Annotated in this window: 98 protein-coding genes and 3 pseudogenes (2 of these 101 only partly in view); 39 read left to right on the forward strand and 62 right to left on the reverse strand. The window is 60.8% G+C overall.

Features of this window, described 5'->3' with window-relative positions; translation table 11 throughout:
- The 10 genes in view from ABIA48_RS12800 to ABIA48_RS12845 are tightly spaced (each overlapping or abutting the next) and all read left to right on the forward strand, a layout consistent with a single transcriptional unit that may run on beyond the window.
- On the forward strand, window positions 1-561 hold the 3' portion of the coding sequence (locus ABIA48_RS12800; RefSeq protein WP_429489047.1) for an outer membrane lipoprotein carrier protein LolA. The gene continues 144 nt to the left of window position 1, outside the view; 561 of the gene's 705 nt are visible here — the last part of the coding sequence; the start codon falls outside the window, past its left edge; the stop codon is at window positions 559-561.
- Window positions 545-2,884 (forward strand): MMPL family transporter, encoded by a 2,340-nt coding sequence (locus ABIA48_RS12805; RefSeq protein WP_429489049.1) that lies wholly within the window; start codon window positions 545-547, stop codon window positions 2,882-2,884. The genes ABIA48_RS12800 and ABIA48_RS12805 overlap by 17 nt, the downstream gene beginning before the upstream one ends.
- Entirely contained in the window at window positions 2,884-4,041 is a 1,158-nt protein-coding gene (locus ABIA48_RS12810) for a sodium:proton antiporter (RefSeq protein WP_429492858.1), read from the forward strand. Before ABIA48_RS12805 ends, ABIA48_RS12810 begins: the two co-directional genes overlap by 1 nt.
- Window positions 4,028-5,275 (forward strand): NAD(P)/FAD-dependent oxidoreductase, encoded by a 1,248-nt coding sequence (locus ABIA48_RS12815; protein ID WP_429489051.1) that lies wholly within the window; start codon window positions 4,028-4,030, stop codon window positions 5,273-5,275. The genes ABIA48_RS12810 and ABIA48_RS12815 overlap by 14 nt, the downstream gene beginning before the upstream one ends.
- Complete coding sequence (locus tag ABIA48_RS12820) at window positions 5,272-5,997, forward strand: class I SAM-dependent methyltransferase (RefSeq protein ID WP_429489053.1); 726 nt, start codon at window positions 5,272-5,274, stop codon at window positions 5,995-5,997. Before ABIA48_RS12815 ends, ABIA48_RS12820 begins: the two co-directional genes overlap by 4 nt.
- On the forward strand, window positions 5,997-6,614 hold the full coding sequence (locus ABIA48_RS12825) for a hypothetical protein (RefSeq protein WP_429489055.1): 618 nt from the start codon (window positions 5,997-5,999) through the stop codon (window positions 6,612-6,614). Before ABIA48_RS12820 ends, ABIA48_RS12825 begins: the two co-directional genes overlap by 1 nt.
- On the forward strand, window positions 6,611-7,807 hold the full coding sequence (locus tag ABIA48_RS12830; RefSeq protein ID WP_429489057.1) for a beta-ketoacyl-[acyl-carrier-protein] synthase family protein: 1,197 nt from the start codon (window positions 6,611-6,613) through the stop codon (window positions 7,805-7,807). Before ABIA48_RS12825 ends, ABIA48_RS12830 begins: the two co-directional genes overlap by 4 nt.
- A complete protein-coding gene (locus ABIA48_RS12835) occupies window positions 7,804-8,265 on the forward strand; it encodes a hotdog family protein (protein WP_204930812.1) in 462 nt (153 codons plus the stop codon). Before ABIA48_RS12830 ends, ABIA48_RS12835 begins: the two co-directional genes overlap by 4 nt.
- Window positions 8,262-8,990 (forward strand): 3-oxoacyl-ACP reductase FabG, encoded by a 729-nt coding sequence (gene fabG / locus ABIA48_RS12840; protein WP_204930815.1) that lies wholly within the window; start codon window positions 8,262-8,264, stop codon window positions 8,988-8,990. The genes ABIA48_RS12835 and fabG overlap by 4 nt, the downstream gene beginning before the upstream one ends.
- Window positions 8,990-10,216 carry a beta-ketoacyl-ACP synthase gene (locus ABIA48_RS12845; RefSeq protein ID WP_429489060.1) on the forward strand — a complete coding sequence of 409 codons (1,227 nt, stop codon included), beginning with the start codon at window positions 8,990-8,992 and terminating at the stop codon, window positions 10,214-10,216. The genes fabG and ABIA48_RS12845 overlap by 1 nt, the downstream gene beginning before the upstream one ends.
- Window positions 10,217-10,334: 118 nt before the next feature.
- On the opposite strand, the gene ABIA48_RS12850 is transcribed toward ABIA48_RS12845, so the two are convergent.
- The 3 genes from ABIA48_RS12850 to ABIA48_RS12860 form a co-directional block, all read right to left on the reverse strand.
- Complete coding sequence (locus ABIA48_RS12850) at window positions 10,335-10,598, reverse strand: DUF6124 family protein (RefSeq protein WP_429489062.1); 264 nt, start codon at window positions 10,596-10,598, stop codon at window positions 10,335-10,337.
- A 456-nt stretch (window positions 10,599-11,054) separates the two neighbouring features.
- On the reverse strand, window positions 11,055-11,498 hold the full coding sequence (locus ABIA48_RS12855; protein ID WP_429489064.1) for a DUF2846 domain-containing protein: 444 nt from the start codon (window positions 11,496-11,498) through the stop codon (window positions 11,055-11,057).
- 87 nt (window positions 11,499-11,585) lie between these two features.
- The gene (locus ABIA48_RS12860; protein WP_429489066.1) at window positions 11,586-12,479 is read right to left on the reverse strand and encodes a LysR substrate-binding domain-containing protein; all 894 of its coding nucleotides are present in this window, start codon (window positions 12,477-12,479) and stop codon (window positions 11,586-11,588) included.
- Between the two features lie 152 nt (window positions 12,480-12,631).
- Here ABIA48_RS12860 and ABIA48_RS12865 point away from each other — a divergent pair, with 152 nt between their 5' ends.
- The 3 genes from ABIA48_RS12865 (at window position 12,632) to ABIA48_RS12875 (ending at window position 15,867) form a co-directional block, all read left to right on the forward strand.
- Window positions 12,632-13,876 carry an MFS transporter gene (locus tag ABIA48_RS12865; RefSeq protein WP_429492860.1) on the forward strand — a complete coding sequence of 415 codons (1,245 nt, stop codon included), beginning with the start codon at window positions 12,632-12,634 and terminating at the stop codon, window positions 13,874-13,876.
- A 78-nt stretch (window positions 13,877-13,954) separates the two neighbouring features.
- On the forward strand, window positions 13,955-15,226 hold the full coding sequence (locus ABIA48_RS12870; RefSeq protein ID WP_429489068.1) for an AAA family ATPase: 1,272 nt from the start codon (window positions 13,955-13,957) through the stop codon (window positions 15,224-15,226).
- Window positions 15,223-15,867 carry a retron system putative HNH endonuclease gene (locus ABIA48_RS12875; protein WP_429489070.1) on the forward strand — a complete coding sequence of 215 codons (645 nt, stop codon included), beginning with the start codon at window positions 15,223-15,225 and terminating at the stop codon, window positions 15,865-15,867. The genes ABIA48_RS12870 and ABIA48_RS12875 overlap by 4 nt, the downstream gene beginning before the upstream one ends.
- Before the next feature lie 62 nt (window positions 15,868-15,929).
- On the opposite strand, the gene gspM is transcribed toward ABIA48_RS12875, so the two are convergent.
- The 24 genes from gspM to ABIA48_RS12995 all read right to left on the reverse strand — a co-directional run bounded on the left by gspM (window position 15,930) and on the right by ABIA48_RS12995 (window position 43,507).
- On the reverse strand, window positions 15,930-16,361 hold the full coding sequence (gspM, locus tag ABIA48_RS12880; RefSeq protein WP_429489072.1) for a type II secretion system protein GspM: 432 nt from the start codon (window positions 16,359-16,361) through the stop codon (window positions 15,930-15,932).
- Window positions 16,358-17,464 (reverse strand): type II secretion system protein GspL, encoded by a 1,107-nt coding sequence (gene gspL / locus ABIA48_RS12885; RefSeq protein WP_429489074.1) that lies wholly within the window; start codon window positions 17,462-17,464, stop codon window positions 16,358-16,360. Before gspL ends, gspM begins: the two co-directional genes overlap by 4 nt.
- Window positions 17,461-18,312, reverse strand: a complete 852-nt coding sequence (locus ABIA48_RS12890) for a type II secretion system protein GspK (RefSeq protein WP_429489076.1) — start codon at window positions 18,310-18,312, stop codon at window positions 17,461-17,463. Before ABIA48_RS12890 ends, gspL begins: the two co-directional genes overlap by 4 nt.
- Window positions 18,309-18,851, reverse strand: coding sequence for a type II secretion system protein GspJ (locus ABIA48_RS12895; protein ID WP_429489078.1), 543 nt, complete (start codon window positions 18,849-18,851; stop codon window positions 18,309-18,311). The genes ABIA48_RS12890 and ABIA48_RS12895 overlap by 4 nt, the downstream gene beginning before the upstream one ends.
- Window positions 18,844-19,227 carry a type II secretion system minor pseudopilin GspI gene (gene gspI / locus ABIA48_RS12900; protein WP_429489080.1) on the reverse strand — a complete coding sequence of 128 codons (384 nt, stop codon included), beginning with the start codon at window positions 19,225-19,227 and terminating at the stop codon, window positions 18,844-18,846. Before gspI ends, ABIA48_RS12895 begins: the two co-directional genes overlap by 8 nt.
- On the reverse strand, window positions 19,220-19,687 hold the full coding sequence (gene gspH, locus ABIA48_RS12905) for a type II secretion system minor pseudopilin GspH (protein WP_429489082.1): 468 nt from the start codon (window positions 19,685-19,687) through the stop codon (window positions 19,220-19,222). The genes gspI and gspH overlap by 8 nt, the downstream gene beginning before the upstream one ends.
- Window positions 19,688-19,690: 3 nt before the next feature.
- Window positions 19,691-20,146, reverse strand: coding sequence for a type II secretion system major pseudopilin GspG (gene gspG, locus ABIA48_RS12910; protein WP_429489084.1), 456 nt, complete (start codon window positions 20,144-20,146; stop codon window positions 19,691-19,693).
- 3 nt (window positions 20,147-20,149) lie between these two features.
- On the reverse strand, window positions 20,150-21,358 hold the full coding sequence (gspF, locus tag ABIA48_RS12915) for a type II secretion system inner membrane protein GspF (RefSeq protein ID WP_429489086.1): 1,209 nt from the start codon (window positions 21,356-21,358) through the stop codon (window positions 20,150-20,152).
- A 3-nt stretch (window positions 21,359-21,361) separates the two neighbouring features.
- Window positions 21,362-22,834 (reverse strand): type II secretion system ATPase GspE, encoded by a 1,473-nt coding sequence (gspE, locus tag ABIA48_RS12920; RefSeq protein ID WP_429489088.1) that lies wholly within the window; start codon window positions 22,832-22,834, stop codon window positions 21,362-21,364.
- 4 nt (window positions 22,835-22,838) lie between these two features.
- The gene (gspD, locus tag ABIA48_RS12925; protein ID WP_429489090.1) at window positions 22,839-24,758 is read right to left on the reverse strand and encodes a type II secretion system secretin GspD; all 1,920 of its coding nucleotides are present in this window, start codon (window positions 24,756-24,758) and stop codon (window positions 22,839-22,841) included.
- Between the two features lie 8 nt (window positions 24,759-24,766).
- Window positions 24,767-25,309, reverse strand: a complete 543-nt coding sequence (locus ABIA48_RS12930; RefSeq protein ID WP_429489091.1) for a hypothetical protein — start codon at window positions 25,307-25,309, stop codon at window positions 24,767-24,769.
- Window positions 25,310-25,313: 4 nt separating this feature from the next.
- Window positions 25,314-25,862 carry a cytochrome b gene (locus ABIA48_RS12935; protein WP_429489093.1) on the reverse strand — a complete coding sequence of 183 codons (549 nt, stop codon included), beginning with the start codon at window positions 25,860-25,862 and terminating at the stop codon, window positions 25,314-25,316.
- Window positions 25,863-25,939: 77 nt separating this feature from the next.
- Window positions 25,940-27,406: an N-acetylglucosamine-binding protein GbpA gene (gbpA, locus tag ABIA48_RS12940; protein WP_429489095.1), complete on the reverse strand. Its 1,467-nt coding sequence runs from the start codon at window positions 27,404-27,406 to the stop codon at window positions 25,940-25,942.
- A 295-nt stretch (window positions 27,407-27,701) separates the two neighbouring features.
- Window positions 27,702-28,769 carry a uroporphyrinogen decarboxylase gene (gene hemE, locus ABIA48_RS12945; RefSeq protein WP_277533859.1) on the reverse strand — a complete coding sequence of 356 codons (1,068 nt, stop codon included), beginning with the start codon at window positions 28,767-28,769 and terminating at the stop codon, window positions 27,702-27,704.
- Between the two features lie 253 nt (window positions 28,770-29,022).
- Complete coding sequence (locus ABIA48_RS12950; protein ID WP_429489097.1) at window positions 29,023-30,441, reverse strand: FAD-dependent oxidoreductase; 1,419 nt, start codon at window positions 30,439-30,441, stop codon at window positions 29,023-29,025.
- Between the two features lie 32 nt (window positions 30,442-30,473).
- Complete coding sequence (gene gltB, locus ABIA48_RS12955; protein ID WP_429489098.1) at window positions 30,474-34,919, reverse strand: glutamate synthase large subunit; 4,446 nt, start codon at window positions 34,917-34,919, stop codon at window positions 30,474-30,476.
- Window positions 34,920-35,268: 349 nt separating this feature from the next.
- On the reverse strand, window positions 35,269-36,864 hold the full coding sequence (locus ABIA48_RS12960) for an AAA family ATPase (RefSeq protein ID WP_429489099.1): 1,596 nt from the start codon (window positions 36,862-36,864) through the stop codon (window positions 35,269-35,271).
- A gap of 10 nt (window positions 36,865-36,874) precedes the next feature.
- The gene (gene aroB / locus ABIA48_RS12965; RefSeq protein ID WP_429489101.1) at window positions 36,875-37,975 is read right to left on the reverse strand and encodes a 3-dehydroquinate synthase; all 1,101 of its coding nucleotides are present in this window, start codon (window positions 37,973-37,975) and stop codon (window positions 36,875-36,877) included.
- 151 nt (window positions 37,976-38,126) lie between these two features.
- On the reverse strand, window positions 38,127-38,645 hold the full coding sequence (aroK, locus tag ABIA48_RS12970; RefSeq protein WP_033063498.1) for a shikimate kinase AroK: 519 nt from the start codon (window positions 38,643-38,645) through the stop codon (window positions 38,127-38,129).
- 4 nt (window positions 38,646-38,649) lie between these two features.
- Complete coding sequence (pilQ, locus tag ABIA48_RS12975; RefSeq protein WP_429489103.1) at window positions 38,650-40,719, reverse strand: type IV pilus secretin PilQ; 2,070 nt, start codon at window positions 40,717-40,719, stop codon at window positions 38,650-38,652.
- A gap of 13 nt (window positions 40,720-40,732) precedes the next feature.
- Window positions 40,733-41,260, reverse strand: a complete 528-nt coding sequence (locus ABIA48_RS12980; protein WP_429489105.1) for a pilus assembly protein PilP — start codon at window positions 41,258-41,260, stop codon at window positions 40,733-40,735.
- A complete protein-coding gene (gene pilO, locus ABIA48_RS12985) occupies window positions 41,257-41,880 on the reverse strand; it encodes a type 4a pilus biogenesis protein PilO (protein ID WP_429489107.1) in 624 nt (207 codons plus the stop codon). The genes ABIA48_RS12980 and pilO overlap by 4 nt, the downstream gene beginning before the upstream one ends.
- Entirely contained in the window at window positions 41,877-42,443 is a 567-nt protein-coding gene (locus ABIA48_RS12990; protein WP_429489109.1) for a PilN domain-containing protein, read from the reverse strand. The genes pilO and ABIA48_RS12990 overlap by 4 nt, the downstream gene beginning before the upstream one ends.
- Complete coding sequence (locus ABIA48_RS12995; protein WP_429489111.1) at window positions 42,443-43,507, reverse strand: pilus assembly protein PilM; 1,065 nt, start codon at window positions 43,505-43,507, stop codon at window positions 42,443-42,445. Before ABIA48_RS12995 ends, ABIA48_RS12990 begins: the two co-directional genes overlap by 1 nt.
- Before the next feature lie 217 nt (window positions 43,508-43,724).
- On the opposite strand from ABIA48_RS12995, the gene ABIA48_RS13000 reads away from it, so the two are divergent.
- Window positions 43,725-46,166, forward strand: a complete 2,442-nt coding sequence (locus ABIA48_RS13000) for a penicillin-binding protein 1A (RefSeq protein WP_429492862.1) — start codon at window positions 43,725-43,727, stop codon at window positions 46,164-46,166.
- 239 nt (window positions 46,167-46,405) lie between these two features.
- On the opposite strand, the gene ABIA48_RS13005 is transcribed toward ABIA48_RS13000, so the two are convergent.
- The 3 genes from ABIA48_RS13005 to rpmE all read right to left on the reverse strand — a co-directional run bounded on the left by ABIA48_RS13005 (window position 46,406) and on the right by rpmE (window position 48,899).
- The gene (locus tag ABIA48_RS13005; RefSeq protein WP_429489113.1) at window positions 46,406-47,674 is read right to left on the reverse strand and encodes a malic enzyme-like NAD(P)-binding protein; all 1,269 of its coding nucleotides are present in this window, start codon (window positions 47,672-47,674) and stop codon (window positions 46,406-46,408) included.
- 182 nt (window positions 47,675-47,856) lie between these two features.
- The gene (locus ABIA48_RS13010) at window positions 47,857-48,645 is read right to left on the reverse strand and encodes a thermonuclease family protein (RefSeq protein ID WP_429489115.1); all 789 of its coding nucleotides are present in this window, start codon (window positions 48,643-48,645) and stop codon (window positions 47,857-47,859) included.
- 35 nt (window positions 48,646-48,680) lie between these two features.
- Complete coding sequence (gene rpmE, locus ABIA48_RS13015) at window positions 48,681-48,899, reverse strand: 50S ribosomal protein L31 (protein WP_007975586.1); 219 nt, start codon at window positions 48,897-48,899, stop codon at window positions 48,681-48,683.
- Window positions 48,900-49,187: 288 nt separating this feature from the next.
- On the opposite strand from rpmE, the gene ABIA48_RS13020 reads away from it, so the two are divergent.
- The 10 genes from ABIA48_RS13020 (at window position 49,188) to ABIA48_RS13065 (ending at window position 62,188) form a co-directional block, all read left to right on the forward strand.
- The gene (locus ABIA48_RS13020; RefSeq protein ID WP_429489117.1) at window positions 49,188-51,407 is read left to right on the forward strand and encodes a primosomal protein N'; all 2,220 of its coding nucleotides are present in this window, start codon (window positions 49,188-49,190) and stop codon (window positions 51,405-51,407) included.
- Window positions 51,408-51,643: 236 nt separating this feature from the next.
- Window positions 51,644-53,380, forward strand: coding sequence for an arginine--tRNA ligase (argS, locus tag ABIA48_RS13025; RefSeq protein ID WP_429489119.1), 1,737 nt, complete (start codon window positions 51,644-51,646; stop codon window positions 53,378-53,380).
- A gap of 1 nt (window position 53,381) precedes the next feature.
- Window positions 53,382-54,089, forward strand: coding sequence for an SPOR domain-containing protein (locus ABIA48_RS13030; protein WP_429489121.1), 708 nt, complete (start codon window positions 53,382-53,384; stop codon window positions 54,087-54,089).
- Between the two features lie 233 nt (window positions 54,090-54,322).
- The gene (gene hslV, locus ABIA48_RS13035) at window positions 54,323-54,853 is read left to right on the forward strand and encodes an ATP-dependent protease subunit HslV (protein ID WP_008017029.1); all 531 of its coding nucleotides are present in this window, start codon (window positions 54,323-54,325) and stop codon (window positions 54,851-54,853) included.
- Window positions 54,854-54,907: 54 nt separating this feature from the next.
- Window positions 54,908-56,245, forward strand: a complete 1,338-nt coding sequence (hslU, locus tag ABIA48_RS13040; protein ID WP_429489123.1) for an HslU--HslV peptidase ATPase subunit — start codon at window positions 54,908-54,910, stop codon at window positions 56,243-56,245.
- A gap of 143 nt (window positions 56,246-56,388) precedes the next feature.
- Window positions 56,389-56,760, forward strand: coding sequence for a gamma-butyrobetaine hydroxylase-like domain-containing protein (locus ABIA48_RS13045; RefSeq protein WP_429489125.1), 372 nt, complete (start codon window positions 56,389-56,391; stop codon window positions 56,758-56,760).
- A gap of 259 nt (window positions 56,761-57,019) precedes the next feature.
- Window positions 57,020-58,699: a class II poly(R)-hydroxyalkanoic acid synthase gene (phaC, locus tag ABIA48_RS13050; RefSeq protein ID WP_429489127.1), complete on the forward strand. Its 1,680-nt coding sequence runs from the start codon at window positions 57,020-57,022 to the stop codon at window positions 58,697-58,699.
- 156 nt (window positions 58,700-58,855) lie between these two features.
- Window positions 58,856-59,710, forward strand: coding sequence for a poly(3-hydroxyalkanoate) depolymerase (gene phaZ / locus ABIA48_RS13055; RefSeq protein ID WP_429489129.1), 855 nt, complete (start codon window positions 58,856-58,858; stop codon window positions 59,708-59,710).
- A 115-nt stretch (window positions 59,711-59,825) separates the two neighbouring features.
- Window positions 59,826-61,508, forward strand: a complete 1,683-nt coding sequence (gene phaC / locus ABIA48_RS13060; protein WP_429489131.1) for a class II poly(R)-hydroxyalkanoic acid synthase — start codon at window positions 59,826-59,828, stop codon at window positions 61,506-61,508.
- Between the two features lie 59 nt (window positions 61,509-61,567).
- On the forward strand, window positions 61,568-62,188 hold the full coding sequence (locus tag ABIA48_RS13065; RefSeq protein WP_116264195.1) for a TetR/AcrR family transcriptional regulator: 621 nt from the start codon (window positions 61,568-61,570) through the stop codon (window positions 62,186-62,188).
- A gap of 190 nt (window positions 62,189-62,378) precedes the next feature.
- Here the strand turns inward: ABIA48_RS13065 and ABIA48_RS13070 are convergent, their stop codons facing one another.
- From ABIA48_RS13070 to ABIA48_RS13080, 3 genes are all read right to left on the reverse strand, one after another.
- The gene (locus tag ABIA48_RS13070; RefSeq protein WP_429489133.1) at window positions 62,379-63,212 is read right to left on the reverse strand and encodes a phasin family protein; all 834 of its coding nucleotides are present in this window, start codon (window positions 63,210-63,212) and stop codon (window positions 62,379-62,381) included.
- Between the two features lie 10 nt (window positions 63,213-63,222).
- Window positions 63,223-63,645 carry a phasin family protein gene (locus tag ABIA48_RS13075; protein ID WP_007989288.1) on the reverse strand — a complete coding sequence of 141 codons (423 nt, stop codon included), beginning with the start codon at window positions 63,643-63,645 and terminating at the stop codon, window positions 63,223-63,225.
- Window positions 63,646-63,889: 244 nt separating this feature from the next.
- Window positions 63,890-64,165: a polyhydroxyalkanoic acid system family protein gene (locus ABIA48_RS13080; RefSeq protein ID WP_007989287.1), complete on the reverse strand. Its 276-nt coding sequence runs from the start codon at window positions 64,163-64,165 to the stop codon at window positions 63,890-63,892.
- 155 nt (window positions 64,166-64,320) lie between these two features.
- Between ABIA48_RS13080 and ubiE the strand changes: the two genes are divergently transcribed.
- The 11 genes and pseudogenes from ubiE (at window position 64,321) to ABIA48_RS13135 (ending at window position 72,507) form a co-directional block, all read left to right on the forward strand.
- Entirely contained in the window at window positions 64,321-65,091 is a 771-nt protein-coding gene (gene ubiE / locus ABIA48_RS13085; RefSeq protein WP_007989286.1) for a bifunctional demethylmenaquinone methyltransferase/2-methoxy-6-polyprenyl-1,4-benzoquinol methylase UbiE, read from the forward strand.
- On the forward strand, window positions 65,091-65,714 hold the full coding sequence (locus ABIA48_RS13090) for a ubiquinone biosynthesis accessory factor UbiJ (protein WP_108230766.1): 624 nt from the start codon (window positions 65,091-65,093) through the stop codon (window positions 65,712-65,714). Before ubiE ends, ABIA48_RS13090 begins: the two co-directional genes overlap by 1 nt.
- Window positions 65,711-67,315, forward strand: a complete 1,605-nt coding sequence (gene ubiB / locus ABIA48_RS13095; protein ID WP_429489136.1) for a ubiquinone biosynthesis regulatory protein kinase UbiB — start codon at window positions 65,711-65,713, stop codon at window positions 67,313-67,315. The genes ABIA48_RS13090 and ubiB overlap by 4 nt, the downstream gene beginning before the upstream one ends.
- Before the next feature lie 81 nt (window positions 67,316-67,396).
- Window positions 67,397-67,798 (forward strand): phosphoribosyl-AMP cyclohydrolase, encoded by a 402-nt coding sequence (hisI, locus tag ABIA48_RS13100; RefSeq protein WP_429489138.1) that lies wholly within the window; start codon window positions 67,397-67,399, stop codon window positions 67,796-67,798.
- A complete protein-coding gene (locus tag ABIA48_RS13105; protein ID WP_007952422.1) occupies window positions 67,791-68,123 on the forward strand; it encodes a phosphoribosyl-ATP diphosphatase in 333 nt (110 codons plus the stop codon). The genes hisI and ABIA48_RS13105 overlap by 8 nt, the downstream gene beginning before the upstream one ends.
- Window positions 68,124-68,148: 25 nt before the next feature.
- A complete protein-coding gene (locus tag ABIA48_RS13110) occupies window positions 68,149-68,421 on the forward strand; it encodes a twin-arginine translocase TatA/TatE family subunit (protein WP_007989280.1) in 273 nt (90 codons plus the stop codon).
- Between the two features lie 10 nt (window positions 68,422-68,431).
- Window positions 68,432-68,872 carry a Sec-independent protein translocase protein TatB gene (tatB, locus tag ABIA48_RS13115; RefSeq protein ID WP_429489140.1) on the forward strand — a complete coding sequence of 147 codons (441 nt, stop codon included), beginning with the start codon at window positions 68,432-68,434 and terminating at the stop codon, window positions 68,870-68,872.
- On the forward strand, window positions 68,869-69,663 hold the full coding sequence (gene tatC / locus ABIA48_RS13120; protein WP_007996287.1) for a twin-arginine translocase subunit TatC: 795 nt from the start codon (window positions 68,869-68,871) through the stop codon (window positions 69,661-69,663). The genes tatB and tatC overlap by 4 nt, the downstream gene beginning before the upstream one ends.
- Window positions 69,660-70,367, forward strand: a complete 708-nt coding sequence (locus ABIA48_RS13125) for a 16S rRNA (uracil(1498)-N(3))-methyltransferase (protein WP_223457795.1) — start codon at window positions 69,660-69,662, stop codon at window positions 70,365-70,367. The genes tatC and ABIA48_RS13125 overlap by 4 nt, the downstream gene beginning before the upstream one ends.
- Before the next feature lie 223 nt (window positions 70,368-70,590).
- A pseudogene (locus tag ABIA48_RS13130) lies at window positions 70,591-71,652 on the forward strand (methyl-accepting chemotaxis protein); the annotation flags it as partial.
- A 141-nt stretch (window positions 71,653-71,793) separates the two neighbouring features.
- Window positions 71,794-72,507, forward strand: a complete 714-nt coding sequence (locus ABIA48_RS13135; protein WP_405046353.1) for a methyl-accepting chemotaxis protein — start codon at window positions 71,794-71,796, stop codon at window positions 72,505-72,507.
- A gap of 153 nt (window positions 72,508-72,660) precedes the next feature.
- Here ABIA48_RS13135 and ABIA48_RS13140 read toward each other — a convergent pair whose 3' ends face one another.
- From ABIA48_RS13140 to hutC, 21 genes and pseudogenes are all read right to left on the reverse strand, one after another.
- Window positions 72,661-73,395 (reverse strand): amino acid ABC transporter ATP-binding protein, encoded by a 735-nt coding sequence (locus ABIA48_RS13140; protein WP_429489143.1) that lies wholly within the window; start codon window positions 73,393-73,395, stop codon window positions 72,661-72,663.
- A complete protein-coding gene (locus ABIA48_RS13145) occupies window positions 73,388-74,347 on the reverse strand; it encodes an amino acid ABC transporter permease (protein WP_033063497.1) in 960 nt (319 codons plus the stop codon). Before ABIA48_RS13145 ends, ABIA48_RS13140 begins: the two co-directional genes overlap by 8 nt.
- A gap of 162 nt (window positions 74,348-74,509) precedes the next feature.
- Window positions 74,510-75,307, reverse strand: coding sequence for a transporter substrate-binding domain-containing protein (locus ABIA48_RS13150; RefSeq protein ID WP_007996295.1), 798 nt, complete (start codon window positions 75,305-75,307; stop codon window positions 74,510-74,512).
- A gap of 195 nt (window positions 75,308-75,502) precedes the next feature.
- Window positions 75,503-78,073 (reverse strand): glucans biosynthesis glucosyltransferase MdoH, encoded by a 2,571-nt coding sequence (gene mdoH / locus ABIA48_RS13155; RefSeq protein ID WP_310060589.1) that lies wholly within the window; start codon window positions 78,071-78,073, stop codon window positions 75,503-75,505.
- The gene (locus ABIA48_RS13160) at window positions 78,066-79,880 is read right to left on the reverse strand and encodes a glucan biosynthesis protein (protein WP_429489146.1); all 1,815 of its coding nucleotides are present in this window, start codon (window positions 79,878-79,880) and stop codon (window positions 78,066-78,068) included. The genes mdoH and ABIA48_RS13160 overlap by 8 nt, the downstream gene beginning before the upstream one ends.
- A 321-nt stretch (window positions 79,881-80,201) precedes the next feature.
- On the reverse strand, window positions 80,202-80,639 hold the full coding sequence (dtd, locus tag ABIA48_RS13165) for a D-aminoacyl-tRNA deacylase (RefSeq protein ID WP_007989269.1): 438 nt from the start codon (window positions 80,637-80,639) through the stop codon (window positions 80,202-80,204).
- Window positions 80,636-81,607, reverse strand: coding sequence for a prolyl aminopeptidase (pip, locus tag ABIA48_RS13170; protein WP_429489148.1), 972 nt, complete (start codon window positions 81,605-81,607; stop codon window positions 80,636-80,638). The genes dtd and pip overlap by 4 nt, the downstream gene beginning before the upstream one ends.
- A gap of 104 nt (window positions 81,608-81,711) precedes the next feature.
- Window positions 81,712-82,617 carry an alpha/beta hydrolase gene (locus tag ABIA48_RS13175; RefSeq protein WP_429489150.1) on the reverse strand — a complete coding sequence of 302 codons (906 nt, stop codon included), beginning with the start codon at window positions 82,615-82,617 and terminating at the stop codon, window positions 81,712-81,714.
- 162 nt (window positions 82,618-82,779) lie between these two features.
- Window positions 82,780-83,736 carry a choline ABC transporter substrate-binding protein gene (locus tag ABIA48_RS13180; RefSeq protein ID WP_429489152.1) on the reverse strand — a complete coding sequence of 319 codons (957 nt, stop codon included), beginning with the start codon at window positions 83,734-83,736 and terminating at the stop codon, window positions 82,780-82,782.
- Window positions 83,737-84,001: 265 nt separating this feature from the next.
- Window positions 84,002-84,805 (reverse strand): N-formylglutamate deformylase, encoded by an 804-nt coding sequence (gene hutG / locus ABIA48_RS13185; RefSeq protein ID WP_429489154.1) that lies wholly within the window; start codon window positions 84,803-84,805, stop codon window positions 84,002-84,004.
- Window positions 84,806-84,815: 10 nt separating this feature from the next.
- The gene (gene hutI, locus ABIA48_RS13190; RefSeq protein WP_429489156.1) at window positions 84,816-86,021 is read right to left on the reverse strand and encodes an imidazolonepropionase; all 1,206 of its coding nucleotides are present in this window, start codon (window positions 86,019-86,021) and stop codon (window positions 84,816-84,818) included.
- Window positions 86,022-86,038: 17 nt separating this feature from the next.
- Window positions 86,039-87,445, reverse strand: coding sequence for an amino acid permease (locus tag ABIA48_RS13195; protein ID WP_429489158.1), 1,407 nt, complete (start codon window positions 87,443-87,445; stop codon window positions 86,039-86,041).
- A gap of 109 nt (window positions 87,446-87,554) precedes the next feature.
- Window positions 87,555-89,088, reverse strand: a pseudogene (hutH, locus tag ABIA48_RS13200) (histidine ammonia-lyase).
- Window positions 89,089-89,200: 112 nt separating this feature from the next.
- On the reverse strand, window positions 89,201-90,724 hold the full coding sequence (hutH, locus tag ABIA48_RS13205) for a histidine ammonia-lyase (protein WP_429489160.1): 1,524 nt from the start codon (window positions 90,722-90,724) through the stop codon (window positions 89,201-89,203).
- A 152-nt stretch (window positions 90,725-90,876) separates the two neighbouring features.
- Window positions 90,877-91,707, reverse strand: a complete 831-nt coding sequence (locus ABIA48_RS13210; protein ID WP_007989255.1) for a quaternary amine ABC transporter ATP-binding protein — start codon at window positions 91,705-91,707, stop codon at window positions 90,877-90,879.
- Window positions 91,704-92,555, reverse strand: a complete 852-nt coding sequence (locus ABIA48_RS13215) for an ABC transporter permease (RefSeq protein WP_007989253.1) — start codon at window positions 92,553-92,555, stop codon at window positions 91,704-91,706. The genes ABIA48_RS13210 and ABIA48_RS13215 overlap by 4 nt, the downstream gene beginning before the upstream one ends.
- A 70-nt stretch (window positions 92,556-92,625) precedes the next feature.
- On the reverse strand, window positions 92,626-93,594 hold the full coding sequence (locus ABIA48_RS13220) for an ABC transporter substrate-binding protein (RefSeq protein WP_429489163.1): 969 nt from the start codon (window positions 93,592-93,594) through the stop codon (window positions 92,626-92,628).
- Window positions 93,595-93,663: 69 nt separating this feature from the next.
- Window positions 93,664-95,136, reverse strand: coding sequence for a purine-cytosine permease family protein (locus ABIA48_RS13225; RefSeq protein ID WP_429489165.1), 1,473 nt, complete (start codon window positions 95,134-95,136; stop codon window positions 93,664-93,666).
- Between the two features lie 163 nt (window positions 95,137-95,299).
- Window positions 95,300-96,982, reverse strand: a complete 1,683-nt coding sequence (gene hutU, locus ABIA48_RS13230) for a urocanate hydratase (protein ID WP_429489167.1) — start codon at window positions 96,980-96,982, stop codon at window positions 95,300-95,302.
- Between the two features lie 442 nt (window positions 96,983-97,424).
- Window positions 97,425-97,994: a HutD/Ves family protein gene (locus tag ABIA48_RS13235; RefSeq protein WP_429489169.1), complete on the reverse strand. Its 570-nt coding sequence runs from the start codon at window positions 97,992-97,994 to the stop codon at window positions 97,425-97,427.
- Window positions 97,991-98,701, reverse strand: coding sequence for a histidine utilization repressor (gene hutC / locus ABIA48_RS13240; RefSeq protein WP_161793960.1), 711 nt, complete (start codon window positions 98,699-98,701; stop codon window positions 97,991-97,993). The genes ABIA48_RS13235 and hutC overlap by 4 nt, the downstream gene beginning before the upstream one ends.
- A gap of 146 nt (window positions 98,702-98,847) precedes the next feature.
- Between hutC and ABIA48_RS13245 the strand changes: the two genes are divergently transcribed.
- Window positions 98,848-100,212, forward strand: coding sequence for a formimidoylglutamate deiminase (locus ABIA48_RS13245; RefSeq protein ID WP_429489171.1), 1,365 nt, complete (start codon window positions 98,848-98,850; stop codon window positions 100,210-100,212).
- Between the two features lie 122 nt (window positions 100,213-100,334).
- Here the strand turns inward: ABIA48_RS13245 and ABIA48_RS13250 are convergent, their stop codons facing one another.
- Window positions 100,335-100,904: a lipocalin family protein gene (locus ABIA48_RS13250; RefSeq protein WP_429489173.1), complete on the reverse strand. Its 570-nt coding sequence runs from the start codon at window positions 100,902-100,904 to the stop codon at window positions 100,335-100,337.
- A gap of 30 nt (window positions 100,905-100,934) precedes the next feature.
- Entirely contained in the window at window positions 100,935-101,189 is a 255-nt protein-coding gene (locus ABIA48_RS13255) for a hypothetical protein (RefSeq protein ID WP_007975531.1), read from the reverse strand.
- Window positions 101,190-101,484: 295 nt separating this feature from the next.
- Here ABIA48_RS13255 and ABIA48_RS13260 point away from each other — a divergent pair.
- Window positions 101,485-102,507 (forward strand): annotated as a pseudogene (locus tag ABIA48_RS13260) (HAMP domain-containing protein); the annotation flags it as partial.
- Window positions 102,508-102,600: 93 nt separating this feature from the next.
- A complete protein-coding gene (locus tag ABIA48_RS13265; RefSeq protein WP_371318464.1) occupies window positions 102,601-103,365 on the forward strand; it encodes a methyl-accepting chemotaxis protein in 765 nt (254 codons plus the stop codon).
- 116 nt (window positions 103,366-103,481) lie between these two features.
- On the opposite strand, the gene ABIA48_RS13270 is transcribed toward ABIA48_RS13265, so the two are convergent.
- The 5 genes from ABIA48_RS13270 to ABIA48_RS13290 form a co-directional block, all read right to left on the reverse strand.
- Window positions 103,482-104,084 (reverse strand): DUF924 family protein, encoded by a 603-nt coding sequence (locus ABIA48_RS13270; RefSeq protein WP_429489175.1) that lies wholly within the window; start codon window positions 104,082-104,084, stop codon window positions 103,482-103,484.
- A gap of 3 nt (window positions 104,085-104,087) precedes the next feature.
- Window positions 104,088-105,098 carry a class 1 fructose-bisphosphatase gene (locus ABIA48_RS13275; RefSeq protein ID WP_034148565.1) on the reverse strand — a complete coding sequence of 337 codons (1,011 nt, stop codon included), beginning with the start codon at window positions 105,096-105,098 and terminating at the stop codon, window positions 104,088-104,090.
- A 306-nt stretch (window positions 105,099-105,404) separates the two neighbouring features.
- Window positions 105,405-106,778 carry a DUF3999 domain-containing protein gene (locus ABIA48_RS13280; RefSeq protein ID WP_429489177.1) on the reverse strand — a complete coding sequence of 458 codons (1,374 nt, stop codon included), beginning with the start codon at window positions 106,776-106,778 and terminating at the stop codon, window positions 105,405-105,407.
- A complete protein-coding gene (locus ABIA48_RS13285; protein ID WP_429489179.1) occupies window positions 106,775-109,981 on the reverse strand; it encodes a DUF2339 domain-containing protein in 3,207 nt (1,068 codons plus the stop codon). The genes ABIA48_RS13280 and ABIA48_RS13285 overlap by 4 nt, the downstream gene beginning before the upstream one ends.
- A gap of 269 nt (window positions 109,982-110,250) precedes the next feature.
- A complete protein-coding gene (locus ABIA48_RS13290; protein WP_429489181.1) occupies window positions 110,251-112,701 on the reverse strand; it encodes a glycogen/starch/alpha-glucan phosphorylase in 2,451 nt (816 codons plus the stop codon).
- 256 nt (window positions 112,702-112,957) lie between these two features.
- Between ABIA48_RS13290 and ABIA48_RS13295 the strand changes: the two genes are divergently transcribed.
- The gene (locus ABIA48_RS13295; protein WP_007989226.1) at window positions 112,958-113,395 is read left to right on the forward strand and encodes a YkgJ family cysteine cluster protein; all 438 of its coding nucleotides are present in this window, start codon (window positions 112,958-112,960) and stop codon (window positions 113,393-113,395) included.
- Between the two features lie 437 nt (window positions 113,396-113,832).
- On the opposite strand, the gene typA is transcribed toward ABIA48_RS13295, so the two are convergent.
- A protein-coding gene (gene typA, locus ABIA48_RS13300; RefSeq protein ID WP_007989225.1) for a translational GTPase TypA crosses the window boundary here: on the reverse strand, window positions 113,833-115,343 show its 3' portion. Its footprint extends 310 nt past the window's final position; 1,511 of the gene's 1,821 nt are visible here — the last part of the coding sequence; the start codon falls outside the window, past its right edge; it ends in the stop codon at window positions 113,833-113,835.

The following is a 115,343-nucleotide window of genomic DNA, read 5'->3' on the forward strand; positions in this document are numbered from 1 at the left end:
GGCATTCCTGGACTGGCCCATGCCTTCGACCTGCAACAACTCAGCGATCAACTGGCAAAACCCGAGGTGATCCACGGCAATTTCATCCAGGAAAAACACCTGCGCGCCCTGCCCCAGCCGCTGACCAGCAAGGGCACGTTTGTCCTGGCGAAAAACCACGGCTTGTTGTGGCTGCTGAAAACGCCACTGCAACAGGACTATCGCATCACCGCCAAAGGCATTGCCCGGCGTGACGGCATTGTTTGGCAAATGCTGCCGGGCAAAAGTGCCGGTGCCGAGCAGAACCGTTTGTTCCTCGCCGTGCTGCAAGGCGACAGCAGCGGGCTGCAACGGGATTTCGAGTTGTCCCTGAGCGGCGACGCGCAGAACTGGAAGCTCACGCTGGTGCCGCGTTCGATGCTGCTCAAGCAGGTGTTCAACCAGATCAACATTACCGGCGCAGAACTGGTGCACAGCATCCAACTGCTCGAAACCCAGGGCGACAGTACGTTGTTGCGCATGCAGGACAGCACCAGCGCCCAACCGTTGAGCGACGCGGAGCAACATGACTTTGCCGAGTGAACGCTTACTGCCACGGCTGTTCCTGCTCCTGCTGCTGGCAGTACTGGCGCTCGCCGGTTGGCAATGGCATGACGGCGCGCCGCTGTCAGCCAACCTGATGGAACTGGTACCCGGCACGGCGCCCGACGCCCTGGAACTGCGCGCCGAACAACGCATGCAAGAACCGCTGAATCGCGAAATGCTGGTGCTGGTCGGCCACGCCGATCGCCAGCAAGCCGTCGCCATGGCGCAAACACTCGGCGAGCAGTGGCAGGCCAGCGGCTTGTTCGAAAAGGTCCAGTGGACCCTGCAAGCCGACTTGCCGGCGCTGCGCACGCAATTGCTGCAAGGTCGCCTGGCGATGCTCTCGGCGGCGGACCGACAACTACTGATCGAACACCCCGACACCTTTATCCAGCAACGCGTACAGGCGTTGTTCGACCCGTTCAACGGTTTCAGCCTGGTGCCGAGCCAGGACGACTGGCTCGGCCTGACCGGGCGCATCCAGAACAGCCAGCCGCAACGCGGTTCGGTACAACTGGACATCGGCAGCGGCGCCTTGATTGCCGATGCCGATGGCAAGAGCTGGGTGCTGCTGCGCGCGCGCACCACCGGCAACGCTTTCGACATGAACCTGCCACTGCAGGTGGCCGACTTGCTCAAGCACAGCCGCGAAGAGGCTGCGCGGCACGACGTGCAACTGCTCGCCGCCAGCGGCTTGCTGTACGCAGCCAGCGGACAGCAGCAGGCCACCCGGGAGATGACCTGGGTCGGCGGCGGAGCCACCCTCGGGATTCTGTTGTTGCTGCTGCTGGCCTTCCGGCGCTGGCGCGTCTTGCTGGCGTTCGTGCCGGTGCTGGTGGGCATGCTCTTCGGTGCGGTGGCCTGCGTGGCGCTGTTCGGCCATATGCACGTGATGACGCTGGTGCTGGGTTCGAGCCTGATCGGTGTCGCGGTCGACTACCCGTTGCACTACCTGTCCAAGAGTTGGAGCCTGAAACCCTGGCGCAGCTGGCCGGCCCTGCGCATGACTTTGCCCGGGCTGACCCTGAGCCTGATCACCAGCGGTATCGGTTATCTGGCCCTGGCCTGGACACCCTTCCCGGCGCTGACCCAGATTGCCGCGTTCTCTGCCGCCGGTTTGCTCGGCGCCTATCTGTCCGCCGTGTGCCTGTTGCCGGCATTGCTCAAGGGCCTGGACCTGCGCCCGGCGCAGTGGCCATTGCGCGTTTGCGAACTGTTGCTGGACTGCCGCGCAGCGCTGCTCGAACGGGCGAAAACCCCCGTCCTGCTGGCGCTGCTGATCGCCTTTTGCGTGGGCGGCCTGTTACAGCTGAACAGCAAAAACGACATCCGCCAGTGGATCAGCGCGCCGCAACAACTGACCGACGAAGCCCGGACCATTGCACGGATCACCGGCTATCAACCCACCAGCCAGTTCTTCCTGATACGCGCCGCCAACCAGCAGCAACTGCTTGAACGCCAGACCGCCTTGAGCGAACGACTGGACCCATTGATTGGCCTGGAAAAGCTCCAGGGTTATCTGTCGCTCAATCAGCTGGTCAGCCCGCCGAACCAACAGCAACAGGTGCGCGAAGCGTTGAACAAACTGCCGGTGTTCTGGCAACCGTTGCTCGACATCGGTGTACCGGCCGAGGCGTTGCAAGCCGAGCTGACAAAGTTACAGGCATTGCCTGCCGTGGACATCGACACCGCGCTCAGCGGCCCGCTGGCGGAACCCTACCGGGCCCTGTGGCTGGGGCCGACCGATGACGGCGTGGCGGCGATGGTCAGCCTGCAAGGCATCAACAACCCGGCCCTGCTGCGACTCCAGGGCGAGGATTTACCCGGCGTGACACTGGTGGATCGACTGGGTGAATTGAACAACGTCTTCGCAGCCACCCAAATCAGTGCCGCCGAACTGAAACTCGCCTCCTGCGTGCTGATCGTGCTGGTGCTGATCCTGCCATTCGGCCTCGGCGGTGCGTTGCGTATCGTCGCCCTGCCGCTGTTGGCGGCGTTGTGCAGCCTGGCCAGTCTTGGCTGGCTGGGGCAGCCGTTGACGCTGTTCAGTCTGTTCGGCCTGCTGCTGGTGACGGCGATCAGCGTCGATTACGCGATCCTGATGCGCGAACAGGTCGGCGGCGCCGCCGTGAGCCTGCTGGGCACCTTGCTGGCGGCGTTGACCACCTGGCTGTCGTTCGGTCTGCTGGCGGTGTCGAGTACCCCGGCGGTGAGCAATTTCGGACTGTCGGTGAGCCTCGGCCTGATCTTCAGCTTCCTGCTCGCGCCGTGGGCCGGCCGACAGGTGCATGAGGCCACTACTGTGGAACGGGCAGCGTGATGGTCGTTCTGTTCTGGGCGATGGCGCTGGCGTTGTTCGCACTGGCGACCCGTGCCGGCCGGCATTTTGGCCTGATTCCCATCGTCAGCCAGTTGTTGCTGGCAACACTCGGCTTGCCGCTGTTGATGTACTTCTGGATCGAGCCGCAATGGCAGTTGAGCGGTGCGCAGCTGGTGTCGCCGGGCTGGCTGAAGAACCTCTACAGCCTGAGTTTTGCCCTGTTGCTGGGCTACATCCTCAGCGATGTGATCGACCTGCAACTGGACCGCCAGAGCCTGAAAATCGCCCTGCCCAGTTTTTGCATTCCGTTTGCCTGCGGCCTGACCACGGCAATCTGGCTGTTGCCGCCGCAACCGTGGATCAGCTCGCTGGCCGTCGGCCTGTTGTTCGCCATCACCGCGATTCCGGTGTTGTACCTGTACCTGCGGCACATCGATTACCCGCCCGGCGCCACCCGGCGCCTGGTGCAAACCGCGATCCTCATCGACCTCGCCTGCTGGACCCTGTTTGGCATCGCCCAGGGCAGCCTGCACCTGAGCAGCCTGCTGCTGCCACTGGCCGGCGCCTGCCTGCCAGTGTTGCTGCGGCTGCTGGGCCTGCGCCAGACCTGGCTTTACAGCCTGGGCTTTTTCGCCCTGCTGGTCGTCGCCGAACACTACAAGCTCAATGCGCTGATTTTCGGCATCGGTTATGTGCTGATCATGGCGGCGTTGAAAGCTCCCCTCGTGCTGCCGTTGCCAGCCTTGTGGATGAGCCGCTTGCAGACGTACATCGCCATCCCGCTGATCCTCACGTTCGGCATTGTGCAGATCAACGTGCACAGCGCGATGGACAGCCTCGGCTGGGTGCAACTGCTAGCCCTGTTGCTGTTGCCGATGCTGAGCAAACTGCTGGGCAACTGGCTCGGCCTCGGCTGGGCCGGGGCCTCGTTCAAGGGCGCCAGTCGCTGGCGGGAAAGCGTGCTGCTGAACATCCGTGGCTTGAGCGAGATCGTTTTTCTCAACCTGCTGCTGCAACAGCAACTCATCAGCCCGCCGCTGTATTTTGCCCTGATGCTGATGGGCCTGATCGCAACACTGTTGCCGGCCCTGGCCGGCATGCACCGTATCCCCCTGAAAACCGCTGTCCCGGCAAGGAGCCCCCATGCCAATCGTTGAAATGGAATGTCGCCAGGTTGTGGTCATCGGTGCCGGTCCTTCCGGTGCCATTGCCGCCGCATTGCTCAAGCGCAAGGGACACGATGTACTGGTGATCGAGCGTCAGCATTTTCCACGGTTTTCCATCGGTGAAAGCCTGTTGGCGCACTGCCTGGACTTCGTCGAGGAAGCGGGCATGCTCGACGCTGTCAACGCCGCCGGCTTCCAGCTGAAAACCGGCGCCGCGTTTGCCTGGGGCGAACGTTACAGCGCGTTCGATTTCGGCGAGACGTTCAGCCACGGCAAATCCACGACATTTCAGGTCCAGCGCGCCGATTTCGATAAGCTGCTGGCCGATCAGGCCACGCTGCAAGGCGTGGAAATCCGCTATGGCGAGACCATCGTCAGCGTCGACATCGTCCCGGAAAAACCGCAGCTCGGCGTACGTCGCGAAGACGGTAGCGAGTACCGCGTCGAGGCTGCTTTCCTGCTCGATGCCAGTGGTTACGGTCGTGTACTGCCGCGCTTGCTCGACCTCGAGGCGCCGTCGAACTTCCCGCTGCGCAAAGCCGTGTTCACCCACGTCGAAGACCGTATCGACCACCCGGCCTTCGACCGCAGCAAGATCCTCGTGACCACTCATCCGACCCAACGCGACGTGTGGTTCTGGACCATCCCGTTCAGCAACGGGCGCTGCTCGGTCGGCGTGGTCGCCGCAGAGGAACGTTTCGCCGGCCGCAGCGACAATCTGGACGAGTGCCTGCGCGGCTTTATCGCCGAAACACCAAGTCTGGCCAGCGTGTTGCAAAATGCGCAGTGGGATACCGCGGCCCGAACCATCGGCGGTTACTCGGCCAACGTCAAAACCCTGCACGGTCCGGGCTTCGCGCTGCTGGGCAATGCGGCGGAATTCCTCGACCCGGTGTTTTCCTCCGGGGTGACGATCGCCATGCGTTCGGCGAGCATGGCTGCCGGGGTATTGCACCGCCAACTGCTGGGCGAAGCCGTCGACTGGCAAAAGGAGTTCGCCGAACCGCTCAAGCGCGGCGTCGACACCTTCCGTTGCTACGTCGAAGGCTGGTACGCCGGGACGTTCCAGGACGTGATTTTCCATGAGAGCAGTTCGCCGGAAATCCGCGGGATGATCAGCTCCATTCTTGCCGGATATGCCTGGGATCCACGCAACCCGTTCGTCAGCGAAGCCAGACGCCGGTTGAAGGTGATATCAGAGTTCTGTGCAAGGGATGCGTCATGAACTACTTGAGCGACAACTACGTCGAAGAAACCCGTTTCGGTTTGTGGTTCTTGCGCAGCCGGATCTGGCAACACTATGTGCTGCGGCTGGCGATCAATGATTTGCGCGGCCTGTTCAGCGAAGCGCTGCCTGTCAGCCCGGTGCTGCTGGATGCCGGATGCGGCCAGGGCAAGTCATTCCCGCTGCTGCGCCAGGCCTTTGCGCCCGGTCGTCTGATTGGCGTCGATGCTGATCCCCACAGCCTGAACCAGAGCCGCGAAGAAGCGGTCCGTCAGGGCATGGAAGTGGAGTTGATCGGCAGCGACTGCGCCAGCCTCAACCTGCCGGACGCCAGTATCGACCTGCTGCTCTGTCACCAGACCTTCCATCATCTGGTGGAGCAGGAACAGGCACTCGCCGAGTTCTACCGTGTGCTCAAACCCGGCGGTTATCTGCTGTTCGCCGAATCCACCGAGGCTTACATTGATACCTGGGTGATCCGCTGGTTGTTTCGCCACCCGATGCACGTGCAGAAAAGCGCTGCGCAGTATCTGCAAATGATCCGACAACAGGGTTTCGAATTTACCGCGCAAAACGTGTCTTATCCGTATCTGTGGTGGAGTCGCGCCAAGGATTTTGGCCTGCTCGAATACTTGGGTGTGTGCAAGCCAAAACCCTTTGGCCAACGGGAAGAAACCCTGGTCAATGTGGTGGCGCGCAAACCTTTTGAAGGAACTGTGTGATGTTCATTGCCAGTCGCTTGAAATACCAAACCTGTGGGAGCGGGCTTGCTCGCGAAAGCGGTGGGTCAGCCAGCGGATATGCCGGATGTACTGCCGCTTTCGCGAGCAAGCCCGCTCCCACAGGGGTAGTCGGTGTATTGCGACTTCTGCTACTTGCCGCGGCCCTGCTGCTGAGCGCCTGCGCCGGCCGGGCGCCGCTGCCCGTGCACAATCCGGATCTGCCGTTGCCGTTGCAATTGCACATCCAGCGCTTGCAGGCCGAAAAACGCCAGGACTGGGTGCTGGTGATCCAGCGCGAAGAGCCCGGTATTCGCTGGTCGATGATGGACCTGTTGGGCATTCCCCAGGCCCGCCAGAAATTGATCGATAAAACCTGGGAGTCCGATGGTTTCCTGCCACCCAATCCGGAAGCCCGGGAGCTGTTCGCGGCGCTGCTGTTTGCGCTGACGCCGAAAGATGAACTGGCGGCCAACTATCCCGGCGCCTGGCAACACGGCAAACAACGGTCCCTGCCCGAGCGCTGGGACATCCGCTACGCACAACCGCAGAACTTTGAATTGCAGTTTCCGAAAGGTCCGACCTATCAAGTCACCCCCCTGAGCGGTGAAACGCCATGACGGCTTACCTCAATGCCCTCGGTTTGGTCTGCGCTCTGGGCCGCGGCAAGCAGGAAGTCGCGCGCAACCTGTTTGCCGGCGACTGCTCCGGCATGCGCGAAGCCGCCGGATGGGTGCCAGAGCGATCGTTGCCGGTCGGTGCAGTCCATGGCGAGTTGCCAGCGATCCCGGCCGCACTGTCCAGGCATCACAGCCGCAACAATCAATTGTTGCTGGAAGCCGCGCTGCAAATCCGCCAGGACATCGACAGCGCGATCCAGACGTACGGCGGCGGCCGCATCGGTATCGTGCTCGGCACCAGCACTTCGGGGATCGACGAAGCCAGCCAGGGCCTGGCCCATTACCTGCGCGAGCAGCAGTTCCCGCCTGAGTACGACTACCAGCAACAAGAGCTCGCTGCGCCGGCGAACTTTCTCGCCGAGTGGCTGCAATTGAGCGGGCCGGCCTATGTCATTTCCACGGCCTGCACCTCCAGCGCCCGGGCACTGATGAGCGCCCGGCGCCTGTTGGAGCTGGGCGTCTGCGACGCGGTGCTGTGCGGCGGTGTCGACACCCTGTGCAAACTGACACTCAATGGTTTCCATGCCCTGGAAGCGGTGTCCGGACAACGCTGCAATCCGTTCTCGGTGAACCGCAACGGCATCAACATCGGCGAAGCAGCGGTGCTGTTCCTGATGACCCGCAGCGCGGGCGACAAGCAAGCGATTGCCCTGCTCGGCAGCGGCGCCAGCTCCGATGCGCACCATATTTCCGCGCCGGAACCCACCGGCCGCGGTGCCCTGCAAGCCATGCGCAAAGCCCTGGACCGCGCCAACCTGCAACCGGAGCAGATCACTTACCTGAACCTGCACGGCACCGCCACCCAGCACAACGACGCCATGGAAAGCCAGGCCGTGGCGACGCTGTTCCCGGCCGGCGTGCCCTGCTCGTCTAGCAAACCGATGACCGGCCACACCCTCGGGGCCGCCGGCGCACTGGAAGCGGCGTTCTGCTGGTTAAGCCTGAGTACGGACAACCCCGGGCATGCCCTGCCCCCCCATGTGTGGGATGGTCAACCCGACCCGCAACTGCCTGCACTGAATTGGGTGACCCCGGCCACGCGCCTGGCGTCCATTGCACCGCGCTACCTGATGAGCAATTCCTTCGCCTTCGGTGGCAACAACGTCAGCCTGATAATCGGAGACGCCCCATGATTGACTGGCCGCTCGCCGAACTGCTGCCCCACGCTGGCGACATGATCCTTATCGATCAGATCCTGGCGTTTGATGAAGAGCAGATTCACACCCGCCTGACCGTCAAGCCCGATGGCCTGTTCAACCGCCCCGACGGTGGTCTGCCGGCCTGGGTCGGCATCGAACTGATGGCCCAGAGCGTGGCCGCCTTCGCCGGTTGCCATGCACGTCAGCGCGGTGATGCGGTGGAGTTGGGTTTCCTGCTCGGCAGCCGCAAGTTCGAATGCAACGTCGAAAGTTTTCCCGCCGGCACCGAGTTGACCATCCACGGCATCCGCTCCCTGGAAGACGATAACGGCATGGGCGTGTTCGAATGCCACATCAACGCCCCCGGCATTCACGCCAGCGCCCGTCTGAACGTGTACCGCCCACCCCAGGCTGCTCAATATCTCCATGAATCCGAAGGAGTCCAGTCATGACTGAATCCGTACTGGTCACCGGTTCCAGCCGTGGCATCGGCCGCGCCATTGCCTTGCGTCTGGCCCAGGCCGGGCACGACATCGTGCTGCATTGCCGCAGCGGCCTGGCGGATGCCGAAGCTGTCAAAACCGAAATCGAGGCCTTGGGCCGTCGTGCGCGCATCCTGCAGTTCGACGTGTCCGACCGTGCCCGTTGCAAAGAAATTCTCGAAGCCGACGTGGAAACACATGGCGCCTATTACGGTGTAGTGCTCAATGCCGGCCTGACCCGCGACGGAGCCTTTCCAGCCCTGAGCGAGGACGATTGGGATGTGGTGATGCGCACCAATCTCGACGGTTTCTACAACGTGCTGCACCCGGTGATGATGCCGATGATCCGTCGTCGCGCCGCCGGGCGAATTGTCTGCATCACCTCGGTGTCGGGGCTGATCGGCAACCGTGGTCAGGTCAACTACAGCGCCTCCAAGGCCGGGTTGATCGGCGCGGCCAAGGCATTGGCGATCGAACTGGGCAAGCGCAAAATCACCGTTAACTGTGTCGCACCCGGTCTGATCGACACAGCCATGCTCGACGAAAACGTGCCGCTGGAAGAATTGATGAAAATGATCCCTGCACAACGCATGGGCACCCCTGAAGAGGTCGCCGGCGCGGTGAATTTCCTGATGTCGGCAGAAGCCTCGTACATCACCCGGCAGGTTCTGGCCGTCAACGGAGGCCTGTGCTGATGAAGCGTGTCGTCGTCACCGGCATGGCCGGCATTACCTCGCTGGGCAACGACTGGGAAACCATCGCCGGCAACTTCGCGGCCAACCGCAGCGGCATCCGCCGGATGGACGAGTGGGATCGCTTTACCGAGCTCAACACCCGTCTTGCCGGCCCCGTCGATGACTTCAAGGTGCCGAACCACTGGACCCGCAAGCAACTGCGCAGCATGGGCCGGGTTTCGCGGCTGGCTGTGGGCGCGGCGGAGATGGCGCTGGCCGATGCCGGCCTGTTGGGTGACGAGTCGATCAAGGACGGGCGCATGGGCGTCGCCTGCGGCTCCTCCACCGGCAGCACCGACGAGATCAAAGCCTTCGGCAACATGCTGCTCAACTCGGTGGCCGAGGGCCTGAACGCCAATTCCTACGTGCGCATGATGCCGCACACCACGGCAGCCAATATCAGCATCTTCTTCGGTCTCACCGGCCGCCTGATTCCCACCTCCAGCGCCTGCACCAGCGGCAGTCAGGGCATCGGCTATGCCTACGAGGCGATCAAGTTCGGGCGCCTGCCGCTGATGCTCGCCGGTGGTGCCGAAGAACTGTGCCCCACCGAAGCCATGGTCTTCGACGCGCTCTACGCCACCAGCCTGAAAAACGACACCCCACAACGCAGCCCACGCCCGTACGACTCCGCACGCGACGGCCTGGTCATCGGTGAAGGCGGCGGCATGCTGGTGCTCGAAGAACTGGAGCACGCCCTGGCGCGCGGTGCACACATCCATGCCGAAATCGTCGGTTTCGGCAGCAACGCCGACGGCCAGCACACCACCCGCCCCGAACAAGTCACCATGCGCCGGGCCATGGAACTGGCCCTGGAAGACGCCGGGCTGAAGCCTTCGGACATCGGCTACGTCAACGGCCACGGCACCGCCACCGAACAGGGCGACATTGCCGAAACCCTGGCCACCAGCAGCCTGTTCGGCGAGCACATGCCAATCAGCTCGCAAAAGAGCTTCCTCGGCCACACCCTCGGCGCCTGCGGTGCGCTGGAATCGTGGTTCAGCATCGAAATGATGAACCGCGACCTCTACGCCCACACCTTCAACCTCGACGAAGTCGACCCGCATTGCGGCAAGCTCGACTACCTGCGCGGTGAGTTTCGGCAGATGAGTAACCGGTACGTGATGAACAACAACTTTGCGTTTGGCGGGGTGAATACTTCGCTGATTTTCAAGCGCTGGCTGTAGGAGCGAGCTTGCTCGCGATGGACGTCAACGATAACGCGTGCTGCCTGAATGAACGCGTTGCCCGGACGTTTTTCGCGAGCAAGCTCGCTCCTACAGGGGCTCTTGCCCCCCGGACCTGTCATGGTGGATCAAGGTTATCCAACACCCGATTCACCGCCATTTCCCCCAGCATGATCGACTGCTGAATGCCCAGCAGGGTGTGGCCCTGCGATCCCTTCAAGTCTCTGGCGAAGTCACTCGCCATGACGTTTGCCGAGGCCAGCGACACGCAGGCGTATTCCAGCAGGGTGTGGTTGTCGATATCGGGAGCGATGAGGAAGAGGGGGCTGGGTTGGTGTGGCGCGTCCCGATCGGTATCCGGTGGGTTTGGCGTATTGGTCATGATTCAGCATCCTGAAAGTGGGGGCCACACCGAATCGCTACTGATCATAAGGGTGGCAGCTGTACGCAGGTTAGCAGACCGGGTTAAGTGAACCGGCGCACCCGAAGGCGCCCTGCGCACAGCGGCCGTCAAGAGCAGGTATGGAAATACCTGCCTTTCAGGAGCGCTCATACGCGTCACAAAACTACGGGCTGCTAAACCCGATCACTGACAATCAGTGACCCGGATCAAGCTACCGATGGCCCTCAAAGCGCACAAGCCGGCGGATTCTGGAGTAGTTGTAGGCAGCGCCGCAAGGCGCTGTAGCCTTTGCGCAGGATTTCAGAAATGTCCCACGACTGGGGGTGAAGCATCCCGCTGGATTGGACATTCCAGGTCCGTACAGGTGGGCTTTTTTGTGCTCTCTCGGACAAAGCGAATCAACCCCCGCGCTGTGTGCGGGGGTTGTCGGAACGCTTACTGAGCTTGAATCAGTTTGCTTTCAGCGACGCCGGCGCGGCCGGTCTGGTCGTCGACGACTTGCAGGCTGTTACGCGCCTTGATGAAACCCACTTTCACTTCCTGCCAGACAAAGTAATTTTTGCCCGCTTCAGCGGTGAGTTTCAGTTCCGAATCGTTTTCTGCGGAAGATACCAAGGTCTGCTGACCGGCCGGGACCGAAAGCATCAGATAAGACTTGGCGACGGTCTGGCCTACAGGCTTGCCGTTCAGCGCCACCGGCATTTTCACGCCGGCGCCCATGCTTTCGTTGCGATACACGTAGATGTGGGCTTTATCCGGGGCCACCTGGAATGTTTTGGCCTGAGCGTCCTGGCTTTCATCCGCCATTTTTACCGAAGCACAACCACCAGTCAGAGCGGTCAGTGCCAGCAAAGCGGTGAAGGTTAACTGCTTGAACATCCTGTTTCTCCATAGTTTGATGAATGCAGAAACAATTATCGGCCGATCTGATCAAGGCTAAAGGCCATCACCCAACAAAGTTGAGTCTCAGGGCGTCAGCTTACGCGTCAACAACTCCACAAACGCCCGCGCCATCGCCGACTTCTGGTCCTTGCGCTGCACCAGCCACACCGCCGACACCGCCGCCGGATCGAGCAACGGGCGGTAGACCACACCATCAATACGCATCCGCTGATAAGACGCCGGCAGCACCGACACACCAAGCCCTGCCGCCACCAGCCCGATGATGGTCATCGCCTCACCGGCCTCCTGGGCGAAGTGCGGGCTGAAACCGGAGTCACGGGCCAGGCTGAGCAGCTGCGCATACAGGCCACTGCCATAGCTGCGTGGAAAAAACACAAAGGGCTCGAGGGCCAGGGCTGACAGAAACAAGCCCTCTTCACTGCCATGCACCAACGGGTGCTTGGAGCTGAGCACCGCAACCAGCGGCTCACGCATCAACTCGACCACGCTAAGGCAATCCGGCAATCCGAGCGGGCGCATGATGCCGACCTCAATCGATTCATCCACCAGCGCATCGGCCACCTGAGTACTGCTCATTTCCCGCAGGTTCAGGTGCACCGCCGGGAAGCGCTGGCGAAAAGAGAAAATCGCTTGGGGAATGGTCGAGTTGAACGGGGCCGACGAGGTGAAGCCAATCTTCAATTCACCCAATTCGCCCAGTTGCGCCCGTCGCGCGACATCCGCCGCTTTGTCGACCTGCGCCAGCACCAGTCGCGCCTCTTCCAGGAACAGCCGACCGGCCTCGCTCAGCTCGACCCGACGATTGGTACGCTCGAACAGCCGCGCGCCGACTTCCTGCTCCAGCGCCTGAATTTGCTGGCTCAGCGGTGGCTGGGAGATCCCCAGCACTTGTGCGGCGCGGCCGAAGTGCAGTTCTTCGGCGACGGCGATGAAGTAGCGCAGATGACGCAATTCCATGAAAACCTCATTAGGTCGTAAAAGCTATCAAACAGGTCGAACAATATATTGGATTGAATCATTAGCCAGCTATATGCTTTTTTTCATTGCCTGACCGGCTGCGTCCTCCGAGGTCCAACGTGAAAACTGCTGTCGCCCCACTCGCCCATGAAATTCCCCCCGCAACGCAGGACGATATCGCCGTTGAGCTGGCAGAGATCTACATCGAGAAAGGCACGCAGGCGTTCATGCGCACCGTGCTGGCACTGTTCTGCGGCGGCTTCGCGACCTTCGCCCTGCTCTACTGCGTGCAACCGATGATGCCGCTGTTGTCCCACGAATATTCCATTAACGCGGCGCAAAGCAGCCTGATCCTCTCGGTGGCCACCGGCATGCTCGCTTTCGGCCTGCTGATCACCGGCCCCATCTCCGACCGCGTCGGGCGCAAACCGGTGATGGTTGCCGCGCTGTTCGCCGCCGCCTTGTGCACCCTTGCCAGCGCGATGCTGCCGAGCTGGCATGCTGTGCTGGCGATGCGGGCGTTGGTGGGCCTGTCATTGAGTGGTCTGGCGGCGGTCGCCATGACGTACCTGAGTGAAGAGATCCACCCGCAGCACATCGGCCTGGCGATGGGTCTGTACATCGGCGGCAACGCGATTGGCGGGATGAGCGGGCGCTTGATCACCGGGGTACTGATCGACTTCGTCAGTTGGCACACGGCAATGCTGGTGATTGGCGGCCTGGCCCTGATTGCGGCGGCGGTGTTCTGGAAAATCCTCCCCGAGTCGCGCAACTTCCGCGCCCGCTCGCTGCACCCACGCAGCCTGCTCGACGGCTTCACCATGCACTTTCGCGACGCCGGCCTGCCGCTGCTGTTCCTCGAAGCCTTCGTGCTGATGGGCGCGTTCGTCACGCTGTTCAACTACATCGGCTACCGCCTGCTGGCCGAGCCCTATCACATGGAACAGGCGTTCGTCGGCATGCTCTCGGTGGTGTACCTGTCAGGCATCTACAGTTCGGCGAAAATCGGCGCCCTGGCCGACAAACTCGGTCGACGCAAAATGCTCTGGAGCACCATTGCGCTGATGATCGCCGGCCTGGCCCTGACGATGTTCACACCGCTGTCGCTGGTGATCATCGGCATGCTGGTGTTCACCTTCGGCTTCTTCGGTGCCCATTCGGTGGCCAGCAGCTGGATCGGCCGCCGCGCCACCAAGGCCAAGGGGCAGGCGTCGTCGCTCTACCTGTTCAGCTACTACGCCGGGTCGAGCATTGCCGGCACGGCGGGCGGCGTGTTCTGGCACTTGGCCGGATGGAACGGGATCGGGCTGTTCATCGGCACGCTGCTGGTGATTGCGCTGCTGATCGCGTTGAAGCTGGCGAAGTTGCCGCTGCTGCCGAGTACAGCGCAGGTTTAGCCACAACTGCACCCTAGCGGTAATCGCGAGCCAAGGTACACTGACGGCATTCGTCAGTCTTGGTAAAGGGAAGCCAGAATGCGCCTGGACCGTCTCCACATTCAGAATTTTCGTTGCTACGAAGATGCCACTTTCGACTTTCAGCCGGGTTTCAATCTGGTGGTGGGGGTTAATGGGAGCGGGAAGACTTCGTTGTTGCAGGCGGTGGCCGTTTCGTTCATTGAATATGCGAATTCGATAAAACCACAGCCAATCGGCTTAGACCAGAACGACGTGCGCTTTGTCATCAACAAATTTGAAAGTCGTAGCCGCTTCGAAAGAGAGTTCCCGCTTCTGCTTGTAGCTAAGGGAGATATCTTAGGAGTCAATAAATGGGAAACCACTCAAGCGGGTGAGCATCTCCCACCTTTGGCAGACCTCGATTTAATGCTCGCAACAGATAAAGAGCTCGCAAGGTTCGATCTCGGAGAAAGTGTCGAGCTACCTGTTCTCGCTTTCTATCGATCTAATCGTCAATGGAAAGGCGCAAATATTTCGGCCGAGTTTGCGGCACAACAAAAAATCTCCCGCCTGGATGGTTACACGAACTGGTTTGATGCAGTTACTGACTTAAAAGACTTCGAAAGTTGGCTGATCGGCAAGACGCTCGAACGCATGCAAAATTTGCTGGATTCAAAAACGGTAACATCGACATTCGATGACGAACTGGCGTTGGTCAATCAAGCAATCGAGATAGCTCTGCCGAATGCAAAAGACCTTCGTTACGACCTCAGACTTCAAAGCCTACTGATAGATGTTGAAGGAGGTACAACCATTCCCTTCAACAACCTCAGTGACGGCCAGCGAGGCATGGTCGCCCTTTTCGCCGACATCGCCCGTCGCATGTGCATCCTCAACCCCCACATGGGCAAGGACGTCCTGAAAAACACTTCAGGCGTAGTCATCATCGACGAATTGGACATCCATCTTCACCCAGCCTGGCAACGCAACATCGTGCCTGCACTGAAACAAGCTTTCCCGAAAGTCCAGTTCATCGCCGCCAGCCACTCCCCTCAAATCATCGGCAGCCTCCAACCCGAAGAAGTCATCGTTCTGCACAACGGCGATCCATCCCACCCTAGAGTCACTTATGGTCTGGACTCCAGCAGCGTGCTGGAGGAAGTGATGGGGGTTACCCAACGCGAACCCGAAATTGAAAAATTGCTCTCGGAACTGTTTTCAACACTGGAAGACAACGACCTGAAGAAAGCCAAGGCGCAACTCAAGGCACTGAGGTTGAGAGCCCCTGATCTACCGGAGTTCGCTGGAGCAGAGGCGCTGATCAGGCGCAAGGAGATCCTCGGCAAATGAAACGAGTGCTCAAAGGAATTGAACCCGCTTCATTTACAAGATGGAAAAGCTCGGCAAACGAAGAGTGGAATCCTACTTATCCAACACTGCAAAATCCGCAAAAGCGTGATTTGCACAACAGTTTGCTGCAAGAACAGGGCTTCTTCTGTTGCTACTGCGGTAGAGAGATAGATGCTGCCAGCAGTCATATTGAACACTTCAGGCCTCAAGAACACTATGAGGCGTTGGCATTGGAGTACCACAACCTCCACGCCTCCTGCCTGCGAGAGACAACACCTGGCAATCCGTTGCACTGCGGTCATCGCAAAGGCAATTGGTTTGACGAAGCGCAGCATATCTCTCCAATGGATGAGCATTGCGAACACCGTTTCCGCTATCTGCAGACCGGCGAAATTCAAGCGACCGAGCGGGACGATTTGCCGGCCACGAAAATGATTGAAGTGCTGGCACTCGATATTGCCTACCTCAACAATCGCCGGCAGAGCACAATTCGTGGCTTATTCGATGACGAGTTCATCACACAGGCCAGTGAGGAAGACCTGACCCGCCTTGTTGCTGCAATTCGCTCTAACAGCATTCTTGAGCAAAAAGCTTTCGATCACGTGATCGCGCGCTACGCCGAACAGCTCATCGGACACTGAAAGTCTGCACAATGAAAAGCGCCCAGCATAAGCCGGGCGTTCTTCATTGAGCGGAAGTGCAACTACTTGAGCACCAGCCGCGCCTCCAAAGCATCGTCAAGTTTTTCCAGCGTCAGCGATTGCAGCGCGACACCGCTGCGCTCCATGCCGTCGAGCCACTGCAGCAATGTTTGTGAATCGCCATTGAGGGTCAGGCGCATCAGATCGCTGTCGGTCTCCATCTGCCGGATTTCCAGCCCCGCCGCCGTGGCGCTTTCGCTGACGCGCAGAGATAGCGGCTGATCGGTGTCAACGGCGACATGGCTACGCGGTTGCGCCCTTTGCAGTTGCGCGACCAAGGCCATTTGCTGTTGATACTGTCGCTCGACGTCCTCCAGCCGCTGCCGGGTCGGCTGCCAGATCAGGCTGAAGGCCACAACCGTCAACAAAAACACGCCCAACACCAGCAACAGCTGTTGTTCGCGCGTGGAAGTTCGCCGCCAAATCTGCTTCATGCCTCGTCCTCCACGATGAGGGTAGCGTGCACCCGGTCAGCAGCTCTATTTGCGCTATCGAGCCGCACGGGCATGCCTTGTTGTCGTCCGCGCTCACGCAACTGCTCCAGCTCGGCAAAGCCGCTGGCAGTCAGCTGGATTTTCCAGCCTTCGCCTGCTCGTAACTCGATGCGCTGGACCTCGACCGGACTGGCGCCGATCACCTGCTCGATCAACCGGACCAGCCCCGCGATGCGTGTGTTTTGCGATTCGACAGGCTGGCTTTGCAGCGCCTTGAGTTGCGCGGCCATGTCGACGATGCGGCTCTGATCAGGGTAAAGCGCCTTGAATTGCTGTTCATTTTGACTGGTGAGATGGCGCACCTCGCTGTCGAGGAAGCCGATTCGCGCTTCACTGGCGCCCCAGCTCAACAGCGCCAGCATCAACAGCGCCAACCCGCCGGCACGCCAAAGCAGGGGCTTGCCCCGTGGAGCAAACGCGCCTTGCAACAGGTTGATGGCCAGGGTTGGACGAAGGCTCAGGCATCGATCGATTGCAGCGGGGTCCTCACGCTCGTCCAGCCATTGCATGTCCTTGGGCAACAACGGGGTGAGTAAGGCCAGATTGTCTTGCGACAACGCCATGCGCGCCGATCGGTCTCCACCCAACAACCAACGACCGAACCACCACACACCGCTCGGCTGATCGCCGGACAGTACATCGGCATCAACGAAAACCCCGCGCACCTCAATACCCGCCTCGCGCAGCAAAGCGAGCACGGCGGCCAACCGTTCCCGGCCAATGACCATGACCGGGTAGCAGCCGTCACGATCACGAGCGCCAACACCCAGATGCACAACCTCCAGCGCTTCACTCAGTTGATCTTCCACGGCGTAGGCAATGGCCTGGGGCTGGGGCTTGCGCCGGGCCGGCCACGGGTCGCTGCATACCCAACTGCACATTTCCATGGGCAGCAGTACATCGACCGATTTCCCCTGCAATGCCGAGGCCGCCTGATTCAGTGGCATCGGCTGGCGTTGACCGGTTGGGGACCACAGCACGCAAGGCCAGAGTGCGGATGGCGCGTCCTGGCCTTCGGCGGTCAGGTAAAGCCAAGTATTCATTGCGGCCTCTCGTGGCGACTCATGGGTAGAAAACGTCGTTGCAGCACCGTCAGCTGTTGAGTCTTGGGGTCGTACCCGACATCCGTAGCCAGGTGCAGTTCGCGCCCGTCCCGGGTCACCTGCACGCTGATCCGATACCAGCTGCTACGGGTTCCAAGCCCGTGGCTGCTCAAGCCTTTCCCGGAGAGCAATGGGTTCTGCGTAAACGCCTGGACGCTCGCCCAGGGCGTTGTTGCCGCCTGGCGCGTCAGCGCATCGGCGGTCGCGGCGTCCACCTCACCGAGTGTTCTCAACAGCAGGGCCGGTGCGGTGTTGATGTTCAAGGCTGTGTCGGTCGGCAACAGCGTCACCCAAGGCTCCAGCCGCTGCAGCAGGCGAGCGTTAATGCCAGGCAGCAAGCGCAACTGGCTCAGTTCCCGCAGCGGCCCGACCTGGCTCAGTTGCACCGGAGCAAGATCGAGCAGCTCAAGCAGGCGTGCCCAACGCTTGAGGGTGACCTGATCCACCTGCCCCTGGCGTAACAACGCATTGAGATTGAAGCGCCCGGCGAGGTCATCGATATCGATTCGAATCTGCGCATCTTCAACTTCGAAACCCGGTGCCATGGCCGTCCAGCCCTGGATCCGCTCGACGGGTTTTTCCGTGTCCTGCAACGCGTCGCGCAACAGCAACAACGCCCAGGTTTCCCCACCCGATGCGAGTTGGCGCAGGTGTATCTGCTGTAATTGTTGCCCGGTGCTTTGCAGCGACAGGTGATGGCTGCGCAACAAGCCCCCGGTGATCAACAGCGCCAGGCTCAGGACCAGCAACACACTGATCAACGCAATGCCGCGTTGATGCCCGTTCATGGCAATGCACCCGGCATCGGCAACACCCGACGAATCGACTCGAAGCGCCCGACCGAGACTTGCACCTCCAGCGCCAGGGGCGCCTTCGCGTCCTGCCCGGACGACCAATGAGCGACCCAGCCGGACTGCCTGTCGAACAGACGCCAGCGCAACTCACGCACCCCTTCCAGGAGTTTTTGCCGCTGCACGAGTTCTGTGCCTTCGCCCTGGCTTTCGCGCCACAGCACGCCGCCGTCGAGTCGATAGGTCAGCGCCTGAAGCTCACTGCGCGGCTGGTCCAGCGGATTGCGCCAGTGACTGCGCTGGAACTGCAAAAGCGGCGGTGCGAGCACCATCGGCTGCGCAGTGACATGCAGCAAATCCCGCTCGATCACCGCCACCGCTCGTTGCAGGCTCCTGAGTTCTCGCTCATGGGCCGTCGCGCCCCGTTGCACCCGCACCACGCTATCGAACAAGCCCCAACTGGCCAGCCCCAATACGGCGAAGATCGCCAGGGCGATGACCAGCTCCAGCAAGGTGAGCCCGCGCTGCTTATTCATGAGCCGCCGGTATCCAGCCTCGGGCACGGTGCAACGCCTGCGTACTGTTTGCGGGGCTGACTTGAATGTCGACCTGGAGCAAACGTGGATCACCGGTGGCGCTGAGGTGTTGATGCAACACCCAGTCGCGCTGATCCATGGACACCACCTGCTGTTGCCGGCCGGCCGCCAATCCGGCTTGCAGGCGCAACTCGTTCAACCGGTTGTCCGCCAGCCACGTTGCGAACAGTCGCGCCTCAACGGCGTCGCGCTGTTTGACCACGTATTGACTGGCTGACAACACGGCAGCTGCCAGGGTCGCGAAGACCGCCAGCGCCACCATGATTTCCAGCAGCGTGAAACCGCCCATGGACGACAAGGATCGCCGGCTAGCCATCGATCACCACCTCGCCGATGCCATCGCCGGACAGGCTCAGCGAGGTCCTGTTGCCGGACTCGAAGGTCAGCGTGAAGGCGCTGGTTTCATCGTTGCTGAGCAGCAGCAACTGCGGCGGACCTTCGTCAGCGTCCAGCCCTACCGCATAGCCGTCCTGCTGAAAACGTACTCGCACGCTCAGCGGCCAGTCAGTCAGCACCTTCACCGGCTCCCATCCACGAACACCGAGATGCATCACCCGATAGCCTTCGGCGCTCAGCCGCAGGCCATACTCCTGGCCCTCGAACACCGCACGCTCACGCAACTGATGAATCACCTGCACCATCGCCTCGGCTTCCTGCCTGACCTGGCGCGCGGGACTGCCCCCACCGACGAGGCTCACCATGCCCAGCAAAACGCCGACCACGACCATCACGATCATCAATTCCAGCAAGGTAAACCCCCGGCAGCGGTAGCCCACGGATCAATGGCCCCAATTGCCGATTTCGGCTGCAAACCCTTCACCGCCGGCTATGCCATCGGCACCCAGGGAGTACAGGTCGTAAGTGCCATCCGCCGAGCGCACACCCGGATTGAGGTACTGATAAGGCGTGTTCCACGGATCGACCGGCATGCTCTTGAGGTAACCCTGAGGGTTCCAGCCGCGAGCCGCGGGCAGTCCGGAAGGACGTTTGACCAACGCTTCCAGGCCTTGCTGGGTCGAAGGGTAATGGGCGTTGTCGAGGCGATACATTTCCAGGGCGGTAGCGATGGCCTGGATATCGATTCTGGCGGCAGTGACCTTGGCTTGATCGGGGCGGCTCATGAACTGTGGCACCACGATGGCGCCCAGCACGCCGATGATGACCACCACCACCATGATTTCGATCAGGGTAAAACCGCGTTGCACGCGGGAAAGGCTTTTGCGGACAAGTCGCATGGATCAATTCACCAATTGGTTGAGGCTGAGAATCGGGAGCAGGATGGCCATGACGATCAGCAGTACGACGCCGCCCATCAGCACCAGCATGGCCGGCTCGAACAGGCTCACCACCAGCGCAATGCGCGCGGCGAGGCTGCTTTCCTGTTGTTCGGCGGCCCGGGCCAACATGCGGTCGAGTTCGCCGGCACGTTCGCCGCTGGCGATCATGTGCAGCATCATCGGCGGGATATCGCCGCTCAGTTCCAGGCCACGGGTCAGCGTTCCGCCTTCGCGGACCGAGCGGGCGACATCGACCATCCGCGCACGGATGGTCAGGTTGCCGATGACTGCGGCGGCAATTTCCAGTGCATCCACCAACGGCACGGCACTTTTGCCGAGAATGGCCAAAGTGCTGGCAAACCGCGCCGCCTCCATGGCACGCAACACCTCGCCGATGACAGGCGCGTCAAGCACCCAACGATGCCAGCGCAGCCGCCACTGTGTCTGCTGCCAGCTCCAGCGCCACAGGCCGAACAGCATCGCCAGCACGCTGATCAACAACAGGAAATGGTTGCGCAGGCCGTTGCTCACGCCAATCAGTGCCTGGGTCAGCCAAGGCAACGGCTGGCCGCTGTCGACGAAGATCTTCACCACATCCGGCACCACATAGCCGAGCAGAAAACCGACGATCGCTACACTGGCCAACATCAGGATCAACGGGTACACCAGAGCCATCTGGATCTTTTGCCGCGAGGCCTGGCGCGCCTGGGTGTAGGTCGCCAGTTGCTCCAGCACATGGCCCAAATGCCCCGAACGTTCGCCGGCGGCCACGGTGGCGCGAAACAATTCGGGGAAAGCCCTGGGAAATTGTCCCAGGGCCGAGGCCAGTGCATGCCCCTCCATCACCCGGCGCCTGACCGCCGACAACAGACCTGCGACCCTGGATTTCGAGCTTTGCCTGGCCACCGCTTCGAGCGCTTCTTCCAGGGGCAGTCCGGCCTGAACCAGCGTTGACAGTTGCAACGTCAACAACGCCAGATCAGCAGCGCTCAGGCGTCCGCCACGCGATAGTTTGCCTGCACCGCTGCCTGCCCTGACCTCGGTCAAAACACGTGGCCACAGCCCACGCTCGCGCAACAACTGTCGCGCATGGCGGGGGCCATCGGCCTCCAGGCGCCCCTTGCAGGAGCGTCCCCGGGTATCGTGGGCGCGGTAGTCGAAGGTCGGCACCGCTCAGTTCTCCTGCGTCACACGCAGCAACTCATCGAGGCTGGTCAATCCGTCCAGCACCCGCTGGCATCCGTCCTGGAACAGGCTGCCGGAGGCCTTGCGCGCTTCGTCGACCAGGATTTGCTCACGGGCGCCCTGATGGATCAGCGCCGAGATGGCAGGCGTCACGCTGATCAATTCGTAAATGCCGATGCGCCCGCGGTAGCCGTGCTGGCACTGCTCACAGCCCGAGGCTTTGAACAGGGTGTGCTGCGTGGCCGTGTCGAGCCCCAGGCGCTGGCAGGCCAGCGCATCAGCGATGTACGAAACCTTGCAACGGGGGCACAAGGTGCGCAGCAGGCGCTGGGCCACAATGCCCACCAGCGAGGACGCCAGCAGATAGGCATCGACGCCCATGTCGACCAGCCGCGTGATGGCGCCGGCCGCGCTGTTGGTGTGCAAGGTCGACAGCACCAGATGCCCGGTCAAAGATGCCTGGACAGCGATGTCGGCGGTTTCGCGGTCGCGGATTTCGCCGACCATCACCACGTCCGGGTCCTGGCGCAGAATCGCCCGCAGGCCTCGGGCAAAGGTCATGTCGACTTTCGGATTGACCGGCATCTGGCCCACGCCCGGCAGGTGATATTCGATCGGGTCTTCGACGGTCAGGATGTTGCGGGTCTGGTCATTCAGACTGCTCAACGCGGCGTACAGGCTGGTGGTCTTGCCGGAGCCGGTTGGCCCGGTCACCAACAGGATGCCGTGGGGTTTGCCCAACAACTGGCGCAGGGTTGCGAGGGTAACGTCCGGCATGCCCAGCCGATGCAGGTCCAGCCGCCCGGCCTGCTTGTCGAGCAGGCGCAGCACCACCCGTTCACCGTGGGCCGAAGGCAGCGTCGAGACCCGCACATCGACTTCATGTCCGGCCAGGCGCAAGGCCATTCGCCCGTCCTGGGGCACGCGTTTTTCCGCGATGTCCAGGCGCGCCATGACCTTGATCCGCGACACCAGCAGCGTCGCCAGCTCGCGCTTGGGCCGGAGCATTTCACGCAGCTGGCCATCGACCCGCATACGCACCGACAGGTAGTGCTCGAAGGTTTCCAGGTGCACGTCCGAGGCGTGTTCGCGCACGGCTTCACCGAGCAGTGCGTTGATCAGGCGAATGATCGGCGCATCGCCCTGTTGCTCCAGCAGGTCGGCGGTTTGCGGCACTTGGTCGACCAGGCTGAGCAAGTCCAGTTCTTCGTCCAGCCCTTGGGCTACCTGCTCCACCGCGCTTTGTCCCTCGCGATAGGCTGCCGCCAGGCGTGAGGCGTATTCATCGGCGTCGACGATGACAACCGGCAGCGTCGGCCCGCACACCCGGCGCGCTTCCGCCAATGCGCTGAGCGGTGCATCGCTGCGCAGGGCAAGGCGCAGATCGTCGCCATCACGCTCGAGCAACACACCAAAACGCCGGGCGAAGCCAAAGGGCAATTGCTCGCTGAATTCACCCATGGGTTTACTGCGCCTTGCCGCGCAAGTCGAACACTGGCGCGGCACTGGCCGGTTCAAACAGCCCGCGTGCCTCGGATGGCAGCAACAACGAGTTGTTTTCCCCCGCCCCTGATTTGCTCAGGTCACGCAGCGCGTTGTAACGCTGCTGGCTGACTTGGGACAGGTCTTCCTTGCTGCGCACGATGGTCGGGCGCAAGAACACCATCAGATTGCTTTTGGTCTGGGTATCGCGGCTCCAGCGGAACATCGCGCCGAGGTAGGGAATGTCACGCAACAGCGGCACGCCGCTTTTCTGGGTGCGCACGCTGTCGCGGATCAGGCCGCCGATCACGATGATTTCGCCATCGTCGGCGAGGATGGTGCTTTTGAGCGCTCGCTTGTTGGTGATCAGGTCCGAGGAGTCGATGCCCGACACCGAGGGGGCGATGTCCGACACTTCCTGCTCGACCTCCAGGCGCAACGTCGAGCCTTCGTTGATGTAAGGCTTGATCTTCAGGCTGATGCCGACATCCTTGCGCTCGACGGTGGTGAACGGATTCTCCGCGCCGTTGCTGTTGGTGGCGTAGGAGCCGGTCTTGAATGGCACGTTCTGGCCGACGATGATTTCCGCTTCCTGATTGTCCAGGGTCAACAGGCTCGGCGTGGACAGCAGGTTGCTGTGCGTGTTACTGGCCAGGGCCGAAATCAGCGCGCCGAAGCGGTCACTGCCCAGTTGCAGGATCGCCCCTTCCGGCGCCGATTGTTTCTCGTCGAACTTCAACCCGCCGACAATCGGAATGTCGGTGCCGGGAAAGTTGATGAAGCCCTTGGCATCGCCCGTGTTGAGGTTCCACTGCACTCCGACGGCCTCAGCGATGTCGCCGGAGATTTCGACGATGGCGGCATGGATCAACACCTGGGCCCGCGGCTGGTCCAGCTGGCGCACGATGCTTTCGATGGTCCGCACCTGTGCCGGATCGGCAATCAGCACCAGCGCGTTCTGGCTCTCGTCAGCCTTGATCATGAAGGTTGCGCCGCCCGACATGTCCTTGGTGCCGCCCATGGCGGGCGCCTGTTTTCTGCCCTGCCCCATCGACTCCAGAATCTCGGCCAACTGCTTGGCATCACTGTGACGCAGGCGAATCACCCGGGCGTTGTCGAGGGTCGTGGTGGCCGGCGTGTCGAGACCACGGGCCAGCTCGATCAAGCGCTGGCGAACGACCGGCGGGCCCATGAAAATCAGGCGATTGGTCCGGGTGTCAGCCAGTACCTGTATCGCTGACTCGGCATTGCGCTTGCCCATTGAGGCCTCGATCACCGGCGCAAGATCGCCCGCTTGAGCATGGTTGAGCTGAATCACCGCGTGCAGGTTGTTCTGGCCCGAGTCCAGTTCGCGGATCACCCGGGCGATGCGTTTCACGTTGGCGGCCGTATCGGTCAACACCAACGCGTTGGCCGACACTGAAGGACCGACATAACCATTGGCAGAGACCAGCGGTCGCACCAGCCCGGCAATATCGGAGGCGCTGCCGGTGTTCAAGCCGATGACTTCGGTCACGAACTGCGATGCCGTGGTGGTTTTTACCGTGCCCCGACCGGCCCGGGTCCTGGCCTCGGCGACCGGGGTGATGAGAATCCGGTCGCCCTCATCGATCACCGTAAAATGGTGGGCGTCGAGCACCGAATAGAACAACCGATGCACCCCTTCACGATCGAGGGCCTGCCGAGACATGACGGTGATACGACCGGAGACCTTGGGGTCCAGCACCACGGTGGTTCCCAGAATGCCGGAGATCTCTTCGACGATGTCGCGCAGCTCAGCGTTATTCATCGCCAACTGCCATTTTTCTTCCTCGGCTTGAAGTGCGCCGTGGGAAAGCGTTACCGCCATGGCGACGAAAAAAAGCACCGGCCGCAGTGCTTGTGCACCGAGAAAGCTATTCATGAACTTGATCACTCTGTCGGCCCGGACAACGGGCTAAAAAAACGCGGAGAAGCGCTGGGCACTTGCGGCTTGCCGTGGGGATCGAGCCGTTGCAGAAAACCCGTGACGGGAGGCTGGAGCGTCAATAGTTCCTCTCGGCCCCTGCTCCACAACACCGCATGCTCGACCTCGACGCGACGCAAGACGCTGCCACCCGGCAAGCGCTCGCCGACCTGGTAGATGCGCGCGCCCTGCGAGTCAGCCAGCAACACCCGGGACAAACCGTGGCTAACGACGAAGCTCGCCTGCAAGGTCAACGGTTCGGCGCTTGGCAGCCGTTCGGCGCCAGTCGTCAGGCCGAGTACCGTTGCAACTGCCGTTGTGTCGAGCGCCTGACGGGGGGCGGGAACGATCCGCGGTGTTTCGACCAGCATTGGCGAGGTCAGCTGTTGGCGATAGCGCCACTCTTGCCAGACCAGAAATGCCCCGTAGACCAGCGGCACAATCAGCAGGCTCGCCTTGCACAGACGCAAAGCAAGACCGCGCAAACGCTCGAGTGAAAACTTCAGCATGAGCTCACTCGAGTCGCCCGGATGCAGGCCTGCCGCACAACCGCAAAGACATCCGTCGCAACACCCGATGGTTGCAGGCCTCATGCACGATGACGGCGCCGATGTGCGCGGCAATCAACAGTGACAGCACCACACACGCCCAGATGTGGACTGTGACGAACAGGGCTATCAGTCGTGGATCGCTTAACGGCTGAGCGATCTCGATAACCCCGAATACATCGATCGGGCGATCCATCATCAACACGCCGGTCACCAGAACGGCACCGACGAGGAGGTAAATCAATGAGTGCGCAAACAACACGAGCACTTCGACAAGCGACAACGACCTCATACCCGAAAAACCGGTATGAGTGAAAAACAGAAACAGGCGCCACACATAGAACGGTATGAACACTGTCGTCAGCGAAACATTGAAGAATGCAACTGACTCCTTGATGTGCGCTGACACCTCGAAACCGGCCACAAAAAAACCAGACAGCAAGGTCCACAGGATCACCACCGCAGACAACCAATGCAGCAGCACGCGCTGTCTGGAATAACCCGAAACCGTCATTTTCAACTCGATCAACGTCAGAGGAATAAACCTTCAGGCGATCGGCTAACGATCGCCTGAAGTGCTACAAGGGGGACTTACAACTTGTCCCATGCCATGTGCCAGTGAGCACCGACACCCGGTTCAAACCCGTTGGCGTTGGGGCTGTACTGCTTGCAGTAACCCGACGCCGGGAAAGGCTTGCACTCGAAGACTTCGTTGGTCTTCGGTTGCAGAACTTTGGTACCCGCGGTGTAGCCGCTGAAGCCTTCAGGGAACACGAAATCGTATTCGACGCCCGCGCCTTCACCGGTCAGTTGGGTAGTCTGGGTGTCCTGACGTGTGGTGCGGCCATCCAGGGTGGTGCCGACCAGGGTCAGGGTGTGTGCGCCCGGGTTGCTGCGCACATCCATGGACAGCCAGGTGGAACCGCTGGCCACCTGAGCCGAAGTGGTTCCCACTGGCTTGTTGCTCTGATCGAGCAAGGTCGCTTCGACGTTCATCGCACGGTTCGCGATCATGCTGAACTCGACCTTGGCCTGGCCTTTATCCAGAACGTATTCGGCTTGCTGCGAGGCCACCGACATGCGAGCTGCGGCGTCTTCCTTCATGTCCAGCTGCACTTCGTAGCGCACTACGCCGCTTTCTTTTTGTGCGTAGAGGCTGTTGGTGCCTTTGACCGGCTCGACATTGCCGCTCTCGTCACGGATACCGGCGCGAACGAGGGTGTGGGTCTGGTTGATTTTTTCTGCCAGCTTGAACGACCAGTTTTGCGGCGTGCCCTCTTCAGCGTTATCAATGCTGACTTCGACGCTGTAGTCCGGGCTCTCGCCATTGGCGGTGAACGCACGGGCCTTGACCTTGTCACCCACCAGCAACGCGGTGGAAGGCGCGATGCTGCCCACGGAGGTCCAGCCACCCGGCAACTCTGCTTCGGCAAGAATGTTGACATCCGCCGCGTTGTAGAACGCGGCATCGGTATCGCCCACGGTCCAGATCGCCAGGATCACGTGATGGCCGGACTTGTCTGCCGGGATGGTGCAGTTGTGTTTGGCACCGGACACAGGTAACTGGTTGCTGCCGTCGATGGTGCAGAACGGTGCGCTTTCGAACGTGATGCGCTTGAGCGATTCGTTCGGGTTCCAGCCGTTGCGAGTGATGAAATACTCGTGCTTGGTGGCTGGGTGAATGGCGGTGTAACGCCATTGGAAATCAATATTGCGATCCTTGATTTCCGTCAGGTGCCAGCGAGCGGCGGACTGTGCGTCCATGGCAGAGAACAGCGCGTGACCACCGCTGGCGATCTTGCCATCGACCGGCCCTTGCAAGGGAGCGCCGCCAACGCCGGCCGGAAAGCCTTTGAAGGTTTCACCGACACTCTGCGGCTCGTATTGCGCGCCACCGCAGTTGGTGTTCAATCCTTTCTGGCAAGCCAATGCGCGTGAAGGTGGCACTTCCAGGTAGCCATGGGCGGAAACGGTTTGAGAGGCCAGCATTGCCGATAACAGGATCATCGATGAAGTGCAGGCCGTCAGGGCACTTCTTTTATCAAATGTAATTTTCATGATGTGTTCCAGACTGCTTATCGAAAACAAGGCGCCTTGCAGGCGGCGATGTTTACTTCGTTACTGTTCAGCGTTGTCCTGAACAGGGGGTCTGGAACCTTACTGGGATGGCGAAGAGTTCTATGTAGGACTAATCATCAAGCCGGGCGGGAATAGTCTGCGCGTTCGTTTTTCCGACAAAGAAAGAAAACACTCTTACAGGAAGAAACGCTTTATCCGGGCAATGTTTCTGCAGGCCATAAAAAAGCCTGTCCGGCACAAGGCGGGACAGGCTTCTGGAAAACGGCGTTGGCTGTTATTCGTGATATTGCGCCGACAATTCATGCACGGCACGCAGGAAAGCACCGGCGTGTTCCGGATCGACTTCCGGCGTAATGCCATGACCGAGGTTGAACACGTGGCCGCTGCCTTTGCCGTAGCTGGCCAGGATGCGGCCGACTTCTGCACGGATGGCTTCCGGTTTGGCGTAGAGCACGGTCGGGTCCATGTTGCCTTGCAGCGCGACCTTGTCGCCGACACGGGCGCGGGCGTTGCCGATGTCGCAGGTCCAGTCCAGGCCCAATGCATCGGCGCCGGCCTCGGCAATGCTCTCCAGCCACAGGCCGCCGTTTTTGGTGAACAGGATCACCGGCACCTTGCGACCTTCGTGCTCGCGGATCAGGCCGCTGACGATTTTGCGCATGTAGGCCAGGGAGAACTCCTGGTAGGCCGCTGCCGACAGGTTGCCGCCCCAGGTATCGAAAATCTGCACTGCTTGTGCACCGGCCATGATCTGGCCATTGAGGTAGCTGGTGACCGACTGCGCGAGTTTATCCAGCAGCAGGTGCATGGCTTGCGGGTTGTCGTAGAGCATGGACTTGGTTTTGCGGAAGTCTTTCGACGAGCCGCCTTCGACCATGTAGGTGGCCAGGGTCCACGGGCTGCCGGAGAAGCCGATCAATGGCACTCGGCCGTTCAGTTCGCGACGGATGGTGCTGACCGCGTCCATCACGTAGCCCAGGTCTTTCTGTGGATCGGGAATCGGCAGGGCTTCGATGTCGGCCAGGGTGCTGACGACTTTTTTGAAGCGCGGCCCTTCGCCTGATTCGAAGTACAGGCCTTGGCCCATGGCATCGGGGATGGTCAGGATGTCGGAAAAGAGGATCGCCGCATCCAGTTCTGGATAGCGATCGAGCGGCTGCATCGTGACTTCGCAAGCGAACGCCGGGTTCATGCACAGGCTCATGAAATCGCCGGCCTTGCCACGGCTGGCGCGGTATTCAGGCAGGTAGCGACCGGCTTGACGCATCATCCACACAGGGGTGACGTCTACGGGTTGCTTGAGCAGGGCGCGGAGAAAACGGTCGTTCTTCAGGGCAGTCATGTCGGCATCCGGAAAAAAAGTGCGGGTATTTTCTCAGAGCCGGGCGCAAAAGGCACGGCAAGAGCGGAGCTCTTTTGTCTATCGGGTCAATTTGTCGCAATGAAATACAGAGTTTAGCAACACCGCGAAACAACTGTGGGAGCGGGCTTGCTCGCGAATTCGGTGTGCCTGTCAATATTGAGTCGACTGACACTCCCTCTTCGCGAGCAAGCCCGCTCCCACATTTTGACCGCATCCCATTTCTGGAAAGTGGTCAGACGCCCAGGTAATCCAGGATCCCTTCGGCCGCATTACGGCCTTCGAAGATCGCCGTCACCACCAGGTCGGAACCGCGCACCATATCGCCACCGGCGAAGATTTTCGGGTTGCTGGTCTGGTGCTTGTACTGGCCTTGTTCCGGTGCCACAACACGGCCCTGACTGTCGGTCTGGATCTCGAACTGTTCAAACCACGGCGCCGGGCTCGGGCGGAAACCGAAAGCGATGACCACGGCGTCGGCCGGGATGATCTCTTCGGAGCCCGGGATCGGCTCGGGGCTGCGACGGCCACGGGCGTCCGGTTCGCCGAGACGGGTCTCGACCACCTTCACGCCTTCGACCTTGTCCTCACCGACAATCGCGATCGGCTGGCGGTTATAGAGGAACTTCACACCTTCTTCCTTGGCGTTCTTCACCTCTTTGCGCGAGCCCGGCATGTTCGCTTCGTCACGACGATAAGCGCAGGTCACCGACTTGGCGCCCTGGCGGATCGACGTACGGTTGCAGTCCATCGCCGTGTCACCACCGCCCAGGACCACGACCTTCTTGCCTTTCATGTCGACGAAATCTTCCGGCGACTTTTCAAAGCCCAGGTTGCGGTTGACGTTGGCGATCAGGAAGTCCAGCGCGTCGTACACCCCCGGCAGGTCTTCACCGGCAAAGCCGCCCTTCATGTAGGTGTAGGTGCCCATGCCCATGAATACCGCATCGTATTCTTCGAGCAGTTGCTCCATGGTCACGTCCTTGCCCACCTCGGTGTTGAGGCGAAACTCGATGCCCATGCCGCTGAAAACTTCGCGACGATTGCTCAGTACGGTCTTTTCCAGCTTGAACTCGGGGATGCCGAAGGTCAGCAGGCCACCGATTTCCGGGTTCTTGTCGAACACCACCGGGGTCACGCCGCCACGCACCAGCACGTCGGCGCAACCCAGGCCAGCAGGCCCGGCACCGATGATCGCGACACGCTTGCCGGTCGGTTTGACCTTGGACATGTCCGGGCGCCAGCCCATGGCGAACGCTGTGTCGGTGATGTACTTCTCCACCGAACCGATGGTCACCGCGCCGAAGCCGTCGTTGAGGGTGCAGGCACCCTCGCACAGACGGTCCTGCGGGCACACCCGGCCGCAGACTTCCGGCAGGGTGTTGGTCTGGTGCGACAGCTCGGCGGCCTGGAGGATGTTGCCCTCGGCCACCAGTCTCAGCCAGTTGGGAATGAAGTTGTGCACCGGGCACTTCCATTCGCAATACGGGTTACCGCAACCCAGGCAGCGGTGGGCCTGGTCGGCCGACTGCTGGGGTTTGAAGGGTTCGTAGATTTCCACGAACTCTTTCTTGCGTTGACGCAACAGTTTCTTCTTCGGATCCTTGCGCCCGACCTCGATGAACTGGAAGTCATTATTCAGACGTTCAGCCATTTTAAAACCTCATCAAACTCTTCAGGCGCATATCACTGCGGGTTGGCACGGGTGCTGGAAAGCAACGATTTCAGGTTGGCAGCCTTGGGCTTGACCAGCCAGAAACGACGCACGTAATCATCGAGGTTCTCGGCGAGTTCACGACCCCACTCGCTGTCGGTTTCCTCGACGTACTCGTTCAGCACGCGTTGCAGGTGGCTGCGGTAGGCTTCCATCGCCTCGCCGCTGATCCGCTGGATTTCCACCAGTTCGTGGTTGACCCGGTCAACAAAGGTGTTGTCCTGGTCGAGCACATAGGCGAAACCGCCGGTCATGCCAGAGCCGAAGTTGTAACCGGTCTTGCCCAACACGCAGACGAAACCACCGGTCATGTACTCGCAGCAGTGATCGCCAGTGCCTTCCACCACGGTGTGGGCACCGGAGTTACGCACGGCGAAGCGCTCGCCCGCGGTGCCGGCAGCGAACAGCTTGCCGCCGGTAGCGCCGTACAGGCAGGTGTTGCCGATGATGGCACTGTCCTGAGTGCGGTAGACGCTGCCCTTCGGCGGAACGATCACCAGCTTGCCGCCGGTCATGCCCTTGCCGACGTAGTCGTTGGCGTCGCCTTCCAGGTACATGTTCAGGCCGCCGGCGTTCCACACACCGAAGCTCTGCCCGGCCGTGCCCTTGAAGCGGAAGGTGATCGGGGCGTTGGCCATGCCCTGGTTGCCGTGCTTACGCGCGATTTCGCCAGAGATCCGTGCACCGATGGAGCGGTCGCAGTTGCAGATTTCCAGATCAAACTCGGCGCCGCTCAAGTCATTGATCGCCGAAGTAGCCATGGCGACCATTTTCTCGGCCAGCAGGCCCTTGTCGAACGGAGGGTTGCGCTCCACGCCACAGAACTGTGGCTTGTCCGCCGGCACGTGGTCGCTGCCCAGCAACGGGGTCAGGTCGAGGTGATGTTGCTTGGCGGTCTGGCCTTCGAGGACTTCCAGCAGATCGGTACGGCCGATCAGCTCTTCGAGGGAGCGCACGCCCAGCTTGGCCAGCCACTCACGGGTTTCTTCAGCGACGTAGGTGAAGAAGTTCACCACCATTTCGACGGTGCCGATGTAGTGATCCTTGCGCAGTTTCTCGTTCTGGGTCGCGACACCGGTGGCGCAGTTGTTCAGGTGGCAGATGCGCAGGTATTTGCAGCCCAGGGCGATCATTGGCGCAGTGCCGAAGCCGAAGCTTTCAGCACCGAGGATCGCTGCCTTGATCACGTCGAGGCCGGTTTTCAGGCCGCCGTCGGTCTGTACCCGGACTTTGCCGCGCAAGTCGTTGCCACGCAGGGTCTGGTGGGTTTCAGCCAGGCCGAGTTCCCACGGAGCGCCTGCGTATTTGATCGAGGTCAGTGGCGATGCACCGGTACCGCCGTCGTAGCCGGAGATGGTGATCAAGTCCGCATAGGCCTTGGCCACACCGGCGGCGATGGTGCCGACGCCCGCTTCCGCTACCAGCTTCACCGAGACCAGCGCCTGCGGGTTGACCTGTTTCAGGTCGAAAATCAGCTGCGACAAGTCTTCGATCGAATAGATGTCGTGGTGCGGCGGCGGCGAAATCAGGGTCACACCAGGCACTGCGTAACGCAGCTTGGCAATCAAACCGTTGACCTTGCCACCCGGCAGCTGACCACCTTCGCCCGGCTTGGCGCCCTGGGCGACCTTGATCTGCAGCACTTCGGCGTTGACCAGGTATTCCGGTGTCACACCGAAGCGGCCAGTCGCAACCTGCTTGATTTTCGAGCTCTTGATGGTGCCGTAGCGCGCCGGGTCTTCACCGCCTTCACCGGAGTTGGAACGCGCACCGAGGCGGTTCATGGCTTCGGCCAGGGCTTCGTGAGCTTCCGGCGACAGGGCGCCCAGGGAGATACCGGCGGAGTCGAAGCGCTTGAGCACCGATTCCAGCGGTTCGATCTCACTCATGTCCAAAGGAGTGTCGAGGGTTTTGACTTTCAGCAGGTCGCGGATCATCGACACCGGGCGGTTATCCACCAGCGACGTGTATTCCTTGAACTTGCTGTAGTCGCCCTGCTGCACAGCCGCCTGCAGGGTGTTGACCACGTCAGGGTTGTACGCGTGATATTCGCCACCGTGGACGAACTTCAGCAGACCGCCTTGCTGGATCGGCTTGCGCGGGCTCCAGGCTTCGCTGGCCAGCGCTTTCTGCTCGGCTTCGATGTCGACGAAACGCGCACCCTTGATGCGGCTCGGCACGCCACGGAAGCTCAGGTTGCAGACTTCCTCGGACAGGCCGATGGCCTCGAACAACTGCGCACCACGGTACGAAGTGATGGTCGAGATGCCCATCTTCGACAGGATCTTCAGCAGGCCCTTGGTGATGCCTTTACGGTAGTTCTTGAACACCTCATAGAGGTCGCCCAGTACTTCACCGGTACGGATCAGGTCACCGAGCACTTCGTAAGCCAGGAACGGATAAACGGCAGAAGCACCGAAACCGATCAACACGGCGAAGTGATGCGGATCGCGAGCGGTCGCGGTTTCCACCAGGATGTTGGAGTCGCAACGCAGGCCTTTCTCGGTCAGGCGGTGATGCACCGCGCCGGTAGCCAGGGAGGCGTGGATCGGCAACTTGCCCGGGGCGATGTGACGGTCACTCAGCACAACCTGGGTACGACCGGAACGCACGGCTTCTTCAGCCTGATCGGCCACGTTGCGGATCGCCGCTTCGAGGCCGACGCTTTCGTCGTAGTTCAGGTCGATGATCGCGCGCTCGAAACCTGGGCGATCGAGGTTCATCAGCGAGCGCCATTTGGCCGGGGAAATGACCGGCGAGCTGAGGATCACGCGTGAAGCGTGTTCCGGCGACTCCTGGAAAATGTTGCGCTCGGCACCGAGGCAGATCTCCAGCGACATGACGATGGCTTCACGCAGCGGGTCGATCGGCGGGTTGGTGACCTGCGCGAACTGCTGGCGGAAATAGTCGTACGGCGTGCGCACGCGCTGGGACAGCACGGCCATCGGCGTATCGTCGCCCATCGAGCCCACGGCTTCGTAGCCCTGTTCGCCGAGCGGACGCAGCACCTGGTCGCGCTCTTCGAACGTGACCTGGTACATCTTCATGTATTGCTTGAGCTGATCGACGTCGTAGAACGCCGAACCGTGGTCGTTGTCTTCCATGGTCGCCTGGATACGCAGGGCATTCTTGCGCAGCCATTGCTTGTACGGATGACGGGACTTCAGACGGTTGTCGATGGCGTCGGTGTCGAGGATCTGCCCGGTTTCGGTATCCACGGCAAAGATCTGGCCCGGGCCCACACGACCCTTGGCGATCACGTCTTCAGGCTGGTAGTTCCAGACGCCGATTTCCGAAGCCAGGGTGATGAAGCCGTTCTTGGTAGTGACCCAGCGCGCCGGACGCAGACCGTTACGGTCGAGCAGGCACACCGCGTAGCGACCGTCGGTCATTACTACGCCGGCCGGGCCGTCCCACGGTTCCATGTGCATCGAGTTGTATTCGTAGAACGCACGCAGGTCCGGGTCCATGGTCTCGACGTTCTGCCACGCTGGCGGAATGATCATCCGCACGCCACGGAACAGGTCGATGCCACCGGTCACCATCAGCTCGAGCATGTTGTCCATGCTGGAGGAGTCGGAGCCGACGCGGTTGACCAGCGGGCCGAGTTCTTCCAGGTCCATCAAATCGTTGGTGAACTTGGTGCGACGAGCCACGGCCCAGTTGCGGTTGCCGGTGATGGTGTTGATCTCGCCGTTGTGCGCCAGGAAGCGGAACGGTTGAGCCAGCGGCCATTTCGGCAGGGTGTTGGTGGAGAAGCGCTGGTGGAACACGCAAATCGAAGTTTGCAGGCGCTCATCGCTCAGGTCCGGATAGAAGGCGGTCAAGTCCGCCGGCATCATCAGGCCTTTGTAAATGATGGTCTTGTGCGAAAAGCTGCAGACGTAGTGGTCGGTGTCGGCGGCGTTGGCCACGGACGAGCGACGACGGGAAGTGAACAGCTTGACCGCCATGTCCTGATCGCTCAGGCCTTCACCACCGATGAACACTTGCTCGATCTGCGGCAGGCGCTCAAGGGCCAGGCGGCCGAGGACGCTGGTGTCGATCGGCACTTTGCGCCAGCCGACCAGCTGCAAGCCGGCGGCCAGGATCTCGCGGTTCATGTTCTCGCGAGCGGCTTCGGCTTTGACCGGGTCCTGGTTGAAGAAGACCATGCCCACCGCATATTGCCTGGGCATTTCGACGCCGAAGGTTTCCTGGGCGATGGCTCGCAGGAACACGTCCGGCTTTTGAATCAGCAGACCGCAACCGTCACCGGTCTTGCCGTCGGCATTAATCCCACCGCGGTGGGTCATGCAGGTCAGGGCCTCAATGGCCGTTTGCAAAAGGGTATGACTGGGCTCGCCCTGCATATGGGCTATCAGGCCGAAACCGCAGTTATCCTTGAATTCATCTGGTTGGTACAGACCTGCTTTCATAGACACTTTCTCACCAGGCTGCCTCTGATCGAGGCAAATTTCTTTTCAATTCAACCACTTGCCATCCGCGCCGAACGTACGCCAGCTTTGCGGGGCAAAAGGGAGGTCATTGTACACACCGACACTTGGCCTCACAAATTTGACGACGAAATGTCGCAAATCTATGTCGCATTTGTGAAAGGTTTAAAGCGATCTGCTGTGCTAGTCAAAACTTTTTTAATTTTGACCGCAACGACTCAAAGACTACTGTGACGCAGACACCACAAGGCACGCGGTCTGTAGAGACGGCGCGCACTTGCGGAAATTTTGAGGTGCCTGGAGAGGCGGCCTGGGTAAGGCCACCGAATCTTCAGCGAGTTGTTGCCAGTTCCTGTTGGACGCTGGCGACAGTGCGAGGCCAAGGTTTACCAGCCTGAACCTTCGCTGGCAAGGCCTTGATGGCGGAAACGGCTGCATCACGATTGGCGAAGTTGCCGTAGGTGATCACGTAAAGCGGCTTGCCATTGAGGACTTTCTTGAAATAGCGGTACTCGCCGCCCTGCTCCTTGACGAAACTTTGTGCGGCAGTTTCGGAGCTGGTGCCGAGGATTTGCACCACGTAGTTGCCCGGAGCCTGACCGGCGTACCAGGTACCACCGGCCGCCTTGGCCACCGGAGCCGGTTTTTCGGCAGGCTTGGCCGCCGCCGCAACGGCTGGCTTGGCTGGCGCTGGAGCAGGCTTGGCCACTGGAGCAGGCGCTGGCTTGGCGGTGGCGACCTGAGTCGGCGCAGGTGCCGGCTTGGCCGCTGGTGTCGGCGCAGGGCCGGCAGGAACGCCCACAGGCGGCGCAGTGGTGGTCACCGTCGGCGGTGTGGCGCTGGAGCCTTCGACCGGCACGCCGTCGTCACCTTCAGTAATCCCTCCCGCCGCTTCAGCCAGCGGACCGCGCATGACCGGCTGCGAATTACCGACCAACGGCAATGGCATCGGCTGCGTGTTGCCAGCGAACTCGACGGCCGGAGCACCGCCATTCGCTGCTGGCTGTCCCTGACCCTGACCCAGCGACAATTGCGCCTGTTCGTTGGCCGGTGCACCCGTAGTCGGTGCCTTATTGCGACCCGGCATCAACCAGGCGGCAGCTACCGCGACCACGACCACGGCGGAAATCGCCAATACGTGTTTCTTCGGCATATTGAACCCCATTTTTGGACGCTTGACCGCTGAGCGGCTGGCGATCATGGCTTCGATCATTGCATCGCGGGCGACCTGATTGATGCTGCCAGGCCAACCTTCGGAGCTTTCGTGAATATCAGAGATCTGATCCGCGGTGAAAAGTTCGATACCGCGACCAGCGCCTTCGAGCCGCTGTTCCAGATATTCGCGGGTTTCTTCCTCGGTGTAGGGCTGCAACTCAATGACGTGGAAGCGCTCTTCTTCGAGACTCAACTGATCCAATTGAGCAATCAGCGAGGTTTCACCGAACAGGAACACATGCGGACGGCCTTCAGGTGCGCCGGCCGCCAGGACCAACAGAGCCTCAAGGGCGGACTCTTCCAGTTGTTCGGCGTCATCGACCAGCAAATAGACTTCCTGCCCGGTCAGGGCAAGCTGCACCACTTGAGCCAGAATAGCGTCGACATCGGCCTGGCCGACGTTCAGCGCCTGGGCCACCTGGCGCAACACCCCCGCCGCATCGCCAGCGCCGCGGGCAGAAACCACCACACTTTGTACCGATTGCTTGTTGGTGCTGGCGACCAGTGCCTGACGCAGCAGGGTCTTGCCACTGCCCTCGGGGCCGGTGACCACCAGCAGCAACTGACTGTAACGGGCCAGGTGATGCAGTTGCCCCAGCACCGGTTTGCGCTGGGCCGGGAAAAATTTGAAGCCAGGCACCCGTGGAGCAAAAGGGTCATGACTCAACTGGTAATGGCCGAGGAAAGCCTCGTCGGCATGCAAACTAGTCATCGTGTTCTTATTAACCTTTAAGCTGAGCCAGGGCGCGGTAGTCTGCCCCCAGCGTGGCCTGTAGAACCTCTTTCGGATAATCGTCGGTCACCACCGCTTCACCCATGTGGCGCAGCAGCACCAGGCGCAAACGACCGTCGATCACTTTTTTATCAATGGACATATGTTCGAGGAAATCGGCTTCTGTCATCTCTTCTGGCGGAACGACCGGCAGACCCGCACGCTGGAACAGACGAATGCCACGATCGCGCTCCTGTTCGCTGATCCAGCCCAGTCGCATGGACATCTCCAATGCCATTACGGTGCCAGCAGCCACTGCTTCACCATGTAGCCACACACCATAGCCCATGTGGGTTTCAATGGCGTGGCCAAAAGTGTGGCCCAGGTTCAATGTGGCACGAACGCCTGTCTCTTTCTCATCGGCACCGACCACCGCCGCCTTGGCTGCGCAGGAGCGTTCGATCGCATAAGTCAGGGCTTGCTGGTCCAGATTGCGCAGGCGGTCGACGTTGTCTTCGAGCCAGGTCAGGAACGGCTCATCACAGATCAGCCCGTACTTGATGACTTCAGCCAGCCCGGCGGACAGCTCGCGGGCCGGCAGGGTATTGAGGCTGGCGGTATCGATCAGCACGACATTCGGCTGGTAGAAGGCGCCGATCATGTTTTTGCCCAGCGGATGATTGATGCCGGTCTTGCCGCCCACCGAAGAATCGACCTGCGACAGCAGTGTGGTCGGCACCTGGATGAAATCGACACCGCGCTGGTAGCAGGCGGCCGCAAAGCCGGCCATGTCACCGATCACACCGCCGCCAAGGGCGATCACCGTGGTGCGGCGGTCGTGCCGGGCAGTCAGCAGACCATCGAAAATAAGTTGCAGGGTTTCCCAGGTCTTGAAGGCTTCGCCGTCGGGCAGCACCACGGAAATCACCGAGAACTGCGCCAGGCTGCGGGTCAGACGCTCGAGATAGAGCGGCGCAACAGTCTCGTTGGAGATGATCGCTACTTGTCGTCCGCGAATGTGTGGGGCCAGCAGCTCAGGCTGATCCAACAAACCTTCGCCAATATGAATCGGGTAGCTGCGCTCGCCTAGATCGACCTTGAGTGTCTGCATGTGTCCCCACAGTGAAAATGGAATCAGGCGTCCTGCCTGGAGTTAACAAATGTCCACGACCTCTGCTGGTGTGACGCCGTTCGGTAGCCATCCGCCACAACCTTGAGCAGTCATGGCAGGACGCCGAGGATAGCGCATTTCGCGCAGCGCTTTAACGGGGTGGCAACTGCTGCAAGCGCTCTAGAATGTCGAGTACGACCATTCGTGGCGGCCGCTCATCGGTTTCGACCACCAGGTCGGCGATTTCCCGATAAAGCGGATCGCGGATCGCCAACAGATCCCGCAGGGTCTTGGCCGGATCGGCAGTACGCAACAGTGGCCGATTGCGGTCGCGGGCCGTGCGGCCAACCTGCTGTTCGACCGACGCATGCAGATAAACCACCCGCCCACCGGCATGCAGCGCCCGGCGATTGGCTTCGCGCATGACTGCACCACCACCTGTCGCCAGCACCACTCCGTCGTATTCGCACAGCTCGGCAATCATTGCCTGCTCGCGATCACGAAAGCCCGGTTCGCCTTCTTTATCGAAGATCCAAGGGATATTGGCACCCGTGCGCAATTCAATTTCCTTATCGGAATCTTTGAACGGCAGGCGCAGCTCTTTGGCCAGCAACCGGCCGATGGTGCTTTTTCCAGCGCCCATCGGTCCAACAAGAATCAAATTTCGCACAGAATCAATGACTCACAGCAATCGCCTGGTTATTCATGATACGCGGAGTGAGGAATACCAACAGCTCGGATTTTTTCTCCGAAACCACATCACGCCGGAAAAGGCGGCCAAGATACGGCACATCGCCAAGAAATGGCACCTTATCTACAACCTTGCTCTGAGTATTTGAGAAAACCCCGCCAATGACGATGGTTTCGCCATCGTTGACCAGGACCTTGGCGTTGACCTCGTTTTTCTTGATCGGCGGTACATCCTGGACCTTGTTGAGGAAGTCCGGTTCGTCCTTGGTAACCTTGACCTCCATGATGATCCGATTGTCTGGCGTGATCTGCGGCGTCACCTCAAGCGATAGCGACGCCTCCTTGAACGACACCGAAGTCGCGCCACTGGAACTGGCTTCCTGATAGGGAATCTCAGTGCCCTTGAGAATTTTGGCGGTTTCCTTGTCGGACGTGACCACCTTGGGTTGCGAGACAATTTCCCCGTTGCCGGTTTTCTCCATGGCCGTCAGCTCCAGGTCCAGCAAGACATTGTCGGTGATGAACGCGATGCCGATTCCCGAAGTATTGTTGACCGCTCCCATGTCGACGAACGGTGTGTTGGTGCTGGTACTGCCGGGCGTGCCGATGGTCGACGAGCCATTGACCCCATTGCTGACGCCGGAAGTGTTCCAGTTGCCCCTGTTCTGTATCGAACCGCCCCAGCGCACCCCGAGGCTTTTGTCATAGTCGACGTTGGCTTCGACGATCCGCGCTTCGATCATCACCTGGCGAACCGGGATATCCAGTTGCGTGACAATCCTGCGCAGCTCATCAAGCCGTTCCTGGGTCTGGTAGGCAATGATGTTGTTGGTGCGCTCATCGACGGTGATCGAACCTCGCTCATCGGCCTTCGCTTCGGCACTGGTCACCGACTGGAACAACTTGGCGATATCCGCCGCTTTGGCGTAGTTGACCTGCAACAGTTCCCGACGCAACGGCGCAAGGTCAGCGATCTGCTTTTGCGACTCCAGCTCCTGACGCTCACGGGCAGCAATTTCATCGGCCGGAGCGACCAGCAGGACATTGCCAACCTTGCGTTTGTCCAGTCCCTTGGTTTTCAGCACCAGATCCAGCGCCTGGTCCCACGGCACATTCTGCAAGCGCAGGGTAATCCCCCCTTGTACCGTGTCGCTGGCCACCAGATTGAGATTGGTGAAGTCGGCAATCAGTTGCAGTACCGAGCGCACATCGATGTCCTGGAAATTCAGCGAAAGCTTCTCGCCGCTGTAGGCGTGTTGCCCGGCATTGCGTTTTTGCAGGTCGGCGACCGTCGCCGGTCGGACGCTGACCGTGAGTTTACTGTCGGTCTGGTAGGTCGAGTAATCGAAGGTGCCGCCGGGTTCGATGCTGATGGTGGCCCGGTCCCCGCTGGCGCTGGCATTGACGAACTGCACCGGCGTGGCGAAATCTTTCACATCCAGGCGAACTCGCAAGGGTTCAGGCAATCGGGTCCTGGCGAAGCCGAGGATGATTTTTCCGTCGCGCTCCTGGATATCCGGGGCAATCGACGGGTCCGACAGGTCGATCACCACGTTGCCTTCGCCCTGGGTTCCCCGCTGGAAATCCACACCACGAATGGCCTTGCCTGCCGGAGTCGCGGTTCGGACCTGGGCTGGTGCTGGAGAGGCGACCGGCCGGGACGCCGGACCTTTGGCCCCTTGCCCGACCACCACGAACAGCGTGTTGCCTTCGACCCGCGAGCTGTAAGGGGCCGGCTGACTCAGATTGATGATCAACCGCGCCCGGTCCCTGGACTCGACCACTGTGGCGCTGCGAGCGTTACCGTCGCCCAGGTCGCGAGTCTTGCTGGTCAGTTGGCTGACGACACCCGGCAAATCGAGCGCAATCCTGGCCGGTGACTCCGTCGTGTAGCCGTGGGGCATCGGGGGTGGCTCATCGAAGGACAACTTCAACTCGACACGGTCTCCCGGCTGCGCAGCGACATCCAGCGCCTTGAGATTGGCCGCTTGTACCATCGGCGACAACAACGCTATCCATAGCGACAGTCCGAAGGTGGAGAAAATCCTGTTCATTATGCGAGTTCCACTATGAGTGCTCTTTCAAAGGGATGGTTCGGGGACGCTCCAGCCAGGCCCCCTCGCCATCGGGGACGATTTCAATCACATCGACCCGGGAGCTGCTGATAGCGACGATCCGCCCATCGTTGCGCCCCAGGTAATCGCCGACTTTCAACCGATGGACCCCACCCGCTCCACGCAGCAACGCAAAGGAGCCGGTCGCATTGGACAGGGTGCCGACCATTTCAAACTGCTCGATGTTGAAGCCTTCGAGGTACTGCCTGACCCGATCGGGGTCGGGCTTGACGTTGCGCAAACCGTGCTTCTGTCCCGCCAGATCGCCCCTGACCTGTGGCGAAAATGGACTGCGCAGCTTCGCCGCGCTGTAAGTGAATGTCGGGTAAGACCGGAATGTGGGCGTTGGTTCAATCCTGCCCGGTGCGCGCAGGCGCATTTCGTTCATGTACGCGTCCAGATCACTGAAATCATCACTGACGCCACAACCACCGAGAAAAGCCGACAACACCGCAATAACCCCATAACGAAACCGGCTCATTGGTACGACCCCTTGTCGTTGTAGCGGTACGTCTTGGCCTGGATGCTCAGGCGCAGCTTCGGCCCGCCTTCGGGGTTGACCGGTGCAAGGTCGAAGTCATGCAGGGTGACGATACGCGGCAATCCGGCCACGCCGCTGACGAACATGGCCAGGTCGTGGTAGGCACCGACGACGGTGATCTGGATCGGCAGTTCGATGTAGAACGGCTGGGCGACCTCCGGCAACAGCTTGATCTCTTCAAACTCCAGGCCGCTGCCCAGCCCCGTACGCGTGATGTCTTCCAGTAAGCCCGGGACTTCGGTGTCACTGGGCAATTGCCGCAACAGCACGCCGAAGGAGTTCTCCATTTCTTTCAACTGCCGGGTATAGAGGTCCAGGTTCGCCGCTGCGCGCACCTTGATAGCGAACTGTTCCTTGAGCGTCGATTCTTCCTCGCGCTTGAGGTCAAGCTGACTCTCAAGTTCGCGGGTGGAAAAGCTGTAGCCCAGGGCCAGTACCAGGAACATGAGCAAACCGGCCACCAGAATCTTGATCGCCGGCGGCCAGGAACCGGTGTTGCTGGTATCCAGATCGTTGATGTCGATCTTGCGCAACCCTTCGAACCACTCGGACGGACTCATTTGCCCCCCTCCGGTGTTGCGGGTCGAGTCTGGCGTACGGTCAACTGGAAGACGCTGGCCTGATCCACCTGGCCGGCAGTCGTGGCCTTGACCTCGGTCAGGTTCGGCGCATCGAACCAGTCTGACGCCTCCAGGTTGCGCATCAAGTCTGAAACACGGTTGTTGGATTGCGCCGCGCCAGTGATGGACAAGGTCTTGCCAGTCATTTTCACTTCGGTGAAATACACGCCATCGGGCAGTGCACGCGCCAACTGGTCAAACATTCGCCCGCTGATCGGCCGATTGCCTTGCAGGTCCTGGATGATGCGCATGCGCTCGACGAGTTGCTGACGGCGCTCTTTGAGGTCGCTGATCTGCTTGATCCGCTCGTCCACCACGGCAATTTGCTTGTCGATGTAATCGTTGCGGGCGACTTGCCGATCGATGGCGTCGCTGATGACCTGATTCGCCACCAGCACCGTGCCCACCGTGCCCGCCACTACGGCTATCATGGCCAGCAGGAAGCGCTTGCGACGGACTTCACGCCGCTCCTCGCGCCAAGGTAAAAGGTTGATCCGCGCCATCAGTCGAAGCTCCTGAGGGCCAGACCGCAGGCAATCATCAACGCCGGAGCATCACTCGCCAGGGCAGCACCATTGACCTTGCTGCCCAGAATCATTTCGGAAAAAGGGTTCGCGACCTGGGTCGGTGTGCCCAATTGCTGCCCGATCAAACGGTCCAGCCCCGGGACCGACGCGGTTCCGCCAGAGAGCAGTATTTGGTCGACGGCGTTGTACTGGCCGCTGGCAAAGAAGAACTGCAACGAGCGCGACACCTGCTGCACCAGCGCTTCGCGAAACGGCTGCAAGACCTCACTGTCATAGTCATCCGGCAGACCACCCTGCTTTTTCGCCAGATCCGCCTGCTCCGGCGTCAGGCCATAGCGGCGCTGGATGTCCTCGGTCAACTGCCGACCGCCGAACAGTTGTTCGCGGGTGTAGATAATCCGTCCGCCGTGCAGCACGCTGAGGGTGGTCATGGTGGCGCCGATATCCACCACCGCGACCGTCAAACGTTCCCGGGAAGCCGCGAGCCGACTGGCCAGCAACCCGAATGAGCGCTCCAGCGCGTAGGCTTCGACATCGACCACGCGGGCGGTCAGCCCCGCCAGTGTCAGGACTGCCTCACGGACTTCGACGTTTTCCTTGCGGCAAGCGGCGAGCAATACATTGACGCGCTCGGGATTGCGCACCGAGGCGCCCTGGACTTCAAAGTCGATCGCGACTTCGTCCAGGGGATAAGGAATGTACTGGTCAGCCTCGATCTTCAACTGGCTTTCCATCTCGTCGTCGGAAAGACCGGCATCCATCTCGATGGTCTTGGTGATGACCGCCGAGCCTGCCACGGCCACGGCTACGTTCCTCAAGCCGGTTCTGGCCTTGACCAGCACGCGAGTAAGGGCCAACCCTACGCCTTCGAGTTCAGCTATATTCTTTTCGATCACCGCACCGACCGGCAACGGCTCCACCGCATACGCCTCGACCCGGTAGCGCTCACCTTGACGGCTCAACTCCAGAAGTTTCACCGAGGTGGAGCTGATATCGATTCCCAGGAGCGTATTGGATTTTTTGTTGAAAAGTCCTAGCACTACCAATTCCCTATGACTATCCGTGAGTTACGGACTCTGCAATGTCCATTGCGTTCAATCCACCCGTCTTGACAGCAGCGCCAATGACGCTCCCGAGCAGAAAAATGCTTATAATGCCCAGCGTTTTTTTTCCGCATTTGCTCAAGCGCGGGTCGTTCTCATTTAGCTTGAACCCTGTTGCCCAATTCATTTTTGCCCTGGATATCCAAAAGCCTTGATTCGTCTGCTGAAGTTTTTCGGTTGGTCCATCGTCGCGGTTTTCTGCGGACTCCTTCTGGGTCTGAGCGGGGCGTATCTCTACCTTAGTCCCGGACTGCCGTCCGTGGAGGCGCTGAGAAGCATCCAGTTGCAGATTCCTTTGCGGGTCTACAGCAGCGATAACAAGTTGATTGCAGAATTCGGCGAAATGCGCCGCACACCGATCCGTTTCGCCGACATTCCCCCCAATTTCATTAATGCGTTACTAAGTGCTGAAGACGACAATTTCGCCAACCACTATGGCGTCGATCCCAGCAGCCTGATGCGTGCCGCTACCCAACTGGTCAAAAGCGGGCACATCCAGTCCGGCGGCAGCACGATCACCATGCAGGTGGCGAAGAACTTCTTCCTGACCAGCGAACGCAGCTTTTCGCGCAAGACCACCGAGATCCTCCTGGCCCTGCAGATCGAACGGCAGTTGACCAAGGACGAGATCCTCGAGCTGTACGTCAACAAGATCTATCTGGGTAACCGCGCCTACGGCATCGAGGCGGCGGCGCAGGTCTATTACGGCAAATCGATCCGCGATGTCAGCCTGGCGCAAATGGCGATGATTGCCGGCCTGCCAAAGGCGCCGTCGCGCTTCAACCCGCTGGCCAACCCGGCGCGCAGCAAGGAGCGTCGCGACTGGATCCTGGGGCGCATGTACAAGCTCGGGAAAATCAGCGAGGCCGACTACACCGCCGCGATCAACGAGCCGCTGAACGCCAGCTATCACGTGCCGACTCCGGAAGTGAACGCGCCATACATCGCCGAAATGGCCCGCGCCGAGATGGTCGGGCGTTATGGCAGCGACGCCTATACCGAAGGTTTCCGCGTCACCACCACGGTACCGAGCGACCTTCAGGAACTGGCCAACACCGCGGTCCACGATGGCCTGATGACCTACGACCAGCGCCACGGCTATCGCGGGCCCGAGTCGCGCCTGCCGGGCAAGACTCACGAAGCCTGGGCGACCGAACTGACCAAACAACGCACCATCAGCGGCCTGGAACCGGCCATCGTGACCCAGGTCGACAAGAACGGCCTGCAAGTACTGACCCGCACCGGCCAGGAACACGTGAGCTGGGACACCATGAAATGGGCCCGTCCGTTCCTGAATACCAACAGCATGGGCGCCAATCCGAAGCAGCCTTCGGACGTTGCGCAGGTCGGCGATCTGATCCGCGTACAGCGTCAGCCGGACAACTCGCTGAAGTTCAGCCAGATCCCGCAGGCCCAGGGCGCACTGGTTTCCCTGGACCCACAGAACGGTGCCATTCGTTCTCTGGTCGGCGGTTTCGCCTTCGAGCAAAGCAACTACAACCGCGCATTGCAGGCCAAGCGCCAGCCGGGTTCGAGCTTCAAACCGTTCATCTACAGCGCCGCACTGGATAACGGCTACACCGCCTCCAGCCTGGTGAACGACGCACCGATCGTGTTCGTCGACGAGTACCTGGACAAAGTATGGCGACCAAAAAACGACACCAACACTTTCCTTGGCCCAATCCGTTTGCGTGAAGCGCTGTACAAGTCGCGCAACCTGGTGTCGATCCGCTTGCTGCAAGCGATGGGCGTTGGCAAGACCATTGACTACATCACGCGCTTTGGCTTCAACAAGCAGGACCTGCCGCCCAACCTGTCGCTGGCCCTGGGCACCGCAACCCTGACGCCAATGGAAATCGCCACTGGCTGGAGCACCTTCGCCAACGGCGGCTACAAGATCACCCCGTACCTCATCGACAAGATCGAAAGCCGCAACGGCGATACGTTGTTCGTCGCCAACCCGCCGAGCGTGCCTCAGGGCGGCGCGGCCAGCGATGGCATTGCCGCGCCAGCCACCCCTCAAGCCTTCACGGTCAACGCAACACCGGGCGTAGCCCCGGGCACTACGTCGGTGCCTCAAGCTCCAGCCGTGGCCGAACGCATCGTCGACGGACGTACCACATTCATTCTCAACAGCATGCTTGAGGATGTAATCAAGCTCGGCACCGGTCGTCGTGCGCTGGCCCTGGGCCGCCCGGACATTGCTGGCAAGACCGGCACGACCAACGAATCGAAGGACGCCTGGTTCTCCGGTTACAACGCCGATTACGTGACGACCGTATGGACCGGTTTCGACCAGCCGGAAAGCCTGGGCCGCAAGGAGTTCGGCGGTACCGTCGCGCTGCCGATCTGGATGAACTACATGGGCGCCGCGCTCAAAGGCCTGCCGCCGCACACGCAGCCAGAGCCTGAAGGCATCCTGAGCCTGCGCGTCGACCCGGTCAGCGGCCGCGCGGCAACCCCAGGCACGCCTGGCGCCTACTTCGAGCTGTTCAAGGCCGAAGATACGCCGCCGTCGGTCAACGAGCTGGGCAACGGCAATGTGCCGGGCAGCCCGCTGCCAGCGGATGAAGCGGCGCCGATCGATTTGTTCTGATTGCAGCAATGATGAAAAGCCCCGCCTTCGAAAGAAGTGCGGGGCTTTTTTACCTGCCGGTTTTGATGTTGTCTGGTCCGGCCTCTTCGCGAGCAAGCCCGCTCCCACAGGAGAATGCGTTCCAATGTGGGAGCGGGCTTGCTCGCGAAGAGGTCGTCACAGACACCACAAAAACCACAGGCATAAAAAAACCCCGGCACAATCAAGAGCCGGGGTTTTCGGTTGAACGCTACAACAGCTTAGCCGTTGAACACGTCATCCACGCTTTTCAGCGGGTAGTTCTTCGGATACGGCAGGGTCGCCACACCGGTCTCGATGGCGGCTTTAGCCACGGCATCGGAGATCAGGGTGATCAGACGGGCATCCATCGGCTTCGGAATGATGTACTCACGGCCGAATTCCAGCTTGATGCCGCCATAGGCGTCGCACACTTCCTGAGGCACTGGCAGCTTGGCCAGTTCACGCAGGGCGTTGGCCGCAGCCACTTTCATTTCTTCGTTGATGCGCTTGGCGCGAACGTCCAGGGCACCACGGAAGATGAACGGGAAGCCCAGTACGTTGTTGACCTGGTTCGGGTAGTCGGAACGACCGGTGGCCATGATCACGTCGCTACGGGTAGCGTGTGCCAGCTCAGGGGCGATTTCCGGATCAGGGTTCGAGCACGCGAACACGATCGGGTTGGCCGCCATCGACAGCAGGCCTTCAGCACTCAGCAGGTTCGGGCCGGACAGGCCTACGAACACGTCAGCGCCTTGCAGGGCATCAGCCAGGGTGCGCTTGTCGGTCGCGTGAGCGAACACAGCCTTGTACTGGTTCAGGTCGTCACGGCCGGAGTGGATCACGCCGGTACGGTCGACCATGTAGATGTTTTCGATGTTGGCACCCATGCTCACCAGCAACTTCATGCAGGAGATGGCGGCAGCGCCGGCACCCAGGCAGACGATCTTGGCTTCCGGCAGGGTTTTGCCAGCGATCTCCAGGGCGTTGATCATGCCGGCGGCGGTCACGATAGCGGTGCCGTGCTGGTCATCGTGGAATACCGGAATATCGCACTGCTCGATCAGAGCGCGTTCGATTTCAAAGCACTCTGGTGCCTTGATGTCTTCCAGGTTGATGCCACCGAAAGTGATGGAGATGCGCTTGACGGTGTCGATGAAGGCTTGCGGGCTTTCAGAGTCGACCTCGATGTCGAAAACGTCGATGCCGGCGAAGCGCTTGAACAGTACGCCTTTACCTTCCATCACTGGCTTGGAGGCCAATGGGCCGAGGTTACCCAGGCCGAGAATCGCGGTGCCATCGGAAATGACTGCAACCAGGTTGCCTTTGCCGGTGTACTTGTAGGCCAGTTCAGGATCGCGGGCGATCTCACGTACTGGTTCGGCTACGCCCGGGCTGTAGGCCAGCGACAGGTCGCGAGCGGTAGCAGTGGCCTTGGTGAGCTCGACACTCAGCTTCCCTGGACGAGGATTGGCATGATATTCGAGAGCGGCAGTTTTCAGATCAGACATTTTGGCATTCCGCTTTTACTGTTGGACAGACTGGTCAGCGAGGATACGCGCCTCGCAAAGTCCCCACAAGACTGACCGGTCACCCCTGTCAAGCGCCCCGCCCTACGACTTTGGGCCAAGAGCCACGGAACATAAGGGATAGACTGTTCACAATCGAAAGAAAAAATGTCTACAATTTTTTATCACTGCACCACTTGGAGCATCGCCGGATCAGTCAAGGGCAACATCCAGCGCGCCTGCCCCTCCTTGAGACCACCCTTGCGCGAGCGATCCAGCACCCAGCCGCGCGCCTCGACTTGCTTGCCTTTGAGGCTTTCCAGCGAATTCACATCGAAACGCGCCAGCAGATTGGGTGCAACGCGTAATACAACCGAATCCTGCAATTCGATCCAAACCCCGCCGCGATTACGCTGCACCTTGCTCACACGACCGCTGAGCACGGCAAAACCGGAGGTAGTGATCTGCTCCGCTTTCAGTACAGGTGACTGGCGCCACAATCCGAGCCCCGCTTGTCGAGCGCTGCGTTCCGCTGCTTGCTGACAGGCGACCAAATCGACATTCGGTGCCACGGCCACCAGAAAACCCAGGCCTTCGGCGAGCATCTGCGCTTCGAGGTTGGCGCCATCGGCACCGTAGACATGGGCCAGGGTGCGGCCGTAATGGTCTTGGCTTTCTTTGCCTGGCAGCAAACCAACCCGCCCGTCGCTCGCCGCTACCAGGGCTTCGAGTCGCTTGCGCGCCACCACGGCGAACGGCTCGTCGGAGCGGCCCTTCTTGCCCAGCTCCGGCGTGTTCAAGCCGATCATGCGCACGCTGCGGCCATCGCTCAGGCGCAGGGTGTCACCATCCACGACTCGCTGCACCGCAACCGTGGTCAGGCCGTCGGGGGCCGGGCAAAAGGCCTGGGCGGCGGAAAGCCAAATCGCGGACACAAAAAAGGCGCCCGCAAGGGACGCCTTTTTCATCAGCATGGAAAAACCGCAGCGGCTTCCCAAGTTGATCGGCCTTAGGCCTTTTTCGCGCCGAAAGCACCGAAACGGTCGGCGAACTTCTGAACGCGACCACCGGTGTCCAGAGTCTTCTGCTTACCGGTGTAGAACGGGTGGCATTCGTTGCAAACGTCGATCGCCAGGGCTTTGCCGAAGGTCGAACGGGTTTCGAACTTGTTGCCGCAGCTGCAGGTAACAGCAACTGCCGGGTATTCTGGATGGATATCAGCTTTCATGGTGTTTTCCTCGGGCTAGCGTGCCGCCACCCAACACTATTGTTGAATACCGCACGTAATTAGGCCGCGGATTCTACCAGACAATCCCATTCACGCAAGCTGTCCCTCAAACCAGTCGTCTGCTAGGCTCCCGCCCCAATACGCGATCCCCTGTGGGAGCGGGCTTGCTCGCGAAAGCGGTGTGTCAGACGACTTGAATGCCGACTGGCACACCGCTTTCGCGAGCAAGCCCGCTCCCACAAGTTATGTGCCAAACCCCATATTGCCTGTTTATCGAGATCCCCCCGCGTGCCCGACGCCATTCTGCGCCTCGCCCTGCCTTCGCCCCTGCGCCGCCTGTTCGACTACCGCGCTCCGGCCGGCGTCCTGCGCGCCCAGTTGCACCCTGGCATGCGCCTGCGGGTGCCGTTCGGCCGGCGCGAGATGATCGGGATCCTGGTGGAGGTCACCAACACCAGCGAGGTGCCGGCCGAGAAACTCAAGCCGGCCCTGGCCCTGCTCGATGCCACGCCACCGCTGCCGCCCGCGCTGTTCAAGCTGTGCCTGTGGACGTCCCAGTATTATCAGCACAGCCTCGGCGACACCTTGAGCTGGGCTCTGCCGGTTCTGCTGCGCCAGGGTGAGCTGGCCGAAGCACGCCAGGAACGCTTCTGGTCCGCCGCGCCGGGCGCCAGCCTCGATGATCCGCGCATCGCCCGAGCCCCGCGCCAGCGCGAAGCCCTGGCCACGCTGGCCCAGCATACTCACGGCGTCGCCCATCAGTTGTTGAGCAAACTGATGCTGAGCAAGGACAGCCTGGATTTGCTGCTGGCCAAAGACCTGGTGCAGGTCGAGATCCGCCGGCACGCCCCCGGTGCACGCCACGAACACTGGCTGGCACAACCGGAACTCCCGCTGAACCCGGAGCAACGCGCCGCCTATGAGGCGATTCGGGCCGGGTTCGACAGCTATCACGCGTTCCTGTTGGCCGGCGTCACCGGCAGCGGCAAGACCGAAGTCTATTTACAGTTGATCCGCGAAACCCTCGAGGCCGGCAAGCAGGCGCTGGTGTTGATCCCGGAAATCAACCTCGGCCCGCAGACCCTGGCGCGCTTCGAACAGCGTTTCAATGCCCGCATCGCGTTGATCCATTCGGCGGTCAATGACCGGGAACGCCTCGATGCCTGGCTGGCCGCCCGGGACGGTGAGGCCGACATTATTATCGGCACCCGCTCGGCACTGTTCACGCCGATGAAAAACCCCGGCCTGATCATCATCGACGAAGAGCACGACGGCTCCTATAAACAGCAGGAAGGCTTGCGCTACCACGCCCGCGATCTGGCGCTGGTGCGGGCGCGACAGGAAAACATCCCGATTGTCCTCGGCTCCGCCACCCCTTCGCTGGAAAGCCTGCACAACGCCTACACCGGCCGGTACGGGCTGCTGCGCCTGAATGAGCGCGCCGGTGGGGCCAAACAGCCGCGCTTCCTGCGCCTGGACGTGAAAAGCCGCCCGCTGGACAGCGGCATCTCCGGCCCCATGCAACAAGCCATCGGCCAGACCCTGGCCGCCGGGCAACAAGTCCTGGTGTTCCTCAACCGCCGCGGCTTCGCCCCGACCCTGCTGTGCCATGACTGCGGCTGGATGTCCGAGTGCCAGCGTTGCGATGCGCGGATGACCGTGCATCAACGTTACGGTGAATTGCGCTGCCATCATTGCGGCTACGTCGAGCGCGTGCCGCGCCAGTGCCCGAAGTGCAACAAGGTCGATTTGCGCCCCGTGGGCGCCGGCACCGAACGGGCCGAGGAGCGCCTGGCGATTCTGTTCCCGGACTATCCGGTGCTGCGGGTCGACCGTGACAGCACGTCGCGCAAGGACGCGATGAACCAGTTGTTCGCCACCATTCAAAAAGGTCAGCCGTGCATTTTGATCGGCACGCAAATGCTTGCCAAAGGCCACCACTTTCCACGGGTGACGCTGGTGTCGATCCTCGACGCCGACGGTGGTCTGTTTTCCGGTGATTTCCGCGCCAGCGAGCGCATGGCGCAGTTGATCGTCCAGGTCGCCGGCCGCGCAGGCCGCGCTGAGGAGCCGGGCAAAGTGATTATCCAGACGCACCTGGCCGACCATCCGCTGCTGGTACAACTGACCGAGCAGGGCTATTTCGCCTTCGCCGAACAGGCCTTGAGCGAACGCCGTGCGGCCGGGTTGCCGCCGTTTGCACACCTGGCGTTGTTGCGGGCCGAGGCGCACAAACCGGGTCAGGCCGAAGGCTTCCTGGATGAGGCGTGCAGCGAGGCGGAGCGTTTGCTGACCGAACAAAACCTGACCGGCATTGAGTTGCTGGGGCCAGTACCGGCACCGATGGAGCGCCGGGCCGGGCGCTATCGTGCGCAGCTGTTGTTGCAGGCTACGGCGCGGGCACCGTTGCATCGATTGCTGGCCAGTTGGTTGTTGGTGCTGGAGCAGATACCGAGCGGGCGGGCGGTGCGCTGGTCTTTGGATGTTGATCCCGTAGATCTATATTGATTTTGAGATCGCTTTCGCGAGCAAGCCCGCTCCCACAATGGTATTTCAGTGGGCATACAATTTGTGTCCACCACAAAACCTGTGGGAGCGGGCTTGCTCGCGAAGGGGCCCTAATTGTCACCACACATCCACATCCTGCCTGCTAAGGTTGGCAAGCCCGTCTTCGCAACGGATAATGCCCAGTTTTTCCACCAGCGCATGATGCGCCGCCGCGCCTGCGGTCGAAAGAGAAGACCATGAAAGACACCATTCGCCAGCTGATCCAGCAAGCCATCGCCCAACTCGTCAACGAAGGTGTGTTGCCTGAAGGCCTGTCGCCGGCGATCCAGGTGGAAAACTCCCGCGACAAGAAAAACGGTGACTTCGCCAGCAACATTGCAATGATGCTGGCCAAGCCGGCCGGCATGAAGCCGCGCGACCTGGCGGAAAAAATCATTGCCGCGCTGCCGGCTGACGAAAACGTCTCCAAGACTGAAATCGCCGGCCCTGGCTTCCTGAACTTCTTCCAGAACACCGATGCCCTGGCCTCACGCATGGACGCCGCCCTGGCCGACGCCCACATCGGCGTACGCAAGGCCGGTCCGGTGCAGCGCACCGTAGTCGACCTGTCGGCACCGAACCTGGCCAAAGAGATGCACGTCGGCCACTTGCGCTCGACCATCATCGGCGACGGCGTGGCCCGGGTCCTGGAATTTCTCGGCGATACCGTGATCCGTCAGAACCACGTCGGCGACTGGGGCACCCAGTTCGGCATGCTGATGGCTTACCTGCAGGAAAACCCGATCACCAGCGACGAGCTGTCGGACCTGGAGAACTTCTACCGCGCCGCCAAGCAACGCTTCGACGAATCCGAAGAGTTCGCCGACCGCGCCCGTGGCCTGGTGGTCAAGCTGCAGGCCGGCGATGCCGACTGCCTGGCGTTGTGGACCAAATTCAAGGACATTTCGCTGTCCCACTGCCAGAAGATCTACGAGCTGCTCAACGTCAAACTGACCATGGCCGACGTAATGGGCGAAAGCGCCTACAACGACGACCTGATCAACGTGGTCAACGACTTGAAGGCGGCAGGCATGCTGGTCGAGAGCAACGGCGCCCAGTGCGTGTTCCTCGACGAGTTCAAGAATGCCGACGGCGACCCGCTGCCGGTGATCATCGTCAAGGCTGACGGCGGTTACCTCTACGCCACCACCGACCTGGCCGCCGTGCGCTACCGCAGCGGCAAGCTCAAGGCTGATCGCGCACTGTACTTCGTCGACCAGCGCCAGGCCCTGCACTTCCAGCAAGTGTTCGCCGTGGCGCGCAAGGCCGGCTTCGTGACCCATCCGATGGAAATGGAACACATGGGCTTCGGCACCATGAACGGCGCTGACGGCCGTCCGTTCAAGACCCGTGATGGCGGCACCGTGAAGCTGATCGACCTGCTGACCGAAGCCCGGGAGCGCGCCTACACCCTGGTCAAGGACAAGAACCCGGAGCTGGCCGAAGCCGAGCTGCGCAACATCGCCAAGGTCGTGGGCATCGGCGCAGTGAAATACGCCGACCTGTCCAAGCACCGCACCAGCGACTACAGCTTCAACTTCGACCTGATGCTGAACTTCGAAGGCAACACCGCGCCGTACCTGCTGTACGCCTACACCCGCGTGGCCGGTGTGTTCCGCAAACTCGGCAAGGACTTCAGCGAAGTCGAAGGCCAGATCGTTCTCGAAGCGGCTCACGAGCTGGAGCTGGCAGCGAAACTGGCACAGTTCGGCGAAGTGCTGAACAACGTGTCGGAGAAAGGCACGCCGCACATTCTCTGCACTTACCTGTACGACGTCGCCGGCCTGTTCTCCAGCTTCTACGAGAACTGCCCGATTCTCGCCGCCGATACCCCGGCACAAATGCAGAGCCGTCTGCGCCTCGCCGCGCTGACCGGGCGCACACTCAAGCAAGGCCTGGAACTCTTGGGCCTGGAAACTCTGGAGCGTATGTAAGTTGGCTGCCAAGAAAAAACCTGCACCCAAACGTGGCGCCAGCCGTTACCAAGCTCCTGCAAAGCAACCGATCCCGGGTTGGTTGTGGATGGCGATCGGCCTGACGGTCGGCGCCTTCATCGTGTTCCTGATGAAACTGGAGCCGGGCAAAGGCAGCGACACGGTCAAGCGTGAAAAGGTCGAGCAACAGCAGAAAGCCGGCAAGATCGCCGAGGCCAACAAGACCCCGCCGAGCCCGACGCAACCGGTGAAACCGAAGTACGACTTCTACACCTTGCTGCCAGAGTCGGAAGTCATCGTGCCGCCCGATGCCGTGCCGGAAAAAACCCTGCCGACGCCGCAAGTGCCGGCCATTCCGACGACACCGGTCACGCCGGCCGAAGCGGCGAAGATCGACACGGCTCGCGCCCAGGCAGCCCTGGCCGGGATCACGCCTCCGCCAGCGCCGCCGGTCAAAGCGGCGCCGGTGACCAGGTTCTTCCTGCAAGCCGGTTCGTTCCGCAAGGAGGCTGACGCGGACAAGGTTCGGGCGCAGATCATCTTGCTGGGCCAGGCTGTCTCGGTCGAGTCCGGCACGGTGAAGGACGAAACCTGGTATCGGGTGCTGGTCGGTCCGTTCAGCAACCGTGAACAACTGACCACCGCCCAGAAACAACTGGCCGGCGCAGGCTTCAGCAATCTGTTGTTACAACAACGCCAGAGCCGCTGATCGACTGCCACAGGCACCGCGTCATCGTTCTTCGCGAGCAAGCCCGCTCCCACATTCGAGCGCAATCCAATGTGGGAGCGGGCTTGCTCGCGAAGGGGCCCCGGCAAACACCACCGCCCCCATCTGGCTCACACCACTCGTCCCCTCTCTCACCTTACAGTTGAAATCCACTCCACCACCCCCATATGAATGGGCATAAGGCATTTTCGCCCCGCTGCGTGGAGACTCTCCCCTTGACCACCATCGTTTCAGTTCGCCGCCACGGCAAAGTCGTCATGGGCGGCGACGGCCAGGTTTCTCTTGGTAATACCGTGATGAAAGGCAACGCGAAAAAAGTTCGTCGCCTGTACCACGGCCAGGTCATCGCCGGTTTTGCCGGCGCCACCGCTGACGCCTTTACCCTCTTCGAACGCTTCGAAGGCCAGCTTGAAAAGCATCAGGGCCACCTGGTTCGCGCCGCCGTCGAACTCGCCAAAGAGTGGCGCACCGACCGCTCCCTGAGCCGCCTCGAAGCGATGCTTGCGGTCGCCAACAAAGATGCGTCCCTGATCATCACCGGTAACGGCGATGTGGTTGAACCGGAAGAAGGCCTGATCGCCATGGGTTCCGGTGGCGCCTACGCCCAGGCCGCCGCCAGCGCGCTGCTGAAAAAGACCGACCTGTCGGCCCGGGAAATCGTCGAAACCGCCCTCGGTATCGCCGGCGACATCTGCGTATTCACCAACCACACCCAGACCATTGAGGAGCAGGACTGCGCCGAGTAAGCCCGTGCAGCCATCGCACCACGGCTCATTCTTGCTTGAGGTCCACTGAATATTATGTCTATGACTCCCCGCGAAATCGTCCACGAACTCAACCGCCACATCATCGGCCAGGACGATGCCAAGCGCGCCGTCGCCATTGCCCTGCGCAACCGCTGGCGCCGCATGCAGCTGCCTGAAGAGCTGCGCGTTGAAGTCACGCCAAAGAACATCCTGATGATCGGCCCGACCGGTGTCGGTAAAACCGAGATCGCCCGTCGCCTGGCCAAACTGGCCAATGCGCCGTTCATCAAGGTCGAAGCGACCAAGTTCACCGAAGTCGGCTATGTCGGCCGCGATGTCGAATCGATCATTCGTGACCTGGCCGATGCGGCGATCAAGCTGCTGCGCGAACAGGAAATCGTCAAGGTTCGCCACCGCGCCGAAGACGCCGCCGAAGAGCGCATCCTCGATGCCCTGCTGCCACCGGCACGCATGGGCTTCAGCAGCGACGATGCCCCGACTGCCGATTCCAACACCCGCCAGCTGTTCCGCAAGCGCCTGCGCGAAGGCCAGCTGGATGACAAGGAGATCGAAATCGAAGTCGCCGAAATGGCCGGCGTCGATATCTCCGCGCCACCGGGCATGGAAGAAATGACCAACCAGCTGCAAAGCCTGTTCGCCAACATCGGCAAGGGCAAGCGCAAGAGCCGCAAGCTCAAGGTCAAGGAAGCACTGAAACTGGTGCGCGACGAAGAAGCCAGCCGCCTGGTCAACGATGAAGAGTTGAAAGCCAAGGCCCTGGAAGCGGTCGAGCAGCACGGCATCGTGTTCATCGACGAAATCGACAAGGTCGCCAAGCGTGGCAATTCCGGTGGCGTCGATGTGTCTCGCGAAGGTGTGCAGCGTGACTTGCTGCCGCTGATCGAAGGCTGCACCGTCAACACCAAACTGGGCATGGTCAAGACTGACCACATCCTGTTCATTGCTTCCGGTGCCTTCCACCTGAGCAAGCCGAGCGACCTGGTGCCCGAGCTGCAAGGCCGTCTGCCGATCCGTGTCGAACTCAAGGCCCTTTCGCCGGAGGACTTCGAACGCATCCTCAGCGAGCCTCACGCCTCGCTTACCGAGCAATATTGCGCCCTGTTGAAAACCGAAGGCCTGGGCATCGAGTTCCAGCCGAGCGGCATCAAGCGCATCGCGGAGATCGCCTGGCAGGTCAACGAGAAAACCGAAAACATCGGTGCCCGTCGCCTGCACACCCTGCTCGAGCGCCTGCTCGAAGAGGTGTCGTTCAGCGCCGGCGATCTGGCCAGTGTCCATGACGACAAGGTGATCCTGATCGACGCCGACTACGTCAACAGCCACTTGGGCGAATTGGCGCAGAACGAAGACCTGTCCCGTTATATCCTGTAAGCAACTCTTACAGCGATAGAGAACCTGTGGGAGCGAGCTTGCTCGCGATGAGGCCATCTCATTCGATACTCATGTTGAATGTGATACCGCTATCGCGAGCAAGCTCGCTCCCGCAAGGATCTCCACAAAGCGGACATCCGGTCATGATCCCCACCGACATCAAGCTGCACAAAGCCTCGAAAACCCTGACGCTGAAATACGCGTCCGGCGAGGAATACACCCTGGCCGCCGAGTTCCTGCGCGTGCACTCTCCTTCCGCCGAGGTCCAGGGCCACGGCAAACCCATCCTGCAATTTGGCAAGATCAACGTAGGCCTGACCAAGGTAGAACCGGCCGGTCAGTACGCACTGAAACTGACCTTCGACGATGGCCACGACAGCGGCCTGTTCACCTGGGAATACCTCTACGAACTGGCGCGACGTTATGACGCACTCTGGGACGATTATCTGGCCGAGCTCAAAGCCGCCGGAAAAACCCGCGACCCGAACGAATCTGTCGTCAAGCTGATGCTCTAGCCTGAGCCTCTTGCTCTTTAGAGGGCATTTTCTAATTTCATCTGTTTGAATGCTCCGCTTCAGGGCCGCCGATTGGCCTGCTTGCGAAAAAAATTAAACTCGGGTAACCAATGGAACTGGCAAGTTCCCTGCAGTGCTCTCTGCGAACTAAAAGCAGCGATGCAGTATTAACGGTCACCCCGAGCAGTAGTACCAGGCATTGACTGTGTGACTACACAGCAGGACCCGGTACTCGTCTCAGGACAATGGAGCGTCGTAGATGAGTAACAAGAATAACGATGACTTGAAGTATCAGGCCTCGGAAAACACCTTGGGACTGAATCCTGTCGTTGGGCTGCGTGGAAAGGATCTACTGGCTTCTGCTCGAATGGTGCTCAGACAGGCCATCAAACAGCCGGTGCACAGCGCCCGGCATGTCGCGCATTTTGGCCTTGAACTCAAAAACGTGCTGTTCGGCAAATCCGAACTGCAACCCAATAGCGATGACCGTCGCTTTCTCGACCCGGCATGGAGCCAGAACCCGCTCTACAAACGTTATCTGCAAACTTATCTGGCGTGGCGCAAGGAACTCCACGACTGGATCGGCGACAGTAATCTTTCGCCCAAGGACGTCGCCCGCGGGCACTTCGTGATCAACCTCATGACCGAAGCCATGGCCCCGACCAACACGGCGGCCAACCCGGCGGCGGTCAAGCGCTTCTTCGAAACCGGCGGCAAAAGCCTGCTCGACGGTCTCTCGCATCTGGCCAAGGACATAGTGCACAACGGCGGCATGCCGAGCCAGGTCAACATGGGCGCGTTCGAGGTCGGCAAGAGCCTGGGCGTAACCGAAGGGGCGGTGGTGTTCCGCAACGATGTGTTGGAGCTGATCCAGTACAAGCCGATTACCGAACAGGTCTATGAGCGTCCATTGTTGGTGGTACCACCGCAGATCAACAAGTTCTACGTTTTCGACCTGAGCCCGGAAAAGAGCCTGGCGCGCTTCTGCCTGCGCAGCAACGTGCAAACCTTCATCGTCAGCTGGCGCAACCCCACCAAAGAGCAGCGCGAGTGGGGCCTGTCGACCTACATCGAAGCGCTCAAGGAAGCGGTCGATGTGGTCACCGCCATCACCGGCAGCAAAGACGTGAACATGCTCGGCGCCTGTTCCGGTGGCATCACCTGCACCGCGCTGCTGGGCCACTACGCGGCAATCGGCGAGAACAAGGTCAACGCCCTGACCTTGCTGGTGAGCGTGCTGGACACCACCCTGGACAGTGACGTCGCACTGTTCGTCGACGAACAAACCCTCGAAACCGCCAAGCGCCACTCGTATCAGGCCGGTGTGCTCGAAGGCAAGGACATGGCCAAGGTCTTCGCCTGGATGCGCCCCAACGATCTGATCTGGAACTACTGGGTCAACAACTACCTGCTGGGCAACGAACCACCGGTTTTCGACATTCTGTTCTGGAACAATGACACCACGCGGTTACCCGCGGCGTTCCACGGCGACCTGATCGAAATGTTCAAAAGCAATCCATTGATTCGCCCGAATGCACTGGAAGTGTGCGGTACGCCGATTGACCTGAAACAGGTAACTGCCGACATCTTTTCCCTGGCCGGCACCAGTGACCACATCACGCCATGGAAATCCTGCTACAAGTCGGCGCAATTGTTCGGCGGCAACGTTGAATTCGTGCTGTCCAGCAGCGGGCATATCCAGAGCATCCTCAACCCGCCGGGCAATCCGAAATCCCGTTACATGACCAGCACCGAAATGGCCGCCACTGCCGAGGAATGGCAAGAGAATTCCACCAAGCACACCGATTCATGGTGGTTGCACTGGCAGGCCTGGCAGGCGCAGCGTTCGGGCAACCTGAAAAAAGCACCGACGAAACTCGGCAACAAGGCCTACCCGGAGGGGGAAGCCGCACCGGGCACTTACGTGCATGAGCGGTAACTGACACACCTCATCCTCCTGTGGGAGCGGGCTTGCTCGCGAAAGCAATTGATCATTCAACATGGATGTCGATTGACCTGGCGCTTTCGCGAGCAAGCCCGCTCCCACATGGGGATCGAGGAAGAATTCAAGAGAGCGACCCACAGGGCCTGAAGCATGCCGCAACCCTTCATTTTTCGTACCGTCGACCTGGATGGCCAGACGCTCCGCACGGCGGTACGCCCCGGCAAGCCTCACTTGACGCCCCTGCTGATTTTCAACGGCATCGGCGCCAACCTGGAGCTGGTGTTCCCGTTCGTCGCGGCGCTGGATCCGGACCTGGAAGTCATCTGCTTCGACGTACCCGGTGTCGGCGGTTCGTCGACGCCGAACCGGCCATATCGTTTTCCGGGGCTGGCGAAACTCACGGCACGGATGCTCGACTATCTCGACTACGGACAGGTCAACATCATCGGCGTGTCCTGGGGTGGCGCGCTGGCCCAGCAGTTCGCTTACGACTATCCGGAGCGCTGCAAGAAACTCGTGCTGGCCGCGACGGCAGCCGGTGCGGTGATGGTACCGGGCAAACCTAAAGTGTTGTGGATGATGGCCAGCCCTCGGCGTTACATCCAGCCATCCCACGTGATCCGCATTGCGCCGATGATCTACGGTGGCTCGTTCCGTCGCGACCCGACGCTGGCCGCGAGCCATGCGGCCAAGGTGCGCTCAGCGGGCAAGCTCGGTTACTACTGGCAGCTGTTCGCCGGCCTCGGCTGGACCAGCATTCACTGGCTGCACAAGATCCGCCAGCCGACCCTGGTACTGGCCGGCGATGACGATCCGCTGATCCCGTTGATCAACATGCGCTTGCTGGCCTGCCGGATTCCCAACGCCCAATTGCACATCATCGATGACGGGCATTTGTTCTTGATCACCCGGGCCGAAGCGGTGGCCCCGATCATCATGAAATTCCTGGAAGAGGAGCGCCAACGCGCGGTGATGCATCCGCGTCCGGCGCCATTGGGCGGCTAAACAGCTGCATCAGCGGTTGGCAGGACGCCACGCCGCGCAACAACCCGTTACAGCGTCTATGGTGTTCTGGTTCGGTGTGTTTGTTTTTAGCCTGAAGACGAAGGAGTGTTGACTCATGCGCGAGAAACCAGCGAGGGATTCCTTACCGACTCCCGCCGCGTTCATCAATGCACAGAATGCGATTACCGGCCTGCGCGGCCGGGATCTGTTGTCGACCCTGCGCAGTGTGGCCGCCCATGGCTTGCGCAATCCGCTGCACAGCGCCCGGCATGCCCTCAAACTCGGCGGTCAGCTTGGCCGTGTGCTGCTGGGTGAAACCCTGCACCCGACCAACCCGCAGGACGCTCGCTTCGCCGACCCGGCGTGGAGCCTCAACCCGTTTTATCGCCGTAGCCTGCAGGCCTATCTGAGCTGGCAGAAACAGGTCAAAAGCTGGATCGACGAGAGCAACATGAGCCCGGACGACCGTGCCCGCGCCCACTTCGCTTTCGCCTTGCTCAACGACGCCGTATCGCCATCCAACACCCTGCTCAATCCACTGGCGGTCAAGGAACTGTTCAATTCCGGTGGCAACAGCCTGGTGCGTGGCATCAGCCATTTGGTGGACGATCTGCTGCACAACGATGGCCTGCCCCGACAAGTCACCAAGCAAGCGTTCGAGGTTGGCAAGACGGTCGCCACCACCACCGGTGCCGTGGTGTTTCGCAACGAGCTGCTGGAGTTGATCCAGTACAAGCCGATGAGCGAAAAGCAGTATTCCAAGCCCCTGCTGGTGGTACCGCCGCAAATCAACAAGTACTACATTTTCGACCTGAGCCCGCACAACAGCTTCGTCCAGTACGCCTTGAAAAACGGCCTGCAAACCTTCGTGATCAGTTGGCGCAACCCCGATGTGCGTCACCGCGAATGGGGGCTCTCGACCTACGTGGAAGCCGTGGAAGAGGCCATGAATGTGTGCCGGGCGATCACCGGTGCACGCGAGGTCAACCTGATGGGCGCTTGCGCCGGCGGGCTGACCATTGCCGCGCTGCAGGGTCATTTGCAGGCCAAGCGGCAGTTGCGCAGGGTGTCCAGCGCGACTTATCTGGTGAGCCTGCTCGACAGCGAGCTGGACAGTCCAGCTACACTGTTCGCCGACGAACAGACCCTCGAGGCCGCCAAGCGCCGCTCCTATCAGCGGGGTGTACTGGACGGCCGCGACATGGCCAAGGTCTTCGCCTGGATGCGTCCCAACGATTTGATCTGGAGCTACTTCGTTAACAACTACCTGTTGGGCAAAGAGCCACCGGCGTTCGACATCCTCTACTGGAACAACGACAACACGCGCCTGCCGGCGGCCCTGCATGGCGACCTGCTGGACTTCTTCAAGCACAACCCGCTGACCCACCCGGGCGGACTGGAAGTGTGTGGTACGCCGATCGATTTGCAGAAGGTCACCGTCGACAGCTTCAGCGTCGCCGGCATCAACGATCACATCACGCCGTGGGATGCGGTGTATCGCTCGACGCTGCTGCTCGGTGGCGAACGGCGCTTCGTACTGTCCAACAGCGGTCATGTGCAGAGCATTCTCAACCCACCGAGCAACCCGAAAGCCAACTACGTCGAGAGCGGCAAACTGAGCAGCGACCCCCGCGCCTGGTACTACGATGCCAAGCGTGTCGACGGCAGTTGGTGGACCCAATGGCTGAGCTGGATTCAGGAACGCTCCGGTGTGCAGAAGGACACCCACATGGCGCTCGGCAACCAGAACTACCCACCGATGGAGGCAGCACCCGGTACTTACGTGCGCGTGCGCTGACGTTCAACGAGCCACGGCCTCTGTCGGCCGTGGCAAGACCCGATCATTAAGAAGACTGGATGAAAACCCGCGACCGGATCCTCGAATGTGCCCTGCAGTTGTTCAACCAAAAGGGCGAACCGAATGTCTCCACCATGGAAGTTGCCAATGAAATGGGCATCAGCCCAGGCAACCTCTACTACCACTTCCACGGCAAGGAACCGCTGATTCTTGGGCTGTTCGAGCGTTTTCAGGGCGAACTGGCCCCCTTGCTCGATCCACCGGCCGATGTCGAACTGGCGCCGGAGGACTACTGGCTGTTCCTGCACCTGATCGTCGAGCGCCTGTCCCACTACCGGTTTCTGTTCCAGGACCTGTCGAACCTCGCCGGACGTCTGCCGAAACTGGCCAAGGGCATTCGCAATCTGCTCAATGCACTCAAGCGCACACTGGCGTCGCTGCTGGCACGATTGCAGGCGCAAGGGTTGCTGGTCAGCGATACCCAGGCACTGGGGCAGCTGGTGGAACAGATCACCATGACGCTGCTGTTTTCACTGGACTATCAGCGGATTCTCGATCGCGAAGGCGAGGTGCGGCTGGTGGTTTACCAGATCATGATGCTGGTGGCGCCACACTTGCTGCCGTCGATCAAGGCTGCGACCGAACAGATGGCGATGGAATATCTGGAGGACCACGATTAACCCTGCCCCCTACCCTGTGGGAGCGAGCTTGCTCGCGATGACGGCGTCTCGGTCAACATCAATGCTGGATCTGATGGCCTCATCGCGAGCAAGCTCGCTCCCACAGTGGATCTTTGTTGTTTTCGAGAATGCACTCACAAACAAAAACGCCCGGCCTGTGAAGGCCGGGCGTTTTCTTGAGCCCTGAAAATCAGGACTGACTGGTTGGCGTCGATGGAGCTGGCGCGGCAGTCGGGGTGACAGCAGGGGTTGGCGCGGTCGCGGAGTTCGATACGCTGACCGGAGCTGCCGGCGTTGCCGGTTTGGCAGCTGCCACTGCTGGTTTTGGCGCGGCGGCTTTTGGAGCTGCCGGCTTCTTCACTGCAGGTTTTTTCGCAACAGCAGGCTTGGCTGCCGGTTTGGCCGCTGCAGTTTTTGCTGCAGGCTTGGCGGCCGGTTTAGCCGCTGGTTTGGCGACGGCTTTGGCGGCGGCTGGTTTGGCCGCTGCAGTTTTAGCCGCAGGCTTGGCAGCAGGTTTAGCCGCCGCTTTTGCCAGTGGCTTGGCAGCCGTTTTGGCGGCCGGTTTAGCAGCAGGCTTGGCTGCTGCGGTTTTCGCCGCAACAGGCGCAACCTTGGCACCGGTCAGTTTTTCGATTTGCTTGGTCAGGGTATCGACCTTGCTGTGCAGTGCTTTGACCTCGTTGCGGCTCGGTACGCCCAGACGCGAAATGGCACTGTTCAGACGCTTGTCGAAAGCCCCTTCCAGTTCATCCCACTTGCCCAGTGCACGATCTTTCACGCCGCTGATGCGCGATTTGGCCGAAGAAGCGGTGTCCTTGGCGGCGTCGACTGTCTTGCCAACAGCGCTTTTGGTGAGCTTCTCGGCTTTCTCGCCGTCCTTTACCAATGCATCGAAGAGCTTGCTGCCGTCAGTGTCGATCTTCGAGTACACGCCTAAGCCAGCCAGCCAGATTTTGCGGGAGTAGTCTTCGACTTTCCCGATCCACGAGCTGCCTTCTTTTTCAGTATTCTTTTTGCCAGCCATCCCGTTCTCCTTAAGATTTACGCGCGACACGTTCGAGCAATGCCGTCAGCTCATCGAGCTTAGCAGAGAGTGTCTCAACGTCATGTTTAGACGGAATGCCGATACGATTCAAGGCACTTGCGACACGCGTGTCGAACGCCTTCTCGACCCTGTCGAGTTGAACTTCGACCTTGCCTTTGAAAGTGCTCACTTCACTCTTGGCTTCATCGATCTCGGCATTCGCCGCTTCAAGTTTCTCAGCGACTACTTTTTTGCCTTTCTTTTCAACAACCTGACCAGCCTTGATCAGTTCTTGAAAGTACTCGCCGCCCTCTTGGCCGACCTTGGTGTAGGCACCCAGGCCTGCCAGCCAGATCTTGCGGGCATAGGATTTGACGTCACTCAGCGTGCTCGTCGTTGCGTCGGTTTTTTTCTTCACAATAACTTTGGCCATGGTGCACCTCACGCGCAGAAGGTTTGAGGAACTGCCCGGATAAGTGTCGGGCTCTGGCACAAAGTAGGGAGAAAAATTAGAAACGGCACCCTAACAACTGACATAAACCTTTGAGAGCACCGCAAACTGAATGTGGGAGCGGGCTTGCTCGCGAAGGCGGTGGGTCAGTTGATAAAAATCTCACTGACCCACCGCCTTCGCGAGCAAGCCCGCTACCACAGGGGATCTCATTTCAAGCAGAAAATCAGACCAGGACCTTGTCCAGCGCCTTTTCGATTTCCGCCTTGATCATGCCGCTCATGGCCGACATCATCAGGCCCAGTTCCACATCGACGCGAATCGAGTCCTCGGCGACATGCACCGCGCCCTTCACACCCGAGCGCTTGAGGTTCAGGGTGTCGCCGGACCACTGCGGCTCCAGGCCATATTGATCGGAAAGTTTCTGCGCCAGCTTGTCGGCCTTTTCGCGAGCCGCTGCCTTACCCAGGCCATGGGCACGTTCAACACTAATATGGGCCATCAAATGACTCCTGCTTTATGGGTGCTTTCCCGAGGCATCTTGACCTCTGCTGCGTCAAAACGTCCCGATGGTTGCCCATCTTACCTTCAGCCTTGCCAAGACAAAGCATGCCTTGGGGATTAGAATGTCGCGCATTCTCTTTTGGTGACAGCGATATGACTGATCAGCGCAAAGGCAGCGATGCCGAACCCACCACTCACTTCGGCTTCAAAAACGTCCCGGAAAGCCAGAAAGCGGAAAAAGTCGCTGAGGTTTTCCACTCGGTAGCCGCCAAGTACGACCTGATGAACGACCTTCTGTCGGGCGGCATGCACCGTCTGTGGAAGCGTTTCGCGATCGAACTGTCCGGCGTTCGTACCGGCAACCGCGTGCTGGACATCGCCGGCGGCACTGGCGACCTGACCAGAAAATTCTCGCACCTGGTCGGCCCGACCGGCCAGGTCGTATTGGCCGACATCAACGAGTCCATGCTCAAGGTCGGCCGTGACCGCCTGCTGGACCTGGGTGTGGCCGGCAACGTCGAATTCGTCCAGGCCGATGCGGAAAAACTGCCGTTCCCGGACAACCATTTCGACTGCGTGACCATCGCCTTCGGCCTGCGCAACGTGACCCACAAGGAAGATGCCCTGCGCTCGATGCTGCGCGTGCTCAAGCCGGGTGGCCGTTTGCTGGTGCTGGAGTTCTCCAAGCCGACCAACGCGCTGATGTCCAAGGCCTACGACGCCTACTCGTTCGCCTTCATGCCGCTGATGGGCAAGCTGATCACCAACGACTCGGAAAGCTATCGCTACCTGGCCGAATCGATCCGCATGCACCCGAACCAGGAAACCCTGAAGTCGATGATGGTCGAGGCCGGCTTCGACCGCGTGACCTATCACAACATGACCGCAGGCATCGTTGCCCTGCACCGCGGCATCAAGCCCTGATGCTGCTCGCCGGGCTGCTGGCCAGCGTTGAACTCGGCCTGAACCGGGTGCTGCGTCTCGACAGCACGGCGCTGCCACGGCTGGCGCATTTGAGCGGCAGAGTGATTGCCGTCGATTGCCGCAGCCCGGCGCTGCAACTGTTCATCCTGCCCAGCGACGAAGGCCTGATGCTCGCCTCCCAGTGGGAAACCGGCGCCGACTGCACCTTGCGTGCACCGGCCTCGAGCCTGTTGAAACTGGCAATGAGCAAGGACAAGGCTGCCGTCCTGCACAGCCCGGAAGTCGAGCTCGACGGCGACAGCGGTGTGCTTCTGGAACTGGCGGCGATCCTTCAGGACCTCGAACTGGACTGGGAGTACGAACTCTCGCGCTGGCTCGGCCCGGTGGCCACGCAATTGGTCGGCGGTCACCTGCGCAGCCGCGCCCGCTGGTATCAGCAAGGGTTCGCCAGCCTGGGCCAGAACCTCGGCGAATACCTGGCCGAAGAATCGCGCACCCTTGTCGGTCAGCGCGAAGCTGAAGCCCGATTCAGTGAACTGGACCAGATCAAACTCGATCTGGAACGTCTCGAGGCGCGTTTCGAGCGCCTTTCCCGATCCCTCGACCCAAGCGATAACGCATGAAGCTGCTTGCCGTCCGCCGTTTGTTGCGCATCCAGCGCGTCGTGATCCGCTACCGCCTCGATGACCTGCTGTTCGCCCTGCCACTGCCCTGGTTTCTGCGGGCGCTGCGTTACGCATTGCCGTGGCGCTGGTTCCCGCGCAAGACCCTGGACCTGAGCCGTGGCGCGCGCTTGCGCCTGGCGCTGCAGGACCTGGGGCCGATTTTCATCAAGTTCGGGCAGATCCTCTCCACCCGTCGCGACCTGCTGCCGGAAGACATCGCCGATGAGCTGATGATGTTGCAGGACCGCGTGCCGCCGTTCGATTCGCAGGTGTCGGTCAAGCTGATCGAAGAACAGCTCGGCAGGAAAATCAGCGACGTGTTCAGCCGTTTCGATGTCGAGCCGCTGGCCTCGGCCTCGGTGGCGCAAGTGCATGCCGCGCAGCTGAAAACCGGTGAAGAGGTGGTGGTCAAAGTGATCCGGCCGGGCCTCAAGCCGGTGATCGCCCAAGACCTGGCGTGGCTGTTCATCCTCGCCCGTGCCGCCGAAAAACTCTCGGCCGATGCGCGCCTGCTGCACCCGGTGGACGTGGTCAGCGACTACGAAAAAACCATCTACGACGAGCTCGACCTGCTGCGCGAGGCCGCCAACGCCAGCCAGTTGAAGCGCAACTTCGACGGCTCGCCGCTGCTGTATGTACCGCAAGTGTATTGGGACTGGTGCCGGCCTAAAGTGCTGGTGATGGAGCGCATCTACGGTATTCAGGTCACCGACCTGGCAACCCTGGCCGACCAGCGCACCGACATGAAAATGCTTGCCGAACGCGGCGTGGAAATCTTCTTCACCCAGGTGTTCCGCGACAGTTTCTTCCATGCCGACATGCACCCGGGCAACATCTTCGTCAGCACCGTGAACCCGTGGAGCCCGCAGTACATTGCGATCGACTGCGGCATCGTCGGCAGCCTGACCCCGGAAGACCAGGACTACCTGGCACGCAACCTGTTCGCCTTCTTCAAGCGCGATTACCGGCGCGTGGCGCAGTTGCACATCGATTCGGGCTGGGTGCCGGCGGAAACCAAACTCAACGAATTCGAAGCAGCGATCCGTACCGTGTGCGAGCCGATCTTCGAAAAACCGTTGAAGGACATTTCCTTCGGCCAGGTGCTGATGCGCCTGTTCCAGACCGCGCGCCGCTTCAACATGGAAGTGCAGCCGCAGTTGGTCTTGCTGCAAAAAACCCTGCTGAACATCGAAGGCCTGGGCCGCCAACTGTATCCGGACCTCGACCTGTGGAACACCGCGCAGCCATTCCTCGAGCGCTGGATGCGCGAGCGGGTCAGCCCTAAAGCCCTGTTTGGCAACGTGCAGAGCCAGATCGAACAGATCCCGCACCTTGCCAACATGACCCGCGATTTGCTCGAACGCCTGTCCCAGCCCCACGCCAGCGATCCACCGCCACCGTGGCATCGACGTCGCGACGACTGGTTCCTGCGCCTGCTCGGTACAGCCCATCTGGCCGGTGGCGCGATCCTTGCCGCTGGCGGGCCGCTGAATCAGTTGGACTATTGGCCAGCTGGCATCATGATGGCCGTCGGTTTGTATCTGGTCGTTCGCCGATAGCCAGTTGCGTGAACGACTGGCACACTGTTTCAACGCCTGAGCTCGACTATTGAAGTGTGGAGCTCGCTGTCGGAGTCGAAGATGAAAAAATGGCTGGACGAGATCAAGTGGGACGCTGACGGCCTGGTGCCGGCCATCGCCCAGGATCACAAGACCGGGCGCGTCCTGATGATGGCCTGGATGAACCGCGAAGCACTGGAACTGACCGCTGCCGAGAACCGCGCCATTTACTGGTCGCGCTCCCGTGGCAAGCTGTGGCGCAAGGGCGAAGAGTCCGGCCACGTGCAAACCCTGCACGAGATGCGCCTGGACTGTGACGCCGACGTGATCATCCTGATGGTCGAGCAGATCGGTGACATCGCTTGCCATACCGGCCGCCAGAGCTGCTTCTATCGCGTCTACGAGAACGGCGACTGGACAACGGTCGACCCGGTCCTGAAAGATCCGCACGCCATCTACTGCGCAGGGCATAAACATGAGTGACACTCTGACCCGTCTGGCCCAGGTACTGGAAGAGCGCAAAGGCGCCGCCGCCGACAGCTCGTATGTCGCCAGCCTGTACCACAAAGGCTTGAACAAGATTCTGGAAAAAGTCGGCGAAGAGTCGGTCGAGACCATCATTGCCGCCAAGGATGCCGCCGTCAGCGGTGACTGCAGCGATGTGATCTACGAAACCGCCGATCTGTGGTTCCACAGCATGGTCATGCTCGCCCAATTGGGGCAGCATCCACAGGCTGTACTCGATGAACTGGACCGTCGTTTCGGTCTCTCCGGACACGTTGAGAAAGCCTCGCGCCCGTCCGCCTGAATAACTATTAGAGAGGAGCAGCAGCATGGGCATTTTTGACTGGAAACACTGGATCGTCATCCTGGTTGTTGTGGTACTGGTATTCGGCACCAAGAAACTGAAAAACCTCGGCACTGACGTCGGCGAGTCGATCAAGGGTTTCAAGAAAGCCATGAACGACGACGAAAAACCGGCCGACCCGAATGCGACCCCGGCCCAACCGGTTCCGCCGGTACAGCCTCAGGCCTCTGTGAACCAGCCGCACACCATCGACGTGCAGGCGCAGAAAGTCGAAGAGCCGATCCGCAAAGACGTGTGAGCGCAGACTAATGTTTGGTATCAGCTTCTCTGAACTGCTGCTCGTCGGCCTCGTTGCCCTGCTGGTGCTGGGTCCCGAGCGCTTGCCGGGCGCTGCGCGCACCGCTGGCCTGTGGGTCGGGCGCCTGAAGCGCAGCTTCAACGCGATCAAACAGGAAGTTGAACGTGAAATCGGTGCCGACGAGATTCGTCGGCAACTGCACAACGAGCACATCCTGTCGCTTGAGCAGGAGGCGCGGAAAATATTCACGCCGACCCAGCAGGAGCCTACGCCGGTCGAGCATGTGGGAGAGCAGACGATTCAGGCTCCCGCCGCCAGCGTCGCAGCACCTGCTGCAGCGGCAGAACCTGCGCCCGTTGTTGCAGCCACACCGGTTGAACCCGTCACACCTGCGGCTGCGCCTGTTGCGCAAGCCCCTCATGACCCAACACTGCCGCCGCGAGCCCCATGAGCGATCTCCCAGAAAACGACCAGCACATGCCGCTGGTTTCGCACCTCACCGAGTTGCGTACCCGACTGCTGCGCTGCGTAGCGGCGATCTTCATCATCTTTGCCGGGCTGTTCGCCTTCACCCAGCAGATCTACACCTTCGTCTCGACGCCGCTGCGTGCGTACCTGCCCGCCGGCGCGACGATGATTGCCACCGACGTGTCGTCGCCGTTCCTGACGCCACTGAAGTTGACGATGATGGTCTCGCTGTTCCTGGCCATCCCGGTGATCCTGCACCAGATCTGGGGTTTCATCGCCCCCGGCCTGTACAAGCATGAAAAGCGTATTGCCGTGCCCTTGCTGGTGTCCAGCATCCTGCTGTTCTACGCCGGCATGGCCTTCGCCTACTTCCTGGTGTTCCCGCTGATCTTCAAATTCTTCGCCGCCGCCACCCCGGCCGGCGTGGAAATGATGACCGACATCACCAGCTACCTCGATTTCGTCATGACGCTGTTCTTCGCCTTTGGCGTGGCGTTCGAAATTCCGGTGGCCGTGGTGCTGCTGGTGTGGATCGGCGTGGTCGACGTCAAATACCTGAAGAAGATCCGCCCGTACGTGATCATCGGCTGTTTCGTGGTCGGCATGATCCTGACGCCGCCGGACATCTTCTCGCAGACCCTGCTGGCCGTGCCGATGTGGCTGTTGTTCGAGATCGGCATCCTGTTCGGCAGCCTGATCAGCAAGCGTGGCGAGCATCCGGACGACCAACCGGCTGACGATCACAACGACCAGCCGCCAGCGACCCAAGCGTGAACCTGCTGCTCCTCATCGAGGCCGACTTCATTGCGGCCGACCGGGTGATCCTGCGTGATCGCCGGCTGACGCACATGCAGGAAGTCCACCGCTGCGAAGTCGGTGACAGCATGCGCGTCGGGCGGATCGGCGGGCTGATGGGCTCGGCCGAAGTGCTGCGCCTGGACGCCGACGAAGCGGAATTGCGCGTCACCCTCGATCAGCCGCCACCGGCCAAGCTGCCATTGACCCTGGTATTGGCCCTGCCGCGGCCCAAAATGCTGCGCAGGGTGTTTCAGACTGTGGCAGCCATGGGTGTGCCGCGTATCGTGCTGGTCAACAGCTATCGCGTCGAGAAGAGCTTCTGGCAGACCCCGTTCCTGGAACCGGAAGCGATTCGCGAGCAATTGATCCTCGGCCTCGAACAGGCCCGGGACAGCGTGCTGCCGGAAGTCGTCATCGAGAAGCGCTTCAAGCCGTTCGTCGAAGACCGCCTGCCTGCCATCACCGAAGGCACCCTCGGCCTGGTGGGGCACCCGGGCAATTACCCGCCCTGCCCTCGCGCACTCAGCGAACCGGTGACCCTGGCCATCGGCCCCGAGGGTGGCTGGATTCCCTACGAGATCGACCTGCTGGGCAAGTCCGGCCTGCAACCGGTGCAACTGGGCGAACGCATTCTTCGCGTCGAAACCGCCGTGACCGCGCTGCTGGCACGCCTTTTCTAATCCCGGACACATTCCCTTGTGGGAGCGGGCTTGCTCGCGAAAGCGGTGCATCAGTCGGCATTGAAGGCACTGACACACCGCTTTCGCGAGCAAGCCCGCTCCCACAGGTTCGACTTTTACCCGAGATAGCAATTCGCCCAGACATCGGGCAGCACCTACAGATCCTCGCGCCCCTGCCGATACATCCCCCATAAAACCAAATTGTGGTCCGGGGAGTTTCAGCATGTATCAATGGCTAGCCGAGAATCTGGGAAACGTCAGCGTCAAACGCAAGCTGGGGATCGGCTTCGGTCTGGTGCTGGTACTGACCCTGCTGATCACCTTCACCGGCTGGAGCGGCCTGAGCGGCGTGACCAGCCGTGGCGATAAACTGGGGTTCATCGCCAGCCTCAACGACCTGACCAAGGACCTGCGCATCGCGCGCCTGGATTACGAAATGCGTCGAGGCGAACAAGGTCCCGGCGCCGTCAACGATCTGTTGGGCAAACTCGAAAGCGGCCTGCAGACCGCCCGCGGCCTGATCGAGCAAGCGGCTGATACGGCCATGGTCGATCAACAACTGGCCGCTGTCGCCGAATACCGTCGTGCCTTCAGCGACATGACCCAGGCCGGCGCCCAGCGTGAAGACGCCCGCAGCAAACTCGGCGCCACCGCCGACAACGCCGTGGCCCGCGTCGCCGAAGTGGAAAAATCCATGCTGCAAGGCGACAGCGTGGCGGCGTTCAACAGCGTGATCGACCTGAGCAAACTGATCCAGCAGGCGCGCTTCCAGGTTCGCGGCTACACCTACAGCGGCAAGAGCGAAGCCGAACAGCCGGCCCTCGACGCGATCGACAACGCCCTGAAGAACCTCGAGAGCCTGCCGGCCAAGCTGCCTGGAGAACACATCGCCAACCTGCAACAGGCGACTGATTCGCTGAAGGCCTACCGCGCCGCTGTCAGCCAGTTCCGCGACTCCCAGGTGGCCAGCGCCAAGGCTCTGGTGCGCATGTCCGCCCAAGGCGACATCCTGTTGGACATGAGCCAGAAACTTACCGTCTCGCAAACCGTCGTGCGCGACACCGACGCCGCCCACGCCAAGAACATGCTGACCCTCGCCACGGTACTGGCCATCGCCTTCGGCCTGCTGGCCGCCTGGGCGATCACCCGGCAGATCATCGTTCCATTGAACCAGACCCTGGCCGTCGCTGAACGCGTGGCCAGTGGCGACCTGACCCACAACCTGACGTCGCAGCGCCGTGACGAACTCGGCCAGCTGCAGCGTGCCATGCAGAGCATGACCCAGGGCTTGCGCGAACTGATTGGCGGCATCAGCGATGGCGTCACGCAGATCGCCAGCGCAGCCGAAGAGCTGTCCGCCGTCACCGAGCAGACCAGCGCCGGGGTCAACAGCCAGAAAGTCGAGACCGATCAGGTCGCGACTGCCATGAACGAAATGGCCGCCACCGTGCAGGAGGTTGCGCGCAACGCCGAAGAAGCCTCCGAAGCCGCCGTCGCCGCCGACCAGCAGGCCCGCGAGGGCGACAAAGTGGTGGGTGAGGCCATCGCCCAGATCGAACGTCTGGCCGCGGAAGTCGGCCACTCCACCGAGGCCATGGGCGAGCTCAAGCGCGAAAGCGACAAGATCGGCAGCGTGCTCGACGTGATCAAATCGGTGGCCCAGCAAACCAACCTGCTGGCGCTCAACGCCGCGATTGAAGCCGCCCGAGCCGGTGAAGCCGGACGTGGTTTTGCCGTGGTCGCCGACGAAGTCCGCAGCCTGGCCCAGCGCACCCAGAAGTCCACCGAAGAGATCGAAGAGCTGATCCTCGGCCTGCAAAACGGCACGCAGCAGGTGGCGACCATCATGGATAACAGCCGCAATCTGACCGAGAGCAGTGTCGAACTGACCCGCCGCGCCGGTGGTTCACTGGAAAGCATCACTCGCACTGTCTCGGCGATTCAGGCGATGAACCAGCAGATCGCTGCTGCCGCCGAACAGCAAAGCGCCGTGGCCGAAGAGATCAACCGCAGCGTGCTGAACGTGCGGGACGTGTCGGACCAGACCTCGGCCGCGAGTGAAGAGACCGCGGCCTCCAGCGTTGAGCTGGCGCGGTTGGGAACGCATTTGCAGATGCTGGTGGGCAGGTTCAAGGTTTGAGGTGATCAGCAGGCCTCGGTCCACTTGCGACCGAGGTGACGCCTTCGCGAGCAAGCCCGCTCCCACAGGTTTTGCGTCGAACACAAAAGTTGTGGTCAACCAATCATTGTGGGAGCGGGCTTGCTCGCGAAAGCGGTCTGTCAGATGCCGAGGTTACAAAACCTGCCGCAAAAACGCCTGCGCCCGTGGATCCTTCGGCGCATCGAAGAATTCCGCCGGCGCAGCATCTTCCAGCAACTTGCCGTGGTCGAAGAACAGCACCCGGTCCGCCACTTCCCGGGCAAAGCCCATTTCGTGGGTGACGCAAACCATCGTCATGCCTTCCACGGCCAGGTTTTTCATCACGTCCAGCACTTCGCCGACCATTTCCGGGTCGAGTGCCGAGGTCGGCTCGTCGAACAGCATGACCTTAGGCTCCATCGCCAGCGCCCGGGCAATCGCCACGCGCTGTTGCTGGCCGCCGGACAGACGCGACGGAAACTCGTTGGCCTTCTGCGCAATCCCGACCTTTTCCAGCAACGCCATGGCCTTGGCCTCGCGTTCCTTTTTGCCGCGTTTGCGCACGACTTTCTGCGCCAGGCAGAGATTTTCCAGCACGGTCATGTGCGGGAACAGGTTGAAATGCTGGAACACCATGCCGACTTCGCGGCGATAGGCGTTCACATCGGTTTTCGGGTCGGCCAGTTGCAGGCCGTCGATGCTCACCGAGCCGGAATCGAAGGTTTCCAGGCCATTGAGGCAGCGCAGAAAGGTCGACTTGCCGGAGCCGGACGGACCGATCACCACCAGCACTTCACCCTTGGCGACCGTTGTGCTGACGTTGTCCACCGCGCGCACCACCTGGCCACGGGCGTCGAAGACTTTTACCAGATCGCGGACTTCAATCACTTTGCGCGAGCCTCCGCTCAAGCCGGCCGGCGATTTTCGACAGCGGCAGGTTGATCAACAAATACAGCCCCGCAACGCAGAACAGGATTTCGAATGGTGAAAACGAGGTAGTGATGACTTCACGACCGCTTTTCAGCAGCTCGGTAATCGCAATCACCGACACCAGCGAGGTGTCCTTCACCAGGCTGATGAACTGCCCGGCCAGCGGTGGCAGCACGCGCTTGAAAGCTTGCGGCAGCACCACATGACGCATCGACTGACCGGCGCTCAAACCCAAGGACCGTGCGGCTTCGTTCTGGCCACGGGCGATGGACTGCACGCCGGAGCGGATGATTTCCGCTACATAGGCGCCAGTGAACAGCGACAGCGCAGCAATCCCGGCAAATTCCCGGGACAGGTTCATCACCGTGCCGATGAAGAAGTAGAAAATGAAGATCTGCACCAGCAGCGGCGTACCGCGCACCAGCTCGACATAAATGGTCGAGAGATCGCGCAGGGTCGGGTTGTTTGACAGCCGGCACAGGCCGGTGACCAGACCGATCAGCAGCCCGAGAACGCCGGACACCACGGACAACCATAAGGTGGTCCAGAGGCCCCACATCAGTGGTCCTGCGGCCCAATGGCGGGTCACGCCAATCACATCGCCCTCGGCCACATCATCGCCTTGGGCGACCTGCAGGCTGTTGTCGTCGACGATCAGGTGCTGCTCGGTGCCGGCGTCGTTGCGCAAGGTCACTTCAGCCTTGTCACCCTTGCGTACCAGTTCGCTGACAGTGGAAATGTCGGCGGCGCGTTGGGACTCTTCGGCGTGGTAGGCGAAGTATTGCGGAACGCGGTTCCAGCGCCATTCGTAGGACATCAGCGAGGTGGCGTAATACAACGCGCCGGCCAGGCCGATGAGCACCAGCACGGTCAGGACGTGCCAGGGCCATTGGGCTTTTTTCTGTTTCATTGGGTTTGTTGAATCCGAAAGTTGTATCGCCGGGGAGGCCGCTATCGCGAGCAAGCTCGCTCCCACAGGGGCTGTGCCGGACACAAAATTTGTGTTTACCCAGATTAACTGTGGGAGCGAGCTTGCTCGCGATTGCAGCGACGCGGTCTATTTGACCGAGTGTTACTCCATGTCCTTGAGCCACTCGCTGCTCTTGAACCACTTGTCATGGATGCGATCGTAGGTGCCGTCTTCGTGGATCTGGTGCAGGAAGTTGTTGATGAAGTTGATGCTGTCGTAATCACCCTTCTTCAAACCGAAAGCCAGTGGTTCGTAGGTGAACGGCTTGTCGAGGAACACCAGTTTGCCGTTGCCGACCTTGTTCACTGCCACGACGTTGTACGGCGCGTCGTAGATGAAGGCGTCAGCCTTGCCGTTGACCACGTCGAGCACCGCTTCCTGCTCGTTGTCGTAACCGTGGTACTTGGCTTTGGAGATGAGCTTTTTGGCGACCATTTCGCCGGTGGTGCCGAGTTTGGAGGTGATGCGATAGTCGGCCGTGTTCAGGTCTTTATAGGACTGGATAGTGCCTTCCAGCTCCTTGCGGATCAGCAGCGTCTGGCCGACCACGATGAACGGTTCGCTGAAGTTCAGGCGCAGGTTGCGTTCCTGGGTCAGGGTCATGCCGCTGCCGATCATGTCGAACTTGTCGGTCAGCAGGGCCGGGATGATGCCGTCGTAACCGGTGGACACCAGCTCCAGCTTGACACCCATGGCCTTGGACATGGCTTTGAGAATGTCGACTTCGAAACCGATGATCTCGCCACGCTTGTTGGTCATTTCGAACGGCATGTAGGTCGGGTCCATGCCGACTTTCAACGTGCCGCGCTTGACCGCGTCATCGATGGCACCGGCCTGCGCCGAGTTGACTGCAACCAGTGCCGTGACGCCGACCAGCAGCATCGACAGATACTTCTTCATCATCAAGTCCCCAAAACCATTGCGTTGTGAGGCGCGCAAAAATGGCGGCTCCCCGGGAGGAAACGCACCAATACGGACAAAAATTATCCGGGCACACCAATTCGGGGACGGATCCTAAACTACTCGCCCGTTTGCACAAGGGTTTGGGAACGATCAGGCAAAAAAAACCCCGCTGGGTAGCGGGGCTTTTCTTCATCAGGCTAACTGAGGCTGGACGCTCAGCGGCTTGAGCGGCAGCAGCGGTGCATGGGGGTCGGCCTTGACCGACTTGCGCCACGCGCCCAGCCACTCGGCATGACCTTCGTTCCAGACCTGCTCATGCAGGCGGGCCAGGGCCACCGGGTCACTGAGCAATTGCACACGCTCGTTGTTGGTCAGCCCTTCAGGGCCGACTTTCATTGCATGGCGTACCCGCTCGACCCGCAGCCATTCAATCGGCTCGGCCTCACGGTGACGCGAGGTCGCCAGCGAGCACGCCAGGGCGTTCTGCTGTGGATCGACCACCGAACGGACGAAACCGTCATTCAGCGCGTGCCAGCGGTTTTCGTGGGTGTACTGGTCGGTGGCCAGCAATGCCTGCGGCGGATTGTATTCCTCCGGGATCAGGAACAGGCTCTCGTCACGGGACTTGAGGCCCAGGCCGACACGGCTGGAGATCACCGATACCGGGATCGACAGCATCAACGAACCGACAATCGGCACCAGCCACCACAGGAAACTCGGGTTCAGCCAGATCACCAGCATGGCCCAGAAGAAGCCCAGCAAGGTCTGCGGACCGTGGCGCTTGACCGCTTCGCTCCACGGCGTGGAGTCGTCGTCACGTTGCGGCGAGTTCCAGGTCGCGGCCCAGCCGAGGAACGCGGCGAGGACGAAACGGGTGTGGAAAATCATCCGCACCGGCGCCAGCAGCATGGAGAACAGCATCTCCAGCAGCATCGACAGGGTCACCTTGAACTTGCCGCCGAACTCTTTCGCACCTTTGGCCCAGATCAGGATGATGCTCAACAGTTTCGGCAGGAACAGCAGCACGATGGTCGTCGAGAACAGCGCAATCGCCTTGTCCGGGTGCCATTGCGGCCACAGCGGATAGAGCTGGCGCGGTTCCAGGAAGTACTGCGGCTCCATCAGCGTGTTGACCGCCAGCAGCGCGGTCGACAACACCAGGAAGAAGAACCACAACGGCGCCGACAGGTAGGACATCACGCCGGTCAGGAACACCGCACGGTGCACCGGGTGCATGCCCTTGACCAGGAACAGGCGGAAGTTCATCAGGTTGCCGTGGCACCAGCGACGGTCACGCTTGAGTTCGTCCAGCAGGTTTGGCGGCAGTTCTTCATAGCTGCCCGGCAAGTCGTAGGCAATCCACACGCCCCAGCCGGCACGGCGCATCAGCGCGGCTTCGACGAAGTCGTGGGACAGGATCGCACCGGAGAATGCACCTTTACCGGGCAACGGCGCCAGGGCGCAGTGATCGATGAACGGCTTCATGCGGATGATCGCGTTGTGGCCCCAGTAGTGCGACTCGCCCAGTTGCCAGAAGTGCAGGCCGGCGGTGAACAGCGGGCCATACACACGAGTGGCGAACTGCTGCATGCGCGCATACAGGGTGTCCATGCCCGACGCACGCGGCGCGGTCTGGATGATCCCGGCATCCGGCGTGGCTTCCATCAGGCGCACCAGACTGGTCAGGCACTCGCCGCTCATCACGGAGTCGGCATCGAGTACGACCATGTACTTGTAGTCACCGCCCCAACGACGGCAGAAGTCGTCGAGGTTGCCGCTTTTACGTTTTACGCGACGACGGCGGCGGCGATAGAAGATCTTGCCGAAGCCACCGGCTTCGCGGCAGACGTCCAGCCAGGCCTGCTGCTCGGCAACACAGATATCGGCGTCGTTACTGTCGCTGAGGACGAAGAAGTCGAAGCGGTCCAGGTCACCCGTGGCCGCGACCGACTCGAAAGTCGCCCGCAGGCCGGCGAATACCCGAGGCACGTCTTCGTTGCAGATCGGCATCACCAGGGCGGTGCGCGCATCTTTCGGAATCGCTTCATTACCGGCGCTGGCACCGGAAATACGGTACTTGTCGTGACCGGTGAGCAACTCGAGGAAGCCCATCAGCGCCGTCCAGAAACCGGCCGATACCCAGCAGAACAGAATCCCGAACAGGATCAGGATGCTGGTCTGCAACGCATACGGCAGTACCTGCGTGGCGGTTTGCAGCAGCGGTTGATGCAGCACTTCGTTGAGGTCGACGAACGACCAGCCCTGGTACGGCATGATGCCTTTCATGTACCAGCCGGCGACGATGGTCTGGCCGAGCATCAGCAGCAACAGAATGTAGCGACGGATCGAACCGACCGTGCGCCAGCGCGCAGCCGGCAGCACCCGTTCGTCCTTCGGCGGCTTCGGCGGGTTGGTGCGACCGGTCATCCGACGCCAGCCGCGCACCAGAATGTTGGTGCGCCATGGCTCCGGCACAACCTTGGTCCGCCGGATCGGCGGGGTCGCCTTGAGGCAGACCCGGCCGTTGGCGTCGAGCGCCAGCATTTCCGCGTCCTGCAGCTCTTCGGCGGTGCTCAGGGTCAGGCGTTTGCCGACCGAAGCCTGGGCGGCTTCGGTCGGGGCATCGAACGTCGACGATGACAGGCGTTCATGCAATTCGCTGAAAGACTGGCAGCCCGCGAGTTCCGCGCGCTGCTCGTCGGTCATCGGCAAATGCGCCAGATACTCGGAAAGAGATTCTGGCCGTACTTGAGAGTTACTCATCGGCAGGCAACTGATAGCTCCAGGTCTCGGTCAGGACTTCTTCAGTCGGGGCCGATTCCGGTGTGGCTGGGGCCGCGTCGGCAGCGACAGGCTGCTTGGCGTCTTTATTGGCCTTGTCCTTGGCATCTGTAACAGGCTTCGCGTCAGCCTGCTTGGCCTCCGCTTGCTTGGCTTCCTTGTCCTCTTTCTCTTGTTGCTTAGCGGCAACCTTGTCGGCCTTGGCAACCGACGAGTTCGACGACGGAATCGAAGTCTTGGCCAGATCCGCCGGCACGATGTTCTGCACCAGCGCGGCACGCATCTCGGTGGCCTTGCCCGGATCCTTGACCTTCATCCGCAGGGTCAGGCGCCAGCCCTTGGTTTCAGGGTTGTAGCGCACGCTGTTTTCCACCAGTTCGGCGTTGTCGCCGACGCTGACCTGGCTGCGGACCTCCGCTTCGGCCGGCAATGCCGCCAGGGACGGGCCTTCGAAGTCCACCAGGTAAGCAACGCTGCCGTCCGGCTGACGAATCAGGTTGGACTGTTTGACGTCACCAGTGGAACGCAGGGTCTGTTTGACCCAGGCGCTGTCCGGTGCGTGAATCGCCGACTCGTCCATGGTCCAGTGCATACGATAAGCGACATCGAGCGGCTGACCAGGTTCCGGCAATTTTTCCGGGTTCCAGAACGCAACGATATTGTCGTTGGTTTCGTCGGCGGTCGGAATTTCGACCAGATCGACGGTGCCCTTGCCCCACTCGCCTTTCGGTTCGATCCAGGCACTTGGGCGCTTGTCGTAGCGATCGTCGAGGTCTTCATAGTGGCTGAAGTCGCGGCCACGTTGCAGCAGACCGAACCCACGCGGGTTTTCCACGCTGAAGTTGCTCACGGCCAGGTGTTTCGGGTTGTTCAGCGGACGCCAGATCCACTCGCCGTTGCCGGCATGGATCGCCAGGCCGCTGGAGTCGTGCAGCTCGCGACGGTAGTTCAGCACTTTCGACGGCTGGTTGGCGCCGAACAGGTACATGCTGGTCAACGGGGCGATACCCAGTTTGCCCACCTTGTCACGCAGGAACATCTGCGCCTTGACGTCGACGATGGTGTCGCTGCCCGGACGCAAAATCAGGCGATAGGCACCGGTGGCACGAGGAGAGTCCAGCAGGGCGAAGATCACCAGGTGCTTGTCGCCTGGCTTGGGCTGCTGAATCCAGAACTCGCGGAAACGCGGGAATTCTTCGCCGGACGGCAATGCGGTATCGAGCGCCATGCCGCGAGCGGACAAACCATAGACGTGGCCCTTGCCGACGACGCGGAAGTAGCTCGCGCCGAGCATGGTCATGATTTCGTCTTGCTTGTCGGCCTTGTTGATCGGGTACAGCACACGGAAACCGGCATAGCCCAGTTGTTCAGTGGCCTTGGGATCGAATTTCATGTCGCCGAAATCGAAACGACTCGGGTCGTATTTGATCTCTTCGACGGTGTTCGCCGTGATTTCGTTGATTTTCACCGGCGTATCGAAATGCATGCCCTGGTGATAGAAGGACAGCTTGAACGGCGTCTTCTGGTCGGCCCATTCGGCTTTTTCCGTCAGAAAACGAATTTTCTGATAGTCCGCGAATTTCATGTCGCGGAACTCGTTCGGCAGGTTACTGCGCGGCGCTTCGTATTTCTGCGCGGCCAGCTCTTTTGCCTTGGCCGATACATCATCCAGACTGAATGCCCAAAGCTGGCCGGCGCTGAGCAGGCAGAGCAATGCAGAGCCCGCTACCAGGGCGCTGCGCAACCGTTTGGCAGACAATTTTGGTGCGTTACAGGGACTAACAATCACGAGCAACCCTCGCCGAAAACAGATCAAAAAACCAACGGCCAGTTAAAGGGTCTGCACGGTGTGCGGTATGAAAAAACCGCCCTTGCAAACCACTCTTGCCAAGTTGGCGAGCATTGTTCCGACTCCGCTGGGGCGAAATGATTCCCCAATCGGATCCGGACAAGTCTCTACCTAAGTCAAAATGGACCAACGAACGCTGATCCCCGTAGCGCGCGATTATCTAGTAGGCCGCGTTACAACGCATCAGGGGTAACAAAGTATTTATTGCGAAAAAAACCTGTTTTCAGTCGAAATGAGCTTAAAAACTTGTTTCAAGTGCTTTCAGGTCTGTAACAGGAAGGTTACCGGGCCATCATTGACCAGGTGCACCTGCATATCCGCGCCGAATCTACCTGATGCCACAGTGCCATGCACCTGTTTCGCTTTACTTAATAGATAGTCGAATAACTCCTCGCCCAACGCCGGAGGGGCCGCGGTCGAGAAACTCGGACGCAACCCGTTTTTAGTATCGGCGGCCAGGGTGAACTGAGAGACCAGCAGCAGCCCGCCGCCCACATCCGCCAGGGACAGATTCATCTTGCCCTCAGCGTCACTGAACACCCGATAGTTAAGCAGCTTATTAAGAAGTTTGTCGGCGCTGGCCCGCGTGTCGTCGGGCTCGACGGCGACCAGGACCAGCAACCCCTGATCAACGGCACCCACGACTTCGCCCGCAACCTCCACCCGCGCGCCGCGCACGCGCTGCAACAGGCCCTTCATGCTTCTTCTGGCGGCAGGTCGAGCAGACGCCGGGCCATCAGATTGGCGGCGCGTACCAGCGCGTCGGTGATTCCCGGTTCGGAAGCGGCATGACCGGCATCGCGGATGACCTGCAGTTCGCTGTTCGGCCAGGCTTGATGCAGTTCCCAGGCGTTATCCAGCGGGCAGATCACGTCATAGCGGCCATGGATGATCACGCCGGGTAAATGGGCGATCTTGCCCATGTTGCGGATCAGCTGGTTCGGCTCCATGAAGGCGTGGTTGCTGAAGTAGTGGCATTCGATGCGGGCAATCGACAATGCCCGTTGTGGCTCGGAGAAGCGATCGACGACCAGCGGGTTAGGACGCAGGGTCGCGGTGCGGCCCTCCCAGGTGGACCAGGCCTTGGCCGCGTGCATCTGGGCAATCTGGTCGTTGCCGACCAGTCGCTTGTGGAACGCGGTGAGCAAGTCGCCGCGCTCGTCCAGAGGGATCGGCGCAATGTAGTCCTGCCAGTAATCGGGGAACAGACGGCTGGCGCCGGCCTGGTAGAACCATTCGATTTCCTGCGGACGGCAGAGAAAGATCCCGCGCAGGATCAGGCCGTGTACCCGCTCGGGGTGGGTCTGGGCGTAGGCCAGTGCGAGGGTCGAACCCCAGGAGCCGCCAAACAGTACCCATTTGTCGATGCCCAGGTGCTGGCGAATCCGCTCAAGGTCGGCGACCAGATCCCAGGTGGTGTTGTTTTCCAGGCTGGCGTGGGGGGTGGAGCGACCGCAACCACGCTGATCGAAAGTGACAATGCGATAGAGGTTGGGATCGAAGAAGCAACGACTCTGGGCATCACATCCGGCGCCGGGGCCGCCGTGGATGAACACCACCGGCAAACCTTCCGGTGAACCGCTTTCATCGACGTACAGGGTGTGGGTTGCATCGACAGCCAGATCGTGCCGGGCGTAGGGTTTGATCTGCGGGTACAAAGTCTGCATTGCGCACTCCGTAAGGGGTCGAGTTCATCCCTGGGGGGACTTCTATTATTCTGCCGTCCGGCATCATAAACCCGAATTACGTCAATGAGCATGCCCGTGCGAAGTCAGAGTTTTGCCGCCAGGTAACCGAACAGGGTTTCGTACAGCGCATCGACCTCGGCCGCCTGCCCGCGTGCGCGCAAACAGCCATGGACCAGGCCCTCGCCGACATAAAGCGTAGCAGCCACGCCTGCCGCATTCAGTCGCTCGGCATACAGCACGCCGTCATCACGCAACGGATCGAATTGCGCCACAGCGATCAATGCCGGTGGCAGTCCGCCGAAATCCCTGGCCAGCAATGGCATGGCGCAGGCGTTCGGATGGCGGGTGCCACGCAGGTAAAGCGCGTGATAACAATCGACGTCACTGCTGCTGAGCAACGGTGCGTCGATGCACTCACTGCGCGACGGCAGCCGATGATCGCCGCCCAACCCCGGATAGATCAGAACCTGTGCGCACGGCACCGGCTCGCCGGCATCGCGCAGCGCCAGGCACAATGCCGCCGCGAGGTTGCCACCGGCACTGTCGCCGGCCACCAGCGTACGCGCAGGATCGAGTTGAAACGGCCCGGTGCGCAGTGCTCGCCAGACTTTCAGGCAATCATCGAATGCGGCGGGAAACGGATGCTCCGGCGCCAGGCGGTAATCAACGGCGATCACCAGTACACCGAGGGTCGAGGCCAGTTCGGCGCAGATGAAATCGTGGGAGTCCAGGTCCCCCACCACCCAGCCGCCGCCATGCAGATAAACGATGCACGACGCACCGCTGGCCGGAGGCTGATAGGAACGCACAGTAACACCGGCCAACTCGAAATCGACCACATACAACCCGGCGGGGCGCGCCGGGGTAAACGCCCGGCACATCTCGCTGTAGGCCTGGCGCAACCCGGTGATGCTGCTGTCGGTGCTGTTGAAACTGACGGTTTTCTCGACGAATGCCGTCATCTGCTCGGAAAGAGGGTAAGGAGCCATGAGCCGGGTGTCAGCCTTTTCAGAGGTGCACGGGAAGACCAGGTTCCTGTGGGAGCGGGCTTGCTCGCGAAGAGGCCAGCACATTCAACCTCTATGTCGACTGCCAAACCGCCTTCGCGAGCAAGTCGGGTCGCCGCACCGCCGCTCCCACAGGTTTTGGTGTCAGTTCTTCAGGCTGGCCTGAACTGTCGCCACACCGTCCTTGCCATCGAAACTGCTAACCCCTGCCAGCCAGCGCTGCAAGTCTTCGGGATGGTCACGCAGCCATTTTTTCGCGACATCCTGAGCGGTTTGACGCTCCATGATCGGCACCATCAACTGGCTTTCCTGGGCGGCGGTGAACGTCAGGTTCTCCAGCAGTCGATTGACGTTCGGGCAGCGCTCGGCGTAATCCGGGGCAGTCACGCTGGAGACGGTCGCAGCGCCTTCGTTTGGCCCGTAAACGTCTTCACTGCCGGTCAGGTAGGTGATTTTCATGTTGATGTTCATCGGGTGCGGGGTCCAGCCGACGAACACTACGAACTCCTTGCGATTCACCGCCCGCTGCACGGCCGCCAGCATCCCGGCTTCGCCGGACTCGATCAGCTTGAAGTCCTTCAGGCCGAAGTGATTGGTCTCGATCATGGTCTTGATGGTGGTGTTGGCGCCGCTGCCCGGCTCGATGCCGTAGATCTTGCCGCCCAGCTGGTCCTTGAACCTGGCGATGTCCGCGAAGGTTTTCAGGCCGGCCGCTGCCACATAGTCAGGAACCGCGAGGGTCGCCTGGGCATCGGCCAGGCTCGGTTTGTCCATGACCTTCACCTGATTGGCCGCCACGAACGGTGCGATGTTTTTGTCCATCGCCGGTTTCCAGTAACCCAGGAAGATGTCCAGGCGCTTGTCGCGGATGCCGGCAAAGATGATTTGCTGCACGGCGCTGGTTTGCTTGCTTTCGTAGCCGAGACCGTTGAGCAGCACATCGGCCATGCCGCTGGTGGCGATCACGTCGGTCCAGTTGACCACGCCCATGCGCACGGTTTTGCAGGAGGCGTCGTCCGCCGCCATGGCGCCGGCGCTCAACAGAGCGGTGCCGCAGAAGATTGAGAGACAGCGGGTGAACAGACCTTTGGGGCTTGTCATAGAGAGCATTCTCGTGCGGCAGCGGATTATTGTCGGGCCGGTGTCTAGTGCACCGTGGCCAGAACATTACGCAGCAGACGAGCGATGAAAGCGACCTGTGGCGACCGTGTTTTGCACGGTGGCGACTGTCCCGACGCGCTTTCAAGATAAACACATACCTGTGGGAGCGAGCTTGCTCGCGATGGCGGTGGATCAGTCGACATAGATGTAACAGACAGACCGCTATCGCGAGCAAGCTCGCTCCCACAGGGTTATATACCAAGCATTAAGCTTTGTAGTGCTTCTTGCCCCAGGCCAGCAGACCTTGCAGCAACTCCTTGAGCACCACACGCGTCGGCTCCGCCAGGTCCGGGCGATAACGGAACGGCTCGAACTCTTCCATGTACGTGCACTGCCCCAGTTCCAGTTGTACGGCGTGGATGTTCTCGGCCGGGTTGCCGTAATGACGGGTGATGTGGCCGCCCTTGAAGCGTCCGTTCAGCACGTGGCTGTAATTGTCGTGACGCGCGCAGATGGCTTCCAGCTGACTGGCCAACTGTGGATCGCAACTGGCGCCATTGAACGTGCCAAGGTTGAAGTCCGGCAGTTTGCCGTCGAACAGGTGCGGGATCAGCGAGCGGATCGAGTGCGCATCGAACAACAGTGCGTAGCCGAACTCGGCTTTCAACCGCGCCAGTTCCTGCTGCAAGGTGCTGTGGTACGGCGTCCAGATCTGCTCCAGGTAGGTGGCGCGCTCCTCTTTCGAAGGCTCCAGCCCTTCGCGGAACAACGGCACGCCGTCGAACAGCGTGGCCGGGTACAGGCCAGTGGTCGCACCGACGTACAACGGTTTGTCGTCAGATGGCCGGTTCAGGTCGATGACGAATCGCGAGTACTCGGCGGCCAGGGTGCTGGCGCCCAGTTCAGCGGCGAAATCGTACAGCTGCGGGATGTGCCAGTCGGTGTCCGGCAGGCTTTTCGCCTGTGGGATCAACCCGGCCTCGACCGCAGGTGTCAGACGCACACCGGCGTGAGGCATGCTGATCAGCAGCGGTACGCGGCCTTGTTTGAAGTTCAGAACCTTGTCCACAACTGTTCTCCTAAACGCTTGTTTCGACGCCGTGACGCACGACGCGTTTTTCCAGGTCACCGCCCAGCCAATACGACAGGTCGGCCGGACGATCGATTTGCCAGGCGACGAAGTCTGCGAACTTGCCAGCCTCCAGCGAACCGTGAGTTTCGGCCATACCCAGTGCTGTGGCGGCATGTATGGTTGCACCGGCCAGAGCTTCTTCCGGGGTCATACGGAAACAGGTGCAAGCCATGTTCAGCATCAGGCGCAACGACAACGCAGGCGAGGTGCCTGGGTTGAGGTCGCTGGCGATGGCAATTTTTACCCCGTGTTTGCGCAGCGCTTCCATCGGCGGCAACTGGGTTTCCCGCAGGAAATAGAAAGCGCCGGGCAGCAACACCGCAACGGTGCCGGACTTGGCCATGGCGATAGCGTCGTCTTCGGTCATGAATTCCAGGTGATCGGCCGACAATGCGTGGTAACGCGCCGCCAGGCTCGAACCGTGCAGCGACGACAATTGCTCGGCATGCAGCTTCACCGGCAAGCCGAGCTTTTGTGCGGTAATGAACACCCGCTCGACCTGCGCAGGGGAAAACGCCAGGTACTCGCAAAAAGCATCCACCGCATCCACCAACCCTTCGGCAGCCAGGGCCGGAAGCATTTCGGCACAGATGTGCTCGATGTAGTCATCGGCGCGATCCGCGTATTCCGGCGGCAAGGCGTGAGCGGCCAGACAAGTGCTGCGCACACTGATCGGCAATTCGGCGCCGAGGCGACGGATGACCCGCAGAATCTTGCGTTCGCTGGCCAGGTCCAGACCGTAACCGGATTTCATCTCGACCGTGGTCACGCCATCGCGCATCAGGCTCTTCAAGCGCTTGGCGGCGCTGGCGAACAGCTCGTCTTCACTGGCCGCGCGAGTAGCGCGTACCGTGCTGGCAATACCGCCACCGGCCGCAGCAATTTCCGCATAGCTGACGCCTTGCAGGCGCTGTTCGAATTCACCACTGCGGTTACCACCGAACACCGTGTGGGTGTGGCAGTCGATCAGGCCCGGGGTAACCCAGGCCCCGTTGAGATCATTGACCGCCTGGTATTCGCCGGACGGCAGTTCGCTACGCGGGCCGACCCACTCAATGTGCGCACCGGACGTCACGATGGCCGCATCCTCGATGATCGAGTAGACGCCTTGCGCCATGGTTGCGACGTGACAGTGTTGCCAGAGCGTTTTCATCCTTGGCCTCCGTTAGGTTATCGATGAGAAAAAGCAGGTTCCTGCTCTACCCGTGCTGCCTGCCCTGCCGCAGGCTTTACCCACATCAGGTAGGCCAGCACCAACAATACAATCCAGACCACACCGACGATCAGAGCCGCCTGGGTGTCCGGGAAATAGCCCAGCACGCCGAAGACGAACAGCATGAAGGCAATCGCCGCCATTGGCGCGTAGGGCCAGAATGGCACCGGGAACTTCAACTGTGCGACCTGCTCTGCGCTCATGGATCGACGCATGGCCACCTGGGTGAACAAAATCATCAACCAGACCCACACCGTCGCAAAAGTAGCGATGGACGCGATCAACAGAAATACGTTTTCCGGGATCAGGTAGTTCAGCAGCACACCCAGCAGCAGTGCGCAGCTCATTACCACCACCGTCAACCATGGCACGCCATTGCGCGACAAACGGGCAAAACCCTTGGGTGCATGCCCTTGTTGTGCCAGGCCATACATCATGCGGCCAGCGCCGAAGATGTCGCTGTTGATCGCCGATACTGCCGCCGAGATCACCACGATATTAAGGATGGTCGCCGCCGAACTGATCCCCAGGTTGTCGAAAATCTGCACAAACGGACTGCCTTGGCTGCCGATCTGCTGCCATGGAAAGATCGACATCAGCACGAGCATCGTCAGCACGTAGAACAGCAGGATCCGCAACGGTACGGCATTGATCGCCCGGGGCAGCACGTGCTGCGGATCTTTGGCCTCACCGGCCGTCACGCCGATGATTTCAATGCCGCCGAACGCAAACATCACCACCGCGAACGAAGCGATCAGGCCGCCCACGCCATTGGGCATGAAACCGCCCTGGGTCCAGAGGTTGCTGATGTCAGTCGCTTGACCGGGGGCCGTGCTGATGCCGAACAGCATGATGCCGAAACCGCCCAGGATCATCGCGACGATGGCCGCGACCTTGAGCAGCGACAGCCAGAACTCCATTTCACCGAAGACTTTGACGTTGCACAGGTTCAAGCCGCCGACCACCGAAACGATGCCCAGCACCCAGATCCAGCGGGAGACTTCCGGAAACCAGAAACCCATATAAATGCCAAACGCGGTGACGTCGGCCATACCAACGATGACCATCTCGAACGCGTAGGTCCACCCGAGGATGAAACCGGCCATCGGCCCCAGATAGGTGCTGGCGTACTGACCAAAAGAACCAGCCACCGGGTTGTGCACCGCCATCTCGCCGAGGGCGCGCATGACCATGAACACCGCCGCGCCACCGATCAGGTAAGCGAGCAGTACCGCAGGCCCGGCCATTTGAATGGCCGAGGCAGATCCATAAAACAGCCCGGTGCCGATCGCCGACCCCAGCGCCATGAAGCGAATATGTCGGGCAGAAAGCCCGCGTTTCAAACCTTTTTCTGGCTGTTGCATTGCTCGTCCTTAATTATTTTTATGCGACGCAAAACCGAATCGCGAGCAAGCTCGCTCCCACAGGAGTACGCATTCCAATGTGGGAGCGAGCTTGCTCGCGAAGGGGCCATTAGAGGCTAGGCAGCAACTTCGCCGTCACCAGCTCGTTCAGGCAGCGCGAGGCCAACAATTCAGACGCCGCATTGATGTCCGGCGCGAAGAAGCGGTCTTTCTCATAGAACGGCACTTCGTTACGCAGGATGGCGCGGGCCTTTTCCAGTTTTGGCGAGGTTTTCAGGCCGTCGCGCAGGTCCAGGCCCTGAGCCGCCGCCAGCCATTCAACGGCAAGAATCCCGCGGGTGTTCTCGGCCATTTCCCACAGACGCTTGCCCGCTGCCGGGGCCATCGACACGTGGTCTTCCTGGTTGGCGGAAGTCGGCAGGCTGTCCACCGAATGTGGATGGGACAACGCCTTGTTCTCGCTGGCCAAGGCCGCTGCGGTCACCTGGGCGATCATGAAGCCGGAGTTCACGCCACCGTTGGCCACCAGGAATGGCGGCAATTGCGACATGTGCTTGTCCATCATCAGCGAGATACGGCGCTCGCTCAGGGAACCGATTTCAGCGATGGCCAACGCCATGTTGTCAGCGGCCATGGCCACAGGTTCGGCGTGGAAGTTACCGCCGGAAATCACGTCGCCTTCCGCCGCGAAAACCAATGGGTTGTCGGAGACGGCGTTGGCTTCAATAGCAAGCACTTCGGCAGCCTGACGGAACTGGGTCAGGCACGCGCCCATGACTTGCGGCTGGCAGCGCAGGGAGTACGGATCCTGAACTTTTTCGCAGTTTTCGTGGGAGTCGGAGACTTCGCTGCGCTCGCCCAGCAGATCGCGATAAGCGGCTGCGGCGTCGATTTGGCCTTTCTGGCCACGGGCAGCGTGGATGCGTGCGTCGAACGGCGAGCGCGAACCCAGTACCGCTTCAACGGTCAGGCCGCCCAGGGCCAGAGCACCGGCGAACAGGTCTTCGCCTTCGAACAGGCCACGCAGGGCAAAAGCGGTGGACACCTGAGTGCCGTTGAGCAGCGCCAGGCCTTCTTTCGCCGCCAGGGTCAGCGGGGCAAGACCGGCGACTTTCAGCGCTTCGGGTGGCTTCCATCCATTCGCCTTTATAGCGAGCCTTGCCTTCGCCCAACAGCACCAGCGACATGTGGGCCAGAGGCGCCAGGTCACCGGAAGCACCGACCGAGCCTTTGAGTGGAATGTGCGGGTAAACCTCGGCGTTGATCAGGGCGATCAGCGCGTCGATCACCACACGGCGGATGCCGGAGAAACCACGGCTAAGGCTGTTGACCTTGAGCACCATGATCAAACGCACCAGATCATCGCTGATCGGCTGGCCGACACCGGCGGCGTGGGACAGCACCAGCGAGCGCTGCAGGTTTTCCAGGTCTTCGCTGGCAATGCGGGTCGAGGCCAGCAGGCCGAAACCGGTATTGATGCCATAAGCGGTGCGGTTCTCGGCGAGGATCTGCTCCACGCAGGCAACGCTGGCTTCGATCTGCTGCGATGCGCTGTGATCGAGAGTGACTTTGACCGGTTGCTGATAAACATCACGCAGTTGGGCAAGGCTCAGTTGGCCGGGAATCAGGTTAAGCGCAGTCATTTCATGCTCCTTTTGAGAGTTAGTTATTAACTCACCAGACGCTCCGGAGATGTCCGTTGTCCGTCGCGCCCCTCTGTTGGGGGCGCGCCTTGGCACGCTGGTGTTACTGGGATCAGTGCAGGTTCGGTAAAGCCTTGTGCAGCAAAATCGAGTCTTTCAAAACGCTGGCGGCGGCAGCGATGTCCGGTGCCAGCCAACGGTCCTGGTCGTACGCCGGAACCCGCTCGCGCAGCAGACGCCAGGCAACATCGGTACCGGCTCCGAAGCGTTGTTCCTTGAGGAATTCAAACGCCTGGGCCGCCAGCAGGTACTCAATGGCGAGGATCTGCGTGCAGTTTTCCAGGGCGCGGTGCAGCTTCAGCGCGGCGTTGGTGCCCAGGCTCAGGTGGTCTTCCTGCAGGCCCGAGGTGACGTAGTTGTCGAGTACGGCCGGTTGCGCCAACTGGCGGTTTTCCGCACACAGCGAAGCGGCGACGTACTGGACGATCATCATCCCGGAGTTAACACCCGGATTGGCCACCAGAAACGCCGGCAGGCCGCTGACGTGCGGGTTGATCAAGCGATCCAGGCGACGCTCGGCGATGGAGCCGATTTCCGCCATGGCAATCGCCAGCAGGTCCGCCGCCATTGCCACGGACTGGCCGTGGGGGTTGGCCTGGGACATGACACGGAAGTTGTCCGGTGTACCCAGCAGCAGCGGATTATCGGTGCAGCCGTTGAGTTCGGTTTCGATTTGCTTGATCGCGTGCTCAAGCTGATCGCGAGCGGCGCCATGCACCTGCGGGATCGAGCGGATGCTCAGCGCGTCCTGGGTGCGGATGCCTTTGCTCTGGGCAATCACTTCACTGCCATCGAGCAACGCGCGCAGGTTGATCCCGACCTGTTGCATGCCAGGGTGCGGCTTGAGCGCGATGATCTCGGCATCGAACGCGTCAATCTGCCCGCGCTGGGCTTCGAAGCTCATGGCACCGATCACGTCGGCCCATTCCAGCAAACGCGTGGCATCGGCAATCGCCAGGCAGCTCAGGCCGGTCATGCACGGCGTACCGTTGACCAGGCACAAACCATCTTTCGCTCCGAGCTTGACCGGTTGCAGGCCTTCTTCGGCCAGCGCTTGCTGCGCGGAAACGATCTGACCGCGATAGCTGACATTGCCGACACCCAGCAGTGCGATGCCGATGTGCGCCATGTGGGTCAGGTAGCCCACGGAACCCTGGGTTGGCACCTGCGGGGTGATGCCCCGGTTGAGCAGTGCCAGCAGCGCTTCGACGACCTGACGGTGCAGGCCGGATTTGCCGTGGCTGTAGTTGACGATGGCGGCGCACATGATCGAGCGGGTCTGCTCGTCGGTGAGCGGTGCACCGACGCCACAGGCGTGGCTGAGCAAGGTATTGCGCGACAACTGGCTGAGTTGTTCGTCCTGCAGCGAGACGTTGCACAGCGCGCCCAGGCCGGTGTTGATGCCGTAGGCACGTTCGCCGCTGGTGACGATGCGCTGGACGATGGCCTGTGCGTTTTCAATCCGTGCCCAGACCGGCGCCGACAGCTCGAGCGGTGCGCCATGACGAGCGACGGCGACCACATCCTGCCAAGTGACCTGCGCTTCGGTGATAACGATTTTTTCAGCCTGGGACATCTTCAACCTCGTGCTTACAACCTGAATATTGATGCAGCTTCACTGACGCCTTCGCGGGCAAGCCCGCTCCCACAGTGGATCTCTGGTGTTCACAAAATCCCTGTGGGAGCGGGCTTGCCCGCGAAGGGGCCCGGCCAGCCACCACAATTCTTTTAAACCACCGCCGCCCGACGCTGCACAAAGCGGTCGACATACTCATCCGCCGGCGAATGCAGGATCTCTTTCGGCGTGCCGACCTGGATCAGGCGGCCGTCCTTGAGGATCGCGATGCGGTTGCCGATGCGCACGGCCTCGTCGAGGTCGTGGGTGATGAAGACGATGGTCTTGTGCAGGGTCTTTTGCAGTTCCAGCAACTGGTCCTGCATCTCCGCGCGGATCAGCGGGTCGAGGGCACTGAAGGCTTCGTCCATCAGGATGATGTCGGTGTCCGCCGCCAAGGCGCGGGCCAGGCCCACACGCTGACGCATGCCGCCGGAAAGCTGATGCGGGTATTTGTTTTCGTAGCCCTTGAGGCCCACGGTGTTGATCCAGTGCAGCGCACGCTCGGCGCACATGGCTTTGCTTTCGCCACGGATTTTCAGGCCGTAGGCGACGTTGTCCAGCACGCTCTTGTGCGGCAACAGGCCGAAGCTCTGGAACACCATGCTGATCTTGCGCCGGCGAAATTCGCGCAGGGCTTCCATGTCGTATTGCAGGATGTCCACGCCGTCCACCAGGATCGCGCCGCTGGTCGGGTCGATCAGGCGGTTGAAGTGGCGCACCAGGGTCGACTTGCCGGAACCCGACAGGCCCATGATCACGAAGATCTCGCCGCTGCCGATGCTCAGCGACAGGTCGTTCACGCCGACCACGCAGCCGGTTTCGGCCAGCACCTGGTCCTTCGTCTTGCCCTGGCCGACCATGGCCAGCGCGTCCTTGGCACGGTTGCCGAAAATCTTGAAGACGTTCTTGACTTCAATCTTGCTCACGGTTGCGTTGTTCATTTGCTCACCTCATGCCGTGCGCGACCGTACGCCTGTGTAATGCGGTCAATCACAACAGCCAGAATCACGATCGCCAGACCGGCTTCAAGGCCACGTCCGACGTTGAGGGTCTGAATCCCCACCAGTACGTCTTCACCCAGGCCACGGGCACCGATCATCGAGGCGATCACCACCATCGACAGGGCCATCATGGTGGTCTGGTTGATGCCCGCCATGATGCTCGGCAGAGCCAGCGGCAGTTGCACGCCGAACAGCTGCTGCCAGCGGTTGGCACCGAAGGCGTTGATCGCTTCCATCACTTCGCCGTCGACCTGGCGGATGCCCAGATCGGTCAGACGGATCAGCGGTGGCGCGGCGTAGATCACCGTGGCGAAAATCGCCGGGACCTTGCCCAGGCCAAACAGCATCAGCACCGGGATCAGGTACACGAAGCTCGGCATGGTCTGCATGATGTCCAGCAACGGCATCAGCACCGAACGCAGGCGATTGCTGCGCGCCGAGAGGATGCCCAACGGCACGCCGATCAGCACCGAAATGACCGTCGCCACCATCATCAGCGCGAGGGTCTGCATCAGTTTGTCCCAGAGGCCAACCGCACCCACCAGGAATAACAGACCGACGATCACCGCCGTGGTCACGACTTTACGGGTCGCGTGCCAGGCCACGCCCGCCACGATGGCCAGCATCAGCCACCAGGGTGCAGCGCGCAGCAGGCTTTCAAGATTGACGATGGCCCACAACAGGGTGTCGGAGATGTGCCGGAACACGTCGCCGTAGTTGGTGACCAGCGAATCGACCCAACCGTTGACCCAGTCGGCGATGGAAAAGGTAAAGCTTTCGGGAAACATAAGAGACTCTCAATCAAGGGGTTGCGATCAAGCATCCGACTGCCGTTGTCGACAGTCGGAGAAGCTCAACCTACAAGGCCGCGTCGATTTTCTTGGCTGCGTCTTCGCTCACCCACGCGTGCCAGACTTCAGGATGTTCCTTCAAGAAGATCTTCGCCAGTTTTGGCGACTCGATCCGCTCTTTGGTCATGCGTCCCAGGTTCTGGTTCAGCAGGTCGATCGGCAGGTTGACCTTTTCCAGCACGGCCACCAATTCAGGCGCTTCGTCGTGGAAGGTCTTGGACAGGCCGACCTTGATGGTCACGGACTTGTCCACGCCTGGCTTCTCTTCGAGTTTCACCACATCAACCTGGCCCATCAGCGGCGTTGGCGACCAGTAGTAGAACAGGATCGGCTCGCCACGCTTGTAGCTCGACAGCACCGCGGCATCCAGCGCCGGGCCGGTGCCTGGGCGGAAGTTGGTGTAGGTGCTTTCCAGACCGTAGCTTTTCAGCATTTCGCTGTTGTCGAGCTCACAGGTCCAGCCGGCCGGGCAGTTGTAGAAACGGCCCTTGGATGGCTCTTCGGCGTCCTGGAAGATCGCCGAGTACTTGCCCAGGTCGGCAATGTTTTTCAGGTCCGGGGCCTTGGCTTCCAGCTTGCGCTTGGCGTCGCCTTCGATCACGTAGCGTGGCACGTACCAGCCTTCGATGGCACCCACGACCGGAGCACCGACACCGACGACCTTGCCGGCCTTCTCGGCCTTGTTCCAGACCTCGCTGCGGCCGACCCATTCTTCGGCAAACACCTGGATGTCGTTGCTGCTCAGGGCGTTTTCCATGGTGATGGAGTTGCCTGGCAGGCTGTCGGTCTTGCAGTCGTAGCCTTTCTCCAGCACGACTTGCAGCACGTCCGTCAGGAGCATGGCGCTTTCCCAGTTCAGGCCGGCAAATTTCACCGGTTTGCCCGACTCGCACCAACCCGCCGCCTGAGTGGCGCCAGCGCTGGCCAACAGGCCCATGGAAAGCAATGTGGTCAGCAGGGTCTTGTTCGATTTCATTGTTGTGACGCTCCTAATCATGAATTGGCTTACGGCAGTCAAGAGGCATCCAGCCCTGGCAACGTCCAATCAGGCCTGCGCCGCAGCGCGACCGGCCTCGCTTTTTTTAGGTTGTACAACGTTGTCCTGCTCGACCGGCAGAATCAGTTGATCGGGCACTGTGCCGTGCCATTTTTTTGCACACACGTAATACAGGGCTGCTGGAAGCGCCAGACCGATGATCCAGGAAATATCCACATCACCCAGAGCTGCCACCAACGGACCGGTGTAGAACTTGGTGGAGATGAACGGCAGCTGCACCAGTACACCGAAAACATAGACGCTGATACCGAGGGGGTTCCAACGACCGTAGCGCCCCTTCGGATCGGCCAGCGCCGGCACGTCATAGCGCTCGCGGGTGATGCAGTAGTAGTCCACCAGGTTGATTGCGCTCCATGGCGTGAAGAACGCCAGCAAGAACAGGATGAAGGACTTGAACGCACCGAGGAACGAGTGCTGACCGAGCAACGCCATCAGGGTCGCAGCACCGACGATGACCAGCACGAAGACCAGACGCTGCAAGCGCGTGACTTTCAGGTCACCACGGAAACCGCTGATGATGGTCGCGATGCACATGAAGCTGCCGTAGGAGTTAAGCGTGGAGATGGTCACCTTGCCGAACGCGATGCTGAAGTACAGCAGCGCAGCGGTGGCACCGGTCCCGCCCAGACCCACGATGTACGCCACTTCGTGGCCGGCAAATTGCCCATTGGCCGAGGCGGCGGCAAACACGCCGAGGATCATCGCCACTTGTGCGCCAATCACCGAACCCGCGCCCGCGGCGAAAAAGGTTTTCACCGAGGAAATCTTGCTCGGCAGGTAGCGTGAATAGTCCGCCACGTAAGGACCGAAGGCGATTTGCCAGGACGCTGCGAGCGACACCGCCAGCAGGAAGGTGCTCCAGCTGAAGTGACGGATTTGCAGGAGTGCGCCGACGTCGGTCTGACTCATCAGGCGAGTGAACAGATAAACAAAGGCAATCACGCCAATGACACTGGCAACACGGCCGATCCAATGGATCACCCGATAACCGAGCACCGTTACCAGCACGATGACACTGGCGAAAATCAGGATGCCGACGCTGTCGCTGACCCCAAACAACTGGCCCAGCGCCTGGCCGGACAGCACAGTACCGGTTGCAGTGAAACCGAGGTACATCAGACACACCAGCACGATCGGAATAGCCGCGCCATACACGCCGAACTGGACCCGACTGGAAATCATCTGCGGCAGGCCAAGCTTGGGCCCTTGCGCGGCATGCAGCGCCATGACGGCGCCGCCGAGCAGTTGCCCGATCAACAAGCCGATCAGCGACCAGAACACGTCACCGCCCAGCACCACGGCCAGGGCCCCGGTGACAATCGCGGTGATTTGCAGGTTGGCACCCATCCACAGGGTGAACTGGCTAAACAGACGACCGTGTCTTTCCGCTTCCGGGATGTAGTCGATCGAACGTTTCTCGATCAACGGTTTATTGCCTGCACGTTCGTCAGTGACAGCCATGGTTCAACCTCTGTGGATTGTTCTGATTATTCGTTGAGTTGATGTGTGGCTGCTCTTCTGTGGGAGCGAGCTTGCTCGCGATAGCGGTTTGTCAGTCAACAAGGATGTTGAATGTGCCGGCCTCATCGCGAGCAAGCTCGCTCCCACATAAAGCAGTACAGCGTTATTTGCCGGTAATCATCGGCAGGTTCAGCCCTTGTTCCTTGGCACAGTCGATCGCGATCTGGTAGCCCGCATCGGCATGACGCATAACGCCGGTGGCCGGGTCGTTGTGCAGCACGCGAGCGATACGCTCGGCCGCTTCATCGGTACCGTCGCAGACAATCACCATGCCCGAGTGCTGGGAGAAGCCCATGCCGACACCGCCGCCGTGGTGCAGGGAAACCCAGGTCGCACCGCTCGCGGTGTTGAGCAGGGCGTTGAGCAGTGGCCAGTCGGAAACGGCATCGGAACCGTCCTGCATCGATTCGGTTTCGCGGTTCGGGCTCGATACCGAACCGGAGTCCAGGTGGTCGCGACCGATCACGATCGGCGCGGACAGCTCGCCGCTACGTACCATTTCGTTGAACGCCAGACCCAGCTTGGCGCGCAGACCCAGGCCAACCCAGCAGATACGTGCCGGCAGACCCTGGAAGCTGATGCGCTCGCGGGCCATGTCCAGCCAGTTGTGCAGGTGGGCGTCGTCCGGGATCAGCTCTTTGACCTTGGCGTCGGTCTTGTAGATGTCTTCGGCGTTGCCCGACAGTGCAGCCCAGCGGAACGGGCCGATGCCACGGCAGAACAGCGGACGGATGTAAGCCGGTACAAAGCCTGGGAAGTCGAATGCGTTTTCCACGCCTTCTTCCTGGGCCATCTGACGGATGTTGTTGCCGTAGTCGAAGGTCGGAATGCCCATCTTCTGGAAGTCGAGCATCGCTTTGACGTGCACGGCCATCGATTGCTTGGCGGCTTTGATCACAGCGGCCGGCTCGGTCTTGGCGCGAGCGCGGTATTCGTCCCAGGTCCAGCCGGCAGGCAGGTAGCCATTGAGCGGGTCGTGGGCGCTGGTCTGGTCGGTGACCATGTCCGGGCGCACGCCGCGCTTGACCAGCTCCGGAAGGATTTCAGCGGCGTTGCCCAGCAGAGCGATGGAAATCGCCTTGCCTTCTTTGGTGTATTTGGCGATACGGGCCAGAGCGTCGTCGAGGTCTTTGGCTTGCTCATCGACATAGCGACTTTTCAGACGGAAATCGATGCTGACCTGCTGGCATTCGATGTTCAGCGAGCAAGCGCCGGCCAGGGTTGCAGCCAGGGGCTGGGCGCCACCCATGCCACCCAGGCCAGCGGTCAATACCCACTTGCCTTTCAGGTCATCGTTGTAGTGTTGGCGACCGGCTTCGACGAAGGTTTCGTAGGTGCCCTGGACGATGCCCTGGCTGCCGATGTAGATCCAGCTGCCGGCGGTCATCTGGCCGTACATGGCCAGGCCTTTGGCGTCGAGTTCGTTGAAGTGTTCCCAGCTCGCCCAGTGCGGCACCAGGTTGGAGTTGGCGATCAGTACGCGCGGAGCATTAGCGTGGGTCTTGAACACGCCGACCGGCTTGCCGGATTGCACCAGCAGGGTCTCGTCGTCGTTCAGGTTGGTCAGGCTTTCGACGATCTTGTCGTAGCATTCCCAGTTACGTGCAGCGCGACCGATACCACCGTAAACCACCAGCTCCTTAGGGTTCTCGGCGACTTCCGGGTCGAGGTTGTTCATCAGCATGCGCAGCGGCGCTTCGGTCAGCCAGCTCTTGGCGGTCAGCTTGTTACCGCGTGCGGCACGGATTTCAACGTCACGAAACTTAGTAGGTTTAATGTCAGTCACGAAAAAGACTCCTCAGCAATCAATCCAAACCAACCCAGGCAGTGGGCGAGCAAGCCAATGGGCATCAGTGCACACCGGCGAATCAGTGGACGATGGTTGAGTCCTCGCGACTCATACGCATACGTCTTTACTTGTACATACAAGCATATGCAATCAAGCGGCCAACTTGCTGAATGAGCATTCAAGAAAAGTTCTGAAACGGCTGGAGAGCGCCTGGAACAGGGGTTCTGGCGAAGATGAAATTTTTCAGGGGAGATTTTGCAGCAGCGAGGGTGTTGTTACCGGAGCGTGGTTTTGCGCCACGCTGGGGCGTTCGGTAACAATATGGTGCGCTTTCGGGAACGCTGAAAAGAAAAAGATCGCAGCCTGCGGCAGCGCCTACATGGGATGGTGTTGCACCCTGTAAGCGCTGCCGCAGGCTGCGATCTTTTGAAACCGAGAATCAGTGTGCGGACAGCTCAATCACGCAGCATGGACCGTTGACCGCGATTTCCAGCAGGCCAGTGTTACCGTCGAGTTGCAGGCAATCATGCAGACCGAGTTGCGAAGTGTCGTTATCGACCTTCACTTCCAGCGCAGTGCCGATGCTAAACACCAACACCGTACCCGCCGAGCTGAAAAACCGCTGCTCGCCCGCCAGCCACTGCAACCGTGCACCGTACCGCTGCGGCGCATAAATCAGGTTGAAATCGCGAATCGGACCGCCGAGCAATGTGCAGGAAACCTTGCTTTCACCGCTGAAGGCAAACGGGTCCAGCGGTAACAGTGACCGAGTGTCCTGGCCATCCACCGTCAGGGTCATGCCGTCGCCCTGCAAAACGGTGATCACCCGCTCGTAACCGGCGAACGTGGAAAACCCGCCCGACTCACCAATGTCGGCAATCGACAGGCGCCAACCAAAGCCATCCAGGCCGGTGCCCGCATCGCGGGTGATTTCTTCGGTGCTGCCGCCGCCGTTTTTCCACGGCATGCGCGGGTAATCTTTGGCGCGTAAAACCTTCAACTGATTCATTTGTGAAAGCGTCCTTCCAGACGATGACGGGAACCGGGGTGGATCAAGCGTGCGGCGGTCACCGGCTGGCGACCGGACCAGGTGCGGCGACGGATCAGCAGGCACGGCTCGCCCTTTTCAATCTGCAGCAATTTGCATTCGGACGGCTCGGCCAGGATCGCCTCGACCACGTGCTCGCCTTCGGTCAGCGGCGCGACCTGGTTCAGATAGGCGTATGGCGTTTGCAGGGTGAAGTCCTGCTTGAGGTAGTCCGGCGCCACCAGCGCATTGACGAAACGGTCTTCGATTTGCACCGGGATATCGTTTTCGAAATGCACGATCAGCGAGTGGAACACCTTCTGCCCTTCGCGCATGTCCAGCGCCAAGGCACGCTCGGAACCGGCAGCCTCTTCTTCAAGGGTGATCACCTTGCAGGTGTGGCGATGGCCACGGGAGGCGATTTCGTCGGCAATGTTGTGCACTTCGAACAAGGCGGACTGGCTTTTCGGCTCGGCGACGAACGTGCCGACACCCTGCATGCGCACCAACAGACCGTCGGCGGTCATCTCGCGCAGCGCGCGGTTGATGGTCATGCGGCTGAAGCCCAACTGGTTGACCAGTTCGCTTTCCGACGGCACACGATAGTGCGGCGGCCAGTTTCCACTGTCGATTTGCTGGGTGATCATTTGTTTGACGCGGGCGTACAAGGGCGCCGGACTGTCGCCCATGTTCGCGGCCAACGGAGAGACTGGAGGCGGAGTCGGCACGGTTAATCCTTGGTCGTTTAATGAATATCGCTAGCTTGCCGGAGTTTACCGGGCAGGCAAACGTCTGTATATGTATATACAAATAACACACGATGAGGTGCTGAACCATGTCCGCCTTCTTTGCCGAACGCGCGCTGCTGCCTAGTGGATGGGCCAACAATGTACGTCTTGAGGTCAGCGCCGACGGCGTATTGACCCATGTCCAGGCCAATTCCCATGCAGATGGCGCCGAGCGGCTGAGCGGTCCGCTGCTGCCGGGCATGCCGAATCTGCACTCACACGCCTTCCAGCGGGCCATGGCCGGGCTGGCGGAAGTAGCGGGTAATCCGAACGACAGTTTCTGGACCTGGCGCGACCTGATGTATCGCCTCGTCGGAAAAATCAGCCCGGAACAACTCGGCGTCATCGCCCGTCAGTTGTACATCGAAATGCTCAAGGCCGGTTACACCTCGGTGGCGGAATTTCACTACGTGCATCACGACATCAGTGGCCAGCCTTACGCGGATCCGGCCGAACTGGCCCTGCGTATCAGCCAGGCTGCCCGTTCCGCGGGTATCGGCTTGACCCTGTTGCCGGTGCTCTACAGCCATTCCGGTTTCGGTGGCCAAGCGCCGAACGACGGTCAGCGCCGCTTTATCAACAGCACCGAAAATTACCTCAAGCTGCAATCGCGCCTGCAACCGGTCCTGGCGCAACAACCGGCGCAAACCCTGGGCCTGTGCTTTCACTCGTTGCGCGCGGTCACGCCGCAGCAGATCAGCGAAGTGCTGGCGGCCAGCGACAAGCAATGCCCGGTGCACATTCACATCGCCGAGCAGCAGAAAGAAGTCGACGACTGCCTGACCTGGAGTGGCCGTCGTCCGCTGCAATGGCTGTACGAAAACGTCGAAGTCGACCAGCGCTGGTGCCTGGTCCACGCGACCCACGCCAACCCGGAAGAAGTCACGTCGATGGCCAGGAGCCGCGCTATCGCCGGCCTGTGCCTGACCACCGAAGCCAACCTCGGTGACGGGATTTTCCCGGCGGTGGACTTCCTCGCCCAGGGCGGGCGTATGGGCATCGGTTCCGACAGCCATGTGTCGTTGAGCGTGGTGGAAGAATTGCGCTGGCTGGAATACGGCCAGCGACTGCGTGACCAACGGCGTAATCGTTTGTATGGCGCGGAGCAGCCAATGGTCGGCCGCACGCTGTTTGATGCCGCGCTGGATGGCGGTGCTCAGGCGTTGGGCCAGCCGATTGGCGCGCTGGAAGTCGGCAAGCGTGCCGACTGGCTGGTGCTCGACGGCAACGATCCGTATCTGGCAACGGCCAGCGGCGACGGGATTCTCAACCGCTGGCTGTTTGCCGGTGGTGATCGCCAGGTGCGGGATGTGTTGGTGAACGGCCAGTGGGTGGTGCGTGATGGGCGCCATGCTGATGAAGAAGAAAGCAATCGCGCCTTCACCCAGGTCCTGCGCGAATTACTGGGCTGACATCAAACAAAAATGTGGGAGCGGGCTTGCTCGCGAAGGCGGACTGTCAATCAACATCTCTGTTGAATGTGACACCCTCTTCGCGAGCAAGCCCGCTCCCACATTTGGATATGTGCTGACGGTTAGTTCGAGGTCTCGGCCATCTGCTGTTCCGACGCCCGCCAGATCAGCCGCGTGGTGTCGTAACCCTGCTGACGCGCCTTGCTCAGCAGCTCCTCACGCACCACACCGTTCACGCTCGGCGTGCGCGACAACAGCCACAAATATTTCCGGCTCGGGTCACCGACGATGGCGGTCTTGTAGTCATCGCTGACGTACAGCACCCAGTATTCGCCCTTCGCCGTACCCGGGATCAGCCTGGAGAACCAGGTATCGAACTCGACCCACAGCTTGTCGTTCTTGCCGGGCTCCTGTGGATAAGCCGTGCCCTTGACCTCTTCCCATTGCCACTGAGCCGTCAGGCAGCGGTTCAGCACCGCCACGTTACCGTCAGGCTTGAGCGTGTAATGGGCTTCGGATTGCGCGCAATCACGCTGGAAGTACATCGGCATGCGGGCCAACTCATACCAGGTACCCTGGTAGCGCTTGAGGTTGACGCTTTTGACCGTCTTGGGGGCCAATGGGTCCGGGCCAGGCGTCGCACAGCCGGCCAACATCAGGCCGGCAAAAAGGATGATCAATAACCGCTTCATTATTTTTCTCCCGTGGGCAATCGCCCCGGTTTACTTCAGGCCTTGGCCGGAAAACATCAGCACTTTGTCACCGGCGAACTGCACGCTGATAAAGCTGTTCTTGTCGCCCCAGGTGCAACTGGACATGCCGAGCGCGCCTGAACAATCGGCGGGCTTGCCCAACAGGGTCTCCACATCGGCCTTGGCCATGCCGGCCGAGAGTTTCGAGTAGTTTTCCTGATTGACCTTGCTGCAGGCAGCGAGCAATACGCAGAACGAAAGCAGGGCGATGGAACGCAGCGACATTGTGAAACTCCGGGGGGGCGTAGGGGATTGGCATGGCTGCCAAGCTGAAGCTTAGAAGAGAAAACCCCTGTCAGGTTCCCTGCCCGGCAGGCTATTTATCGGGCCACTCGTCTACCTTTTGCCGAAAATCAGCCACTTTCCGTGTTTACCGGGCATTTCGTCGTTTTTCAGAAAATCTGCCTAATCTTTGGCGCCGTTCAGTCGACATAAATGCAACACAAAGCCACATCGGTGGCATTTGCGCCCCCATTTTGTAAAACAGCCCCTCTGCGGTAGCTCATCCATGACCAGAAACATGAAGTTCAGCCACAAGATATTGCTGGCTGCCGCCCTCGTGGTGGCCGTCGCATTCGCTTGTTTCATCCTGTTCAACGACTATCGCCAGCGCGCAACCTTGCGCAACAGTACCGAAGCCTCGATGCAGGAACTCGGCAGCCTGACCACCAGCAACATCCAGACCTGGCTGGAAAGCCGCATGCAATTGCTGCAATCGATGGCCCAACAGGTCAGCGCCGATGGCAATGCTGCCGCCAGCCTGAAACGGATCATCGACCTGCCCGCCTACACCGGCAACTTCCAGCTGAGTTACTTCGGTGGCGCCGACGGCGGGATGTTCTCGGTCCCGGCGGGCAACCGCGCAGCGGACTACGACCCACGCGCCCGTGGCTGGTACAAGGCGGCCAATAACGCGCAAAAGACCATCGTCACCGAACCGTACATCGCCGCCTCTTCCGGCAAACTGGTGATCACCGTGGCCACTCCGGTACAGCACCAGGGCCAGATGATTGGCGTGGCCGGGGCCGACATCGACCTGTCCAGCGTCAGCGCGATCATCAACTCGCTGAACTTCGGCGGCCACGGTCATGCGTTCATCGTCGGTGCCGACGGCAAGATCCTGATTCACCCGGACAGCAAGCTGGTGCTCAAGAGCCTGGCTGAGGCCTATCCGGGCGACACACCGAAAGTCAGCCCGGGCATGAAAGAAGTCGAGGTCGACGGCAAGCGCCAGTTCATCTCCTTCACCCACGTCAACGGCGTACCATCGGCGGACTGGTACGTGGCACTGGTGCTCGACCAGGAAACGGCGTTCTCGATGCTCAGTGAGTTCCGCACCTCGGCGATCATCGCCATGGTGATTGCCGTGGTGATCATCATCGTCCTGCTGGGCATGCTGATCAGCCTGTTGATGCAGCCGCTGCTGACCATGGGCCGCGCCATGCACGACATCGCCGAAGGCGAAGGTGACCTGACCAAGCGCCTGACCATCCACGGCCACGACGAATTCGGCGCGCTGGGGCTGTCGTTCAACCGCTTCGTCGAGCGCATTCACACCTCGATCATCGAAGTATCCTCGGCCACCGGCCAGGTCAACGAAGTGGCGTTGCGTGTAGTCGCCGCCTCGAACTCGTCGATGTTCAACTCCGACCAGCAAGCCTCGCGCACCAGCAGCGTGGCCGCGGCGATCAACCAGCTCGGTGCCGCCGCCCAGGAAATCGCGCAGAACGCCGCCCTCGCCTCGCAACATTCCAGCGATGCCCGCAGCCTGGCCGAAGACGGCCAGCAAGTGGTGGATAAAACCATCGCGGCGATGCAGCAGTTGTCGGCGAAGATCAGCGATTCGTGCGGCAACATCGAAACCCTCAACAGCAACACGGTCAACATCGGGCAGATTCTGGAAGTGATTACCAGCATCTCCCAGCAAACCAACCTGCTGGCCCTCAACGCCGCCATCGAAGCGGCCCGCGCCGGTGAAGCCGGGCGTGGTTTTGCGGTGGTGGCCGATGAGGTACGCAACCTGGCCCACCGCACCCAGGACTCGGCGCAGCAAGTGCAGACGATGATCGAAGAGCTGCAAGTCGGCGCCCGCGCAGCGGTGGGCATCATGACCGACAGCCAGCGCCAGAGCGAAAGCAGCGTCGGCATCGCCAACCAGGCAGGCGAACGCCTGGGCAGCGTGACCCAGCGCATCGGCGAAATCGATGGCATGAACCAGTCGGTAGCGACGGCCACCGAAGAACAGACCGCCGTGGTGGAATCGATCAACGTCGACATCACCGAGATCAACACGCTGAACCAGGAAGGCGTGGAGAACCTGCAATCGACCTTGCGTGCGTGTGCCGATCTTGAGCAGCAGGCGGCGCGGTTGAAGCAGTTGGTGGGTAGCTTCAGGATCTAATTGTTCTCTCGGCCCCCTTCGCGAGCAAGCCCGCTCCCACATTTGATCTCCAGTGCGACAAAGATCCCTGTGGGAGCGGGCTTGCCCGCGAAGGCGGCATCAGCCGCCATGAAGATCTAGAACCTTGAACCCGGCCTCGACAGAAACTCGAGCTCCTCAGCCGTACTTTCCCGCCCCAACACCGCATTGCGATGCGGAAACCGTCCAAATTGCGCAATCACCTTCTGGTGTCGCTCGGCATAGTCCAGGTAACCGCTGAACAGCGCCCGATCGGTTTCCGGCTGCTGCGCCACCAACTCGATGTAGCGCGAGACGCCTTCGTTCTGCACCGCAAGGTTTTCGCTGTGCTCGAACACCAGGTAGATGAACACCCGCTGGATCGGTTGCAACTGCCGGTCGAAATCCGCGGCAATGCCTTGGGCCACCAGCTTTTGCGCCCGCAGATCGCCTGCAAAGGCTTTGGGAGTATCGCGAAAGATCATTCGCGGGAGTTGATCGAGCAACAGCACCAGCGCCAGCCAACCTTCGGGACGTTGCATCCACTCGGTCAATCCGCCGGCCAGTGCCTGCTCGACCCAGTCCCCGAAACGCTCACGCGCTTCGAGGTCCTGGCTGTCGCGCTTGCCGAACCACAACTTGCCCTTCTGCGCCGCCACTTCGCTCGCTGATTCAGAGCTTCCGAACCACCAATCAAGCAACGGCTGCCAGGGCGCGGTCATGGTTTATTCCTTGTGGTAAGCCGTGACGCGGGCCACTTCTTCTTTCGAACCGAGGAACACCGCCACACGCTGGTGCAGGCCCTCCGGCTGGATGTCGAGGATGCGCTGATGGCCGTCGGTGGACGCGCCGCCCGCCTGCTCCACCAGGAACGACATCGGGTTGGCTTCGTACATCAGGCGCAGTTTGCCCGGCTTCGACGGCTCGCGGCTGTCACGTGGGTACATGAACAGACCGCCGCGGGTCAGGATACGGTGCACGTCGGCCACCATCGCAGCGACCCAGCGCATGTTGTAGTTCTTTTTCAGCGGGCCTTCATCGCCTGCCAGCAATTCGCTGACGTAGCGCTGTACCGGTGCTTCCCAGTGACGCTGGTTGGACGCGTTGATGGCAAATTCCTGGGTGCTTTCAGGAATGGTGATGTTCTCGTGGGTCAGGACGAAGCTGCCCATTTCACGGTCCAGGGTGAAACCTTTCACGCCGTCGCCCAGGGTCAGGATCAGCATGGTCTGTGGACCGTAGATCGCGTAACCGGCGGCCACTTGCTGGGTGCCTGGCTGCAGGAAGGCCTTTTCATTCAAGGGCTCGTTCTGGCTCAGGTATTCGTTCGGGCAACGCAGTACCGAGAAGATAGTGCCGACCGGGGCGTTGATATCGATGTTCGACGAACCGTCCAGCGGGTCGAATACCAGCAGGTACGCGCCTTTCGGGTATTTGCCCGGGATCTGGTAGGCATTGTCCATTTCTTCGGACGCCATGCCGGCCAGGTGACCGCCCCATTCGTTGGCTTCGAGCAGGATTTCGTTGGAGATCACGTCGAGCTTCTTCTGCACTTCGCCCTGGACGTTTTCAGTGCCCATGCTGCCCAGAACGCCACCCAGGGCACCTTTGGACACGGCGTGGTTGATCTCCTTGCAGGCACGCGCCACCACTTCGATCAGGAAGCGCAGATCGGCAGGAGTGTTGTTGCTGCGGGTCTGCTCAATCAAATAGCGACTCAAGGTAACGCGGGACATGGAAGGCTCCGGTGGAATGGGGGGGCTAAAAACCCGCGCAGTTTAGCGCGAGTCGAGGCGCATTTCCTCCTATCAGACGTGATCGGTCAAAGAGAGTTCATGCGCGGGGATGAGCGTAGTTGGAAATGGGCTGCGCGTGGAGCTCGAATGGATAGCAGATTTCGATATCTTTAGTGATCGGCAGACCGTATTCGCGAGCAAGCCCGCTCCCACATTGGATCTGCTGCGTGGCACAAATGGTGTGTGCTCAGCTGGTCCAATGTGGGAGCGGGCTTGCTCGCGAATGGCGCGAAGCGCCAGCCTTCTTCAGGATTTGGCAGACGGCTTGCGCAGCAAACTGAACGCCATCGCCGCCAGGAACAAGACACTGAGCAACAACACCGCCCACAAGCCGAACGTCTTCCAGTGGGTGTCCGTCGTCGCCAGCGTTTTCTCCGTCGATGCGTTAGAGGCCACCGCCCCGACATCCACCATGGCCCGGCCCAAGGTCGCCAGCTTCTCTGGGCTGTAATCCGGAATCAGCGTCGACAGCGGCAGGTTCGCCGCCTTCGCCGTCGAATTTCCCACGACCAGCGTATAAGGCCCTGGCCCGCGCGCCAGGAACACCAGTTGCGTGGCGCGCACGGCAAACTTCAGCGTCGGCACCTGAACATCCAGGCCGCCGCCGCGTTCGTCCACGGTCAGTTTCAATTGCTGTACGAATTGCCCTGACAACGACAATTCGTTTTGCACCACGTCCTGACCGTTCTGGGTCAGGCGATAGAGCAAACCGCTGACCAATGGCTGCCACGGCAGGCTGCTGTCGCGACGACCGGCCAGGCTCACCGGCGCCAGGCTGTTGGGCTGGCTCAACTCAACTTGCACCCGCTCGACATTCAGCCCCATCGGCAACTGCCAGGTGTATTCACCCGCCTTCACGCTGCTACCGGCTAACGCCTGGGACCAGACCAACGGCAGCGGCAGGCTGCGGGTGCTGGCGCTTTGCAGTTGCGCCGAAGTCAGCGTCGGCGCCGAATGCGGTGTGATCCACAGCAACCGCAAGTAACGCGCCGACTGGCCCGGCAGGCTGATTGCACGCTGTTCGACCCGCTCGTCGGCAAAGGTCAGGCGCGCCACCTGCCCTTCGCCCCAGGACCGCCAATGCTGCAAATCGTCGCTGGCTTCGAGAGTGAAACGCTGGAAGCCGTCGTGCTCGCTGGTCCAGTCGAGAATCAACTGCTGCAACGGCGCCTTGATAGCGGAAGCGTCGAGCAGCCAGCCGCGCAACTCCTCCTCACCCGCCTCCAACTGACTGGAGGGCTGTACCTCGACCAACGTGCCGTTGGCGCTCGTTTGCACCCGCACGCTCGGCGCGGTTTCAGTGGCGTCCACCGAGCTGTACAGCGCAAACCATTTCACCTCGGTCAAGGTGCGGGTTTCACTGCTCTGCGCCGACTGCCGGGCCAGGGCATAAGCCTGAACATCACCCACGGCATTGAACACACGCACATCGCTCAGGTCAGCCTGCCGGGCATTCAGTTGTACGCTCAGGGGCAGCTCAAGGCGATACCAAGGGCCTTCGCCCGTCACCGACAAGGGCACTTGCGTGGTGAAGTCCGCCGGTTTTTCCTGCGCAAACGTCGACAACACCACCCCCATTGCAACAGCGCCCAGCCAGCCCAGGTTCAGCTTCTGATTCAAGATGACACTCCTTCGGATTCCGGGACCGGTTTCTCGGTATCCGGCACAGCTTCGGTGCGTTTGGGCGGCAGCGGGGCGAAATAGCCCACCACCAGCAGCAACACACCGACACCGATAAACGACACGATCCGCGCCAGCCCGCCGCGATTACTCAATTCGACAAAGAACAGTTTGGCCACGACCACGCCGATCAAGGCGGCGCCGATCAGCCAGACTTCGCGGCGGCGACGCAAATGGCCGCCGATCATCAGGCTCAGGGCCATCAAGGTCCAGACGATGGACAGCCCGGCTTGTACCCGCATCGACTCCAGCAACAGATCCAGCTCATAGGGCACGGCGCTCCAATGGTGCGCCGTGCGCATCACCAGCGCGGTAAAGAACACGAACAGCGAAGCACCTGCGACCCATTGCGTGGCGTTGGCGGCGTAATCCTCGCGGACCGCCAGTTGCGTCATGGCGCTGCGGGACCAGACATAGACGCCGAACAACGCAAACAACAGGCCCAGCTCCAGCGGGTTGATCAATGGCACGTAGGGCAGTGGCTCGGCGTTGCCGTCACTGGCCATATTCGCCAGCCAGAACCAACCGAGCATCAACAACGCCAGTGGCGCGGCAGCGTATACGCGGTATTCGCGTGGGTACGCCGACACCGGCCAAGGCCACGCGCGAGGTGCCGCCATCAACAGCAGATAAAGACTTGGCAGAATCGCCCAACCCAACCAGCGCCAGGCGTTGTATTGCTCGGACAACACCAGCAAGCCGTAACGCATCTCCAGGGCCAGCACGCCAATCAACAGCCAGCAACCAAGCACATGGGCGACACTCGGTGCCTGTGTCGGCAGCATTGGCGCCAGACGTCGCAGCGACATGAAATGCACCGCGAACACCGCGGCCCACGCCAGCCAGCCGAAGTTGGCGGCCGGGTGATAACGCGAATGCCAGGCCGCGAGCAGCACCAGCGCCGCAACGGGAATCAACACCGTGCAGAGTCCCCCCAGTGACGGCCAACTCAGGCGCAGTGCCAATATCGTCCACAATGCAGCACTCACGGCAGCGACGCCCAACAACAAGGTCGCCTGCATCGGCAACGGCGCAAAGTGCAGCACGTCGATGACCCAGGCCAACGCCCACCAGCCTGCGCCCCACACCAGCAACGCCTGGGACAACCGCAATAGGCTCAGCCCTTCGAACGCTCCGGGCGAATGCCCCATCTGCAAACGCCAGGCACCGACCATCGCGGCCAATCCCAGCACCAGCGGCGCCCAGAATCCGCCATGGGCCAAGGGTTGCAGGCCCTCACTGAACAGCGGTCCCGTCGCCAGGAACAGCGCACCACCCAACATTTGCACAGCCAGCGCGGTGAACAGGAACGTGCGCGATTGCAGGCGCAAGCCAACAAACAACGTCAGCGCCCCGGCCAAGGCCCAACTGATCACCGTGCCGTGGCTGAAGAAAAACAACGGCGCCAGCAAATAGAGAAACACCAGTCCGAGGCAAGCCAATACCGGCAGGCCCCTTAGTTCCCAAGGCCTGATCTGTTCCGGCAAGGCTTTACGCAACTGATGGAAACTGAACAGCAATGCGATGCCCAGCAACAGCGCGCCTAATGGCACACCGCCGAGCAGGCTGCTCTCGCTGCTGTGCAACTCGCTGAGAAACGCCAGCGCCGAACCCAGTTGCAGGAGCAAGGCAAAGGCCCGGGCCAAGGGCCTTTGCTGGCGCAGGCCGAGCCATAAGATCCCCGCGCCTTCCACCGCCCACGCCGCCGTCGTCCAGCGTGCATCGAGCCCCAGCGGAATCGCCAGGCTGGCGAAGATCACGCCCAAGGCCAGGCAGGTTTCCCCCAGCAACAGGGTGCGCCCGGCCATCAGCCAACGGGCAAGCCCCATGTAAATCAGACCCAGCGCCAAGGCACTGAACGCCGCGGCGAATTCCAGATGCTGCACCAGCGCGAACTGCAAGCCGAAACCCACCAGCGGCGGACCGAACAGCAGCGTGCCGTCGACGTAATCACCCTTGCGCGCCGACCACTGCAGCAGCGCTTCGCGACTGTTCTCTGTCGGTGCATCGCCCATCTCCATCAGTTTGCGCCGGGCGAACAGCAGTCCAATGGCCAGGTACATCAGGAAAAACACAATCAGAAACGGCTCGGTGCTCCACAGCATCTCCGGCAAGTAGGAGCGCAGGCCCCAGGCGAAACCGATGCCGAAGGTGCCGCTGAACCCGATGACATTCAGCAGGCGCCAGGCCTTGAACCAGGCAATGGCGAGGATGCCGGCGTTGAGCAGGGCAAAGTAACTGAACAGCGCGACGTGGTTGCCAGCGCCGGTGGAGGCCAGGATAGGGGCGGCGAATCCGCCCAGTGCGGCAGCGACAGCCAGCCCCAGGGAATCCTGGGTAATGGCGAGGATTGCCGAACAGACCGTCACCGCCACCAACAGGCCAAATGCCGCCGAGGGCTCGAGCAACGGATGCAGGCGCATCGCGGCAAACACAGTCAGGTACAACACGGCGATCCCGGCGCCTTGCAGGATCAACGCATAACTGCTGTTGCGGGTTCTCAACCACCAACCCAGCCCAAGCAAACCCAATGCTGCCGCCGCAACGCCTGCATAGCGCAACTCAATCGGCACTACCATGCCTTCGGTGGCGTAGCGCAGCAGAAAGGCCAGGCCGAGGAATAGCAGCACCACGCCGACCCGCAACACGGTATTGCCGCCGAACAGCCAGGCGCGGGCGCGGCTGATGGCGCGGTCAATGAGGTTCGGGCCACGCGGGGGGACAGGTGGTTGTGCTGCGCGAGCGATCGGCTCAGGCTTCCAGGCGTCGACGGGGTGTGGAGGACTGGTTTCGCTGGCCGCTGCGGCGATCGGTTCGAGCTCTGGCGGCAATTCCCAAATCAATTCCGTGGCTGCGGCAGGTGCTTCATCAAGGATGGTTTCAGGCGATACAAGCGGTTCGCGGGTTTCCGGCGCCTTGACGCCTGACGCTTCGAGCGCCGCCAACCGTTGCTCGAACGCATGCAGCGCTATCTGCGCCTGTTCCAGCAGGCGCTGCTGTTCTACCGCTCTAGATTCCAAACGCGCAATGCCAATCGCCTGGCCGATACCCAATCCGAGTAGTGCGCCCAGCAGCGCATCACTGAATGACTCGTCGAGTATCCAGCCGAGCACCAGCCCGATCAGCATGAACATCCATTGCATGGTTGATATCCCTAAGCAGCCCCATCGCGGGGCAAATCCGGGTGGTACAGCGTCTGGTTCAGTCTAGTGGCCAGACACCCGGAATCCAGTGTGAGAGCAGATTACATCTGCACCACAAACCCAATGTGGGAGCGAGCTTGCTCGCGAAAGCGGACTGACATTCACTATCAATGGTGAATGTGATGTCCCCTTCGCGAGCAAGCCCGCTCCCACAAGGGATGAAGATGACGCTTAGTATATCGACCAAGCCCGGCAATACGGGCGTAAAACTACTCCAGCGCCTTCCAGATCTCCGTGGCGTACTCGCGGATGGTCCGGTCGGACGAGAACCAGCCCATCCGCGCCGTGTTCAATACCGCCGAACGCCACCACTGGTTCGAATCGTGCCAATGGGCTTCGACGCGCATCTGCGCGTTCCAGTAGGAATCGAAGTCGGCGCAGACCAGAAAGCGGTCGTAGTCCACCAGCGAATCGATCAACCCGGTGTAACGGGACGGATCATCCGGCGAGAACACCCCGCCGCGAATCGCTTGCAGCACATCGTTCAGACGATGGGATGCGGCGATGTCCGGTACGGCACTGAACTCATGGTTCTGCTTGCGTGCTTCCACCTGCTGCGCACTGAGGCCGAAGATAAACATGTGTTCGGCGCCGATGCGCTCGCACATTTCCACGTTGGCCCCGTCCAGAGTGCCGATGGTGAGCGCGCCGTTCAGGCCGAATTTCATGTTGCTGGTACCGGATGCTTCGAAACCGGCGGTGGAAATCTGCTCGGACAAATCCGCCGCCGGAATGATGCTCTCCGCCAGGCTGACGTTGTAGTTGGGCAGGAACACCACTTTGAGCAAGCCGCGTACGGTCGGGTCGTTGTTCACCACCCGGGCGATGTCGTTGGTCAGCTTGATGATGAGTTTGGCCTGGTGATAACTGGCTGCCGCCTTGCCGGCGAAGATCTTCACCCGGGGCACCCAGTCGATTTCCGGCTCCGCGCGAATCGCCTGGTACAGCGCCACGGTGTGCATCAGGTTGAGCAACTGGCGCTTGTATTCATGGATCCGCTTGACCTGTACGTCGAACATTGCCGCCGGGTTCACCGCGACACCCAAGCGCTCATGAATCAGGTACGCCAGGGCTTTCTTGCTGTGCAGGCGTTGCTCGGCAAACGCCTTGCGAAATGCATTTTTCTCGGCGAACGGTTCGAGGGCGAGCAAGCGCTCTTCCGGGTTATCCAGCACTTGCGGCCCGAGGGCATCGACCAGCATCGAGGTCAGCTCGGGGTTGGCCTGATACAACCAACGACGAAAGGTGATGCCGTTGGTTTTGTTGTTGATCCGCTCCGGGTAGAGCTTGTGCAGTTCGGAGAACACCGTTTGGCGCATCAGTTGCGTGTGCAACCCGGACACACCGTTGATGCTGTGGGAACCGAGAAACGCCAGGTTGCCCATGCGTACCCGGCGACCGTTGTCTTCCTCGATCAGCGATACCGCGCGCAACACGTCGAAGTCGTGAATGCCTTTGGCCCGCAGGGAGTCGATGTGCTGGGCGTTGATCAGGTAAATGATCTGCATGTGCCGCGGCAGCATGCGCTCCATCAAGCCGACCGGCCAGGTTTCCAGCGCTTCGGGGAGCAATGTGTGGTTGGTGTAGGACAACGTATCGACGGTGACCTGCCAGGCCGCATCCCACGCCACGTCATACACGTCGACCAATTGCCGCATCAGTTCGGCCACGGCTATCGAGGGGTGGGTGTCGTTGAGCTGGATAGAGGCGTGATCGCTCAGGGTCAGCACCGAGGTGTGCATGTTGCGATGTCGGCGCAGCAAATCCTGCAATGAGGCGGCGACGAAGAAATACTCCTGGCGCAGGCGCAACTCCTGGCCAGCCTCGGTGCTGTCCGCCGGGTACAGCACCCGGGAAATACTTTCGGCCCGGGCCACTTCGGCCACGGCGCCCAGATGGTCACCGGCGTTGAATCGTTCAAGGTGCAAATCTTCCATGGCCCGGGCGCGCCACAGGCGCAGCGTGTTGACGCTCGCCCCGCGCCAGCCGACCACCGGTGTGTCGTAGGCAATCGCCCGCACGGTTTCCGCCGGGGACCAGATTTGCCGGGATTTGCCGGCGTCGTCGGTCAGGGTCTGGACACTGCCGCCAAAACCGATGGTGTAAGCCACTTCCGGCCGCTCGAACTCCCAGGGGTTGCCGAAATCCAGCCAGTGTTCGGTCTGCTCCTGCTGCCAGCCGTCGACAATCGCCTGGCGGAACAGCCCGTGCTCATAGCGGATGCCGTAGCCATGACCAGCGATGCCGAGAGTCGACATGCTTTCCAGGAAACACGCCGCCAGGCGCCCGAGGCCGCCGTTGCCCAGGGCCGCATCGGGCTCCAGCAAGCGGATGCGCTCTAGGTCGACGCCGAGTTCGGTCAGGGCTTCACGGGCCACATCGAGCAGGCCGAGGTTGCTCAGGCTGTCGAAGAGCAGCCGGCCGATGAGAAACTCCAGGGAAAGGTAATAAACGCGCTTCTGGCCTTTGCGGTAAATCTGCCGCGTGTGGTCCATCCAGTGCTCGACCATGTGATCCCGCGCGGCCAGGGCAATGGCTTCGAACCAGTCATGGTCGAAGGCGTGATCCGGGTCTTTACCCACTGCATAAGTGAGCTTGGTCAAGACGGCGTCGCGGAATGCGGCCACCTCTGCTTCGCGAACAAGTGGTTCTTGAGTCATCGATAGGACCTCGAGCGAGCTTGGGTTGTCTGAGCCTAGACGGTCTGACAGGCGGTAGAGGCTCTGGTTCGGCAGTTTTTCCTTTGAATACGAGCTGGTCCGACAATGCGTTGTCATGTGCCTGAATGAATGCAGGGCCCGTGCCTATTTTCCGGTTGTTTGCACCGCCCGCGAAAAAAATCTGGCGAAAGGTTGTTCAAAAATCCACCAGTCCCGGTATGATCGCGCGCCCTGATGCACACGCTGGTAACAAACGATGATGAAGCCGAACCTGATCGCTGCCGCAGAGATCGACCGCCTCGATACCTGGGCCAAGTACTCTGCCCCGATGTGCGGCTCGTGCATGTCCAGCTGCTGCACCCTGCCCGTCGAGGTCAAGATCAAGGATCTGATCCGCATCGGTATCGTCGACGAGTTCGAGCGCGGTGATCCGCCGAAAAACATTGCCAAGCGCCTGCAAAAGGAAGGGATCGTCGAGCGTTACAACCAGAAGTCGGAAATCTTCACCCTGCAGCGCATGAGCAACAACGATTGTCTGTACCTGGATCGTAAGAGCCGTCTGTGCACTATTTATGAAAAGCGCCCGGATACTTGCCGCAACCACCCGAAAATCGGCCCGCGGCCGGGGTATTGCGCGTACAAGCCGAAAGAAGTGGAGCGCGAGCGGAATTCGCGGAGTATCGAACGGTTCTGATACTTCCTGACATTTTCGGCGGTTGATCGGCCGCCTTCGCGGGCAAGCCCGCTCCCACATTGATGGGTGCCGGACATAAATTATATGTACGACACAAAACCCTGTGGGAGCGGGCTTCCCCGCGAAGAGGCCCTTAAAGCCACCACACAAATTCCAGACAAACAAAAACGCCCCCGGCCTTTCGACCGGGGGCGTTTTCGTTCAGCCGGGGCTAAATCTTATGCCTTGGCTTGTTCGAGCGCAGTGATCCGCCGCACCGATGTAGCAGCGGTCGAGCCCCAGCGAGGCCGCGTTCGGCTGCGAAGCAGTCGTAAGCGTTTTGCGGCCGCTGTGCGCCCGAACGCAGCCTCGCAGGCTCGGCAGCTGCTACGGCCAGACAAACAAAAACGCCCCCGGCCTTTCGACCGGGGGCGTTTTTGTTCAGCCGGGGCTAAATCTTATGCCTTGGCTTTCTTGGCAGCGCGGGTACGCTCGCTTTCGTCCAGGATCTTCTTGCGAAGACGGATGGACTTAGGAGTCACTTCACACAATTCATCGTCCTGGATGAATTCCAGAGCCTGTTCCAGGGTGAAGCGAACAGGTGGAACCAGAGCGATGGTTTCGTCTTTACCCGAAGCACGCATGTTGTCGAGCTTCTTGCCCTTGGTAGGGTTGACGCCCAGGTCGTTGTCACGGCTGTTCAGACCAACGATCTGACCGTTGTAGATTTCCTGACCGTGTTCAACGAACAGCTTGCCACGCGCCTGCAGGGTTTCCAGGGAGTAGGTCAGTGCCTTGCCGGTTTCAACCGAAACCAGAACGCCGTTCTGACGGCCGGACATGTCGCCGGACTTCATCACGTCGTAACGGTCGAAGATCGAGGTCAGGATGCCAGCGCCGTTGGTCAGGGTCAGGAACTGGTTACGGAAACCGATCAGACCACGAGCAGGGATGTTGTATTCCAGACGTACACGGCCCTTGCCATCCGGCACCATGTTGGTCAGGTCGCCCTTACGCAGGCCCATCTCTTCCATCACCTTGCCCTGGGATTCTTCCGGCAGGTCGATGGTGACGTTTTCGAACGGTTCGTGCTTCACGCCGTCAACCAGACGGATGATCACTTCCGGACGGCCTACAGCCATTTCGAAGCCTTCGCGACGCATGGTTTCGATCAGTACCGAGAGGTGCAGTTCGCCACGGCCGGAAACCTTGAACTTGTCAGCCGAGTCGCCTTCTTCAACGCGCAGCGCAACGTTGTACAGCAGCTCTTTGTCCAGACGTTCCTTGATGTTACGGGAAGTCACGAACTTGCCTTCTTTACCGCAGAATGGCGAGTCGTTTACCTGGAAGGTCATGGAAACGGTTGGCTCGTCGACGGTCAACGGCTTCATCGCTTCAACGGTGTCCGGGTGGCACAGGGTGTCGGAGATGAACAGCGAGTCCATACCGCTGATGCACACGATGTCGCCTGCAGCAGCTTCTTCAACGTCTACACGGTGCAGACCGTGGTGACCCATCAGCTTCAGGATACGACCGTTACGCTTCTTGCCGTCGGCGCCGATAGCGACAACCGGGGTGTTCGGCTTGACGCGACCACGAGCGATACGGCCAACACCGATAACACCCAGGAAGCTGTTGTAGTCCAGTGCGGAGATCTGCATCTGGAACGGACCTTCACGGTCAACAGCCGGCGCCGGTACGTTGTCGACGATCGACTGGTACAGCGGGGTCATGTCCTCAGCCATTTCGGTGTGGTCCAGACCGGCAATACCGTTCAGGGCCGAGGCGTAGACGACTTTGAAGTCCAGCTGTTCTTCGGTGGCACCCAGGTTGTCGAACAGGTCGAAGATCTGGTCCAGAACCCAGTCCGGACGCGCGCCTGGACGGTCAACCTTGTTGATGCACACGATTGGACGCAGGCCGGCTTCGAAAGCCTTCTTGGTCACGAAACGGGTTTGCGGCATAGGGC

The organism is Pseudomonas sp. S30_BP2TU TE3576 (assembly GCF_050436025.1).
In the GTDB taxonomy this organism is placed as follows: domain Bacteria; phylum Pseudomonadota; class Gammaproteobacteria; order Pseudomonadales; family Pseudomonadaceae; genus Aquipseudomonas.

Coding starts and splice junctions, on each gene's coding strand:
- hutH (WP_429489160.1), bottom strand. CDS start 90,724: ATGTCCCAGGCTGAAAAAATCGTTATCACCGAAGCGCAGGTCACTTGG.
- gbpA (WP_429489095.1), bottom strand. CDS start 27,406: ATGAAAATTACATTTGATAAAAGAAGTGCCCTGACGGCCTGCACTTCA.
- ABIA48_RS13045 (WP_429489125.1), top strand. CDS start 56,389: ATGATCCCCACCGACATCAAGCTGCACAAAGCCTCGAAAACCCTGACG.
- ABIA48_RS13145 (WP_033063497.1), bottom strand. CDS start 74,347: ATGAAACAGAAAAAAGCCCAATGGCCCTGGCACGTCCTGACCGTGCTG.
- phaZ (WP_429489129.1), top strand. CDS start 58,856: ATGCCGCAACCCTTCATTTTTCGTACCGTCGACCTGGATGGCCAGACG.
- ABIA48_RS12845 (WP_429489060.1), top strand. CDS start 8,990: ATGAAGCGTGTCGTCGTCACCGGCATGGCCGGCATTACCTCGCTGGGC.
- ubiB (WP_429489136.1), top strand. CDS start 65,711: ATGAAGCTGCTTGCCGTCCGCCGTTTGTTGCGCATCCAGCGCGTCGTG.
- ABIA48_RS12890 (WP_429489076.1), bottom strand. CDS start 18,312: ATGAACGGGCATCAACGCGGCATTGCGTTGATCAGTGTGTTGCTGGTC.
- ABIA48_RS13220 (WP_429489163.1), bottom strand. CDS start 93,594: ATGAAATCGAACAAGACCCTGCTGACCACATTGCTTTCCATGGGCCTG.
- ABIA48_RS13215 (WP_007989253.1), bottom strand. CDS start 92,555: ATGTTTCCCGAAAGCTTTACCTTTTCCATCGCCGACTGGGTCAACGGT.
- ABIA48_RS13065 (WP_116264195.1), top strand. CDS start 61,568: ATGAAAACCCGCGACCGGATCCTCGAATGTGCCCTGCAGTTGTTCAAC.
- ABIA48_RS13010 (WP_429489115.1), bottom strand. CDS start 48,645: ATGCTGATGAAAAAGGCGTCCCTTGCGGGCGCCTTTTTTGTGTCCGCG.
- ABIA48_RS12825 (WP_429489055.1), top strand. CDS start 5,997: ATGTTCATTGCCAGTCGCTTGAAATACCAAACCTGTGGGAGCGGGCTT.
- ABIA48_RS13110 (WP_007989280.1), top strand. CDS start 68,149: ATGGGCATTTTTGACTGGAAACACTGGATCGTCATCCTGGTTGTTGTG.
- ABIA48_RS13265 (WP_371318464.1), top strand. CDS start 102,601: ATGTTCAACTCCGACCAGCAAGCCTCGCGCACCAGCAGCGTGGCCGCG.
- phaC (WP_429489131.1), top strand. CDS start 59,826: ATGCGCGAGAAACCAGCGAGGGATTCCTTACCGACTCCCGCCGCGTTC.
- gspG (WP_429489084.1), bottom strand. CDS start 20,146: ATGCGACTTGTCCGCAAAAGCCTTTCCCGCGTGCAACGCGGTTTTACC.
- ABIA48_RS13275 (WP_034148565.1), bottom strand. CDS start 105,098: ATGTCCCGCGTTACCTTGAGTCGCTATTTGATTGAGCAGACCCGCAGC.
- ABIA48_RS13005 (WP_429489113.1), bottom strand. CDS start 47,674: ATGTCTGATCTGAAAACTGCCGCTCTCGAATATCATGCCAATCCTCGT.
- ABIA48_RS12935 (WP_429489093.1), bottom strand. CDS start 25,862: ATGACGGTTTCGGGTTATTCCAGACAGCGCGTGCTGCTGCATTGGTTG.
- gspE (WP_429489088.1), bottom strand. CDS start 22,834: ATGGGTGAATTCAGCGAGCAATTGCCCTTTGGCTTCGCCCGGCGTTTT.
- mdoH (WP_310060589.1), bottom strand. CDS start 78,073: ATGAGTAACTCTCAAGTACGGCCAGAATCTCTTTCCGAGTATCTGGCG.
- ABIA48_RS13245 (WP_429489171.1), top strand. CDS start 98,848: ATGTCCGCCTTCTTTGCCGAACGCGCGCTGCTGCCTAGTGGATGGGCC.
- tatC (WP_007996287.1), top strand. CDS start 68,869: ATGAGCGATCTCCCAGAAAACGACCAGCACATGCCGCTGGTTTCGCAC.
- ABIA48_RS13195 (WP_429489158.1), bottom strand. CDS start 87,445: ATGCAACAGCCAGAAAAAGGTTTGAAACGCGGGCTTTCTGCCCGACAT.
- ABIA48_RS12855 (WP_429489064.1), bottom strand. CDS start 11,498: ATGTTCAAGCAGTTAACCTTCACCGCTTTGCTGGCACTGACCGCTCTG.
- ABIA48_RS12815 (WP_429489051.1), top strand. CDS start 4,028: ATGCCAATCGTTGAAATGGAATGTCGCCAGGTTGTGGTCATCGGTGCC.
- ABIA48_RS12835 (WP_204930812.1), top strand. CDS start 7,804: ATGATTGACTGGCCGCTCGCCGAACTGCTGCCCCACGCTGGCGACATG.
- gspD (WP_429489090.1), bottom strand. CDS start 24,758: ATGAATAGCTTTCTCGGTGCACAAGCACTGCGGCCGGTGCTTTTTTTC.
- ABIA48_RS13285 (WP_429489179.1), bottom strand. CDS start 109,981: ATGCAATGGATGTTCATGCTGATCGGGCTGGTGCTCGGCTGGATACTC.
- ABIA48_RS13270 (WP_429489175.1), bottom strand. CDS start 104,084: ATGACCGCGCCCTGGCAGCCGTTGCTTGATTGGTGGTTCGGAAGCTCT.
- rpmE (WP_007975586.1), bottom strand. CDS start 48,899: ATGAAAGCTGATATCCATCCAGAATACCCGGCAGTTGCTGTTACCTGC.
- gspI (WP_429489080.1), bottom strand. CDS start 19,227: ATGGCTAGCCGGCGATCCTTGTCGTCCATGGGCGGTTTCACGCTGCTG.
- phaC (WP_429489127.1), top strand. CDS start 57,020: ATGAGTAACAAGAATAACGATGACTTGAAGTATCAGGCCTCGGAAAAC.
- pilO (WP_429489107.1), bottom strand. CDS start 41,880: ATGAGTCCGTCCGAGTGGTTCGAAGGGTTGCGCAAGATCGACATCAAC.
- ABIA48_RS12805 (WP_429489049.1), top strand. CDS start 545: ATGACTTTGCCGAGTGAACGCTTACTGCCACGGCTGTTCCTGCTCCTG.
- gltB (WP_429489098.1), bottom strand. CDS start 34,919: ATGAAAGCAGGTCTGTACCAACCAGATGAATTCAAGGATAACTGCGGT.
- ABIA48_RS12870 (WP_429489068.1), top strand. CDS start 13,955: ATGCGCCTGGACCGTCTCCACATTCAGAATTTTCGTTGCTACGAAGAT.
- hslU (WP_429489123.1), top strand. CDS start 54,908: ATGTCTATGACTCCCCGCGAAATCGTCCACGAACTCAACCGCCACATC.
- fabG (WP_204930815.1), top strand. CDS start 8,262: ATGACTGAATCCGTACTGGTCACCGGTTCCAGCCGTGGCATCGGCCGC.
- hutC (WP_161793960.1), bottom strand. CDS start 98,701: ATGGGCGACAGTCCGGCGCCCTTGTACGCCCGCGTCAAACAAATGATC.
- hisI (WP_429489138.1), top strand. CDS start 67,397: ATGAAAAAATGGCTGGACGAGATCAAGTGGGACGCTGACGGCCTGGTG.
- ABIA48_RS12990 (WP_429489109.1), bottom strand. CDS start 42,443: ATGGCGCGGATCAACCTTTTACCTTGGCGCGAGGAGCGGCGTGAAGTC.
- aroB (WP_429489101.1), bottom strand. CDS start 37,975: ATGCAGACACTCAAGGTCGATCTAGGCGAGCGCAGCTACCCGATTCAT.
- ABIA48_RS13225 (WP_429489165.1), bottom strand. CDS start 95,136: ATGGCTGTCACTGACGAACGTGCAGGCAATAAACCGTTGATCGAGAAA.
- ABIA48_RS12930 (WP_429489091.1), bottom strand. CDS start 25,309: ATGCTGAAGTTTTCACTCGAGCGTTTGCGCGGTCTTGCTTTGCGTCTG.
- ABIA48_RS13180 (WP_429489152.1), bottom strand. CDS start 83,736: ATGACAAGCCCCAAAGGTCTGTTCACCCGCTGTCTCTCAATCTTCTGC.
- ABIA48_RS12850 (WP_429489062.1), bottom strand. CDS start 10,598: ATGACCAATACGCCAAACCCACCGGATACCGATCGGGACGCGCCACAC.
- dtd (WP_007989269.1), bottom strand. CDS start 80,639: ATGAAGGGCCTGTTGCAGCGCGTGCGCGGCGCGCGGGTGGAGGTTGCG.
- gspM (WP_429489072.1), bottom strand. CDS start 16,361: ATGAAGCAGATTTGGCGGCGAACTTCCACGCGCGAACAACAGCTGTTG.
- pip (WP_429489148.1), bottom strand. CDS start 81,607: ATGCAGACTTTGTACCCGCAGATCAAACCCTACGCCCGGCACGATCTG.
- gspL (WP_429489074.1), bottom strand. CDS start 17,464: ATGAATACTTGGCTTTACCTGACCGCCGAAGGCCAGGACGCGCCATCC.
- hemE (WP_277533859.1), bottom strand. CDS start 28,769: ATGACTGCCCTGAAGAACGACCGTTTTCTCCGCGCCCTGCTCAAGCAA.
- ABIA48_RS13105 (WP_007952422.1), top strand. CDS start 67,791: ATGAGTGACACTCTGACCCGTCTGGCCCAGGTACTGGAAGAGCGCAAA.
- argS (WP_429489119.1), top strand. CDS start 51,644: ATGAAAGACACCATTCGCCAGCTGATCCAGCAAGCCATCGCCCAACTC.
- ABIA48_RS13175 (WP_429489150.1), bottom strand. CDS start 82,617: ATGGCTCCTTACCCTCTTTCCGAGCAGATGACGGCATTCGTCGAGAAA.
- ABIA48_RS13290 (WP_429489181.1), bottom strand. CDS start 112,701: ATGACTCAAGAACCACTTGTTCGCGAAGCAGAGGTGGCCGCATTCCGC.
- pilQ (WP_429489103.1), bottom strand. CDS start 40,719: ATGAACAGGATTTTCTCCACCTTCGGACTGTCGCTATGGATAGCGTTG.
- ABIA48_RS13150 (WP_007996295.1), bottom strand. CDS start 75,307: ATGAAGAAGTATCTGTCGATGCTGCTGGTCGGCGTCACGGCACTGGTT.
- ABIA48_RS12860 (WP_429489066.1), bottom strand. CDS start 12,479: ATGGAATTGCGTCATCTGCGCTACTTCATCGCCGTCGCCGAAGAACTG.
- ABIA48_RS13250 (WP_429489173.1), bottom strand. CDS start 100,904: ATGAAGCGGTTATTGATCATCCTTTTTGCCGGCCTGATGTTGGCCGGC.
- ABIA48_RS13070 (WP_429489133.1), bottom strand. CDS start 63,212: ATGGCTGGCAAAAAGAATACTGAAAAAGAAGGCAGCTCGTGGATCGGG.
- hutI (WP_429489156.1), bottom strand. CDS start 86,021: ATGAAAACGCTCTGGCAACACTGTCACGTCGCAACCATGGCGCAAGGC.
- ABIA48_RS13080 (WP_007989287.1), bottom strand. CDS start 64,165: ATGGCCCATATTAGTGTTGAACGTGCCCATGGCCTGGGTAAGGCAGCG.
- ubiE (WP_007989286.1), top strand. CDS start 64,321: ATGACTGATCAGCGCAAAGGCAGCGATGCCGAACCCACCACTCACTTC.
- ABIA48_RS13210 (WP_007989255.1), bottom strand. CDS start 91,707: ATGAACAACGCAACCGTGAGCAAGATTGAAGTCAAGAACGTCTTCAAG.
- ABIA48_RS13075 (WP_007989288.1), bottom strand. CDS start 63,645: ATGGCCAAAGTTATTGTGAAGAAAAAAACCGACGCAACGACGAGCACG.
- ABIA48_RS13235 (WP_429489169.1), bottom strand. CDS start 97,994: ATGAATCAGTTGAAGGTTTTACGCGCCAAAGATTACCCGCGCATGCCG.
- ABIA48_RS12950 (WP_429489097.1), bottom strand. CDS start 30,441: ATGGCTGAACGTCTGAATAATGACTTCCAGTTCATCGAGGTCGGGCGC.
- ABIA48_RS12980 (WP_429489105.1), bottom strand. CDS start 41,260: ATGAGCCGGTTTCGTTATGGGGTTATTGCGGTGTTGTCGGCTTTTCTC.
- ABIA48_RS13135 (WP_405046353.1), top strand. CDS start 71,794: ATGAACGAAATGGCCGCCACCGTGCAGGAGGTTGCGCGCAACGCCGAA.
- ABIA48_RS13255 (WP_007975531.1), bottom strand. CDS start 101,189: ATGTCGCTGCGTTCCATCGCCCTGCTTTCGTTCTGCGTATTGCTCGCT.
- ABIA48_RS12830 (WP_429489057.1), top strand. CDS start 6,611: ATGACGGCTTACCTCAATGCCCTCGGTTTGGTCTGCGCTCTGGGCCGC.
- ABIA48_RS12960 (WP_429489099.1), bottom strand. CDS start 36,864: ATGACTAGTTTGCATGCCGACGAGGCTTTCCTCGGCCATTACCAGTTG.
- ABIA48_RS12810 (WP_429492858.1), top strand. CDS start 2,884: ATGGTCGTTCTGTTCTGGGCGATGGCGCTGGCGTTGTTCGCACTGGCG.
- ABIA48_RS12875 (WP_429489070.1), top strand. CDS start 15,223: ATGAAACGAGTGCTCAAAGGAATTGAACCCGCTTCATTTACAAGATGG.
- ABIA48_RS13295 (WP_007989226.1), top strand. CDS start 112,958: ATGATGAAGCCGAACCTGATCGCTGCCGCAGAGATCGACCGCCTCGAT.
- ABIA48_RS13090 (WP_108230766.1), top strand. CDS start 65,091: ATGCTGCTCGCCGGGCTGCTGGCCAGCGTTGAACTCGGCCTGAACCGG.
- ABIA48_RS12895 (WP_429489078.1), bottom strand. CDS start 18,851: ATGAATAAGCAGCGCGGGCTCACCTTGCTGGAGCTGGTCATCGCCCTG.
- tatB (WP_429489140.1), top strand. CDS start 68,432: ATGTTTGGTATCAGCTTCTCTGAACTGCTGCTCGTCGGCCTCGTTGCC.
- ABIA48_RS12820 (WP_429489053.1), top strand. CDS start 5,272: ATGAACTACTTGAGCGACAACTACGTCGAAGAAACCCGTTTCGGTTTG.